General features: G+C 71.2%; 99 protein-coding genes and 1 tRNA gene (1 of these 100 running past the window's edge). 12 read left to right on the top strand and 88 right to left on the bottom strand.

The features are described 5' to 3' along the window. From tpiA to uvrB, 9 genes are all read right to left on the bottom strand, one after another. Positions 1-619, bottom strand: the 5' portion of a protein-coding gene (tpiA, locus tag DEJ05_RS04885) for a triose-phosphate isomerase (RefSeq protein ID WP_111031855.1). It extends 161 nt beyond the left edge of the window; the window shows 619 of its 780 coding nt (coding positions 1-619); it begins with the start codon at positions 617-619; its stop codon lies beyond the left edge, outside the window. Beyond that, entirely contained in the window at positions 616-1,833 is a 1,218-nt protein-coding gene (locus DEJ05_RS04880; RefSeq protein ID WP_111109888.1) for a phosphoglycerate kinase, read from the bottom strand. Before DEJ05_RS04880 ends, tpiA begins: the two co-directional genes overlap by 4 nt. 3 nt (positions 1,834-1,836) lie before the next feature. Further along, on the bottom strand, positions 1,837-2,841 hold the full coding sequence (gene gap, locus DEJ05_RS04875; RefSeq protein WP_111103024.1) for a type I glyceraldehyde-3-phosphate dehydrogenase: 1,005 nt from the start codon (positions 2,839-2,841) through the stop codon (positions 1,837-1,839). Positions 2,842-3,110: 269 nt separating this feature from the next. Next, entirely contained in the window at positions 3,111-4,091 is a 981-nt protein-coding gene (gene whiA, locus DEJ05_RS04870) for a DNA-binding protein WhiA (RefSeq protein WP_027465690.1), read from the bottom strand. A gap of 75 nt (positions 4,092-4,166) precedes the next feature. After that, positions 4,167-5,066, bottom strand: a complete 900-nt coding sequence (gene rapZ / locus DEJ05_RS04865; RefSeq protein ID WP_027465691.1) for an RNase adapter RapZ — start codon at positions 5,064-5,066, stop codon at positions 4,167-4,169. Between the two features lie 103 nt (positions 5,067-5,169). After that, positions 5,170-7,239, bottom strand: coding sequence for an excinuclease ABC subunit UvrC (gene uvrC / locus DEJ05_RS04860; RefSeq protein ID WP_111109887.1), 2,070 nt, complete (start codon positions 7,237-7,239; stop codon positions 5,170-5,172). After that, the gene (gene uvrA, locus DEJ05_RS04855; RefSeq protein WP_071403748.1) at positions 7,240-10,296 is read right to left on the bottom strand and encodes an excinuclease ABC subunit UvrA; all 3,057 of its coding nucleotides are present in this window, start codon (positions 10,294-10,296) and stop codon (positions 7,240-7,242) included. It abuts the gene before it with no gap. Positions 10,297-10,344: 48 nt separating this feature from the next. Next, a complete protein-coding gene (locus DEJ05_RS04850; RefSeq protein ID WP_111109886.1) occupies positions 10,345-11,262 on the bottom strand; it encodes an SDR family NAD(P)-dependent oxidoreductase in 918 nt (305 codons plus the stop codon). Continuing rightward, the gene (gene uvrB, locus DEJ05_RS04845) at positions 11,252-13,324 is read right to left on the bottom strand and encodes an excinuclease ABC subunit UvrB (protein WP_071403981.1); all 2,073 of its coding nucleotides are present in this window, start codon (positions 13,322-13,324) and stop codon (positions 11,252-11,254) included. The genes DEJ05_RS04850 and uvrB overlap by 11 nt, the downstream gene beginning before the upstream one ends. Before the next feature lie 170 nt (positions 13,325-13,494). Here uvrB and DEJ05_RS04840 point away from each other — a divergent pair, with 170 nt between their 5' ends. Then, on the top strand, positions 13,495-14,823 hold the full coding sequence (locus tag DEJ05_RS04840; protein WP_111088769.1) for an MFS transporter: 1,329 nt from the start codon (positions 13,495-13,497) through the stop codon (positions 14,821-14,823). 216 nt (positions 14,824-15,039) lie between these two features. On the opposite strand, the gene DEJ05_RS04835 is transcribed toward DEJ05_RS04840, so the two are convergent. The 7 genes from DEJ05_RS04835 to polA form a co-directional block, all read right to left on the bottom strand. Next, entirely contained in the window at positions 15,040-16,284 is a 1,245-nt protein-coding gene (locus DEJ05_RS04835; RefSeq protein ID WP_181440657.1) for an acyltransferase, read from the bottom strand. Between the two features lie 47 nt (positions 16,285-16,331). Next, positions 16,332-17,828 (bottom strand): AMP-binding protein, encoded by a 1,497-nt coding sequence (locus DEJ05_RS04830; RefSeq protein WP_111109884.1) that lies wholly within the window; start codon positions 17,826-17,828, stop codon positions 16,332-16,334. 22 nt (positions 17,829-17,850) lie between these two features. After that, a complete protein-coding gene (locus tag DEJ05_RS04825) occupies positions 17,851-18,894 on the bottom strand; it encodes a hypothetical protein (RefSeq protein WP_111109883.1) in 1,044 nt (347 codons plus the stop codon). Beyond that, positions 18,891-19,493 (bottom strand): dephospho-CoA kinase, encoded by a 603-nt coding sequence (gene coaE, locus DEJ05_RS04820; protein WP_111046397.1) that lies wholly within the window; start codon positions 19,491-19,493, stop codon positions 18,891-18,893. The genes DEJ05_RS04825 and coaE overlap by 4 nt, the downstream gene beginning before the upstream one ends. 92 nt (positions 19,494-19,585) lie before the next feature. After that, positions 19,586-21,061 (bottom strand): 30S ribosomal protein S1, encoded by a 1,476-nt coding sequence (rpsA, locus tag DEJ05_RS04815; RefSeq protein WP_071403741.1) that lies wholly within the window; start codon positions 21,059-21,061, stop codon positions 19,586-19,588. Between the two features lie 158 nt (positions 21,062-21,219). After that, on the bottom strand, positions 21,220-22,899 hold the full coding sequence (locus tag DEJ05_RS04810; RefSeq protein WP_111109882.1) for a DUF885 domain-containing protein: 1,680 nt from the start codon (positions 22,897-22,899) through the stop codon (positions 21,220-21,222). Between the two features lie 50 nt (positions 22,900-22,949). Next, entirely contained in the window at positions 22,950-25,592 is a 2,643-nt protein-coding gene (gene polA, locus DEJ05_RS04805; RefSeq protein WP_258376085.1) for a DNA polymerase I, read from the bottom strand. A 128-nt stretch (positions 25,593-25,720) separates the two neighbouring features. On the opposite strand from polA, the gene DEJ05_RS04800 reads away from it, so the two are divergent. Next, entirely contained in the window at positions 25,721-26,089 is a 369-nt protein-coding gene (locus DEJ05_RS04800; protein ID WP_051596794.1) for a PaaI family thioesterase, read from the top strand. Positions 26,090-26,113: 24 nt separating this feature from the next. Here DEJ05_RS04800 and DEJ05_RS04795 read toward each other — a convergent pair whose 3' ends face one another. The 5 genes from DEJ05_RS04795 to DEJ05_RS04775 form a co-directional block, all read right to left on the bottom strand. Beyond that, positions 26,114-26,584: a GNAT family N-acetyltransferase gene (locus DEJ05_RS04795; protein WP_111109880.1), complete on the bottom strand. Its 471-nt coding sequence runs from the start codon at positions 26,582-26,584 to the stop codon at positions 26,114-26,116. Positions 26,585-26,693: 109 nt separating this feature from the next. After that, positions 26,694-27,299 carry an ANTAR domain-containing response regulator gene (locus DEJ05_RS04790; protein ID WP_017887240.1) on the bottom strand — a complete coding sequence of 202 codons (606 nt, stop codon included), beginning with the start codon at positions 27,297-27,299 and terminating at the stop codon, positions 26,694-26,696. A 128-nt stretch (positions 27,300-27,427) separates the two neighbouring features. Then, positions 27,428-27,509 (bottom strand) — tRNA-Leu (locus DEJ05_RS04785). Positions 27,510-27,521: 12 nt separating this feature from the next. After that, positions 27,522-29,012 carry a cell wall metabolism sensor histidine kinase WalK gene (locus DEJ05_RS04780; RefSeq protein WP_111109879.1) on the bottom strand — a complete coding sequence of 497 codons (1,491 nt, stop codon included), beginning with the start codon at positions 29,010-29,012 and terminating at the stop codon, positions 27,522-27,524. After that, complete coding sequence (locus tag DEJ05_RS04775) at positions 29,009-29,692, bottom strand: response regulator (RefSeq protein ID WP_258371313.1); 684 nt, start codon at positions 29,690-29,692, stop codon at positions 29,009-29,011. The genes DEJ05_RS04780 and DEJ05_RS04775 overlap by 4 nt, the downstream gene beginning before the upstream one ends. Positions 29,693-29,841: 149 nt before the next feature. Between DEJ05_RS04775 and DEJ05_RS04770 the strand changes: the two genes are divergently transcribed. After that, positions 29,842-30,318 (top strand): hypothetical protein, encoded by a 477-nt coding sequence (locus tag DEJ05_RS04770; RefSeq protein ID WP_146245022.1) that lies wholly within the window; start codon positions 29,842-29,844, stop codon positions 30,316-30,318. Positions 30,319-30,342: 24 nt separating this feature from the next. On the opposite strand, the gene DEJ05_RS04765 is transcribed toward DEJ05_RS04770, so the two are convergent. The 3 genes from DEJ05_RS04765 to DEJ05_RS04755 are packed head-to-tail and all read right to left on the bottom strand — an operon-like array spanning position 30,343 to position 33,558. Continuing rightward, positions 30,343-31,566, bottom strand: coding sequence for a helix-turn-helix domain-containing protein (locus DEJ05_RS04765; RefSeq protein WP_146245021.1), 1,224 nt, complete (start codon positions 31,564-31,566; stop codon positions 30,343-30,345). A gap of 52 nt (positions 31,567-31,618) precedes the next feature. Continuing rightward, positions 31,619-32,017, bottom strand: a complete 399-nt coding sequence (locus tag DEJ05_RS04760) for a DUF779 domain-containing protein (protein ID WP_111109877.1) — start codon at positions 32,015-32,017, stop codon at positions 31,619-31,621. Continuing rightward, positions 32,017-33,558, bottom strand: coding sequence for an aldehyde dehydrogenase family protein (locus DEJ05_RS04755; protein ID WP_111109876.1), 1,542 nt, complete (start codon positions 33,556-33,558; stop codon positions 32,017-32,019). Before DEJ05_RS04755 ends, DEJ05_RS04760 begins: the two co-directional genes overlap by 1 nt. 151 nt (positions 33,559-33,709) lie before the next feature. On the opposite strand from DEJ05_RS04755, the gene DEJ05_RS04750 reads away from it, so the two are divergent. Continuing rightward, positions 33,710-34,249: an HdeD family acid-resistance protein gene (locus tag DEJ05_RS04750; RefSeq protein WP_173033968.1), complete on the top strand. Its 540-nt coding sequence runs from the start codon at positions 33,710-33,712 to the stop codon at positions 34,247-34,249. Positions 34,250-34,272: 23 nt separating this feature from the next. Here DEJ05_RS04750 and DEJ05_RS04745 read toward each other — a convergent pair whose 3' ends face one another. From DEJ05_RS04745 to fmt, 19 genes are all read right to left on the bottom strand, one after another. Then, on the bottom strand, positions 34,273-35,367 hold the full coding sequence (locus DEJ05_RS04745) for a VIT1/CCC1 transporter family protein (protein WP_111109875.1): 1,095 nt from the start codon (positions 35,365-35,367) through the stop codon (positions 34,273-34,275). Between the two features lie 130 nt (positions 35,368-35,497). Beyond that, positions 35,498-36,943, bottom strand: a complete 1,446-nt coding sequence (gene pyk / locus DEJ05_RS04740; RefSeq protein WP_017887208.1) for a pyruvate kinase — start codon at positions 36,941-36,943, stop codon at positions 35,498-35,500. Positions 36,944-37,140: 197 nt separating this feature from the next. Beyond that, positions 37,141-38,598 (bottom strand): glutamate synthase subunit beta, encoded by a 1,458-nt coding sequence (locus DEJ05_RS04735; protein WP_111023053.1) that lies wholly within the window; start codon positions 38,596-38,598, stop codon positions 37,141-37,143. Between the two features lie 53 nt (positions 38,599-38,651). Further along, entirely contained in the window at positions 38,652-43,256 is a 4,605-nt protein-coding gene (gene gltB / locus DEJ05_RS04730; RefSeq protein WP_375334829.1) for a glutamate synthase large subunit, read from the bottom strand. 226 nt (positions 43,257-43,482) lie between these two features. Continuing rightward, the gene (gene lgt, locus DEJ05_RS04725) at positions 43,483-44,469 is read right to left on the bottom strand and encodes a prolipoprotein diacylglyceryl transferase (protein WP_071244753.1); all 987 of its coding nucleotides are present in this window, start codon (positions 44,467-44,469) and stop codon (positions 43,483-43,485) included. A 96-nt stretch (positions 44,470-44,565) separates the two neighbouring features. Next, positions 44,566-45,360, bottom strand: a complete 795-nt coding sequence (trpA, locus tag DEJ05_RS04720) for a tryptophan synthase subunit alpha (protein ID WP_111109874.1) — start codon at positions 45,358-45,360, stop codon at positions 44,566-44,568. Next, positions 45,357-46,571: a tryptophan synthase subunit beta gene (gene trpB / locus DEJ05_RS04715; protein ID WP_071244754.1), complete on the bottom strand. Its 1,215-nt coding sequence runs from the start codon at positions 46,569-46,571 to the stop codon at positions 45,357-45,359. The genes trpA and trpB overlap by 4 nt, the downstream gene beginning before the upstream one ends. A gap of 100 nt (positions 46,572-46,671) precedes the next feature. Then, on the bottom strand, positions 46,672-47,457 hold the full coding sequence (gene trpC, locus DEJ05_RS04710) for an indole-3-glycerol phosphate synthase TrpC (protein WP_111109915.1): 786 nt from the start codon (positions 47,455-47,457) through the stop codon (positions 46,672-46,674). Positions 47,458-47,476: 19 nt separating this feature from the next. Next, complete coding sequence (locus DEJ05_RS04705; protein WP_017887200.1) at positions 47,477-47,716, bottom strand: HGxxPAAW family protein; 240 nt, start codon at positions 47,714-47,716, stop codon at positions 47,477-47,479. After that, the gene (locus tag DEJ05_RS04700; protein ID WP_111109873.1) at positions 47,713-48,411 is read right to left on the bottom strand and encodes a Trp biosynthesis-associated membrane protein; all 699 of its coding nucleotides are present in this window, start codon (positions 48,409-48,411) and stop codon (positions 47,713-47,715) included. Before DEJ05_RS04700 ends, DEJ05_RS04705 begins: the two co-directional genes overlap by 4 nt. Continuing rightward, entirely contained in the window at positions 48,408-49,952 is a 1,545-nt protein-coding gene (locus DEJ05_RS04695) for an anthranilate synthase component I (protein ID WP_111109872.1), read from the bottom strand. The genes DEJ05_RS04700 and DEJ05_RS04695 overlap by 4 nt, the downstream gene beginning before the upstream one ends. Continuing rightward, positions 49,949-50,347: a phosphoribosyl-AMP cyclohydrolase gene (gene hisI / locus DEJ05_RS04690; protein WP_110864563.1), complete on the bottom strand. Its 399-nt coding sequence runs from the start codon at positions 50,345-50,347 to the stop codon at positions 49,949-49,951. The genes DEJ05_RS04695 and hisI overlap by 4 nt, the downstream gene beginning before the upstream one ends. 25 nt (positions 50,348-50,372) lie before the next feature. Beyond that, positions 50,373-51,128: an imidazole glycerol phosphate synthase subunit HisF gene (hisF, locus tag DEJ05_RS04685; RefSeq protein WP_232536485.1), complete on the bottom strand. Its 756-nt coding sequence runs from the start codon at positions 51,126-51,128 to the stop codon at positions 50,373-50,375. 11 nt (positions 51,129-51,139) lie between these two features. Continuing rightward, complete coding sequence (gene hisG, locus DEJ05_RS04680) at positions 51,140-51,979, bottom strand: ATP phosphoribosyltransferase (protein ID WP_027465727.1); 840 nt, start codon at positions 51,977-51,979, stop codon at positions 51,140-51,142. Positions 51,980-52,037: 58 nt separating this feature from the next. Then, positions 52,038-52,301: a phosphoribosyl-ATP diphosphatase gene (locus DEJ05_RS04675; RefSeq protein WP_027465728.1), complete on the bottom strand. Its 264-nt coding sequence runs from the start codon at positions 52,299-52,301 to the stop codon at positions 52,038-52,040. Between the two features lie 101 nt (positions 52,302-52,402). After that, the gene (gene rpe / locus DEJ05_RS04670) at positions 52,403-53,062 is read right to left on the bottom strand and encodes a ribulose-phosphate 3-epimerase (RefSeq protein ID WP_111109871.1); all 660 of its coding nucleotides are present in this window, start codon (positions 53,060-53,062) and stop codon (positions 52,403-52,405) included. A 37-nt stretch (positions 53,063-53,099) separates the two neighbouring features. Further along, positions 53,100-54,002, bottom strand: a complete 903-nt coding sequence (locus tag DEJ05_RS04665; RefSeq protein ID WP_258370537.1) for an Abi family protein — start codon at positions 54,000-54,002, stop codon at positions 53,100-53,102. A 101-nt stretch (positions 54,003-54,103) separates the two neighbouring features. Beyond that, positions 54,104-55,672, bottom strand: coding sequence for an RsmB/NOP family class I SAM-dependent RNA methyltransferase (locus DEJ05_RS04660; RefSeq protein WP_232750155.1), 1,569 nt, complete (start codon positions 55,670-55,672; stop codon positions 54,104-54,106). After that, complete coding sequence (gene fmt, locus DEJ05_RS04655; RefSeq protein ID WP_071244762.1) at positions 55,669-56,604, bottom strand: methionyl-tRNA formyltransferase; 936 nt, start codon at positions 56,602-56,604, stop codon at positions 55,669-55,671. The genes DEJ05_RS04660 and fmt overlap by 4 nt, the downstream gene beginning before the upstream one ends. A gap of 134 nt (positions 56,605-56,738) precedes the next feature. On the opposite strand from fmt, the gene DEJ05_RS04650 reads away from it, so the two are divergent. Both DEJ05_RS04650 and DEJ05_RS04645 read left to right on the top strand, forming a co-directional pair. Continuing rightward, positions 56,739-57,068: a hypothetical protein gene (locus DEJ05_RS04650; RefSeq protein ID WP_111109870.1), complete on the top strand. Its 330-nt coding sequence runs from the start codon at positions 56,739-56,741 to the stop codon at positions 57,066-57,068. A gap of 14 nt (positions 57,069-57,082) precedes the next feature. Next, on the top strand, positions 57,083-57,538 hold the full coding sequence (locus tag DEJ05_RS04645) for a DUF4383 domain-containing protein (RefSeq protein ID WP_071403720.1): 456 nt from the start codon (positions 57,083-57,085) through the stop codon (positions 57,536-57,538). A gap of 123 nt (positions 57,539-57,661) precedes the next feature. Here DEJ05_RS04645 and DEJ05_RS04640 read toward each other — a convergent pair whose 3' ends face one another. The 14 genes from DEJ05_RS04640 to DEJ05_RS04575 all read right to left on the bottom strand — a co-directional run bounded on the left by DEJ05_RS04640 (position 57,662) and on the right by DEJ05_RS04575 (position 73,845). Further along, on the bottom strand, positions 57,662-59,644 hold the full coding sequence (locus tag DEJ05_RS04640) for a primosomal protein N' (protein WP_111046411.1): 1,983 nt from the start codon (positions 59,642-59,644) through the stop codon (positions 57,662-57,664). A gap of 8 nt (positions 59,645-59,652) precedes the next feature. Continuing rightward, positions 59,653-60,864, bottom strand: a complete 1,212-nt coding sequence (gene metK / locus DEJ05_RS04635; RefSeq protein ID WP_110858970.1) for a methionine adenosyltransferase — start codon at positions 60,862-60,864, stop codon at positions 59,653-59,655. 5 nt (positions 60,865-60,869) lie between these two features. Then, positions 60,870-61,133: a DNA-directed RNA polymerase subunit omega gene (rpoZ, locus tag DEJ05_RS04630; protein WP_017887186.1), complete on the bottom strand. Its 264-nt coding sequence runs from the start codon at positions 61,131-61,133 to the stop codon at positions 60,870-60,872. A gap of 27 nt (positions 61,134-61,160) precedes the next feature. Then, positions 61,161-62,084: a guanylate kinase gene (gmk, locus tag DEJ05_RS04625; protein WP_239001435.1), complete on the bottom strand. Its 924-nt coding sequence runs from the start codon at positions 62,082-62,084 to the stop codon at positions 61,161-61,163. Continuing rightward, positions 62,081-62,965 carry an orotidine-5'-phosphate decarboxylase gene (pyrF, locus tag DEJ05_RS04620; protein ID WP_111029301.1) on the bottom strand — a complete coding sequence of 295 codons (885 nt, stop codon included), beginning with the start codon at positions 62,963-62,965 and terminating at the stop codon, positions 62,081-62,083. The genes gmk and pyrF overlap by 4 nt, the downstream gene beginning before the upstream one ends. An 11-nt stretch (positions 62,966-62,976) precedes the next feature. After that, positions 62,977-66,270 carry a carbamoyl-phosphate synthase large subunit gene (gene carB / locus DEJ05_RS04615; protein ID WP_111023062.1) on the bottom strand — a complete coding sequence of 1,098 codons (3,294 nt, stop codon included), beginning with the start codon at positions 66,268-66,270 and terminating at the stop codon, positions 62,977-62,979. Further along, complete coding sequence (gene carA / locus DEJ05_RS04610; RefSeq protein ID WP_071403717.1) at positions 66,270-67,469, bottom strand: glutamine-hydrolyzing carbamoyl-phosphate synthase small subunit; 1,200 nt, start codon at positions 67,467-67,469, stop codon at positions 66,270-66,272. Before carA ends, carB begins: the two co-directional genes overlap by 1 nt. Continuing rightward, positions 67,466-68,029: a hypothetical protein gene (locus tag DEJ05_RS04605; RefSeq protein ID WP_111109869.1), complete on the bottom strand. Its 564-nt coding sequence runs from the start codon at positions 68,027-68,029 to the stop codon at positions 67,466-67,468. The genes carA and DEJ05_RS04605 overlap by 4 nt, the downstream gene beginning before the upstream one ends. After that, positions 68,026-69,384 (bottom strand): dihydroorotase, encoded by a 1,359-nt coding sequence (locus tag DEJ05_RS04600; RefSeq protein WP_110864573.1) that lies wholly within the window; start codon positions 69,382-69,384, stop codon positions 68,026-68,028. The genes DEJ05_RS04605 and DEJ05_RS04600 overlap by 4 nt, the downstream gene beginning before the upstream one ends. Further along, positions 69,381-70,355 (bottom strand): aspartate carbamoyltransferase catalytic subunit, encoded by a 975-nt coding sequence (locus DEJ05_RS04595; RefSeq protein ID WP_071403715.1) that lies wholly within the window; start codon positions 70,353-70,355, stop codon positions 69,381-69,383. Before DEJ05_RS04595 ends, DEJ05_RS04600 begins: the two co-directional genes overlap by 4 nt. Further along, the gene (gene pyrR, locus DEJ05_RS04590; protein WP_017887177.1) at positions 70,355-70,954 is read right to left on the bottom strand and encodes a bifunctional pyr operon transcriptional regulator/uracil phosphoribosyltransferase PyrR; all 600 of its coding nucleotides are present in this window, start codon (positions 70,952-70,954) and stop codon (positions 70,355-70,357) included. The genes DEJ05_RS04595 and pyrR overlap by 1 nt, the downstream gene beginning before the upstream one ends. 24 nt (positions 70,955-70,978) lie before the next feature. Further along, positions 70,979-71,431, bottom strand: coding sequence for a transcription antitermination factor NusB (nusB, locus tag DEJ05_RS04585; protein WP_027465744.1), 453 nt, complete (start codon positions 71,429-71,431; stop codon positions 70,979-70,981). Between the two features lie 11 nt (positions 71,432-71,442). Then, a complete protein-coding gene (gene efp / locus DEJ05_RS04580) occupies positions 71,443-72,006 on the bottom strand; it encodes an elongation factor P (protein WP_017887175.1) in 564 nt (187 codons plus the stop codon). A 147-nt stretch (positions 72,007-72,153) separates the two neighbouring features. Beyond that, the gene (locus DEJ05_RS04575) at positions 72,154-73,845 is read right to left on the bottom strand and encodes an AarF/ABC1/UbiB kinase family protein (protein WP_181440656.1); all 1,692 of its coding nucleotides are present in this window, start codon (positions 73,843-73,845) and stop codon (positions 72,154-72,156) included. A gap of 159 nt (positions 73,846-74,004) precedes the next feature. Between DEJ05_RS04575 and DEJ05_RS17995 the strand changes: the two genes are divergently transcribed. After that, positions 74,005-74,313, top strand: a complete 309-nt coding sequence (locus tag DEJ05_RS17995; RefSeq protein ID WP_181440655.1) for a hypothetical protein — start codon at positions 74,005-74,007, stop codon at positions 74,311-74,313. Then, positions 74,313-74,492 carry a hypothetical protein gene (locus tag DEJ05_RS04570; RefSeq protein WP_110864577.1) on the top strand — a complete coding sequence of 60 codons (180 nt, stop codon included), beginning with the start codon at positions 74,313-74,315 and terminating at the stop codon, positions 74,490-74,492. Before DEJ05_RS17995 ends, DEJ05_RS04570 begins: the two co-directional genes overlap by 1 nt. Before the next feature lie 9 nt (positions 74,493-74,501). On the opposite strand, the gene aroB is transcribed toward DEJ05_RS04570, so the two are convergent. From aroB to DEJ05_RS04525, 9 genes are all read right to left on the bottom strand, one after another. After that, a complete protein-coding gene (gene aroB, locus DEJ05_RS04565) occupies positions 74,502-75,599 on the bottom strand; it encodes a 3-dehydroquinate synthase (protein WP_027465746.1) in 1,098 nt (365 codons plus the stop codon). Then, positions 75,596-76,177 carry a shikimate kinase gene (locus DEJ05_RS04560; protein ID WP_111109867.1) on the bottom strand — a complete coding sequence of 194 codons (582 nt, stop codon included), beginning with the start codon at positions 76,175-76,177 and terminating at the stop codon, positions 75,596-75,598. The genes aroB and DEJ05_RS04560 overlap by 4 nt, the downstream gene beginning before the upstream one ends. Next, positions 76,174-77,394, bottom strand: a complete 1,221-nt coding sequence (aroC, locus tag DEJ05_RS04555) for a chorismate synthase (RefSeq protein ID WP_110858979.1) — start codon at positions 77,392-77,394, stop codon at positions 76,174-76,176. The genes DEJ05_RS04560 and aroC overlap by 4 nt, the downstream gene beginning before the upstream one ends. A 42-nt stretch (positions 77,395-77,436) precedes the next feature. Next, a complete protein-coding gene (mltG, locus tag DEJ05_RS04550; RefSeq protein WP_146245020.1) occupies positions 77,437-78,861 on the bottom strand; it encodes an endolytic transglycosylase MltG in 1,425 nt (474 codons plus the stop codon). A gap of 231 nt (positions 78,862-79,092) precedes the next feature. After that, positions 79,093-79,536 (bottom strand): Holliday junction resolvase RuvX, encoded by a 444-nt coding sequence (gene ruvX / locus DEJ05_RS04545; RefSeq protein WP_171907752.1) that lies wholly within the window; start codon positions 79,534-79,536, stop codon positions 79,093-79,095. Between the two features lie 8 nt (positions 79,537-79,544). After that, a complete protein-coding gene (gene alaS, locus DEJ05_RS04540; protein WP_111109865.1) occupies positions 79,545-82,202 on the bottom strand; it encodes an alanine--tRNA ligase in 2,658 nt (885 codons plus the stop codon). A gap of 59 nt (positions 82,203-82,261) precedes the next feature. Then, the gene (locus tag DEJ05_RS04535; RefSeq protein ID WP_027465751.1) at positions 82,262-82,444 is read right to left on the bottom strand and encodes a hypothetical protein; all 183 of its coding nucleotides are present in this window, start codon (positions 82,442-82,444) and stop codon (positions 82,262-82,264) included. 421 nt (positions 82,445-82,865) lie between these two features. Next, on the bottom strand, positions 82,866-83,495 hold the full coding sequence (rpsD, locus tag DEJ05_RS04530; protein ID WP_017887166.1) for a 30S ribosomal protein S4: 630 nt from the start codon (positions 83,493-83,495) through the stop codon (positions 82,866-82,868). A gap of 234 nt (positions 83,496-83,729) precedes the next feature. After that, positions 83,730-85,082: a replication-associated recombination protein A gene (locus DEJ05_RS04525; protein ID WP_110864582.1), complete on the bottom strand. Its 1,353-nt coding sequence runs from the start codon at positions 85,080-85,082 to the stop codon at positions 83,730-83,732. A gap of 132 nt (positions 85,083-85,214) precedes the next feature. Between DEJ05_RS04525 and DEJ05_RS04520 the strand changes: the two genes are divergently transcribed. Both DEJ05_RS04520 and DEJ05_RS04515 read left to right on the top strand, forming a co-directional pair. After that, on the top strand, positions 85,215-86,027 hold the full coding sequence (locus tag DEJ05_RS04520) for a peptidylprolyl isomerase (RefSeq protein ID WP_181433064.1): 813 nt from the start codon (positions 85,215-85,217) through the stop codon (positions 86,025-86,027). A 113-nt stretch (positions 86,028-86,140) separates the two neighbouring features. Continuing rightward, positions 86,141-87,373, top strand: coding sequence for a DUF349 domain-containing protein (locus DEJ05_RS04515; RefSeq protein WP_173034022.1), 1,233 nt, complete (start codon positions 86,141-86,143; stop codon positions 87,371-87,373). Positions 87,374-87,472: 99 nt separating this feature from the next. Here DEJ05_RS04515 and DEJ05_RS04510 read toward each other — a convergent pair whose 3' ends face one another. The 5 genes from DEJ05_RS04510 to DEJ05_RS04490 are packed head-to-tail and all read right to left on the bottom strand — an operon-like array spanning position 87,473 to position 90,738. Beyond that, positions 87,473-88,435: a bifunctional riboflavin kinase/FAD synthetase gene (locus DEJ05_RS04510; RefSeq protein WP_071414720.1), complete on the bottom strand. Its 963-nt coding sequence runs from the start codon at positions 88,433-88,435 to the stop codon at positions 87,473-87,475. An 8-nt stretch (positions 88,436-88,443) separates the two neighbouring features. Further along, a complete protein-coding gene (locus DEJ05_RS04505) occupies positions 88,444-88,899 on the bottom strand; it encodes a hypothetical protein (RefSeq protein WP_071403708.1) in 456 nt (151 codons plus the stop codon). Between the two features lie 45 nt (positions 88,900-88,944). After that, the gene (locus DEJ05_RS04500; protein ID WP_111109864.1) at positions 88,945-89,310 is read right to left on the bottom strand and encodes a hypothetical protein; all 366 of its coding nucleotides are present in this window, start codon (positions 89,308-89,310) and stop codon (positions 88,945-88,947) included. Continuing rightward, positions 89,307-90,269 carry a tRNA pseudouridine(55) synthase TruB gene (truB, locus tag DEJ05_RS04495; RefSeq protein WP_071244775.1) on the bottom strand — a complete coding sequence of 321 codons (963 nt, stop codon included), beginning with the start codon at positions 90,267-90,269 and terminating at the stop codon, positions 89,307-89,309. Before truB ends, DEJ05_RS04500 begins: the two co-directional genes overlap by 4 nt. 22 nt (positions 90,270-90,291) lie before the next feature. Next, positions 90,292-90,738: a hypothetical protein gene (locus DEJ05_RS04490; protein ID WP_111039069.1), complete on the bottom strand. Its 447-nt coding sequence runs from the start codon at positions 90,736-90,738 to the stop codon at positions 90,292-90,294. A gap of 52 nt (positions 90,739-90,790) precedes the next feature. Here DEJ05_RS04490 and DEJ05_RS04485 point away from each other — a divergent pair, with 52 nt between their 5' ends. After that, positions 90,791-91,717: an A/G-specific adenine glycosylase gene (locus tag DEJ05_RS04485; RefSeq protein ID WP_375334828.1), complete on the top strand. Its 927-nt coding sequence runs from the start codon at positions 90,791-90,793 to the stop codon at positions 91,715-91,717. On the opposite strand, the gene rbfA is transcribed toward DEJ05_RS04485, so the two are convergent. From rbfA to DEJ05_RS04425, 12 genes are all read right to left on the bottom strand, one after another. Continuing rightward, positions 91,714-92,190, bottom strand: coding sequence for a 30S ribosome-binding factor RbfA (rbfA, locus tag DEJ05_RS04480; RefSeq protein ID WP_111109863.1), 477 nt, complete (start codon positions 92,188-92,190; stop codon positions 91,714-91,716). The two genes, DEJ05_RS04485 and rbfA, sit on opposite strands and share 4 nt — an antisense overlap. A gap of 113 nt (positions 92,191-92,303) precedes the next feature. After that, the gene (gene infB, locus DEJ05_RS04475) at positions 92,304-95,141 is read right to left on the bottom strand and encodes a translation initiation factor IF-2 (RefSeq protein WP_111109862.1); all 2,838 of its coding nucleotides are present in this window, start codon (positions 95,139-95,141) and stop codon (positions 92,304-92,306) included. Between the two features lie 74 nt (positions 95,142-95,215). Then, the gene (locus tag DEJ05_RS04470) at positions 95,216-95,527 is read right to left on the bottom strand and encodes a YlxR family protein (protein ID WP_031259737.1); all 312 of its coding nucleotides are present in this window, start codon (positions 95,525-95,527) and stop codon (positions 95,216-95,218) included. A gap of 68 nt (positions 95,528-95,595) precedes the next feature. Next, complete coding sequence (gene nusA, locus DEJ05_RS04465; protein ID WP_071414715.1) at positions 95,596-96,591, bottom strand: transcription termination factor NusA; 996 nt, start codon at positions 96,589-96,591, stop codon at positions 95,596-95,598. A gap of 143 nt (positions 96,592-96,734) precedes the next feature. Next, a complete protein-coding gene (locus DEJ05_RS04460) occupies positions 96,735-98,486 on the bottom strand; it encodes a proline--tRNA ligase (protein ID WP_111029245.1) in 1,752 nt (583 codons plus the stop codon). 684 nt (positions 98,487-99,170) lie between these two features. Then, entirely contained in the window at positions 99,171-100,325 is a 1,155-nt protein-coding gene (gene ispG, locus DEJ05_RS04455) for a flavodoxin-dependent (E)-4-hydroxy-3-methylbut-2-enyl-diphosphate synthase (RefSeq protein WP_171907786.1), read from the bottom strand. Positions 100,326-100,381: 56 nt separating this feature from the next. Continuing rightward, positions 100,382-100,942: a cysteine hydrolase family protein gene (locus tag DEJ05_RS04450; RefSeq protein WP_111109861.1), complete on the bottom strand. Its 561-nt coding sequence runs from the start codon at positions 100,940-100,942 to the stop codon at positions 100,382-100,384. Next, positions 100,939-102,411, bottom strand: a complete 1,473-nt coding sequence (locus tag DEJ05_RS04445) for a cytosine permease (protein ID WP_111109860.1) — start codon at positions 102,409-102,411, stop codon at positions 100,939-100,941. Before DEJ05_RS04445 ends, DEJ05_RS04450 begins: the two co-directional genes overlap by 4 nt. A 24-nt stretch (positions 102,412-102,435) precedes the next feature. Continuing rightward, positions 102,436-103,770, bottom strand: coding sequence for an RIP metalloprotease (locus DEJ05_RS04440; RefSeq protein ID WP_173034034.1), 1,335 nt, complete (start codon positions 103,768-103,770; stop codon positions 102,436-102,438). 128 nt (positions 103,771-103,898) lie between these two features. Then, positions 103,899-105,011, bottom strand: coding sequence for a 1-deoxy-D-xylulose-5-phosphate reductoisomerase (gene dxr / locus DEJ05_RS04435; RefSeq protein ID WP_111109859.1), 1,113 nt, complete (start codon positions 105,009-105,011; stop codon positions 103,899-103,901). A 2-nt stretch (positions 105,012-105,013) separates the two neighbouring features. Continuing rightward, complete coding sequence (locus DEJ05_RS04430) at positions 105,014-105,985, bottom strand: FKBP-type peptidyl-prolyl cis-trans isomerase (RefSeq protein ID WP_071404621.1); 972 nt, start codon at positions 105,983-105,985, stop codon at positions 105,014-105,016. Between the two features lie 6 nt (positions 105,986-105,991). Next, on the bottom strand, positions 105,992-106,501 hold the full coding sequence (locus DEJ05_RS04425; RefSeq protein ID WP_071404620.1) for an OsmC family protein: 510 nt from the start codon (positions 106,499-106,501) through the stop codon (positions 105,992-105,994). A 34-nt stretch (positions 106,502-106,535) separates the two neighbouring features. On the opposite strand from DEJ05_RS04425, the gene DEJ05_RS04420 reads away from it, so the two are divergent. Beyond that, positions 106,536-107,528 carry an asparaginase gene (locus DEJ05_RS04420; RefSeq protein WP_111029240.1) on the top strand — a complete coding sequence of 331 codons (993 nt, stop codon included), beginning with the start codon at positions 106,536-106,538 and terminating at the stop codon, positions 107,526-107,528. A gap of 85 nt (positions 107,529-107,613) precedes the next feature. On the opposite strand, the gene DEJ05_RS04415 is transcribed toward DEJ05_RS04420, so the two are convergent. From DEJ05_RS04415 to DEJ05_RS04395, 5 genes are all read right to left on the bottom strand, one after another. Beyond that, positions 107,614-108,384, bottom strand: coding sequence for a hypothetical protein (locus tag DEJ05_RS04415; protein WP_111109858.1), 771 nt, complete (start codon positions 108,382-108,384; stop codon positions 107,614-107,616). Between the two features lie 65 nt (positions 108,385-108,449). Beyond that, entirely contained in the window at positions 108,450-110,438 is a 1,989-nt protein-coding gene (locus tag DEJ05_RS04410; RefSeq protein ID WP_111109857.1) for a zinc-ribbon domain-containing protein, read from the bottom strand. Next, positions 110,435-112,912 carry a DUF3488 domain-containing protein gene (locus DEJ05_RS04405; protein WP_111109856.1) on the bottom strand — a complete coding sequence of 826 codons (2,478 nt, stop codon included), beginning with the start codon at positions 112,910-112,912 and terminating at the stop codon, positions 110,435-110,437. Before DEJ05_RS04405 ends, DEJ05_RS04410 begins: the two co-directional genes overlap by 4 nt. After that, positions 112,909-114,222 carry a DUF58 domain-containing protein gene (locus DEJ05_RS04400; RefSeq protein ID WP_258376084.1) on the bottom strand — a complete coding sequence of 438 codons (1,314 nt, stop codon included), beginning with the start codon at positions 114,220-114,222 and terminating at the stop codon, positions 112,909-112,911. Before DEJ05_RS04400 ends, DEJ05_RS04405 begins: the two co-directional genes overlap by 4 nt. A 98-nt stretch (positions 114,223-114,320) precedes the next feature. Beyond that, entirely contained in the window at positions 114,321-115,292 is a 972-nt protein-coding gene (locus tag DEJ05_RS04395) for a MoxR family ATPase (RefSeq protein ID WP_027465773.1), read from the bottom strand. Between the last annotated feature and the right edge of the window lie 51 nt (positions 115,293-115,343).

Raw genomic sequence — 115,343 nt, 5'->3', positions numbered from 1 at the left:
CAGCCTGGTCGCCCCAGGCTGCGGCGATGCCACGACGGATGGCCGCGCACTCGTCCTGCGCCTGCTCTGCCGTGGCAGCCTGGCCGGAGCCGATGGCCCAGACGGGCTCGTACGCCACGACGATGTCGGCTGGCTTGACCGCGTCGAGCACGACGCGGAGCTGCTCGACCGGCACGACACCGGCGCCGCGCTCCTCGCGCTGCTCGCCGGTCTCGCCGACGCACACCACGGGGACGAGGCCGTGCTTGACGGCCGCTGCGGTCTTCGCCGCGACGACCTCGTCGGTCTCACCGTGCAGCGTGCGCCGCTCGGAGTGGCCGACGATGACGTACTGGGCGTCGAGTGCGGCGAGGAACGCGCCGGAGACGTCACCGGTGTAGGCACCGGAGTCGAACTGCGACAGGTCCTGCGCACCGAAGTGGATCGGCAGCTTGTCGGCCGAGATGAGCGTCTGCACGCTCCGCAGGTCGGTGAACGGCGGGAACACCGCGACCTCGACGTCGTCGAAGTCGTGCCGGGCGTCCTTGAGCGTCCACGCGAGCTTCTGCACGGTGGCGATGGCCTGGAGGTGGTCCAGGTTCATCTTCCAGTTGCCCGCGATCAACGGCGTGCGGCTCATGCGGTCCACCCCAGTGCTTCGAGACCGGGCAGCGACTTGCCCTCGAGGAACTCGAGGCTCGCACCGCCACCGGTCGAGATGTGGCCGAACTGGTCGTCCGAGAATCCGAGCGACCGCACGGCGGCAGCGGAGTCGCCACCACCGACGACGCCGAGGCCGTCGACCTCGGTGAGCGCCTGCGCGACGGTCTTCGTGCCGGCGGCGAAGGCCGGGAACTCGAACACGCCCATCGGGCCGTTCCAGAACACGGTCTTCGAACCCGAGACGGCCGAGGCGAACCGCGCAGCGGTCTCCGGGCCGATGTCGAGGCCGATGCCGTCCGTACCGAACGACGAGGACTCGATGGCGTCGGCCGCCACGGTCTCGTGGTCGGCGTCGGCCGCGAAGCCGGAGGCCACCACGACGTCGGTCGGCAGGTCGATGGTCACGCCGAGCTCCTTGGCCCGCGAGAGGTACTCGCGGACGACGTCGAGCTGGTCCGCCTCGAGCAGCGACTTCGCGACCCCGTGGCCCTGGGCCGCGAGGAACGTGAAGAGCATGCCGCCACCGATGCAGAGGGTGTCGACCTTCGGCAGGATGTGGTCGATGACACCGAGCTTGTCGCTGACCTTCGACCCGCCGAGCACGACCGTGTACGGCCGCTCCGGCGAGGTGGTCAGACGCTCGAGCACGCGCAGCTCGGTCTCGATCAGCGAACCGGCTGCACTGGGCAGTGCGGACGCGAGCTCGTAGACCGAGGCCTGCTTGCGGTGCACGACACCGAAGCCGTCGGAGACGAAGGCATCACCGAGGGCGGCGATGCGGTCCGCGAAGGCACCGCGCTCGGCGGCGTGCTTCGAGGTCTCCTCCGGGTTGAAGCGGAGGTTCTCGAGCAGCAGGACGTCGCCGTCCTCGAGGGCCTCGGCCGCGGCGGTCGCTTCGTCGCCGACGGTCTCGCCGACGAACGTGACCTCTTTGCCGAGCAGCTCGGAGAGCCGCTGGGCCACCGGTGCGAGCGAGAACTCGGGCTTGGGCTCCCCGTCGGGGCGGCCCAGGTGCGAGATCACGATGACGCGTGCGCCGGCGTTGACGAGGGTGTTCAGCGTGGTCAGCGAGGCACGGACGCGGCCGTCGTCCGTGATCGTGCCGTCCTTGAGCGGGACGTTCAGGTCACAGCGGACGACGACGCGTTTGCCGGCGAGGTCGCCGAGGTCCTCGAGGGTGCGGAGGGCCATGTGTTACAGACGCTCGCCGACGTACTCGGTGAGGTCGACGAGGCGGTTCGAGTAGCCCCACTCGTTGTCGTACCACGAGGTGATCTTCACGAGGCCGCCGATGACCTTGGTCAGGCCGGAGTCGTAGATCGAGGAGTGCGGGTCCGTGGTGATGTCGGTCGACACCAGCGGGTCCTCGCTGTAGAGCAGGATGCCCTTGAGGGGGCCTTCTGCGGCCTCCTTGTAGGCGGCGTTGATCTCGTCGACGGTGACCTCGGACTTGGTCTCGAGGGTGAGGTCGGTGATCGAGCCGGTGGGGACCGGGACGCGCAGCGCGAAGCCGTCGAGCTTGCCGGCGAGCTCCGGCATGACCTGGCCGATGGCCTTGGCGGCACCGGTCGAGGTCGGGACGATGTTCAGCGCGGCGGCGCGGGCACGACGGGGGTCCTTGTGCGGGCCGTCCTGCAGGTTCTGGTCGGCGGTGTAGGCGTGCACCGTCGTCATGAGGCCACGCTCGATGCCGAACTTGTCGTGGAACACCTTGGCGAGCGGCGCGAGGCTGTTCGTGGTGCAGGACGCGTTCGAGATGATGTGGTGGTTCGCCGCGTCGTACTGGTCCTCGTTCACGCCGAGCACGATGGTGACGTCGTCACCCGTGGCCGGGGCGGAGATGATGACCTTCTTGGCGCCGGCGTCGATGTGCTTCTGCGCATCGGCGGCCTTGGTGAAGAACCCGGTCGACTCGATGACGATGTCGACACCCAGCTCGCCCCAGGGGAGGTTGGCGGGGTCGCGCTCGGCGAGGACCTTGATGGCCTTGCCGTCGACGACGATGTTGTCACCGTCGAGCTCGACGGAGACGCCGAGACGGCCCGTGATGGAGTCGAACTTCAGCAGGTTGGCGAGCGACGCGTTGTCGGTGAGGTCGTTCACCGCCACGATCTCGAGGTCGGAGCCCTTCGCGAGGGCGGCCCGGAAGAAGTTACGGCCGATGCGGCCGAAGCCGTTGATACCGATCTTGACGGTCAATGGATCTCCTGGTGAGTGTGGAGCGCCCAGGGGGCGCTGCTTTCGGGAGTCGCGCACCCTGGCGGGCCCGCGTGTGGTGGACGATACGCCCCGTAACGTCGCCGTAACGACCCTAGCAGTCGGACACTGCGTGCCCGAGCGGGATGACGGTCCGTCCGGACGGTCGCCGACCGGGCCGGGAACGGGTCCGAGAACGGGCCGGAGAACGGACGGGAGGCGCGGTGCCAGCTGGCACCGCGCCTCCCGTCCGTGGGGTCGACAGACCGCTCTCAGGCCCCTTCGAGCTCCTCGGGAACGCTCGCTTCGGTGCCCGGGATGCCGAGGTCGGAGGCCCGCTTGTCGGCCATCGCCAGCAGGCGCCGGATGCGGCCGGCGATGGCGTCCTTGGTCATGGGCGGGTCCGCGTGCTGGCCGAGCTCGTCGAGCGACGCGTCGCGGTGCTGCAGGCGCAGCGTGCCTGCGTACTGCAGGTGGTCGGGGACCTCGTCGCCGAGGATCTCGAGCGCACGCTCGACCCGGGCGCAGGCGGCCACGGCGGCCTGCGCGGAACGGCGGAGGTTCGCGTCGTCGAAGTTGACCAGGCGGTTCGCGGTCGCGCGAACCTCGCGACGCTGGCGCATCTCCTCCCAGTCGGCGGTGGTGCGCGCTGCACCCATGACGGTCAGCATCTGGCCGATGGCCTCACCGTCGCGGATGACGACGCGGTGCACCCCGCGGACCTCGCGGCCCTTCGCGGCGACCCCGAGACGCGACGCGGCCCCGACGAGGGCCATCGCGGCCTCGTTGCCGGGGCACGTGACCTCGAGCGCTGCGGCCCGACCCGGGTCGGTCAGGGTGCCGGAGGCGAGGAAGGCGCCGCGCCAGATGGCGGCGAGGTCCTCGCGGTTGCCCGTGGTGAGGCGGTTCGGCAGGCCGCGGACCGGACGACGACGGGCGTCCATCAGGCCGGTCTGGCGGGCGAGGGTCTCCCCCGCCTCGAGCACGCGGACCAGGTAGCGGGTCCCGCGGCGGGCGGACGCGGACGAGCCCACCGACGCCTCGCTGCGCACGCCGTAGAGCTCGGCGAGGTCCTTGCGGACCCGGTGCACGATGATCCGGGTGTCGAGCTCGACCTCGACCGCGATGCGGCCCGAGATGACGTGCAGACCACCAGCGAACCGGAGGATCGTGGCCAGTTCGGCGGCGCGGACCGTGTTGCGGTTCACGGCGACCCTGGCCAGTTCGTCCTTGACCTCGGCAGTCAACGGCACAGCATCATTCCTAACGTTCGTTCAGTGGTTCCCGCAGATCCGGCGGCACGGGCGTGGGAGCGGCCGGAGGGACGGTCACTCCCGGCCGAGATCTCGGTTCTTCACACGCACGGCGACGCCAGGCATCCCGCGGAGGAGGTTCGCCAACTCGGCGACGATGGCGACCGAGCGGTGCTTCCCGCCGGTACAGCCGATGGCGATCGTAGCGTGTCTTTTGTTCTCGCGCTGGTACCCCTCGAACACCGGCTCGAGGACGGAGGCGTAGCGATCGACGAACGGACGGGCTCCGGCCTGCGCCAGCACGTAGTCCGAGACCGGCTGGTCCAGCCCGGTGTGGGGCCGCAGTTCCGGCACCCAGTAGGGGTTCGGGAGGAACCGCACGTCGGCCACCATGTCGGCGTCGGCGGGCAGACCGTACTTGAACCCGAAGCTCATCAGCGTGACCTGTACACCCACGAAGTGCTCGTCGGCGAAGTGCTCGATCACGGTGTTCGCGAGCTGGTGGATGTTGAGGTCGGAGGTGTCGATCACCACGTCGGACGCCTCGCGGAGGCCGGCGAGACGCGCCCGTTCGCGGGCGATGCCGTCGAGCAGGGTGTCCTCGCCCTGGAGCGGGTGGGGCCGACGGACCTGCTCGAAGCGCCGGACCAGCACGGCGTCGGTGGCTTCGAGGAACAACACCCGGACCCGCGCGGAGGTGCTCGAGCGGACCTGCTCGACCGCGTGCTCGGGGTCGGTGAAGAACCGCCCGCCGCGGACGTCGACCACCGTGGCGATCTTCGGGATCTTCTCCCCCGCGCGGTCGGCCAGTTCGGTCAGCGGGGCCAGCATCTGCGTGGGCAGGTTGTCGACGACGTACCAGCCCAGGTCTTCGAGGGCCTTGCCGACGGTGGACCGCCCGGCCCCGGACATGCCGGTGACGATGAGGATGTCGTGCTGCGACGCGTGGGTGGTCGCGGTGGCGCTGTCGGTCATCTGGGAGTGGGCTCCGTCGTGGCGGCCCGGGCGCGTCGCCCGGGGAGGTCTCGGCTGCCGGACCAGGCTACCGCCCGGTGGCGGCCGGGAGGCGCGGGGTTCGTCACGACGGTCGCTGCGGACCGTCGTCGGTCACCTCGGGGACCCGCACCGAGCCTCCGGGGTGGGTGGCGGTCTGCTGGGTGGCGGTCTGCTGGGTGGCTGCGTTCTCGGTCACGGTGTCCGCGATCGCGTCGGCGTCCGGTTCGGGGGCGCTGGACGCGCTCGTCGCCGGCGCGCTCGTCGGCGTCTGCGCCAGCTTCGACACGACCGCGGCAGCGGTCGCCGGGCCGATCCCGTTCACCTCGCCGATCTCTTCGGCCGTGGCTTCACGCAGCCGCGCGACCGAGCCGAAGTGCTTCAGCAGGGCGTTGACGCGGCTCGGGCCGAGACCGGGGATCTCGGACAGCCGCGACCGGACGTCGCGCTTCCGCTTGCTGCGCTGGTGGGTGATCGCGAACCGGTGCGCCTCGTCGCGGATGCGCTGGATGAGGAAGAGCGCCTCGGAGTTGCGGGGCAGGATGACCGGGAAGTCGTCGTCGGGGAGCCAGAGCTCCTCGAGCCGCTTGGCGATGCCGACCAGGGCGATGTCGTGCACGCCGGCTTCGTCCATCGCGCGCTTCGCGGCCTGCACCTGGGGCTGGCCGCCGTCGACGATGAGCAGCTGCGGGCGGTAGGCGAACCGCTTCGTCGGCTTCGACCCCTCGACGACCTCGTCGGTCGTGACGTCGGGGACGTCCGGCAGCTCGGCGTCCTCGTCCAGCCGCGCCAGGCGCCGCGAGAGCACCTGGTACATGCTGTCGGTGTCGTCGGTGGTCTCGGCGATCGAGTACCGGCGGTACTGGTCCTTGCGCGGCAGGCCGTCCTCGAACACCACCATCGACGCGACGACGTTCGTGCCCTGCAGGTGCGAGATGTCGTAGCACTCCATACGGAGCGGCGCCTCGGTCATGCCGAGGGCGTCCTGGATGTCGGCCAGTGCCGCGGCCCGGGTGGTGTAGTCGGCTGAACGCTTGGTCTTGTAGAGCATGAGCGCCTGCCCGGCGTTCTGCGCGGCCGTCCGTGCGAGACCGGCGCGATCGCCGCGCTGTGCAGTACTGAGCTTCGTGCCGCGCCCGTTCCGGCGCTTGCTGAGCCACTCCTGGAGCGCGTCGGCGTCCTCCGGCAGTTCGGGGACGACGACCTCGCGCGGGGGCTCGTCGGTGACGTAGACGCCCTGCACGATCTGCTCGACGAGATCACCCGTGGCGATGTCGAGCTCCTTGTCGACGACCCAGCCGCGGACACCGCGGATGCGGCCACCACGGACGGAGAACAGCTGCACGGCGGCGGCGAGCTCGTCCTCCGCGATGCCGAACAGGTCAAGGTCGACCGAGTCGCGGAGCACCACGGCGGACTTCTCGAGCACGGCTTCGAGCGCCTCGACCTGGTCGCGGTACTTCGCGGCCTGCTCGTACTGCATCGCGTCGGCCGAGGCCCCCATGCGCTGCCGGAGCTCGGTGATGACCCGGCGGTCGTAGGAGTTCATGAAGCGCACGAACTCCTCGACGAGCGCGCGGTGCTCCTCGATCGTGACCTTCTGCGAGCACGGGCCACCGCACTTGCCGATCTGCCCCGGGAAGCACGGACGGCCCGTCTGCATCGCCTTCTTGTACGACGAGTCCGAACAGGTGCGGATCGGGAACACCTTGATCATCAGGTCGATGGTGTCGTGCACCGCCCAGATCTTCGGGTACGGACCGAAGTACTTCGCGCCCTTGATCTTGCGGTTGCGCGTCACCATCACCCGCGGCGCTTCGTCACCCAGGGTGACCGCCATGTACGGGTACGACTTGTCGTCGCGGAACTTGACGTTGAACGGCGGGTCGAACTCCTTGATCCAGGTGTACTCCAGCTGGAGCGCCTCGATCTCGGAGCCGACCGTCGTCCACTCGACGCTGCGTGCCGTGAGGACCATGCGCCGCGTGCGCTCGTGCAGCGTCGGCAGCGGCGCGAAGTAGTTGCTCAGCCGGGCGCGGAGGTTCTTCGCCTTGCCGACGTAGAGCACCCGACCGGCTTCGTCACGCCATCGGTAGACGCCCGGGTCGGTCGGGATCTCCCCCGCCTTCGGACGCCACGGGACGGTGTCCGCCACCTACCGAGCACCCGCCTTCTGCTTGCTCGCCTGCTTGGTCGCGCCCTGCTGCTTGCCGCCCTGCTGCTTCTGGGTGGCCTGGCGTGCGCCGACCGCCTGCTGCTTGCCGACCCGGGCGTCCTGGGCGTCGAAGATCTCGCGCAGGAAGACACCGGTGTGGCTCTCCGGCACGGTCGCCACGTGCTCCGGGGTGCCCGTCGCCAGGACCGTGCCGCCACCGGAACCGCCCTCAGGACCCATGTCGATCAGCCAGTCGGCGGACTTGATGACGTCGAGGTTGTGCTCGATCGTGATGACGGTGTTGCCCTTGTCGACCAGGCTCTGCAGCACGAGGAGCAGTTTGCGGACGTCCTCGAAGTGCAGACCGGTCGTCGGCTCGTCGAGCACGTAGACCGTGCGGCCGTTCGAGCGACGCTGCAGCTCGGTGGCGAGCTTGACGCGCTGCGCCTCGCCGCCGGAGAGCGTGGTCGCGCTCTGGCCGAGACGCACGTAGCCGAGGCCCACGTCGACCAGGGTCGCCATGTAGCGGTGGATGGCCGAGATCGGCTCGAAGAACTCGGCCGCCTCGCTGATCGGCATGTCGAGGACCTCGGAGATGTTCTTGCCCTTGTAGTGCACCTGGAGCGTCTCGCGGTTGTAGCGCGCACCACCGCAGACCTCGCACGCGACGTAGACGTCGGGCAGGAAGTTCATCTCGATCTTGATCGTGCCGTCGCCCGCGCAGTTCTCGCAGCGGCCGCCCTTGACGTTGAAGCTGAAGCGGCCCGGCTGGTAGCCGCGGGTCTTCGCCTCTTGCGTCTCGGCGAACAGCTGGCGGATGCGGTCGAACACGCCCGTGTAGGTCGCCGGGTTCGAGCGCGGGGTGCGACCGATCGGCGCCTGGTCGACGTGCACGACCTTGTCGAGCTGGTCGAGGCCCTTCACCCGGGTGTGCTTGCCCGCGATGTGTCGGGCACCGTTGAGCTGGTTGGCGAGCACCTTGTACAGGATGTCGTTCACCAGCGTCGACTTGCCGGAGCCGCTGACGCCCGTCACCGCGGTGAACACACCGAGCGGGAAGTCCGCGTCGATCGACTTGAGGTTGTTCGCCCGGGCGCCCTGCACGGTGATGGCCCGCTTCAGGTTGACCTTGCGACGCTCGGCCGGCACCTCGATCGCGCGTCGGCCGGCGAGGTAGTCACCGGTGATCGACTCGCGGTTCTCGATGATGCCCTCGTACGAACCGGAGTGCACGACGTTGCCGCCGTTCACACCGGCACCGGGGCCGATGTCGACGACCCAGTCGGCCGTGCGGATCGTGTCCTCGTCGTGTTCGACGACGATGAGCGTGTTGCCGAGGTCCTTGAGCTTGACCAGGGTGTCGATGAGTCGACGGTTGTCGCGCTGGTGCAGGCCGATGCTCGGCTCGTCGAGCACGTACAGCACGCCCGTCAGCCCGGAGCCGATCTGCGTCGCCAGGCGGATGCGCTGCGCCTCACCGCCGGAGAGACCGCCGGCACCACGTGCCAGCGTGAGGTAGTTCAGGCCGACCTCGAGCAGGAACTCGAGGCGTGCGCGGATCTCGCGGAGGACCGCTGCGGCGATGTGCGCTTCGCGGTCGGTCAGCGTCAGCTCGTCCATGAACGAGTACGCGTTGTCGAGCGACATGTCGGTGACGTCCGCGATGCTGCGGTCGTTGACCGTCACCGCGAGCACCTCGGGCTTGAGGCGGGTTCCCTCGCACACCGGGCACGGGACCTCGCGCAGGTACCCCTGGAAGCGCTGCCGCTGCGAGTCCGACTCGGCCTCGGCGAACTTGCGCTCGATGTAGGGCATGACGCCTTCGAACCCGCTCGTGTACCGCATCTCGCGGCCGAAGCGGTTGCGCCAGGAGACCGACACCTGGAAGTCCTTGCCGGTCAGGATCGACGCCTGCACCGCGGGGTCGAGCTGGCTCCACGGGGTGTCGAGCGAGAAGCCGAGCTCCTTGCCGAGGCCGCCGAGCAGCTTCTCGAAGTAGGAGTACAGCCCGCTCGTCCCGGTCCAGGGCAGCAGGACGCCGTCCCGCAACGAGGCCTCGGGGTCGCCGAGCACCAGGTCGGGGTCGACCGACATGCGGGTGCCGAGGCCGGAGCACTCGGGGCAGGCACCGAACGGCGCGTTGAACGAGAACGTGCGCGGCTCGATCTCGGTGAGCGCGAGCGGGTGGTTGTTCGGGCACGAGAGGTTCTCGGAGTAGTTCCGGACCGCTCCGGGCCCCTCGTGGTCCACCAGGTCGATGCCGACGGTGCCGTCGGTCAGGCGCAGGGCGGTCTCGAGCGAGTCGGTGAGACGACCGAGGATGTCGTCGCTCGCCACCAGGCGGTCGACGATGACCGAGATGTCGTGCTTGACCTGCTTCTTGAGCTTGGGCGGGTCGCTGAGCTGGATGCGCTCCCCGTCCACGATCGCGCGGGCGTAGCCGGACGCCGCGAGCTCCTGGAAGAGGTCGACGAACTCGCCCTTCTTCTTCGAGATCACGGGTGCGAGGACCTGGAAGCGGGTGCCGGTCTCGAACTGCATGAGCTGGTCGGCGATCTGCTGCACGGTCTGCTTGCTGATCACCTCGCCACACGTCGGGCAGTGCGGGACCCCGATGCGCGCCCAGAGCAGACGCATGTAGTCGTAGACCTCGGTGATCGTGCCGACCGTCGACCGCGGGTTGCGGTTGGTCGACTTCTGGTCGATCGACACCGCCGGCGAGAGCCCCTCGATGAAGTCGACGTCGGGGCGGTCGACCTGGCCGAGGAACTGGCGCGCGTAGGCGGACAGCGACTCGACGTACCGGCGCTGCCCCTCGGCGAAGATCGTGTCGAACGCCAGCGAGGACTTGCCCGAGCCGGACAGGCCGGTGAACACGACGAGCGAGTCGCGCGGGATCTCGAGGTCGACGTCACGGAGGTTGTGCACGCGCGCGCCGCGCACGCTGAGCGTGGAGGTGCTGTGCGGAGCGGTCCCGCCGGGGAGGTGGAGGTCAGCGGGCTCGCCGAAGGCGTTCCGGCCCGACGTCGAGGTACCGGGGTCAGAGGTGATGGTCATCGTCGTCGATTCTACGAAGCGGCACCGACATTCGGCCGGGATGGAGGGTCAGACGAGTGCGTCGAGAGCGAACGCGACGCCGGATGCACGCTCGCTCGCCGCCCAGAGCTGCGCTGCGACGGTGCGGTCCTGCGCCCGAGGTTCGGCCGCGACCACCGTGGCCGGGCCCCGGAGCTGCATCCAGCCCGCCGGGCCCCAGTACTCCCCCGAGCGCACGTCCGCACCGACGGCCGCGTGCACGAGCGGCTGGGCGCCGACGTCCTTGCCCTGGGCGACGATGCGCTGCGCCGGGCGGATCCACTCGGGTTCGGCTCTGGTCGGGCTGACGTCGGGACGGCCCGGCGACAGGCGGTCGAGCGACAGGCCGGGGTGCGCGACGACGCTCGACACGGATGAGCCCGAGTCGGCCAGTCGTTGGGCGAGCTCGAAGCCGAACAGCATCACGGCGAGCTTGCTCCTGGCGTACTGGCGGTGGCTCGAGTACCGACCGACGCCGAGCGGATCGGTCGCGTCGAGCTGGGCGAATCGATGGGCGATCGACCCGAGGTGCACGACCCGGCCGGCTCGTCGTTCGAGCAGGGGCAGGACCAGAGCGGTCCACGCGAAGTGCCCGAGGTGGTTCGTACCGATCTGCAGTTCGGTGCCCTGTGCCGTGCACCCCCGCGTCGACGCCCCGACGACCCCGGCGTTGTTCACGACCGCGTCGACGCCGTCGGGTTCCAGCGCGGCGAGTTCGTCGGCAGCGGCACTGACCGAGTCGAGGTCGGCGAGGTCGAGGTGGACGTGGGCGAGCGAGGCCCCGTCGACGTGCCGACGGATGCTGCGCTCGGCGGCGTCCGCCCGGCCGCGGTCGCGCGTCGCCAGCACCACACGGTGCCCCGCCGCGGCGAGCTGCTCGGCGGCGTGGTACCCGAGCCCGGCGCTCGCACCGGTGACGACGACCGTGCGGGCGCCGTCAACTGACATGTCCGGCCGACTCCATCTGGCGCAGGGCCTTCTTCAGGTCCTGCACCTCGTCGCGCAGTCGCGCCGCGAGCTCGAACTTCAGCTCCGCCGCCGCCTGCAGCATCTGGTCGTTCAGGTCGGCGATGGTGGCACCGAGCTGCGTCGCACCCTCGCCCGCGATGCCGCCGCGCTTGAGGTTCGGCGTGGGCGACCGACGGCCGTCGGTGCCGGGGCGACCCTGCAGGAGCGCCTTCGTGTCGTCGTTCTCGCGCTGCAGGACCTCGGTGATGTCCGCGATCTTCTTGCGCAGCGGCTGGGGGTCGATGCCGCGCTCCAGGTTGTAGGCGACCTGCTTCTCACGACGGCGATCGGTCTCCTCGATCGCGGTCTTCATCGAGTCGGTCATCTTGTCGGCGTACATGAGCACCTGGCCCGACACGTTGCGGGCAGCACGACCGATCGTCTGGATGAGCGACGTCGACGAGCGGAGGAAGCCTTCCTTGTCGGCGTCGAGGATCGCGACGAGCGACACCTCGGGCAGGTCGAGGCCCTCGCGCAGCAGGTTGATGCCGACGAGCACGTCGTAGACGCCCTGCCGCAGCTCGGTCAGCAGCTCGACGCGCTTCAGGGTGTCGACGTCGGAGTGCAGGTAGCGGACGCGGACACCGGCGTTCCCGAGGAAGTCGGTCAGTTCTTCCGCCATGCGCTTGGTCAGCGTGGTGACGAGGACGCGTTCGTCCTTCTCGACCCGCTGCTTAATCTCCTCGAGCAGGTCGTCGATCTGGCCGTCGCTCGGCTTGACCACGATCTCGGGGTCGATCAGGCCGGTCGGGCGGATGATCTGCTCGACCACGCTGTCGGTGACCCCGAGCTCGTAGCGCCCCGGGGTGGCCGACAGGTAGACCTTCTGCCCGACGCGCTCGAGGAACTCCTCCCACTTCAGCGGGCGGTTGTCCATCGCGCTCGGCAGGCGGAACCCGTGCTCGACGAGGGTGCGCTTGCGCGAGGCGTCACCCTCGTACATCGCGCCGATCTGCGGCACGGTGACGTGCGACTCGTCGATGACGATCAGGAAGTCGTCGGGGAAGTAGTCGATGAGGCAGTGCGGGGCCTCGCCCGGACCACGGCCGTCCATGTGCCGCGAGTAGTTCTCGATGCCCGAGCAGAACCCGATCTGCTCCATCATCTCGATGTCGAACGTGGTGCGCATCCGGAGGCGCTGGGCCTCGAGCAGCTTGCCCTGGCCCTCGAGCTCGGCGAGCCGTTCCGCGAGTTCTTCCTTTATGGAGGCGATCGCGCGGTGCATCACGTCGGTGTCCGCGACGTAGTGCGAGGCCGGGAAGATCGACACGGCGGGCAGGTCGTCGATGACGTTGCCGGTGAGCGGGTGCAGCGAGGAGAGCGCTTCGATCTCGTCACCGAACATCTCGATGCGGATCGCGTGCTCTTCGTACATCGGGATGATCTCGATCGTGTCACCGCGCACCCGGAACGTGCCCCGGGCGAAGTCGACGTCGTTGCGCTGGTACTGCATGGCGACGAACTTGCGGACGAGCTGGTCGCGCGAGATCGTCTGGCCCACGTGGAGCGCGACCGATGCGTTCATGTACTGCTCGGGGGTGCCGAGACCGTAGATGCAGGAGACGGTGGACACCACCACGGTGTCGCGACGGCTGAGCAGCGAGTTCGTCGTGGAGTGCCGGAGTCGTTCGACCTCGGCGTTGACCGAGGAGTCCTTCTCGATGAAGGTGTCCGTCTGCGGGACGTACGCCTCGGGCTGGTAGTAGTCGTAGTACGAGACGAAGTACTCGACCGCGTTGTTCGGCATCAGGCTGCGGAACTCGTTGGCGAGCTGGGCCGCGAGCGTCTTGTTGTGCGCGAGCACGAGTGTCGGCCGCTGCACCTGCTCGATGAGCCACGCGGTCGTCGCCGACTTGCCGGTACCGGTCGCACCCAGCAGCACGACGTCGGTCTCACCGGCGTTGATCCGCCCGGCGAGTTCCGCGATGGCCGCGGGCTGGTCGCCACTCGGCGAGTACTCGCTGATGACCTCGAACGGACGCACCGCTCGGGTCGGTTCGATCGCAACACCCATGGGGACAACGGTAGTCGGCACCCCTGACACCGAGGGCCGCTGCTCGCCCTCGGCGTACTGTCCGCTGCAAGCAGGCTCCAAGTCGACTGATGGTCAACGGGCATACCGTCCGATCCGTCCAGTCACCCGACTCCTTCCCACTCCCCCGAAGAGGCCTCATGACCACGGCGACCCCGGCCGCACCGATCAAGGGCACCCCGTTCCGCGGACGCATCCGCGGGCGTGTGCTCGTCCTGCTCTGCTGCATGTACGCGATCTCGTACATCGACCGGACGAACATCTCGACGGCGCTGCCGCACATCACCGAGGAGTTCGGGTTCAACGAGGCGACCGCCGGTCTCATCGTCTCCGCGTTCTCGTTGCCGTACGCCCTGCTGCAGGTGTTCGGCGGCACGATCAGCGAGAAGTTCGGCCCGCGCCGGGCGCTCTTCGTCATCACGGTGATCTGGGGCGTCGCGACGCTCTGGACCGGGTTCGCGGTCGGCTTCTGGACCCTCTTCGCCGCGCGGGCCCTGCTCGGGCTGAGCGAGGCCGCCGCGTTCCCGACCGCCACGCAGGCGATGAGCCGGTGGATCCCCCGCGACCGGAACGGCTTCGCCCAGGGCGTGGTGCACTCCGCGGCACGGCTCGGCAACGCGCTGGCCCCGCTCATCGTCGCGTGGGTGATCGGGGCGACGGGCAGCTGGCGCTGGGCGTTCTTCGCCACCGCGGTGCTGTCCCTGGCGTGGGCCGTCGTCTGGTTCGTCTGGTTCCGGGACAAGCCCGAGTCCGCGAAGGGCATCACGCAGGTCGAGCTCGCCGAGCTCCCGCCGGTCGAGACCCGCGCGACCCGTCCCCCGGTGCCGTGGCGGCAGCTGGCGAAGCAGATCCTGCCGGTCACCTTCGTCGACTTCGGGTACGGCTGGACCCTCTGGGTGTTCCTCACGTGGCTCCCGACGTTCCTCAGCTCCACCTACGGGCTGGAGATCGGCGACTTCGCCCTGTTCACCACCCTCATCCTGCTGGCCGGTGTCGTCGGGGACACGGTCGGCGGGATGCTCAGCGACCGCATCATCCACCGCGGCGGGAACACCCGGAACGCCCGCCGGACCATCCTGGTGATCGGGCTCGGCGGCTCGCTCCTCTGCCTCATCCCGCTCGTGATCGGGCAGGGCCTGCTCGTCGCGACGATCTCGCTGGCCCTGTCGTTCTTCTTCCTCGAGCTCTGCAACGCCAACCTCTGGGCGATCCCGATGGACGTGGCGCCGCAGTGGTCCGGCACGGCCTCGGGCTTCATGAACACCGGGTTCGGCATCGCCGGTGTCGTCTCGCCCATCGTGTTCGGTCTGCTCATCGACGCCTCGGGGTGGCAGGTGCCCTTCGCGCTCTCCTGCGTCCTGCTCGGAGCCGCGGCCGTCGTCGCGTGGTTCATGAAGCCCCAGCGGCTGACGTCCACCGACGGCGTGCTCGAGATCGGCACCCCGAAGGCCGAGCAGCGCTCGGCCTGACGGCCGGCAGCCGGTGCGCGGACCGTGCACCGGCCCTGGTGGTCCGCACGCGACGGCCGGGAGGCGCGGGTCGGGCCCGCCACGTGCCTCCCGGCCGTCGCGCCACGTGTCCACCGCCCCGCACGGCTGGTGCGAGGTTCCGGACCCCGTGGGACGGCGTCACCGTCGCACCACGGACGGAACCTCGCACGAGAGCTGCGCCGTGCGGGCGAGCGCTCAGCGCGCGGCGCGCCGCCCGACGTCGTCGGTCTCGCCGACGAGGGCGTCGTCCGGCTCCACCGGTTCCGGCGACCGCTGCGGCACCGCCGCGCCTGCGGCACGACGCGCCCGCGCCGCTCGCGACGCCCGAGAGGACAACGACGGCCGCCCGGTCAACGGCACGCTGAGGGGCGTCCACCGGAACAGCTCGGTCACCGCGACGGACAGCACCAGCACGAGCACGTAGGTGACGAGCGTGAGCCACGGTCGTGGCACGACGGCCTCGAGCCAGCTGTCGCCGTAGAGCAGGATCCAGATGACGAACGGGTGGCTCAGGAAGATGCCGAACGAGCGATCGGACGCGTAGTCGACGAACCGGGCGGTCCGGCTCCCGGCGCGCCGTCGATCCGCCCAGGCCGCGCCGATCGCCAGGAACCCGACGAACACCGCGGTGCTCCAGACCACCTGGACCGGCTGCAGCGGCGTCCCCGCGGCGTAGAGGGACTGCCCGAGGCCGACCTGCAGCGCCCACACACCGAGGGTGAGCCCACCGACGCCGGCGAACGCCCACAGGACCGAACGGCGGTGGACCCGGATGAACCGCAGGAACGCATCCGCGTGGTCGGCGGCGATCGCCCCCGAGACGATGAAGAAGACGTACGAGAAGAAGAACTGCTTCTGGTACCCCTGCATCCACGCGTCGCTCGCCGGGAAGTACTTGTACCCGGCGAACACCACCAGCTGGACCAGGAACGCCACGACCAGCACGGTCACGTGGTGCCCACGGGTCCGGCGCACCAGCCAGACGATCACCGGCAGGAGCAGGTACACCTGCATCGTCACGAGCAGGAAGTACAGGTGGTACCACGAGGTGCCGGTGACGATGCCCTCGGCCGCGGTGCGCACCAGGTCGGGGACGTCGCCACGGCGGGTGGGACTCAGCAGCCACGCCGCCGCGACGTAGACGAACGACCACGCCAGGTAGGGCACGCCCACGAGCAGGAACCGCTTCGGCCAGAACTGCGCCATCGGCCTCGGGCGCAAGGTGTAGCTGTACACGAGCACGAACGCGGTCAGCGAGAAGAAGACCAGCCGGGTGAAGTGCAGCAGGGCGAGCAGCGCGTTCAGCCCGACGTCGTCGGTGGCGGCGGTGTGGCTCGTGGTGTGCACCCCGATCACGCACGCGAACGTGAGGATGCGGAGCACGTCGACCTCGTACAGGTGCCGGGGCTTGCCCTCGGCCGTCCGCGTCGGCGTCTGCACCCCCGGCTCGTCGCCGGTCGATGCCGGGGACACGCGTGATGGTCCGTTCACGATGGTCGGGCCATGGTCCGGACCTTCGCGCGCTGCACCTTGCCGGTGGGTGCGCGCGGCAGGTCGGGCACGACGATGACCTCGACCGGTCGGCGGAACCGGGTTAGGTGCGCCTCGGCCCGGGCCACGAGGTCAGCCACGAGGGCTGCGTGGTCGACGGGTTCGTCGGGCTGCGGGATCACGTAGGCGATCGGGACGGCACCGAGCACGTCGTCGGGGCGGCCGACGACGACCGCCTCGAGCACGCGTGGGTCGCCGAGCAGGACGTCCTCGACCTCGGACGGGTAGACCTTCTCGCCACCGCGGTTGATGACGTCGTCGGAGCGTCCGGCCAGTGACACCCAGCCGTCGGTGCTGACGGACCCGACGTCACCGGTGTGCAGCCACCCGTCGGCGTCGAACCGCTCGGACGCGCGGCCGCCCAGGTAGCCCCGGACGATCCCCTCGCCCCGCACCCACAGCGCACCGATCTCGCCGGGGGGCAGCACCGAGCCGTCCTCGCCGCGGACCTGCACCTCGGACCCGACCGGCACCCCGACGGTGCCGGGCCGGGCCGGTTCGTCGAGCGGGGTCGCCGTGATCTGCGAGGCGCCTTCGGTCATGCCCCAGCTCACGACGAGCGGCGCGTCACCGAGGGCGGCGCGCACCGGATCGGGCAGCGGCGCCGACGCGCTGCGCACGAACCGCAGGCCCGGCGGGAACTCGAGCGGCCCGGTCTTCGCCAGCACGGCCAGGACGGCCGGGACGGCGTTCAGCCAGGTGATCCGTCGTTCCGCGAGCAGGTCCCAGAACCCGGTACGACGGAAGCGCCGGTCGAGCACGAGGGTCGCGCCGGCGACGAGCGTCGCGAGCAGTCCGACCACCTCGGCGTTGACGTGGAACAGCGGCAAGGAGTTGAACCCGCGGTCGTCCGGCACGAGCCGGTTGTGCCGTGCGACGGCCCGGGCGACGAACAGCAGCTGCGTCTCGGGCAGCTCGACGCCCTTCGGCGTGCCGGTCGAACCGGAGGTGAACAGCACGACGGACCCCTGGCCCGGCGCGTGCGGGCTGTCGGCGGGCAGGTCGCCGTCACGGACGGCGGTCGGGAGGAACGTGGCCGGGTCGATCCCGCTCGCCGGTGCCCCGGGGACGGTCGCGTCCACCGCGCGGTCCGACACGACGATGGACGCTCCGCCGATCAGGTCGGCGAGACGGCCGGGCTCGGTGGCCGGCTGGTCGGTGTCGACGGGGATCGCCCGCCGACCGGAGGCGACGGCGCTCAGGTGCACGACCGCGAACGCGAGCGGGTCGCTGACATCGACCAGGACGGCACCCGACGGGGCGATGCCGATCGCGTCGAAGGTCCGCGACCAGGCGGTCACCGCGTCGTCGAGCGCACGGTACGTGAGGACGCGCTCGGAGCGGGCGTCCTCGAGGAAGTTGCGCACGCCCCCGTCGGCCGCACGGGCCCAGATGAGCGAGCGCAGGTCGGGTTCATCACGAACGGGCTGCACGCAGGAAGGCTATTGCGCGACGCTATGAGCGGTCAGAGGGAACAGCGGGATCTGTGGAGAACCGGTGCAGCATCCACTGCCACAGCGGGAGCATCCGGGGGACGCCGTCACGGGTGAGCGGCGTCGAGTCCTTGATGATCAGGGAGTGCGCCTTGCCGTCGCCGCCGAGGTCGGTGAGGATCGCGTGCGGGTCCGCTCCGGCGAGTGGCGGTGCGGTGTCCGTCTCGAACGGCCCGGACACACCGCTCAACCCCAGGACGTCCCACGAACCGGTGATGCGGGGGCCGAACGTGTCACGGACGTCGTCGATGGCGTACATCCGGTCCACCGGTGTCCGGCCCGGGCGGTCCATCCACGCTGCGTGCGCCGGCCCGCGGGACTCGACGGGTGACGAGAACATCAGCGCGCCGTGGACACTGCGGATGTGGGCGATGTACGCCGCCTCTCCGCCGCCCTGCGAGTGCCCGGCCACGACGATGTCGTTCCAGACGATGCGGTCGTCGCCCTGGACGAACCGCCCCCAGCCGCCGTCGGGGTCGTGGTCGTCGAGGTACGCGACGGCGTCCCGGAAGCGCGAGACGATCGACCCGGCCGGACTGACCGCGCTGAACGCCGAGGGCCGCGTGCCGTCGAAGCGGTTCCGCTGCACCATGCCGTAGCAGCGTGCGTTCGCCTCACACGTGCCGGACAGGGTGCGGCCGAGGTTCCAGTAGTCGAGGCCGAGCACGTGGTACCCGTCGGCCAGGGCGGCCCCGAGGAACCGCTGGTACTCCGCGGGACGGGATCGCGTCGCCGGCAGGAACAGCAGGAGCGGCCCGTCAGCCGAGGTGCGTGCGGCGAAGTCGTCACGGTTCGGGGTGAGCCGCTCACCGTTCACCGTTCCGAGCCGGAACCGGTGCAACTCCCCCTCGGGCCCGTGTTCGTCACCCGACGGCCGCTCGTGCACCGCGACCCGGCCGTTGTCCGCCACACGCTGGGCACCGAGGACGTTCGCGGCGACGAGCGAGGCGGCCCCGATCGCCACGAGGACGATCGCGGCGAGGACCAGCAGCAGGCGGTGGTTCATGGAGTGATCCGCGCCCACACCTCGTCAGCGGAGCGGATCGTCTGCTCGAGCGTCCCGGTGGCGTCGACGACGTGGTCGGCGAGGGCGAGACGGTCGGCATCGCTCGCCTGGGCGGCGACGCGACGCTCGGCCTCGTCACGGGGCATCCCGCGGTGCTCGACGAGCCGTTCGATGCGCTGCGCCGCGGGGGCGTCGACCACCACGACCGCGTCGAACCGGAGCGGACGCGAGCCGCGAGCCTCGGCGAGCAACGGCACGTCGTAGACCACCACGGCGTCGGGGTCGGCGGCCTCGGCGGCGTCGAACGCCTGCTGCGCGAGCCGCCAGACCTCGGGGTGCGTGATGGCTTCGAGGTCCTTCCGCGCCGCGGGGTCCGCGAACACGATCGACCCGAGCGCCGGCCGGTCGAGCGAACCGTCGGCGGCGATCACCGACGGACCGAACCGCTCGGCGACCTGCGCCAGGCCCGGGCTGCCCGGTGCCACGGCGTCCCGAGCCAGTCGGTCGGCGTCGACGACGACGGCCCCGTGCTCGGCCCAGCGCCGGGAGACCGTCGACTTGCCCGCGGCGATTCCGCCCGTGAGTCCGATGATGTGCACGGCAACAGGGTAACGACCCCGATGCCCGGAAACGCCGGAAGCCCGGCACCCTGTCAGGGGTGCCGGGCTTCCGGTCGGGACGAACCGCTCGATCAGTTGTTGGTCGAGCTGAGCTTCTCGCGGAGTGCAGCGAGCGACGCGTCGTCGGCCAGGGGGCTCGCACCACCCGTCTCGCCGGCGAACGACGAGGTCGACGACGACGAGGAAGCCGTGGCCGGGAGGTCGAAGCCACCCTGCGCCTCGTCGGCGATGGTCTTCGCGACCTGCGCCTTGTGGGCTTCCCAACGACCCTGGGCGGCCGCGTACTGGCCCTCCCACTCGGTGCGCTGCGTGTCGTAGCCCTCGAGCCACTCGTTGGTCTCCGGGTCGAAGCCCTCGGGGTACTTGTAGTCACCCTTGTCGTCGTACTCGGTCGGCATGCCGTAGAGCGCCGGGTCGAACTCGTCGCTCTCCGGGTCGACGCCCTCGTTCGCCTGCTTGAGGCTGAGCGAGATGCGGCGACGGTCGAGGTCGATGTCGATGATCTTGACGAAGACCTCGTCGTTGACCGAGACGACCTGCTCGGCGAGCTCGACGTGCTTGTTCGAGAGCTCCGAGATGTGCACGAGGCCCTCGATGCCGTCGGCAACGCGGACGAAGGCACCGAACGGGACGAGCTTCGTGACCTTGCCCGGTGCGATCTGACCGATCGCGTGGGTGCGGGCGAAGACCTGCCACGGGTCCTCCTGCGTCGCCTTGAGCGAGAGCGACACGCGCTCGCGGTCCAGGTCGACCTCGAGGATCTCGACGGTGACTTCCTGACCGACCTCGACGACCTCGCTGGCGTGCTCGATGTGCTTCCAGCTGAGCTCGGAGACGTGGACGAGACCGTCGACGCCGCCGAGGTCCACGAACGCACCGAAGTTGACGATCGAGGACACGATGCCCTTGCGGACCTGGCCCTTGTGGAGGTTGTTGAGGAACGTCGTCCGGGACTCGGACTGCGTCTGCTCGAGGAGTGCACGGCGCGACAGGACCACGTTGTTGCGGTTCTTGTCGAGCTCGAGGATCTTCGCCTCGATCTCCTGGCCGAGGTACGGCGTCAGGTCGCGGACACGACGGAGCTCGATGAGCGAGGCGGGGAGGAAGCCACGGAGGCCGATGTCGACGATGAGACCGCCCTTGACGACCTCGATGACCGTCCCGGTCACGACGCCGTCGGACTCCTTGATCTTCTCGACGTCGCCCCACGCACGCTCGTACTGCGCGCGCTTCTTCGACAGGATGAGGCGGCCTTCCTTGTCCTCCTTCTGGAGAACCAGGGCCTCGACCTCGTCGCCGACCTCGACGACCTCGTTGGGGTCGACGTCGTGCTTGATCGAGAGCTCGCGCGAGGGGATGACGCCCTCGGTCTTGTAACCGACGTCGAGGAGGACCTCGTCGCGGTCGATCTTCACGACGGTGCCGGAGATGAGATCACCGTCGTTGAAGAACTTCAGGGTCTTCTCGACCTCGGCCAGGAAGTCATCAGCCGAACCGATGTCGTTGATGGCGACCTGCTTAGGAGCCTTGGTCGTAGTGGTTGTCATGTAGAGATTGCTCCGAACGGACATGAGTCGGGCCATGGCGTGCGGGGACTCGGCCCCCGTGGTGCACCGCCGTGGCGATTGATTGAGTGGCGCGGATTGCGCCGCACAAGTCTAACCGCACCGGCGGAGGCCCCACAACCGGGCGTGTCGACGGCGCGTCACCCGACCAGGGCGGTCCGCAGGGTGTCGAGACCGATGCTGCCGAGCGAGAGCGCACGGTGGTGGAACGCCTTCAGGTCGAAGTCGGCTCCCTCGCGGGCGGCGACCTCGTCGCGGATGGACTCCCAGACGCGCTGACCCACCTTGTACGAGGGGGCCTGGCCCGGCCACCCGAAGTACCGGGCGACCTCGAACCGGACGAACGCGGGGTCCATGTTCACGTTCTGCCCCATGAAGTCGAGCGCGTACTCCCACGTCCAGCCGCCGCCGTCGGGGTTCGTCTTCTGCAGGTGCACGCCGATGTCGAGCACGACGCGGGCCGCACGCATCCGCTGCCCGTCGAGCATGCCGAGGCGGTCCCCGTCGTCGTCGAGGAACCCGAGCTGCTCCATCAGCCGTTCGGCGTACAGCGCCCAGCCCTCGACGTGTCCGGAGGACCCGGACAGCTGCCGGCGCCACGTGTTCAGTTCGCCGCGGTTGTAGACGCCCTGGCTGATCTGCAGGTGGTGTCCGGGGACGCCCTCGTGGTAGACCGTCGTCTTCTCGCGCCAGGTGCCGAACTCGGTGACGCCCTCGGGGACGGACCACCACATGCGGCCGGCACGGGAGAAGTCGTCGGAGGGGCCGCTGTAGTAGATGCCGCCCTCCTGCGTGGGGGCGATCCGGCACTCCAGGCGACGGATCGGGTCCGGGATGTCGAAGTACGTCCCGGCCATCGCGGCGATCGACGCGTCGCTCGTCTCCTGCATCCACCGCTGCAGCGCGTCGGTGCCGTGCAGGATCCGGGACGGGTCGGTGTCGAGCACCTCGATCGCCCGGGCGACGCTCGCACCGGACTCGATGCGGTCGGCGATGCGCTCCTGCTCGTCCCGCATGCGCGCGAGTTCCTCGAGGCCCCACTCGTACGTCTCGTCGAGGTCGACGACCGCACCGAGGAACCGGCGCGAGTGCAGCTCGTAGGCCTCGCGACCGACGGCGTCGACGGGGGTGGCAAGCGGCAGCAGCTCGTGCTCCAGGAACTGGCCGAACGAGCGGTAGGCCGCCGCGGCGACCTCGGCACCGCGGTGCAGGTCTGCTCGGAGCGTCTCCGGCACGGGGACGTCGCCCTCGAACGCGGCGGAGTCGGCCAGCTGACGGAACATCCCGCCGTCGGCGCCGGTGCGCGCCGCCTGCTCGGCGATGAGCGCGACCTGGCGCTTCGCCGGGGTGACGCCTTCACGCGTGCCCTCGAGCAGGGTCTCGCGGATGCCCTCGAGCGCATCCGGCAGCGCCTGCAGCCGACTCGCGATGTCCTGCCAGTCGCCCTCGGTCGCGGTCGGCATCAGGTCGATGATCTCCCGCACCGACTGCGCCGGGCTCGCGATGACGTTGAGGTCGCGGAGGTGCAGCTTGCGCTCGTACGACTCCTGCACCAGGTCCAGCTCGGCGCCGAGGTCGGCCTTCGTCACCTGGTCCACCGAGTCGACGGCGGGAGCGGCGTCGAGCGCACGCTTCGCACCGCGCGCGGCCTCGGCCATCGCGGCGGCGCCGGCGGGCGAGGTGTCGCCGTACTCCCCCGTGCGCCCCGGGACGCCGATGTACGTGGCGGTCGTCGGGTCGAGGTCGACGAGGGTGGTGACCCAGTCCTCGGCGACGCGGTCGACGGCGGACGGCTGGCGGACAGGACGCTCTTCGCTCATGCCCCGACCCTACCGACCCGCGGGTCGGCAGGAATCCCGAGCCGCCCGGGTCAGTGGGCGGCGCTCTCCCAGTTCGGCCCCACACCGACCGAGACGTCGAGCGGGACGCTCAGCTCGGCGGCGCTGCCCATCCGGGTGCGGAGGATCTCCTCGACACGCTCCTGCTCCCCGGGCGCGACCTCGAGGATGAGCTCGTCGTGCACCTGGAGCAGCAGGTGCGACTGCAGCTCGCCGTCGCGCAGGTCGTCGGCGACCCCGAGCATCGCGATCTTGATGATGTCGGCGGCCGAACCCTGGATCGGGGCGTTCAGCGCGGCGCGTTCGGCGTTCTCGCGCAGGACCCGGTTCGGGCTCTTCAGGTCGGGGAACGGGCGACGGCGACCGAAGATCGTCTCGGTGTAGCCGTCCTCGCGCGCCTGCTCGACGACGTTGCGCAGGTAGTCGCGCACAGCGCCGAAGCGAGCGAAGTACTCGGTCATCAGGGTGCGGGCCTCGGACTGCTCGATGCGCAGCTGCTTCGACAGACCGAAGGCGCTCAGCCCGTAGGCCAGGCCGTAGGACATCGCCTTGACCTTGGTGCGCATCTCATTGGAGACCTCGGACGGGTCGACGCCGAACACCCGCGCGCCGACGAAGCGGTGCAGGTCCTCGCCCTCGTTGAAGGCCTGGATGAGCCCCGGGTCGCCGGAGAGGTGCGCCATGATCCGCATCTCGATCTGCGAGTAGTCGGCGGTGACGAGCGTCGTGTACGGCTCGGCCACCGCGAACGCCGACCGGATCCGGCGACCGACGGCCGTCTTCACCGGGATGTTCTGCAGGTTCGGGTCGGTCGACGAGACCCGGCCGGTGCTCGTACCGGTCTGCTCGTAGCGGGTGTGGATGCGCCCGTCGACCACGGCGGCGTCGAGCGTGTCGACGATCTGCCGGAGCTTCGTGGCGTCGCGGTGCTGCAGCAGGAGCCCGAGGAACGGGTGCGGGTGCTGTTCCTGCAGGTCGGCCAGGCTCGCGGCGTCGGTCGAGAACCCGGTCTTGGTCTTGCGGGTCTTCGGCATCGCGAGCTCGGTGAACAGGACTTCCTGCAGCTGCTTCGGCGATCCGAGGTTGACCTCGTGCCCGATCTCGGCGAAGGCCTGCTGCGCGAGTTCGGCGGCGCGCTCACCGAGCTCCTTCGACAGGCCGGTGAGCACCGGGCGGTCGATGCCGACGCCGATGGTCTCCATGCCGGCCAGCACCGACACGAGCGGCAGCTCGATGTCGTCGAGGACCTGCAGCGAGGACCCGTCGATCCGGGCGCGCAGGGCCGTGGTGACGCGGAGCACGAACCACGCGTGCACCCCGACGTTGACCGGATCGGTCTCGGGGACCAGCTGGTTCGGGTCGGCCGTCGGCAGTTCTTCGCCGAGCTCCTGGTAGACGAGGTCGGACAGCGGCTGCCCCTGCTTGCCGGGCTGCGCGAGCCACCCCATGATGCGTGCGTCGCCGGCGATGCCGTTCACGACGAAGCCGGCGGTGCCGAGCGCCTTGATGGCGGCCTTGGCGTCGTGGAAGTGCTTCGGGGCGTCGGAGGCGAACCAGGCCGAGAGCTGCTCGTAGTCCTGCGCGCCGCTGCCGCCCGGTACGAGCACGGCGTCGTCGTGGGTCGCGATGCCGATGGCGCTGAGGCGTCCGTCGATGACCTCGACCGCGACGCCGTAGCCGTTCGCCGCCTCGGTGGCGTTGCGGCGCTCGAGCCAGTAGCCGAGCTCTTCGTCGATCAGCGTCTTGACGGGCGGCGGGGTCGGCGCACCGTCGGCGACGGCACCCTCGGCCGCGGGCTCGGCGGGGTCGCCCGACCCGGCCACCTTGAAGACGCGGTCGAGCAGCGTGCGGAACTGCAGCTTGGCGAAGAGCTCGCGCACCGCGGTCTCGTCGACCGGGCGGAGCGCGACGTCGGCGGGACCGACGGGCAGCTCGACGTCGGTGACCAGGCGGTTGAGCCGGCGGTTCCGGATCGCCCGGTCCTGCTGCTCGCGCAGGTTGTTGCCGACGACGCCCTTGATCTCGTCGGCGTGCTCGAGGACGCCGTCGAGCGACCCGTACTGGGTCACCCACTTGACCGCGGTCTTCTCGCCGACCTTGTCGATGCCGATCAGGTTGTCGCTGGTCTCGCCGACGAGTGCGGCGATGTCCGGGTACTGGTGGGGCTCGATGCCGTAGCGCTCGTAGACCTTGTCGCGGTCGTAGCGGGTGAGTTCGGAGACACCGCGGACCGACGGGTAGAGCAGCGTGACGTCGTCGTTGACGAGCTGGATCGAGTCGCGGTCACCGGAGACCACGTAGACCGTGAAGCCCTGGTCGGCACCCTGCTTGGAGAGGGTCGCGAGGATGTCGTCGGCCTCGTAGTCCTCCTTCGTGACGGTGGTGATGCCCATCGCCTCGAGCGCCTGCTGCAGGAGCGGGATCTGGCCCTTGAACTCGGCCGGGGTCTCGGAGCGGGTGCCCTTGTACTCGGCGTACTCACGCGTTCGGAACGAGAACCGGGAGATGTCGAACGCCACCGCCAGGTGGGTGGGCTTCTCGCGCTGCAGGAGCATCAGCAGCATCGAGATGAAGCCGTGGATCGCGTTGGTGTGCTGCCCCTCGCGGTTCACGAAGCTGTCGACCGGCAGCGCGTAGAAGGCCCGGAAGGCGAGCGAGTGGCCGTCGATGACCATGAGGGTAGGCTTTGCGGAGTCCGACACCCGGACAGCCTACCGACGCCCGCTGACACGGAAGGTCGACGCAGACCGTGACCGACGACACCACATCGACCACGATCGATCCCCGCATCGACGAACGCGGCATGGGCGAGCTGGCCGAGAAGATGGGCATGGTCATCACCGAGCTCTCGGCCGAGCGCGCGGTCGGTTCGATCCCCGTCGAGGGCAACCGCCAGCCGGTCGGCCTGCTGCACGGCGGCGCCTACGTCGTCCTCGCGGAGAGCCTCGGTTCGATGGCCGCGAACGTGCACGCCGGGCCCGGCCGCTACGCCGTCGGCATCGAGCTCAGCGCCTCGCACTCCCGCAGCGCCACGAGCGGCATCGTCACGGGCACGTGCACCGCCATCCACCTGGGCGGCACGCTCACCACCCACGAGATCGTCCTGACCGACGACCAGGGTCGTCGCTGCTCCACCGTGCGGATCACGAACATGATCCGCGAGCGTCGCTGACCGACGAAGCGACGGACCGACGACTCAGTCCTCCGGCGGCCGCTGCAGCAGCAGGCGGGCGTCGCCGAACCCGAGCCTCCGGTAGAGCCGCTCGCCGTCCACGCTGGAGTGCACCGACGTCCGCTCCACGCCGAGCTCGTCGGCGAGCTCGAGCAGGGCCGTGACGAGCCGTCCGGCGACGCCCGAACCGCGCAGCTCCGGGTGCACGTAGACCGTCTGCAGTTCAGCGGCGAACCGATCACCGTCGACGTGCGGCGCCGGCGGTCGCGGGTGGACCGCCAGCCACGCCATGCCGAGCACCACACCGTCCCGCTCGGCGACCACGCACCGGTGCGACTCACGGTGACGGGCGGCGAAGTCCGTCATCGCCCTGCGGTACTCCTCCGGCGTCTGCACCGGCGAGCGGCCGTCCTCGTCGACGCTCCACCGCCACCGCAGGTCCGCCACCGCCGGCATGTCGTCAGGCCGGGAGGCCCGGATCACCACGTCGTCCATGGCTCCAGCCTGCCAGGTGGTCGCGGCACACGCCCCGCCCCCGGACGCAGGAACGCCGCCGACCCCAGGGGGTCCGACGGCGTTCCGTGAGCGACGGTGGTGCGCTGGACTACTTCTTGGCGCTGAGCTGCTCGATGATCGCCTTGGCGACGTCGTGCATGGTCAGGCGGCGGTCCATCGAGGCCTTCTGGATCCAGCGGAACGCCTCGGGCTCGGTGAGGCCCATCTTCTCGTTCAGCAGGCCCTTGGCGCGGTCGACGAGCTTGCGGGTCTCGAAGCGCTCGACGAGGTCGGCGACCTCGGCTTCGAGCGTGATGATCTGCTGGTACCGCGAGAGGGCGATCTCGATCGCGGGGAGCAGGTCGTTCGGGGTGAAGGGCTTGACCACGTAGGCCAGCGCGCCGGCCTCGGTCGCACGCTCGACGAGGTCCTTCTGGCTGAACGCGGTCAGCAGGACGACGGGCGCGATGTGGTTCTTGGACAGCTTCTCCGCTGCGGAGATGCCGTCGAGCTGGGGCATCTTGACGTCCATCACGACGAGGTCGGGGCGGAGGTCGGTCGCGAGCTGGACGGCGGTCTCACCGTCACCGGCTTCACCGACCACGTCGAACCCGTTGTCGCGGAGGATCTCCACGATGTCGAGGCGGATGAGCGACTCGTCCTCGGCGACGACGACGCGACGGGGTGCTGGTGCTGTTGCTTCTGTGTCACTCACGGACGAAAGCCTACTAGACGACGGAACTGCCGCATCCCAGACCACGCAGATCGATCAGACGGATGGGCAGCTTGGTACGAGTGGCGGGACGCGGGTCCGAACTGCCCCGCACGCCGTGAGCAATTTCGTACGAGTGGCGGGACTTGAACCCGCACGCCGTGAGGCAGAGCATTTTGAGTGCCCCGTGTCTGCCGATTCCACCACACTCGCGAGGACTCCAGGCTAGCAGGACGCGCGCACCACCCCGGTCGCCGCCGGGAGCGACAACTCGAACACGGCGCCGCCCAGGGTGCCGTCCTCGCCGTACCGCAGCCCGCCGCCGTGCGCCTCGGCGATGCCCCGCGCGATGGGGAGCCCGAGCCCCGCTCCGCCCGAGCGGGCGTCCCGTGCGGCCTCGAGCCGGACCAACCGGTCGAACACCCGCTCACGGTGTTCCACGGGGATCCCCGGCCCGTCGTCCTCGACCCGCACCACGGGGCCGGGTCCGCGGTCGTCGAGGCTGACGACGACCCGTCCCGTCGCACCGCCCGCACGTGTGGCGTTGTCGACGAGGTTGCCGAGGACCTGGGCGATCCGCTCGGCGTCGACGTCGGCCTCCACCGGGTGCGCGGGCACGACGACGTCGAGCTCGAGGGTGGGCAGCCGGAGCCGGAGCCGGTCTCCCTCGGCCGCCAGGAACGCCCCGAGGTCGACCACCCGACGGTCGAGTTCGATCCCGCGGTCGAGCCGGGCCATCGTGAGCATGTCCTCGATGAGCCGAGCTGCCCGGTCGGCCTGCCGGACGACGTGCACGGCCAGCACCTCGCGGGTCCGGTCGTCACCGGCGCCACCCCGCACCAGGGTGTCGGCGGCCGCGCGGACCCCTGCGACGGGTGTCCGCAGTTCGTGCGCGGCGTCGGAGAGGAACGACCGGACGCGGGCCTCTGCGGCGACGGCGTCACGCTCGGCGCCCTCGACCGCGTCGAGCATCTCGTCCAGGGCGACGGCCACGCGACCGATCTCGGTGTCGCGGCGCGAGGGTCGGAGCCGCTGCCCACGGTCACCGCCGGCGATCGACCGCGCGGTCGTCGCCATCTGGTCGAGCGGTCGCAGGGACCGTCGGACGACCAGGACGACGCCGAGGACGGCGATGCCGAGGAACGCCGCCGAGGCACCGCCCATCACCCAGCCGAGCTGCACGAGCGTGTCCTGGACGTCACGGGTGCCGGCGGTGAGGGTGATCCGGGTGCCGTCGTCGAGCCGGCTCACCAGGGTGAGGACACCGTCGTCCTCGCGAACCGACGACGACGTGATCGTGGCGCCGTCGTCGGCGGGCGCCGGCGTGGCCGGATCGGTGGGTGTCCGTCCGACGCCCCCGCTGCCCCGCGGGACCGTCACGGGGAGGGAACCGGGGTCGAGCGGACCGGCGCGGAGCTGGTCCGGGGTCGGTCCGGCCTCGACGGCGTCCCCGTCCGGCTGGACGATCCGGACCGAGAGTCCCTGCGCGGAGAGCCGGTCGGCCAGATCCTCGGCGTCGACGGTGCCGACGAGCGCCGCAGCGGCCGACGCACGGTCACGCAGGCGGTCCTCGGCCTGGGCGCGGAGCCGGACGCCGAGCAGCCCCTCGACCGCGATCGTCAGCCCGGCGAGCAGGACGGCGAGCAGGACCACGATGGCGACGACGGTCCGCAGCCGCAGCGAGGTGGTCCGCAGGCGCCCGGCCTCAGCCCTCACGCTGCGGTCCGCTCGTCGCTGAGCCGGTACCCGATGCCCCGGACGGTGTGCACGAGGCGTGGTCCGTGCGCCTCCATCTTCCGCCGGAGGGCGCTGAGGTGGACCTCGACGACGTTCGCCGCGACGTCGTCGTACCCCCACACCTGGGTGGTGATCTGTCCCTTGGACACCGTCCGGCCCCGGCTCTCGGCCAGGAAGCGCAGCAGGCGGAACTCCGTCGCGGTGAGGTCGAGCAGCACCCCGGCGCGGCGGGCGGTGGCGGCGTCCGGGTCGAGCACGAGGTCGCCCACCTCGACGACCGAGGGGATCCGGCCACGCCGTCGGAGCACCGCGGTCACGCGGGCGACCAGTTCGGCCATCGCGAACGGCTTCACCACGTAGTCGTCGGCCCCCTCGGCGAAACCGCGCAACCGCTCGTCGAGTTCGTCCCGCGCGGTCATCATGACGACGGCGGCGTCCGTGGCGGAACGCACCCGTCCGGCGAGCACGATGCCGCTCGGTCCGGGCAGCATCCAGTCGAGCAGGACGAGGTCGGGGGCGCTGCGTCGCAGGTCGTCGACGAGGTCCCGTCCGTCCGCGGCCTCGGCGACGAGGAAGCCCTCGGCGCGGAGTGTGGTCGCGACCGCGGTGCGGATGGAGTCGTCGTCGTCGACGACCAGGATTCGGGCGGGAGCAGGCACGGCGGACACCGTACGGCGCTCCGACGGCCACCGAGCATGGAGGACGCTGGAGAACCCCTGTGCTTCAGGCATGCTTCAGATTCGGACTCGAGCGTCGTCTGCAGCGGCGGATCACCCGGATTCGCTCGGACAGACGAACGGTGACCACCATGCACGACGAACGAGACGACTCGACCACCACTCCCACCCGGCGACGCGGGGCGCTCCTGCGACGGGTCGGCATCGGCACGGCCGCGGCCGCGGTCCTGGTGCTCGGCGGGTTCGGCATCGCCACGGCGAACGCAGCCACGACCACCCCGGCGCAGGGCACCCCGACCGGCGCACCGACCGGTGCGACCACGCCGGCCCCGGCTCCGGCCGACGGCGACACCGCGACGGTGCCCGCACCGCCCGAGGGCGGGCCCGCGACGGCGCCCGGCTGCACGGCGCTCCCGGACGCCGGTGCGCACGCGACCGTCCCCGCCCCGCCGAAGGGCGCCGACGGGAAGGCGCCGACCCCGCCGAAGGAGGGTGCGAAGCCCACGGCGCCGACCCCGCCGGAGGACAGCGCGACGGGGAAGGCCACGGCACCAGCCCCGGCAGCTCCCGACGCGACCACGACCCCTGCGCCGGCCTCCGGTTCCTGATACCGAGCCGGGGAGCGCGCGCCGTCAGCGATCCCGATCGCGCGGGGCGCGCCTCCCGGCCTGGTCGTCCCGAGCGTCTCCGGAACCCTCGAGCGCCTCGATCGCCGCCACGAGACCGGCCCGTCGCGGCGACCGCCGCGGCAGCACCCCGAGCAGCGCGCGCAGCACGAGCGCGTCGGTCGCACCGTCCGGGGTGCGCGCCCACGCGAGCAGGGCGTCGACGCCGCCGTCGGCGACGACCGACTCGCGGAACCGCAGCCGCACCAGGTCCCGGACCGCGTCGACGCCGGGTGCGGCGGAGCCCGGCAGGACCGGTCCGGCGTACCGGTCGACGGCCTGGAGGCGCGCCCCGCGTTCGAGCGCGGACAGCACGCCGTCGACGTCGGTCCGGACCCCGGTCACCCGGTACGGCCGCGACGTCACGGTCACGTCCGGCGCGTGCTGCGCGAGGACGCGGCGCAGCCGGACGACCTCGGCACGCAGGGTGACGACCGCGCCCGGGTCACCGTAGACAGCGGCGGCGAGGTCGGTCGCTGCGAGGCCCGCGGGGTGCGCGGCGAGCACGACGAGCAGTTCGGAGTGCCGGGCGGACAGCTCGACCCGGCGGTCGGCGATCCGGAGCACGGCGGTGTCGGTCCCGAGCACGGTCAGCTCGGCCGACGCTACGCGGGGGGTCCGCGCCCGTGGTCGGACCGCGGCCAGGGCGAGCTGGGCCTCGGCTGCGGCGACCGTGGCGGCGAGCAGCGACAGCGTGTGCCGCTCGACGGCGCGGTCGTCGCCCGTCAGGTCGAGCACCCCGACGGTCGCACCGCTCGCGTCGTGCACCGGGACCGCCGTGCACGAGAACGGCTTGACGGCGTTCGCGTAGTGCTCGTCGGAGCGGATCTGCACCGGACGGTCGAGGCGCAGTGCCGTGCCGGGCGCGCTGGTGCCGACGCGGTCCTCCGACCAGTCGGCCCCGGGGACGAAGCCCATGTCCTCGGCGGCGCGACGCGTGGAGCGGGCACCGTCGACCCAGACGAGACGGCCCGCGGCATCCGCGACGGCGACGACGCACCCGGCCGAGCGGGAGTCGTCGAGCAGCAGCCGGCGGACCACCGGCAGCAGGGTTGCGAGGGGGCCGTCGTGCTGGACGGCGTCGAGTTCGTCGTCGCCGAGGGCGAGGACGGGGGTCGCGTCGGGATCGACCCGGGCGGACCGCTGCCACGACGCGGCGACGAGCGGGCGGAGCCGACCGGGTGCGCGCATGCGTCCTCCGATCGACCCCACCCGCCGCTCCGTCGCGACGCGTGCGGTCAGCCTACGTCCGGGCCACCCGCGGGACCAGGCCGAGATCGGCGAGCTCGGCGTCGTCGAACATCCGCGACCGGGTGAGGAACCGCTTGCCCTCCGGGACCTCGACCGAGAACCCGCCGCCCCGACCGGCGACCACGTCGATCGTCAGGTGCGTGTACTTCCAGTACTCGAACTGCGACACCGACATGTAGACCTCGACCGGCTCGAGGCCGTCCACCTGCACCGCACCGAGCAGGACGTCCCCCGGACCGGTCCGGAACATGCCGACGGGGTAGCACATCGGGCTCGAACCGTCGCAGCAGCCGCCGGACTGGTGGAACATCAGCGGGCCGTGCCGGGCGGTGAGGGTGTGCAGGAGCTCCCCCGCCGCCGGCGTCACCGCGACGCGTGCGGTTTCGGGCATCAGAAGAAGCCCATCGGTCCATCGGCGTACGAGACGAGCAGGTTCTTCGTCTGCTGGTAGTGGTCGAGCATCATCTTGTGGTTCTCACGCCCGATGCCGGACTGCTTGTAGCCGCCGAAGGCCGCACCCGCCGGGTACTGGTGGTACGTGTTCGACCACACGCGCCCGGCCTGGATGTCCCGTCCGGCGCGGTACAGGGTCGTGACGTCACGGCTCCACACCCCGGCGCCGAGCCCGTACAGGGTGTCGTTGGCCGTGGCGATCGCGTCGTCGTAGCCGCTGAAGGACGTCAGCGCGAGCACGGGCCCGAAGATCTCCTCCTGGAAGATCCGCATCGAGTTGTCGCCCTCGAACACCGTCGGCGTGACGTAGTAGCCGCCGGAGAGTTCGCCGCCCAGGTCGGCGCGCTCGCCACCGGTCAGGAGCTTCGCACCCTCCTGCTTGCCGATGTCGATGTAGCTCAGGATCTTCTCGAGCTGGTCGTTGGACGCCTGGGCGCCGATCATCGTTGACAGGTCGAGCGGGTGTCCCTGCTTGACGGCGCGGACGCGTTCCAGGCCGTCGGCGACGAACCCGTCGTAGATCTCCTTCGCCACGAGTGCCCGCGACGGACACGTGCAGACCTCGCCCTGGTTCAGGTTGAAGAACGTGAAGCCCTCGAGCGCCTTGTCGTAGAAGGAGTCCTTCTCGGCCGCCACGTCGGGGAAGAACACGTTCGGGCTCTTGCCGCCGAGCTCGAGCGTCACCGGGATGAGGCTCTGCGAGGCGTACTGCATGATCAGCCGCCCGGTCGTGGTCTCCCCCGTGAAGGCGATCTTCCGGATGTCCGGGTGCTGCGCGAGCGGTGCGCCGACCTCGATGCCGAAGCCGTTGACCACGTTGAGCACCCCGGCGGGCAGCAGGTCGCGGATGAGCTCGACGAGCACGTGGATGGACGCCGGGGTCTGCTCGGCGGGCTTCAGCACGACGCAGTTGCCGGCGGCGAGGGCCGGTGCAAGCTTCCACACCGCCATCAGGATCGGGAAGTTCCAGGGGATGATCTGCCCGACCACGCCGAGCGGCTCGTGGAAGTGGTAGGCCACGGTGTCGTGGTCGATCTCGCCGGCGGAGCCCTCCTGTGCGCGGATCGCCCCGGCGAAGTACCGGAAGTGGTCGATCGCGAGCGGGATGTCGGCGCCGAGGGTCTCACGGATGGGCTTGCCGTTCTCCCACGTCTCGGCGACGGCGAGCATCTCGAGGTGCTCCTCCATGCGGTCCGCGATCTTGTTGAGGATGACGGCACGTTCAGCCGCGCTCGTCCGTCCCCAGGCCGGGAACGCCTTCCATCCGGCGGCGACGGCCCGGTCGACGTCCGTGGAGTCACCGCGGGCCACCTCGGTGAACACCTTGCCCGTGACGGGGGTGGGGTTCTCGAAGTACTGCCCGCTGGCGGACGGCACGTACGCCCCGCCAATGAAGTGGTCGTACCGGGATCGGTACTCGACCAGGGAGCCGGGCTCGCCGGGTGCGGCGTAGCTGGTGGGCGAGGGTGCGATGGTCATGGTGGTGCCCTTTCGACGACGCTGTCGGGGCGCACGGGTCGCGCGCCTGCTCCGCACGGTACGACCGCGGGGGTTGCAGGTCGTTGCACGGTCCGGGGCTCCGACGGGTAGCGTGCTGGACACCAGCGCTGGCGATCAGGGAGGAGCGCTCGTGGATTCTCGTGCCGTCAGGACGTTCCGGGTGTTCGTCGTCGTCACCGCCGTCGTCGCCATCGCACTGGGCATCGTGGCCATCGTCTGGCCCCGCCCGTCGCTCGTGCTCGTGGCGCTGCTGTTCGGCGTGTACCTCGTCGTGGCCGGGGCGCTCCGCGTCTTCGCCGCGGTGCGGGGGCACGGCACCCGGCCGGTGTGGCGGTGGACGTCCGGCATCGTCGGCGGCCTGGTCGCGGTCGCGGGGCTCGTGACCCTGCTCGACCCGGCGATCCCGCTCGTCGTCTACGCCGTGCTCGCCGGGGTCGGGTTCCTGATCGAGGGGGTCGCCGCGATCGTCGGCGGCTTCGTCGGCCACCCGGGGTCGTCACGCGTCCCGACGGTCGTCAGCGGCGTGCTGTCGATCATCGGGGGAATCGTCGTGCTCGTCGCACCCGGACTCGCGCTGACCGTCTTCATGGTGTTCGCCGGCATCGCGCTCATCGTCGTCGGGGCCGCGGCCCTGTTGCTCCTGCCGCCGCGCGCCGCCGTCCGCCGCTAGCCGCCGCTCGCCGCCGTCCGCCGCTAGGCCGACCCGGTGCCGAAGAGCAGCCCGAGCGCGTAGGTGACGATCGCCGCGCCGAACCCGATGGCGAGCTGCCGGAAGGCCCGCTTGCCCGGCGAGGCCCCGCTGAGCACGCCGACGACGGCACCGGTGCCGAGCAGGGCGATGCCCACCAGCCCGCCGGCCACCGCGATCGCCGGCCACCCCTGCATGCCGAAGAGGAACGGCAGCACCGGGATGATCGCGCCCGAGGCGAAGAAGCAGAAGCTCGACACCGCTGCGCTCAGCCCGGTACCGACCGCCTCGTGGTCGTCCGCGACCGCGGTCGAACCGGTCGCCGGCCGCCGCTCGCCGATGCCGGACAGCACCTGCGCGGCGTGCTCGGTCGCCTCGGCCTCGGACATCCCGCGCGCGCGGTAGACCAGCGCGAGCTCGTTCGCATCGACGTCGAGGTCCGACACCGCCTTGCCGGCCTCGGGGTGCGGCGCGGACGCCTCGAGGAGTTCGCGTTGCGACCGGACGGAGACGTACTCCCCCGCCCCCATCGACAACGCGCCGGCGAGCAGGCCGGCGATGCCGCTCAGCAGCACGAAGTGCCGGTCGGCCCCGGAGGCACTGATGCCGATGATGAGCGCCAGGTTGGACACCAGACCGTCGTTCGCGCCGAACACCGCCGCCCGGAACGTGCCGGACAGCCGCATCCGGCCCCGGTTCGCGAGCCCGCGCACGACCTCGCCGTGGATCCGCTCGTCGGCGGCCATCCGCGCGGTCGCGTCCGAGTCGTCGGCGTACGGCGAGCGGTCCTCGGCGCGCTGCATGAGCGCGAGGACGAAGACCGACCCGAACCGCTTGGCGAGCACGGCGAGCACCCGGGTGCGCAGGCTCCCCCGCTGGGGACGTCCGACGTCGTCGCCGAGCAGGTCGAGCCAGTGGTCGGCGTGCCGTCCCTCGGCCTCGGCCAGCGCGGCGAGGATCTCGCGCTCCTCGCCGGAACGGCGGGCAGCGAGGTTGCGGTACACGGCCGCCTCGGCACGTTCGTCGGCCAGGTAGCGACGCCAGCGGCGGACGTCGGCGCGCGGCGCCGGGGTGTCGGATCGGAGGCTCACACCGACCATCCTGCCGCCTGCGGCCGACGTCCGGTCACCACCAGGGCCGTGGAGACGCGGCAGGGCGCGGACCGGAAGCGGTCGGCGCTGCTCGCGCCGGGCCTCCAGTCCGCGCCCTGGTGGCGACGGATCCCTCGGATCAGTCCCGGACGTAGGCCGGGGCGGCCTCGGCGTGGGCGTCGCCCACCCGGTGCACGCGCAGGTCGTTCGTCGAGCCCTCGATGCCGGGAGGGGACCCGGCCGTCACGATGACGCGGTCGCCGGGGGCGGCCAGGCCGTTCTCGAGGAGGACGTCGTCCACCTGCGAGAAGAGCTCGTCGGTGTGGGTCTTCCGCTCCACCAGGAACGAACGGACACCCCAGGTGAGGGCCATCCGGCGGCGCGTGGCCTCGTTCGGGGTGAAGGCGATGATCGGCAGACCGTGGCGCAGGCGCGACATGCGGCGGGCCGAGTCGCCGGACTCGGTGAAGACGCAGAGGTACGACGCCTCGGTGAACTCGGCGATCTCGACGGCGGCGAGGGTGATCGCACCGCCGAGCGTGCGCGGCTTGGTGCCGAGCGGGGCGATGCGCTCGAGACCGTGGTCCTCGGTGGACTCGACGATGCGGGCCATGGTGCGGACGGTCTGCACCGGGTACTCACCGACGCTCGTCTCACCGGACAGCATGACCGCGTCGGCACCGTCGAGGACGGCGTTCGCGACGTCGGAGGTCTCGGCGCGGGTGGGGATCGGCGACGAGATCATCGACTCGAGCATCTGCGTCGCGACGATGACCGGCTTCGCCATGCGGCGGGACAGCTCGACGGCGCGCTTCTGCACGATCGGGACGGCCTCGAGCGGGAGCTCGACGCCGAGGTCACCGCGGGCGACCATGATGCTGTCGAAGGCGTCGATGATCTCCTCGAGCGCGTCGACGGCCTGGGGCTTCTCGACCTTGGCGATGACCGGCAGGCGCTTGCCCTCTTCGTCCATGATCTCGTGGGCACGCACGACGTCGCTCGCGTTGCGCACGAACGACAGCGCGATGAGGTCGGCGCCCTGGCGGATCGCCCAGCGCAGGTCGGCCTCGTCCTTCTCGCTCAGCGCAGGGACGTTGACGGCGACACCGGGCAGGTTGATGCCCTTGTTGTTGGACACCGTGCCGGGGACGACCACCTCGGTGCGGACCCGCACGCCGTCGGTGTCGAGGACACGGAGGCGGACACGGCCGTCGTCGATGAGCAGCGGGTCGCCGGGCTTGACGTCCTGCGGCAGGCCCTTGAACGTCGTGCCGCAGATCTCCTTCGAGCCGGGGACGTCCTCGGTCGTGATGGTGAAGATGTCACCGACTGCCAGGTCGTGCGGGCCGTCGGCGAACCGTGCCAGACGGATCTTCGGACCCTGCAGGTCGACGAGGATCGCGACGGGCTTGCCGAGTTCTTCGGCGGCACGACGGACGTTGACGTAGTTGGCCTCGTGGACGCTGTAGTCACCGTGGCTGAGGTTGAGGCGGGCGACGTCGACGCCCGCTTCGATGATCTCCTTGACGGTCTCGTAGTCCGACGTTGCCGGTCCGAGCGTCGAAACGATCTTTGCGCGTCTCAATGGATTCCTTCGTGGTGGTGGATGGAGCTTGGGTTTCCGCGCTGTGGGGCCGCGCGGAACGAAGCGAGGCCACCAGCACCCTACCGAGTGCTGGTGGCCTCACGCTCACGGGAGCGTGAGCATCTGGTGGAGACGGTCCGCCGTCTGGCGGCGGTCCGACATCTGGTGCGCGTCCGACATTCCGTGATCGTCCGACATCAGACGGAGATCGCCCGGTCGGTCGCCTTGACCGGTGCCGGCAGGATCGTGGAGCCCTCGAGGTACTCGTCGACCTGTGCGGCCGCGGCACGGCCCTCGGCGATCGCCCACACGATGAGCGACTGCCCGCGACCCGCGTCGCCGGCGACGAACACGCCGGCTTCGTTGGTCGCGTAGTCGGCACGGCGGTCGAGCGCCCCGGAGACCGTGGTCGGCAGACCGAGCTGCGGCTCGATCGTGTCCGACTCGGGGCCGGTGAAGCCCATCGCGATGAGGACGAGGTCGGCCGGGATCTCCCGCTCGCTGCCCGCCTTCGGGACCCGTCGGCCGTCGAGGTACTCGGTCTCGGCGACCCGCAGTGCGCGGACCTCGCCGGCGTCGTTCGACAGGAACTCGACGGTGGAGGCGAGGAAGTGCCGCTCGCCGCCCTCTTCGTGCGCGCTCGTGATCTCGAACACGGTCGGGAACATCGGCCACGGCTGGTCGGACGGACGCTCGAGCGGCGGCTGCTTGCCGATCGCCAGGTTCGTCACGCTCAACGCACCCTGGCGGTGGGCGGTGCCGATGCAGTCCGCACCGGTGTCGCCGCCGCCGATGACGACGACGTGCTTGCCCTCGGCCGTGATCTGGTTGTCGACCGTCGTGCCCGCGTTCGCCTTGTTCTGCTGGACCAGGTAGTCCATGGCGAAGTGCACGCCCTCGAGGTCGCGCCCCGGGATCGGCAGGTCGCGCGGCACCGTTGCACCGGTGGCGACGACGACCGCGTCGTAGCGCGACTTCAGGTCGTCCCAGGTGATGTCCTTGCCGATCTCGACCCCGGCACGGAACCGGGTGCCCTCGGCCTGCATCTGGGCGAGGCGCGCGTCGATCTGGCGCTTCTCCATCTTGAAGTCCGGGATGCCGTAGCGGAGCAGCCCGCCGATGCGGTCGTCCCGCTCGTAGACGGCGACCGTGTGGCCGGCACGCGTGAGCTGCTGCGCGGCGGCGAGTCCGGCGGGACCGGAGCCCACGACGGCGACGGTCTTGCCCGTCAGGCGCTCCGGCGGGTGCGGGGTGACCCAGCCGTTCTGGAACGCCTGGTCGATGATCGAGACCTCGACCTGCTTGATCGTCACCGGGGGCTGGTTGATGCCGAGCACGCACGACGACTCGCACGGTGCCGGGCAGAGCCGACCCGTGAACTCCGGGAAGTTGTTCGTCTCGTGCAGACGCTCGATCGCCTGGCGGCCCTCACCGCGCCACGTCAGGTCGTTCCACTCCGGGATCAGGTTGCCGAGCGGGCAGCCCTGGTGGCAGAACGGCACGCCGCAGTCCATGCAGCGGCCGGCTTGGCGCTTCAGGACACCGGACTCCTGCTGCTCGTAGACCTCTTTCCAGTCCATGAGCCGCACGGGCACGGGTCGCCGGGGCGGGAGTTCGCGTTCCTGGACCTTCAGGAATCCCTTGGGGTCAGCCACCGGTCACCTCCGAGGTCGTGTCGGGCACTGCCTGTTCCGGACGTGCGTGACGCTCAGCCACCGGTCACCTCCATGATCCTGTTCCAAACGATGTCACCGTCGGGGTCGAGCCCCTCGTCGACGGCTTGTCTGCGCGTCTCGAGCACCGCCGCGTAGTCGCGCGGCAGCACCTTGACGAAGTCGCTCAGGTCTCCGGACGCCAGCAGGTCGGACGCGAGCGTCGACCCCGTCTCGTCGGCGTGCCGGGTGAGCAGGTCGGTGACGATCTCGACGTCGGCGCTGTCGAGCGCCTCGAGCCGGAGTTCGCCGGACGCCAGGGCGTCGGTGTTGACGTGCTCCTCGCGGAGCCCACGGACGTACGCCGTTCCACCGGACATGCCGGCACCGAGGTTCCGGCCGGTCTCGCCGAGGATGAGCGCGAGCCCGCCCGTCATGTACTCGAGCGCGTGGTCGCCCACGCCCTCGACGACGGCCGTGGCACCGGAGTTCCGCACCAGGAAGCGCTCGCCCACGATGCCGCGGATGAACATGCTGCCCTGGGTGGCGCCGTACCCGATGACGTTGCCGGCGATGACGTTCTCGGCGGGGTCGAAGCCCGAACCGGCGTCGGGACGGACGACGATCTGGCCGCCGGAGAGCCCCTTGCCGACGTAGTCGTTGCTGTCGCCGATGAGCCGCAGCGTGATGCCCGCCGGCAGGAACGCACCGAGCGACTGCCCGGCGGAACCGCGCAGCGTCACGTCGATCGAACCGTTCGGCAGGCCGTGCTCGCCGTGCCGCAGGGTCACCTGGTGGCCGAGCATGGTGCCGACGGCGCGCTCGGTGTTGCGGATGGGCAGGTCGAGCGCGATCGAACCGCCGTGGTCGAGCACGTCCGCGGTCTGCTGGATGAGCTGCACGTCGAAGTGCTGGTCCAGCTCGTGGTCCTGCTCGCGGTGGTGGCGGCGCGGTTCGGCGTCGTCGAAGTGCGGTCCCTTGAGCACCGGCGCGAGGTCGAGGCCCGACGCCTTCCAGTGCTCGACGGCACGGTCGACGTCGAGCGCGTCGGTCTGCCCGATGGCCTCGTCGAGGCTGCGGAAGCCGAGCTCGGCGAGGAGCTCGCGGACCTCTTGTGCGATGAACTCGAAGAAGTTCACGACGAACTCGGGCTTGCCGGAGAACCGCTTGCGGAGCTCGGGGTTCTGCGTGGCGACGCCGACCGGGCAGGTGTCCAGGTGGCAGACGCGCATCAGGATGCAGCCCTCGACCACGAGCGGGGCGGTCGCGAAGCCGTACTCCTCGGCCCCGAGCAACGCGGCCACGACCACGTCGCGTCCGGTCTTCATCTGCCCGTCCACCTGCACGACGACGCGGTCGCGCATGCCGTTCAGCATGAGCGTCTGCTGGGTCTCGGCCAGGCCGATCTCCCAAGGGGTGCCGGCGTGCTTGAGCGAGTTGAGCGGGCTCGCGCCGGTGCCGCCGTCGTGGCCGGACACGAGCACGACGTCGGCCAGGGCCTTCGTCACGCCGGCCGCGACCGCACCGATGCCGGACTGGCTCACGAGCTTCACGTGGACGCGGGCGGCCGGGTTGGCGCGCTTGACGTCGAAGATCAGCTGCTTGAGGTCCTCGATGGAGTAGATGTCGTGGTGCGGCGGCGGCGAGATGAGGCCGACGCCCGCGGTGGCGTGCCGGGTGCGGGCCACCCACGGGTAGACCTTGGCCGGGGGCAGCTGACCGCCCTCGCCGGGCTTCGCGCCCTGCGCCATCTTGAGCTGGATGTCGGTGGCGTGCGTGAGGTACATGCTCGTCACGCCGAACCGGCCGGAGGCGACCTGCTTGATCGCGCTGCGGCGCTCGGGGTCGAGCAGGCGGTCGACGTCCTCGCCGCCCTCACCCGTGTTCGACCGGCCACCGAGTCGGTTCATCGCGATGGCGAGCGTCTCGTGGGCCTCCTTCGAGATGGACCCGTAGGACATCGCACCGGTGTTGAACCGCTTGACGATCGACTCGATCGACTCGACCTCGTCGAGCGCGATGGGCTTCCGAGCGCCCTGCTTGAACCGGAACAGCCCGCGGAGCGTCATGAGCTGTTCGGACTGGTCGTCCACGGCGCTCGAGTACTCGCGGAAGATGTCGTAGCGGCGGGCACGGGTGGCGTGCTGCAGGCGGAACACCGTGTCCGGGTTGAACAGGTGCGGCGGGCCCTGACGGCGCCACTGGTACTCGCCACCGATCTGCAGTCGCTCGTGCGAGAGCACCGCGCCGTCCTGCGGGTACGCCTGGGCGTGCCGCTCGGCGTTCTCCTTGGCGATGACGTCGATGTCGACGCCGCCCAGGATCGACGAGGTGCCCGTGAAGTACTTGTCGACGAACTCCTGGCTGAGCCCGACGGCCTCGAACGCCTGCGCACCGGCGTAGCTGGACACCGTGGAGATGCCCATCTTCGACATGATCTTCAGCACGCCCTTGCCGAGCGCCTTGATGACGTTCTTGACGGCCTGCTCCGGGGTGATCCCGGGGATCATGCCGGCGCGGACCAGGTTCTCGCAGGTCTCCATCGCCAGGTACGGGTTGATCGCCGAGGCGCCGTACCCGATGAGGGTCGCCACGTGGTGGACCTCGCGCACGTCGCCGGCCTCGACGATCAGCCCGACCTTCATGCGCTGCTCGGTGCGGATCAGGTGGTGGTGGACCGCGGCGAGGAGCAGGAGGCTCGGCACCGGTGCCTGCTCGGAGTTGCCGTCGCGGTCGGACAGCACGATGAACTGTTTGCCGGACTCGATCGCGGCGTCGACCTCGTCGCACACGGCGGCGATGCGCTTCTGCATCGCCTTCTTGCCGGCGTCGACGCGGTACAGGCCCTTGATCGTGACGGTCAGGTGGCGACCTGACTCGGTCTCGAAGTGCTGGACCTTGGCGAGCTGGTCGTTGTCGATCACGGGGAAGTCGAGCGTGATCTGCTTCGCGTGCTCGGGACCGGCGGAGAGCAGGTTGCGCTCCGGACCGAGTCCCATCCCCATCGAGGTGATGACCTGCTCGCGGATCGAGTCGAGCGGCGGGTTGGTCACCTGCGCGAACTGCTGCGTGAAGTAGTCGAAGAGCAGGCGCGGACGCTCCGACAGCACGGCGATCGGGGTGTCCGATCCCATCGCCCCGAGGGGTTCGGCACCCGCTGCCGCCATCGGGCGCAGCAGGATGCGGACTTCTTCCTCGGTGTACCCGAACGCGCGCTGACGACGGGTGACCGACGCCGGGGTGTGCACGATGTGCTCGCGCTCCGGCAGGTCGTTGAGGTTGATGCGTCCGGCTTCGAGCCAGTCGCCCCACGGACCGGAGGCGGCGAGCTCGCGCTTGACCTCGTCGTCCTCGATGATGCGGCCGGCCTCGGTGTCCACCAGGAACATCCGGCCCGGACGCAGACGGCCCTTGCGCACGACCTTGGCGGCCGGCACGTCGATGACCCCGGTCTCGGAGCCCATCACGATGAGGCCGTCGTCGGTGACCAGGAAGCGTCCGGGGCGCAGGCCGTTGCGGTCGAGGGTGGCGCCGACGAGCGAGCCGTCGGTGAAGGTGATCGCGGCGGGGCCGTCCCACGGCTCCATGAGCATCGAGTGGTACTCGTAGAATGCGCGGAGGTCCGGGTCCATCCCGACCTGGTTCTCCCACGCCTCGGGCACCATCATCGACACGGCGTGCGGCAGGGTCCGGCCGGTCAGGGTCAGCAGCTCGAGGACCTCGTCGAACGAGGCCGAGTCACTCGCCCCCGGGCTCACGATGGGCAGCAGCGGGGCCATGTCGCCGAGCAGTTCGCTCTCGAGCTGCGACTGGCGGGCGCGCATCCAGTTGCGGTTGCCGCGCACCGTGTTGATCTCGCCGTTGTGGGCGATCGTCCGGAACGGCTGTGCGAGCGGCCACGACGGGAACGTGTTCGTGGAGTAGCGCGAGTGCACGATCGCGAGCTTCGAGGCGAAGCGCTCGTCGCTGAGGTCCGGGTAGAACGGCTCCAGCTGGAGCGTCGTGACCATGCCCTTGTAGACCATGGTGCGGCTCGACAGCGACATGAAGTACAGGTCGTTGTCGTGCTCGGCACGCTTGCGGAGCCGGAAGGCCTGGCGGTCCAGCGCGATGCCGCTCCACGAGGCACCGTGCACGTCGTGCCGGATGGAGGCGACGAAGAGCTGCTCGAACGCCGGCATCGCGGCACGGGCGAGCGTGCCGAGGACCTCCGGACGCACCGGGACCTCGCGCCACCCGAGGACCTTGAGGCCCTCTTCGCGGGCGAGTCGCTCGACGGCGCCCTTCACCGCGTGGCGGGCGTCGTCGTCCAGGGGCAGGTAGGCGGTGCCGACGGCGTACTCCCCCGCTGCCGGCAGCTCGAACGGCACGACGGCCCGCAGGAACTCGTCGGGCACCTGGCACAGGATGCCCGCGCCGTCACCGGTGCCCGCGTCGGACCCCACGGCACCGCGGTGCTCGAGGTTCCGGAGCGCACCGAGGGCCGCGTCGACGATGTCGTGCCCGGGCGTGCCGCGCAGGGTCGCGACCATCGCGAGACCGCAGGCGTCCTTCTCGTTCGCCGGGTCGTACATGCCCGTCGCGTCCGGGATCGCGGAGAAGCGGCGGTGCGGCGGCACGAGGCTCGTCGGTGCCGAGGGCTGGGTTGGCTGGAGCGCCATGGGGAACCGTCCTCACGAGGAAGTGGAACAGGGACAGCGGTGGCCCGGTGGTGCGTTCCGCCCGAGCGGGCGGGACTGGTGCCCGTGCCCGCCGTCAGTGAGTTGCCCTGCCGGCCGGCGAGGTTGCTGGGCCCCGCTTGTGGCGGGGACCGTCTGGTGCTGCTGCTGCTGCTGGTGTGCTGCACGTGACCGGTGGTCGTCGGGAGCGGGTGCTCCCACCACGGGATCAGCGAGTGGTCGTGACCGGTTCGTCGCTCGTGACGCCGTCTGCTGCGTCGTCATCGTGCTCCGAGAAGGTGTCCTCGGAGTCTACAACGGAGGTCGGACGGGGCCCGCGACCCGGCAGGTACGGGCTCGGCTCCTTGCCGGTGTGGCGACGGCTCTGCACCACGAAGATCAGGATGCCGATCACGACCGCGGCGAGGGCCACCCACACGTTGGTGCGGACGCCGAAGAAGGTCTCGCTCGTGTCGACGCGGATGGACTCGAGCACCGAGCGCCCGGCGCCGTACCAGATCAGGTACAGGCCGAGGACTTTGCCCCACTGCAGCGTGAACTTGCGCGCCAGGAAGAGGATGACGACCACACCGAGGACGTTCCAGATGATCTCGTACAGGAACGTCGGGTGGAACAGCGTGCCCTCGGGCAGGCCCTTCGGGAACGCGGCGTTGCTCGAGTCGATCTCGAGGCCCCAGGGCAGGCTCGTCGGCATGCCGAAGAGCTCCTGGTTGAAGTAGTTGCCCAGGCGACCGAAGGCCTGTGCGAGCAGGACGCCCGGCACGACCGCGTCGATGAACGACGTGAACCGCAGGCCCACCTGACGGCAGCCGATCCACGCACCGACCGACCCGAGGATGAGCGCCCCGAAGATGGCGAGCCCGCCCTCCCAGATGTACAGGAAGGACAGCGGGTCGATGCCGGGGCCGAAGTAGTCGGACACGTGGGTGAACACGTGGAAGAGACGACCGCCGATGATGCCGGCGGGCACGGCCCAGATCGCGATGTCGATGATGATCCAGCGCTCGACGCCACGGGCGTTGAGTCGTCGGTTCGCCAGGACGACCGCGGCGACGATCCCGATCAGGATGCAGATCGCGTACGCGTGGATGCGGAAGTCGAGGGGCAGCGACCAGCCGAACGCGTCGCGCAGCCAGGCGGTCAGGTCGAAGTACTGCCAGGCGGTGCTCGGGCTCGGGATGCTCAGGAGGGGCATGGAGGTGCTGTCGCCTTTCGGAACTGACGGGGCGCGGTCGACGTGACGTCGGCCTCGCTCACTGTAGCGCGGCTCGCGGGCCGGACAGGAACTGGACTAGCGGCGGCGGGCGCCGGTGGCGAGGTCGGCGGCACGGTCCGCCACGCCCTGCACACCGAGGTCGGCCAGCGCACGGACGAACGCGGACCCGACGATGGCGCCGTCGGCGTACTCGAGCACTTCGCCGACCTGCTCGGCCGTCGAGATCCCGAGACCGACGCAGGTGCGCTCGACCCCGGCGTCGCGCAGACGCGACACCACCGTGCGTGCGGCGACGTCGACGCCGACCCGGGCACCGGTCACACCCATCGTCGAGACGGCGTACACGAACCCACGGCTGGCCTCGACCGCCTGGCGCATGCGCTCGTCCGACGAGGACGGTGCGGCGAGGAAGACCCGGTCGAGCCCGGTCCGCTCGGAGGCCTCGGTCCACGCGGAGGCCTCGTCGGGGATGAGGTCGGGCGTGATGAGGCCGGCTGCACCGGCGGCGACGAGGTCGTCGGCGAAGCGGTCCACGCCGTAGCGCAGCACCGGGTTCCAGTAGGTCATGACGAGGACCGGCACGTCGGCCCGTTCGGTGATCTGCTGCACGGCGTCGAAGACCTGTGCGACCCGGAAGCCGTTCGCCAGGCTCTCCTCGGCTGCCCGCTGGATCACGGGCCCGTCCATCACGGGGTCGGAGTACGGCAGACCGAACTCGATGACGTCCACCCCGTTCTCGGCGAGGGCGATGGCAGCGTCGACGCTGGTCTGCAGGTTCGGGTACCCGGCGGGCAGGTAGCCGACGACGGCTCCGGCGCGCTCGGCGTTGGCGGCGTCGATCGTCTGGGCGACGGTCTTGTTCGTGGTCACAGCTGCACCGCGTTCTCGTCGAGGATGCCGAAGTAGCGACTGGCGGACGCGACGTCCTTGTCACCGCGGCCGGACAGGTTCACGAGCACGACGCCCTCGGGGCCGAGCTCCTTGCCGAGCTTCATCGCACCGGCGAGGGCGTGGGACGACTCGATCGCCGGGATGATGCCCTCGGTCTGGCTCAGCAGGCGGAACGCCTCCATGGCCTCGGTGTCGGTGATCGGCTGGTACTTCGCGCGGCCGATCGACGCCAGGTACGCGTGCTCCGGTCCGACGCTCGGGTAGTCGAGTCCGGCGGAGATGCTGTGGCTCTCGATCGTCTGGCCGTCCTCGTCCTGCATCAGGTACGACTTCGCGCCCTGCAGGACGCCCTCGCGACCGAGCGTGATGCTCGCCGCGTGCCGACCGGTCTCGACGCCGTCGCCCCCGGCCTCGAAGCCGTGCAGTGCGACGGACTCGTCGTCGAGGAACGCCTCGAAGATGCCCATCGCGTTCGAGCCGCCGCCGACGCACGCCGCGACGGCGTCCGGCAGACGACCGACGCGGTCGAGGACCTGCTGGCGCGCTTCCTCGCCGATGACCTTGTGGAACTCGCGCACCATCTCGGGGAACGGGTGCGGACCGGCGACTGTGCCGAGCAGGTAGTGCGTCGACTCGACGTTGGCGACCCAGTCGCGCAGGGCGTCGTTGATGGCGTCCTTCAGGGTGCGCGAACCGGTCTCGACCGGGATCACCTCGGCACCGAGCAGGCGCATCCGGGCCACGTTGAGGGCCTGTCGCTCGGTGTCCACGGCGCCCATGTAGACGACGCACTCCATGCCGAACAGGGCTGCGGCGGTCGCCGTGGCGACGCCGTGCTGGCCGGCACCGGTCTCCGCGATCAGGCGGGTCTTGCCGAGCCGACGGGCGACGAGTGCCTGGCCGAGGACGTTGTTGATCTTGTGGGACCCGGTGTGGTTCAGGTCCTCGCGCTTCAGGATGACCCGGGCGCCACCGGCGTGCTTCGCGAAGCGCGGCACCTCGGTGATGATCGAGGGGCGCCCGGTGTAGTCGCGCTGCAGCTCGTCGAGCTCCGCACGGAACGCCGGGTCCGCCCAGGCCTGGCGGAAGGCGGCCTCGAGCTCGTCGAGCGCGAGGACGAGGGACTCGGGGACGAAGCGTCCGCCGAAGTCACCGAAGTAGGGGCCGTGCAGGTCGCGGAGTGAGGTCACGATGTGTCTCCCGGGACGAGTCCGACGCGGCCGGTCGGCCGCGTCGGACGGGTGGAACGTGCGGCCGCGGTCGGCGGCCTCGATACGTGGGCGGAGCCGGTCAGGCCCGGTCGGCGGCGTCGACGAAGGACGCCAGGGTCGCGGCGGGGTCGTCGCCCGTCACGAGCGCTTCGCCGACCAGCACGACGTCGGCGCCCGCCGCACGGTAGTGCGCGACGTCGGCCGGACCGGAGACCGCGGACTCGGCGACACGCACGACCCCGTCGGGGATGCGGTCGGCGAGCGACCCGAACAGGTCGCGGTCGAGCGAGAAGTCGGTGAGGTCCCGCGCGTTGACGCCGAGGATGCGGGCACCGGCGTCGAGGCCACGCGTGACCTCGTCAGCGGAGTGCGCCTCGACCAGCACGCGCATGCCGAGTTCTTCGGCCAGGGTGTGCAGCTCGACAAGACGGGCCTGCTCGAGCGCCGCCACGATGAGCAGCACGACGTCGGCACCGGACGCTCGGGCCTCGATCACCTGGTACGGGTCGGCGATGAAGTCCTTGCGCAGCACGGGCACCCCGACGCGGGCCTTCACGGCCTCGAGGTCGGCGAGGCTGCCGAGGAACTTGCGGCCCTCGGTCAGGACGCTGATCGTCGAGGCTCCGCCACGCTCGTAGTCGGCGGCGAGGGCGGCTGGGTCGGCGATCGCGGCCATCGACCCGCGGGACGGGCTGGCGCGCTTGACCTCGGCGATGATCTTCACCCGGTCGCCCGGGCTGAGGAACGCGAGGGCGTCGAGCGGCGACGCCACCCGGTCGAGGTCGCGTTCGACGTCCGAGTACGGACGGTCGACACGACGGGCGGCGGCGTCCTCGAGCGCGCCCGCGACGAGGGACTCGAGCACGTTCGGCATCGGGAGACCCCTACTCGCCGTGGTGCTTGGGGACGAACTTCGGACCGTCGACGCCGTAGCCGGCCTTCTTCATCACGCCACCGACGATGAGGCCGATGAGGACGACGCCAGCGGAGGCCCAGACGCCCCACGGCTGGTCGAACCAGAAGAACAGCGTGCCTGCCGCGAATCCGATCAGCATGATCACGACGGCGGTCCAGGCGGCCGGCGAGTGGCCTTCGCCGAGTTCTGCGGGCTCAGTGTTGCTCACGGTGCTCCTCGTTCTGCTCCGGCGTCGTCGGTCGAGCGACGCCCTGTCGATCCTACCGTGTCGTCACTCGGCGCCCCCGCGCCCGCGCCGTCGGCGGTGGTCGGGTCCACGCCCGCGCTCAGGTCGTCCCAGTCGACGACCGCGTCGCGCTGGACGGGTGCTTCTGCACGTGCTGCTGCGGCGGCTCCGGCGGTGGCGGCACCGTACTTCCGGCTCGGGCCGGGCCAGGCGCGCTGGACGACGATGACGACCACGCCGAGCAGCACGGCGAGCACGCCACCCGCGATCCCGACGGCGGGCCACGGGCTCACGGAGACGCTCGACACGACACCGCGGACGGCACCGAGGTCACTGACCCCGGCGACCTCGCCGACGGCACCGCGTGCAGCGGCGATCGGGTCGCCGAGGGCGGTGATGCCGCTGACGACCACGCCGAGGCCGAGCAGGATCTCGACGGCGGCGAGCACGATGCGCAGCGCCCGTCCCGCGATGGTCATCGCCAGGAAGAGCGCGAGGCTCGCGATCGCCAGCGCGGTGTACTGCGGCACGACCGCCGCCCCGTCGGCCGAGACCGTCGAGGTGACGGCGGCACCCGCGTGCAGGCGGACGGTGAACCAGGTCTGGGTCCAGGCGAGCATGATGACGCCGGCGACCAGGAGCCCGGCGACGACGACGATCGGACGAGAACGCTTCACGAGCGGACCTCGCGCATCCGGTTGGCGGTGGCGACGGCACGCAGTGGGGCGGCGGCCTTGTTGACCGCCTCGACGTGCTCGGTCTCCGGGTCGGAGTCCGCCACGAGTCCTGCCCCGGCCTGCACGCGAGCCACGCCGTCCTTGATCAGGGCGGTGCGGATCGCGATCGCCAGGTCGGCGTCACCGGCGAAGTCGAAGTAGCCGACGACACCGGCGTACGCACCGCGCTTCGCCGGTTCGAGCTCGTCGATGATCTCGAGCGCACGCGGCTTCGGCGCGCCCGAGAGCGTGCCTGCCGGGAACGTCGCGCGGAACACGTCGATCGCCGAGGCGTCGGGGCGCACCCGCCCCTCGACGCTCGACACCAGGTGCATGATGTGGCTGAACCGCTCGACGGTCATGAACTCGGTGACGCTGACGGTGCCCGGCTCGCACACCTTCTGCAGGTCGTTGCGGGCGAGGTCGACGAGCATCAGGTGCTCGGCGCGCTCCTTCGGGTCGCCGAGCAGGTCCTCGCCGAGGTTGACGTCCGCTTCCGGGGTCGCACCGCGCGGGCGGGACCCGGCGATCGGGTGCGTGATGGCGCGGTCGCCCTGCACCTTCACCAGCGCCTCCGGCGATGCGCCGACGATCCAGAACCGCTCGTCGGCGGTGTCCGCGAGGGCGAGGAAGTACATGTACGGACTCGGGTTCAGCGTCCGGAGCACCCGGTAGACGTCGAGCGGGTCCGCCGTGACCTCGTGGTCGAACCGCTGCGAGATGACGACCTGGAACACGTCACCGTCGCGGATGAAGCCCTTCGAGCGCTCGACGGCCGCCATGTAGTCGGCCGGGCTCGTGCGGTGGGTGGGGGTCGGCTCGGCGATCTCGAAGGCCTCGGCCACGGTCGCGATGCTCGGCTGCACCAGGTCGCCCTGCATGCGGTCGAGTCGCTGCTGCGCGTCCGCCCAGAGGGTGTCCGCGTCGTCGGTGCCGTCGTTCAGCACGCTCGCGACCAGCAGCACGAGACCGGTGCGGTGGTCGAGCGCGGCGAGCTCGGAGACGAACGACAGCGCCTGACCGGGCACGTCGAAGTCGGCCGGCGGCACGTTCGGCAGGTGCTCGAGCTGGCGCACGGCCTCCCACCCGATGAAGCCGACGGTCCCGCCGACGAGCGGCGGCGAGCCGGGCACGCGGGGCGTCGCCCAGCGCTCGTGCAACCGTGCGAGGACCTCGAGCGGGGCACCGTCGAGCGACCCGACGGCGCGCTCGGCGTCGATGCCGGTGTCGATCCAGGCCGCGCGGTCGCCGTCCTGGGTCAGGACGCCGAAGCTCCGCACGCCGACGAACGACCAGCGCGACCACAGGCCGCCCTGGCCGGCGGACTCGAGCAGGAAGGACCCGGGGCGGCCGTCGGCGAGCTTGCGGTAGACGCCGACCGGCGTCTCGCTGTCGCCGTACAGCGCGCGGACGACCGGCAGGACACGGTGGTCGCCGAGCAGGCCGTCGAACTCCGGTCGGGAGGTCGTGTGCGGGGTCTCGGAGATCGTCGCGGTGGTCATCGGGTCGGCTCCACGGCCGTGTCCGCCGGGGCGGACATGGTCACGGGCGCGAGCGGGTCGACGTCGAAGCACCGGTGCGCACCGGTGTGGCACGCCGCCCCGACCTGCTGCACCGTGACGAGGAGCGTGTCGTCGTCGCAGTCCAGCGCGGCACCGCGGACGTACTGGGCGTGTCCCGACGTGTCGCCCTTCCGCCAGTACTCGTTCCGCGACCGCGACCAGAAGGTCACACGGCCTTCGGTGAGGGTGCGGCGGAGGGCTTCCCGGTCCATGTAGCCGAGCATGAGGACGTCCTTCGACGATTCCTCCTGCACGATGGCGGGGAGCAGGCCGTCCGCACCGAAGTGTGCGCGGTCGAGGACCGCCTCGGTGTCGGTGCTGGTGCTGTCGGTCATGAGGCTCCTAGCCTACGGCGGCGGATCAGCGGACGGCGTGGCCGGTCGCGCGGAGCGCGGCCTTGACGTCCCCCACGGTCATCTCGCCACGGTGGAAGACGCTGGCGGCGAGGACTGCATCCGCACCCGCGTCGACGGCCGGGGCGAAGTGCTCGACGCGACCCGCGCCTCCCGAGGCGATCACCGGGACCGACGAGACGGCGCGCACCGCGGCCACGAGTTCGAGGTCGAACCCGTTCTTCGTGCCGTCGGCGTCGATGGAGTTGACGAGCAGCTCCCCCGCGCCCCGCTCGACGGCCTCGCGTGCCCACGCGATGGCGTCGAGGTCGGACTCGGTCCGCCCGCCGTGGGTGGTGACCACGAAGCCCGAGGGCATCCGGTCGGAGCGCTTGACGTCGAGCGACAGCACGACGGCCTGGGCACCGAACCGGTCGGCGATCTCGCCGATGAGCTCGTGCCGGGCGATCGCTGCGCTGTTCACGCCGATCTTGTCCGCGCCGCACTGCTGCAGCCGCGAGACGTCGTCCACACTGCGCACCCCGCCGCCGACGGTGAGCGGGATGAAGACCTGCTCGGCCGTCCGGGTCACGGTGTCGTACATCGTCGCCCGGTTCTCGACCGTGGCGCCGACGTCCAGGAAGGTCAGCTCGTCGGCACCCTGCTCGTAGTACCGAGCCGCGAGCTCGACGGGGTCACCGGCGTCCTGCAGGTCGAGGAAGTTGACGCCCTTGACGACGCGGCCGCCCTTGACGTCGAGGCACGGGATGACCCGGACCGACACGCCACCGGGGGTCACAGGCGTGCGGCGTGGATCGGGCTGACGAGGATCGCCCGGGCGCCGAGGTCGTAGAGCGCGTCCATGATGAGGTTCGCGTCGTCGCGCGGGATCATCACGCGGACCGCGGCCCAGTCGCGGTCGTGCAGCGGTGAGACCGTGGGCGACTCGATGCCGGACGCCACCGCGGTCGCCTGCTCGAGCAGGGCCGTGGGGACGTCGTAGTCGAGCATCACGTAGCCACGGGCGACGAGGACGCCCTGCAGGCGTCGGCGGAGCACGTCGATGCCCGGGATGGTCTCGTCGGTGGAGACGAGCACCGCGGTCGACTCGAGGATCACCGGGCCGAAGATCTCGAGGCCCGCCTGCCGGAGCGTGCTGCCCGTCGACACGACGTCGGCCACGGCGTCGGCGACCCCGAGGCGCACGGCGCTCTCGACCGCACCGTCGAGCTTCACGAGCGTGGAGCTGACCCCGTGCTCGGCGAGGAACGCCCCGACCAGTCCGGGGTAGCTCGTGGCCACGCGGACGCCGTCGAGGTCCTGCAGCGAGGCGAACCGACCCGGGGTGCCGGCGAACCGGAAGGTGGAGTCGGCGAAGCCGAGCGCGTCGACCTCGTGCGCCTCGGACCCGGAGTCGAGCAGCAGGTCGCGGCCGGTGATGCCGACGTCGAGCGCGCCGGACCCCACGTACGTGGCGATGTCCCGCGGGCGGAGGAAGAAGAACTCGACGCCGTTGCGCTCGTCGAGCAGGTGCAGCGCCTTCGGGTCGCGGCGGCCGGCGTACCCGGCCTCCCGCAGCATGTCGGACGCGGTCTCGGACAGGGAGCCCTTGTTGGGCACGGCGATGCGGAGCATCAGTGGGTCTGCTTTCTGTGGGGTCGTCGGCGGTCGTCGGTGCGCCGGGCGGCGCTTCCTACAGATGTCGCCAGACGTCCGCCGGGGTGAGCCCCTTGGCGACCATGAGGACCTGGAGGTGGTAGATCAGCTGCGAGATCTCCTCCGAGGTGCGCTCGTCGCCCTCGTACTCGGCCGCCATCCAGACCTCGGCGGCTTCCTCCACGATCTTCTTGCCGATCTGGTGCACGCCGGCGTCCAGTTCGGCGACGGTGCCGGAGCCCTCGGGGCGCGTGCGCGCCTTCTCGGTGAGCTCCTGGAACAGGTCGTCGAACGTCTTCACGGGGTCCAGGCTACCGGTCTCCGCTGACGCTGCCGACGCACCGTCCGGACGGGAGGCAGTGGTCGCCCCGGTGACGCCGGTACCGTCCGGCGCTCCCCCGGTCACGAGCGAGCCCGAGCGGCGGCCTCGCGCAGGTCGGCGATGCGCGCAGCGGGTTCGCCGCCGTACACCGCGGAACCCGCGACCAGCGTGTCGGCACCGCTCCGCACGGCCTCGGGCACGGTGTCCACGGCGATCCCGCCGTCCACCTCGAGCCACACGTCGAGCCCGGAGGCGTCGACGGCGGCGCGGGCGTCGGCGAGCTTCGGCATCACGGACGGCATGAAGGACTGGCCGCCGAACCCGGGCTCGACGGTCATGAGCAGGATCATGTCGTAGGCGTCGAGGTGGTGCAGCACCTGCGTGATCGGGGTGCCGGGCTTCACGGCGACGGCGGCGCGGGCACCGTTCGACCGGATCGCCGCGGCGGTCGTCACCGGGTCGTCGGCTGCCTCGAAGTGGAACGTGACGCTCGACGCACCCGTCTCGGCGTACTTCGGCGCGTTGCGGTCGGCGTCGGTCACCATCAGGTGGACGTCGAGCGGCACCGGCGACACCTGCTGCAGGCGCTGCACGATCGGCAGCCCGAGCGTCAGGTTCGGGACGAAGTGGTTGTCCATCACGTCGACGTGCACCAGGTCGGCGGTCTCGATGCGCTGGAGTTCGCGCTCGAGGTTCGCGAAGTCGGCGGACAGGATGCTCGGCGAGATGCGGATCGTCACCGGGCAAGCCTACCGGCGTGCCGCTGGAGGCCCGCGGTCATCGCCACAGCGACGTCGCGTTCCAGTCCACTGGCGCCCCCGTCTGCTCGAAGGGGACCAGTGCGATCGGCGGGTAGGCAGCCATCGCTCCGGCGAGCAGCCGGGACGGCCCGATGCCGCTGGCTTGGCGGAGGTACTGCACCAGCGTCAGCTGGCCGTAGGTCCGGTTCATCGCGTGGGCGGCGAGGTCGAGTCCGTCGTGCGTCCCTCCGCGCGGCAGGCGGGGGCGTTTCGGGTACACCCTGTTGAACAACCGGCCGTGGTGGGCACAGGCGTTGCGGACGACGTTCAGCGCACGGAGCCACGAGGAGAACTGCGGCGGTCTCAGCCCGAACGCTCCGGCGACCTCGGTCTGCACCAGCGGCGGTGCGAACCCGAAGAGCCGGCTCAGGCTCCCCCAGTCCATGAGCTCGACGGCGGCCCACACGGGCAGGGTCCCGCCGTAGGCGAGCCGGTGGTGCTCCACGAAGTCCTCTCGGGACCGCCCGACCTCACGGTCGTGGCGACGGCGCCAGTCGGCGTACTGGTCACCCGACCGGGCGAGCACGCCGAGCAGCGCCGGCTCCAGGTGGGCGCACGGATCGAGCCGCCCCAGTTCATGGCCGAGTGCGGCGCGGACGGCGAGTTCGATCGGCGCGATCGCGTCGAAGACCGTGGTCCGGAGGCGGGCGTCGAAGTCGGAGAGGGAGACCACGTCAGCGAGACGAGTGCCCGCCGCGAAGTCGTCGCTCCGGTGCCCGGACCGCAGTCGACGGAACGAGTACCAGTACCCACTGAGTCGGTAGTAGCTGACCCGCCGCAGCAGCTCGACCGCGGCGTCGTGGTCCCCGACGTCCATCCCGCGGGCCTCGAGCAACGCGACCTGTTGGCTTGTCGACCGGAACGCCTTGACCTCGCTCAACGCACCCCCACACGAAGAGGACCGGCCCTGGACCTGCTTTCGCAGGCGGAACCGGTCTTGTGGAACCAACATATCAGAAGCGTTCCAGCGGAGCAACCGCCTCAGTCGACGCGACGGAACAGCGCGATGAACATCGCGTCCGTCCCGATGCGGTGCGGCCACAGCTGCGCCGTGGCACCGTCGGCGATCTCGGGGTCACGTGCGGCGACACCCCGGACGATCGTGGCAGTGTCGAGCTGCTCGAGCCGGTCGCCGTGCCGCCCCATCAGCGCGTCGACCTGCCCGCGGGTCTCGGCCAGGTGCGGCGAGCACGTCACGTACGCCAGGGTCCCGCCCGGTGCGAGCACCCGGACGGCGGCGTCGAGCAGTTCGGTCTGCAGGGCAGCGAGCTCCTCGACGTCCTCGGGGAGCTTCCGCCAGCGCGCCTCCGGTCGGCGACGCAGCGCGCCGAGCCCGGTGCACGGGGCGTCGAGCAGGATGCGGTCGAAGGTCATCCCGGTGCCGTCGCGTCCGTACCGACGGGCGTCGCCCTCGACGACCCGCACGTGGTCACCGAACACGCCGAGGGCGTTCCGCACGAGTCCGGCGCGGGCCGGCACGAGCTCGTTGGCGACCAGGGTCGCCCCGCCCTGCTGCGCCTCGGCGGCGAGCAGCGCGGCCTTGCCGCCGGGCCCGGCGCACATGTCGAGCCACCGCTCGCCCGCACGCACGTCCGACGAGCGGCTCAGCGCCAGCGCGGCGAGCTGCGACCCCTCGTCCTGCACGCGCAGGCGTCCGGCGGCGACGCCCGGCACGCGCGCCGGGTCGCCGCTGATGCCGCGGATGCCGACGGGCGACACCGGCGCGGCGTCCGCCTGCACGACGGGCTCGTCGGCCCGGACGGGAGGCACGGTGCCCGTCGCGCCGTCGGCCTCCGGTTCGTCGTCGGCGGGCACCAGGGCCGCGGGCACGTCGTCCGCACCGGTCGCGTCGGCGAACGCCGCGTCGGTGTCGTCGTCCGGGGCGGTGCGGGCGGTCGCGGTGGCGATGTCCTCGTCGGTGGCGAGGCCGGGAAGAGCGGCGAGCTGCACCCGGGGTGCGGCGTTGTCGGCGGCGAGCAGGGCGGCGAGCTCGTCACGGGAGCGTTCGGCGGCCAGGGCGTCGCGGAGCGCCGAGACGACCCAGACCGGGTGCGACCAGCGGGTGGCGAGCAGGGCGTCCCCGGCACGGCCCTCGGTGATCAGGGCGTCCCACTCCTGGTCGGTGCGGGCGGCGATCTTGCGCATCACGGCGTTCACGAACCCGGTCGCGCGGCGGGCACCGACCTCGCGGGCGAGCTCGACCGTGGCGTCGACGGCGGCGTGCGTCGGCGTGCGCATGGCGAGCAGCTGGTGCGCACCGAGGCGCATCACGTCGAGGACGTCCGCCTCGATGTTCTCGGCCCGGCGACCGGATGCCAGCGCGATGATCACGTCGTAGCGGCCGAGCATCCGGATCGACCCGTAGGTGAGCTCGGTCGCGAACCCGGCGTCGCGGGCGGTGAGCCCGGCGCGGCGGATGCGCGTCGGCAGCAGCAGGTTCGCGTAGGCGTCGTCGACCTGCACGGCGCGGAGCACGTCGAACGCCACGCGGCGGGCACTCGCCGGACGCGGGCCGCGGCGGGCACCCTGGGGCTTCGTCTGGGGGCTCATGCGAGGACCTTCCCGTCCAGTTCGCCGAGGCCACGGGCCCAGGCGGCGGCGTCCATCGCCTTCTTGCCCGCCGGCTGCACCTCGAGCAGCACCAGCGGGGTGTCGGCGGTCCCGACCAGCAGCCGACCGCCGTGGAGTGCGAGCGCACCGGGCGCGAGCGACGGGGCGGGGTCCTGCGTGCCTCCAGGCTCGATCGTGCTGCGGAGCAGCTTCACGCGGGTCTCGCCCAGGTGGGCGTACGCGCCGGGCTCGGGCGTGACCCCGCGGAGCCGCGCGTGCACGGAGGCGGCGGGCGCGGCGAAGTCGGTGCGGCCGTCGTCGATCGTGAGCTTCGGGGCGAGCGTGGGCTCGCCGGACTGCTCGGTCGCGACGGCGGTGCCGGCGGCGATGGCGTCCACGACGTCCGCCACCACGTCGGCGCCGACCTCGGCCATCGCCGCGAGGACCTCACCCGAGGTCGCTTCGGGGTCGATCTCGAAGGGCAGGGCGGCGTAGACCGGGCCGGCGTCGAGCGACTCGACCAGCTGGAAGACCGTGGCGGCGGTCCGGGTGTCGCCAGCCATCACCGCACGCTGCACGGGAGCCGCACCGCGGTACGCCGGCAGGTCGGAGAAGTGCAGGTTGATCCACCCGTGCCGCGGGGCGTCGAGGGCCGGGCGGCGGAGCAGTGCGCCGTAGGCGACGATCACGCCGAGGTCGACGTCGAGGTCCGCGATCCGGGCGGTGACGGCGTCGTCGACACGCGAGGCCTCGATGACCGGCAGTCCGAGCTCCGCGGCGACGACGGCCACCGGGGTCGGGGTGAGGACACGCTTCCGGCCCTGCGGGGTGGCCGGCCGCGTGAGCACCGCGACGATCTCGTGGTCGGACGCCGCCAGACGGCGGAGGGTGGGGACGGCCGCAGCGGGGCTGCCGGCGACGACGAGACGCATGGGTTCGATCCTCCCACGCCGACGGCCCCACCCGACCCCGACCGCCTGTCCGGAGCACGCGGTGCTCGGCTCTGCCTGTGCACCAGCAGAGCGTGGGCTGCGTAGGTTCTGGCTGCATCGACGGAAGGAGCACCATGACCGACCGAGACCTGCCCATCCCGGGCTTCGACCACGTCCCGCTCGGCAACCTGACGGAGCACCTGACGGCCCTCGACCGCGAGCAGCTCGAGGTGCTGCTCGACCACGAGCACGCCCACGGCGCACGGTTGCCGGTGCTGGAGCGGATCCGTCACCGGATTGAGGCCCTGGACGGCGGTGCGGAGCCGACCGGTTCCGTGCCGGAGCAGCTCCCCCAGACGTCTGCGGGGGCCTCGGCACCCGCGGACGTCACGCCGGCCACCGCCGGTCCGACGATCAACCCGCCGTCCCACGGCGTGCCCACCAACCCCGCGCAACCGCGCTGAGATCAGGAGACACCATGAGTGACGTCACCACCGCCACCAACCGCTACGCCGGTTCGTCCGTCCAGAAGGCCGCCCTCGTGGTCGGCATCGTGTTCCTGCTCGTCGGGATCGCCGGGTTCGTCCCCGGCATCACGACCGGCGACCTGGCCGGGGCCGGACACGAGTCGATGGGCATGCTGCTCGGCATCTTCCAGGTGTCCGTGCTGCACAACATCGTGCACCTGCTGTTCGGCGTCGTCGGACTGCTCGCCGCCAACCGCGCCTCCGGCTCGCGGATGTACCTGGTGATCGGCGGGATCGTCTACTTCGTGCTGTGGATCTACGGCCTGTTCACCGCCGGCCACAGTTCCGGTGCGAACTTCGTCCCGCTGAACAACGCCGACAACTGGCTGCACCTCGTCCTCGCCATCGGCATGGTCGCCCTCGGCGTCGTGCTGCCGCGCGAGCGTCGCCGGCCCGCCAACGCCTGACCGACCCGCACCAGCCGGTCGCCGCACGGCGGCAGACCCCGAACGACACCGCCGACGTCCCACGACGTCGGCGGTGTCGTTCTGCGTCGTGCAGCGCCCGGGCCCACACGGACCCGGGCGCGGTCAGACCTCGGAGAACGGCTCCGCGTCGTCCAATCGCACCCGCAGCGTCGGAGCGGCCCGTCTTCGGTTGCCACCCTTGAGCACCCGCCGGGTCGACGAGCGCCGGATCACCTCGGCCTTGAGCGTCGCGGCGACCTCGGCCCCGTGCGCGTACGGGAACCGCACGATCGCCCGGACCGTGCCCGGCAACGTGTCGTCCTCGACCGGGACCGGGCCGAGCACCGGACCGACGACAGCGTCGCCGAGGGCCTCGACCGCAGCGGTGACGGCCTCGTCGGTGCCGGTCATCGTCGCCACCCGCACCGCCGGGGGGAAGTGCAGTTCGCGGCGGTCGGTGAGCTCGTCGTGTGCGGGACCGTCGAGCCGCCACAGGGCCATCGCGGAGGCCAGCCGACCGCCGATCCCAACCAGGTACACCTCGGCACCGGGGGCCGACTTCGCGGCGGCGTTCGTCCAGAAGCGCAAGACGTCCTCCTGCACCCGCAGCCCTTCGCGGGCGAGCATCTTCTCGCCGTCGAGCAGCAGCACGCAGGCGTACCCGCCCGGCACCGACGGCTCGGCCCCACGGGTGGCGACGACGACCGATGGCTTGGCGGGAACCTCGTCGAGCGGGCGGGAGCCGTCCGCGACGATGATCCGGGTGCCGGGGAACGCCCGCCCGAGCTCCTCCGCGGTGCGCTGTGCCCCCTGGCCGACCGGCTTCACGGTTCCGTTGCCGCACGTCGGGCAGCGGAACCCGACGGCCAGCGCGCCGCAGAAGCGGCACTGGGGCGTGGCTCCGCGGTGCGGGCTGCCGAGCGGCCCGCCGCAGACCCGGCAGTGCGCGCGTTCGCCGCACTCGGCGCAGACCAGCCCCGTGCCGAAGCCCGGGCTCGCGACCTGCACCAGGACGGCACCGTGCTGGCTGGCCTCGCGCGCGGCACGCCAGGCGGAGCTCGGGATGCGGGCCTGTGCGGCGAACCCCTCGGCCCCGGTCTGCTGCACGGTGGGGATGACCTTCGGCGTCTTCACGCGGTAGGGCACGACGTCCTGCAGCCAGTGCAGCTCCACCAGCCGTTGCACGTCGGTGCTGCGCGCGTGTGAGACGAACAGCAGCGCGGCCCCGGACTGGGCGGCCCGCACCAGGGCCACGTCACGCGTGTGCACGTAGGGCGCCCGCTGCTCGATGAACGAGGCGTCGCCGTCGTCCCACATCGCGATCAGCCCGAGGTCGGTCGCCGGCGCGTACATCGCCGTACGGTTGCCGATCGCGACCACCGGGTGCGTGCGGGCCTGCAGCAGGGCCTTCGCGCGCTGCCCGTTCGTCTGCTTGGCGTCGAACCGAACCACCCGTTCCGGCGGCAGCACGGCGAGCAGGGCGCGCTCGAGGTCGATGACGTCGCGGAAGTCCGGCACGGCGATCACCGCGGACTGCTCGGCCGCCACCGTGTGTGCGGCGGCCTGGGCGAGCGTCGCGGCCCATCCCGGCACCCAGACCGGTGCGTCCGCGTCACCCACCGCCACGGGCTGGGGCACGGCGGCGACCGCGGCGCGTCCGTGCTCCGTCACCACGGCCTCCAGGACGCCGTCGGCGTAGCCGGTGACGGGCGGGGCGGTCACCGGCGGCGGCGACCACGCGGTGTCCCGGGCGAGCCAGGCCTTCTCGGCGCGCACCTGCCGCGGTGGCACGGCGAGGCGCAGGACGTCGGACGCGACACCCGCGGCCCGGTCGGCGACGGCACGCGCGAGGGTCCAGATCTCCGGCGCGAGCACGGGCACTGGGGACAGCACGGCCTCGATCTGACTGAGTTCCCCCGGGTACTCGCCCTCGGTGACGATCTCGACCACGTAGCCGTCGGACATCCGGGCCCCGGTGCGCAGCGGCACCTTGACGCGGACCCCCGCGACGCAGTCGTCCTCGAGCTCGGCCGGCACCCGGTAGTCGAACAGACGGTCCAACTGCGGGAGCGGCGAGTCGAGGACGACGCGCGCGACAGTGGTCACGCGGTGCTTCAGACGGTCGCGGCGACGAGTCCTGCGGCGGCGCGGAGTTCCTCGACACGGTCGAGCTGCTCCCACGTGAACCCGGGGAGCTCGCGGCCGAAGTGGCCGTAGGTCGCGGTCTGCGCGTAGATCGGTCGGAGCAGGTCGAGGTCGCGGATGATCGCGGCCGGACGCAGGTCGAACACCTGGCGGATGGCGGCCTCGATCGTGGCGTCGTCGACGTGTCCGGTGCCGAAGGTCTCGACGTAGAGCCCGACGGGCTTCGCACGGCCGATCGCGTACGCGACCTGCACCTCGAGCCGGTCGGCGAGCCCCGCGGCGACCGCGTTCTTGGCGACCCAGCGCAGCGCGTACGCCGCCGAACGGTCGACCTTCGACGGGTCCTTGCCGCTGAACGCGCCGCCACCGTGCCGGGAGGCCCCGCCGTAGGTGTCGACGATCACCTTGCGGCCGGTCAGCCCGGCGTCGCCCTGGGGGCCGCCGATCTCGAAGCGGCCGGTCGGGTTCACGATGACGTCGACGTGCGACGAGTCGAGGTCGACCAGGTCGAGGACCGGACGGATCACGTGCTCGGTGATCGCGGCGGTGAGCTCGTCGAGCGTGACGCTCGGCGAGTGCTGCGTGGAGAGCACGACGGTCTCGACGGTCTTCGGCACGACGCCGTCGTACCCGATGGTGACCTGGGTCTTGCCGTCAGGGCGCAGGAACGACAGCTCGCCCGACTTCCGGACCGCGGCCAGGCGCTCGGCCAGGCGGTGCGCCAGCCAGATCGCGACCGGCATGTACTCGGGGGTCTCGTTCGTCGCGAAGCCGAACATGATGCCCTGGTCGCCGGCGCCCTGACGGTCGAGCGGGTCGACCGCACCGGTGCGGGAGTCGAGCGACTCGTCCACACCCTGCGCGATGTCCGGCGACTGCGCACCGATCGAGACCTCGACACCACAGGTGGCACCGTCGAACGAGACGTCCGACGAGTTGTAGCCGATCCCGGTGATGACGTCACGGACGAGCTTGGGGATCTCGACGTAGCCGGAGGTCGTGACCTCGCCGGCGACGTGCACGAGCCCGGTGGTCACCATCGTCTCGACGGCGACGCGCGCGTTCGGGTCGACCGTGAGCAGTGCGTCGAGGATGCTGTCCGAGATCTGGTCGCAGATCTTGTCGGGGTGCCCCTCGGTCACCGACTCGGACGTGAAGAGGCGGAGAGCAGCTGCAGTCACCGGGATCAGTCGGTGGGCTGCTGCTGCTTGGTGACGGTGAGCTTGTCCTCGTTGATCTCGTGGAGCGCGACGGACAGCGGCTTGTCGTCGATCGTCGAGTCGACGAGCGGTCCGACGTTGTCGAAGAGCGAGCCCTCGTGCAGGTCGGCGTAGTAGTCGTTGATCTGGCGGGCGCGCTTGGACGCGAAGATGACGAGCGCGTACTTCGACTCGACCTTGCTGAGCAGGTCGTCGATGGGCGGGTCGATGATGCCCTGGGGGTTGGCCATGGTGTCTCCTCGAAGTCAGTGCACCCGTCAGGGCGCAGAGAACAAGTCTACGACCTCACGTGCCGCGGTGCCGACATCGGAGTTCACGATCCGCACGTCGAACTCGTCCTGCGCGGCCAGCTCGACCTTCGCGGTCTCGAGACGACGCGCCTGTTCCTCCGCGGATTCGGTGCCGCGGCCGATCAGCCGGCGCACCAGTTCCTCCCACGTCGGGGGCAGCAGGAACACGAGCACCGCCTCGGGCATGGCGTCGCGGACCTGCCGGGCGCCCTGCAGGTCGATCTCCAGCATGACCTTCTCGCCGGCGTCGAGCGCGCGGTCGATCGGCGGGCGCGGGGTGCCGTAGCGGTACGAGTTGTGGACGGTCGCCCACTCGAGCAGCTCGCGGTCGCGGATCATGCGGTCGAACTCGTCGTCGTCCACGAAGTAGTAGTGCACGCCGTCGACCTCGCCGGGGCGCGGCTTCCGGGTGGTGGCGGAGACGCTGAGGTTGACGTCCGGGTAGTGCTGTCGGATGTGCGCGCTGACCGTGCCCTTGCCGACCGCGGTGGGTCCGGCGAGCACGACGAGCTTCGAGGCACCACGCTTGCGACCGCGGGCGGCGAGCCAGTCCGCCAGGGCGGTTCGCTGCCGGGTCCCCAGGCCACCGAGGCGCTTCGAGGGGGCGATCCGCAGGGTCCCCATGATCGCCTCGGCTCGTGCGGGGCCGATGCCCGGCAGGCTGACGAGCAGGTCACGGACGCGGAGCGAGCGTTCCGCCGACGTCGTCTCGACCAGCGAGTCGTCCCACGCGGCACGGGCGACGTCGAGCGCGGAGCGCTCCCCCGACGCGATCGCGGCCTTCACCGCGGCCCGGGCGCGTCGCGCGGCGACGGCGGCCTTCGCCGCGGCGACGCGGTCCACCTCTGGCGGGGTCCGGTGGGCGGGCAGGCCCTCGTGCTCGTCGGTCACGCTGCTGCCACCAGTGCGGTGCGGATGCGGTCCGCGCGGTCGGTGACGAGCGCCGCGACGCCGTCCGGACCGTCGGTCAGCAGGCCGCGCGACTCGCTCACGAGCACCTGCTCGGCACGCGCGCCGTACAGCGCACGGAGGTCCTCGATGCGGGCGCCCTGGGCACCGAAGCCCGGCGCGAGGACCGGCGCGGTGCCGATCGCGTCCGCGTCGATGCCGAAGTCGTCGAGGTGAAGGGTCGCGCCGAGCACGAGCCCGACGTCGCCGAGGGCCTGATCGCCCACGGACCGGTTGTCGTCTGCCACGTCCAAGACGATACCGGCCGCGACCGTCCGGCCGGTACGCGGTCCTTCCGCGAGCACCGCGGTCTGCAGCACACGGGCCTCGGGGTTGCTCGTCGCCGCGAGCACGAAAACGCCGGCACCGTTCCGGCGCGCGACGTCGATCGTGCCCCGGAGCGAGCCGTACCCGAGGTACGGCGACACCGTCATCGCGTCGGCCGCGAACGGCCCGTCGCGGTCCAGCCACGCCAGCGCGTAGTCGTCACCGGTGGTCCCGATGTCGCCCCGCTTCACGTCGGCGACGACCAGGAGGCCCGCATCGCGTGCCCGGCGGATCGTCGCGTCGAGCGCACGGTAGCCCGCGACCCCCGCCGCCTCGAAGAAGGCGACCTGCGGCTTCACGATCGCCGCGCGGCCGGCGGCCGCGTCGACCAGGGTCGCGCCGAACGCCGTCAGGCCCTGCTCGTCGCGGGCGAGCCCCCACGCCGCCAGGGTGGCGGCGTGGGGGTCGATCCCGACGCAGAGCGGTGAACGCTCCCCCATGGCGGACGCGAGGCGGTCGCCGAAGGAGGCCGGGCCTCCCGACCGGGTCGTTGCCATGCTGGCAGCCGTCACCAGGTCGCGCGCTCGAGCGCGTAGTCCTGCAGGCTGCGGACGTTCAGCGGCGAACCGATCGTCTCGATCGCCGCGACGGCCGCCCCGATCTGCGCGATCGTCGTGAACAGCGGCTTGTCCGCCGCGACCGTGGCCGCACGGATCTCGTACCCGTCCGCACGACCGGCGGCACCCGACGGCGTGTTGATGACGATGTCGACCTCGCCCCTGGCGAGCAGGTCGACGACGCTCTCGCCGCCCTGGCTGTACTTGCCGACGATCCCGACCTCGATGCCGTTGCGGCGGAGGATCTCCGCCGTGCCCTCGGTCGCGATGATCGTGAAGCCGAGCTGCTGCAGGCGGTGCACCGGCAGCACGATCGCGCGCTTGTCGGTGTCGGCGACGCTCACGAAGACCGTGCCGCTGGTCGGCAGGCCGCCGTACGCGGCGTCCTGCGACTTGAGGAACGCCCGCGGGAAGTCGCGGTCGATGCCCATGACCTCGCCGGTGGAGCGCATCTCGGGGCTGAGCACCGAGTCGACGACCTGGCCCTCGCGGGTGCGGAAGCGACGGAAGGGCAGCACGGCTTCCTTCACGGCGACCGGCGACTGTGCGGGGACGAACGCCCCGTCACGCTCGGGCAGCATGCCCTCGGCGACGAGCTCGGCGACCGTGGTGCCGGTCATGATGCGGGACGCGGCCTTGGCCAGCGGGATGCCGAGCGCCTTCGAGACGAAGGGCACGGTGCGGCTGGCGCGCGGGTTCGCCTCGAGGACGTAGAGCACGCCGGCGCCGATGGCGAACTGGACGTTGAGCAGGCCCTGCACGCCGATGCCGCGGGCGATCTTCTCGGTCGCGTCGACGACGCCCTGGATCTCCGCGCGGCCGAGGCCGACCGGGGGCAGGGTGCAGGCCGAGTCGCCGGAGTGGATGCCGGCCTCTTCGAGGTGCTCCATGATGCCGCCGATGTAGAGCCGCTCTCCGTCGAAGAGCGCGTCGACGTCGATCTCCACGGCGTCGTCCAGGAACCGGTCGACCAGCAGCGGGAGCTCCGGGCCGATGATCGCCTGGTCGGCCATCCGGTCGAAGTAGTCCGCCAGCGACGGGGAGTCGTACAGGATCTCCATGCCGCGGCCGCCGAGCACGAACGACGGGCGGACGAGGACGGGGTACCCGATCTCCTCGGCCACCGTGGTCGCGCTCGCCAGGTCGTGGGCGGTGCCGTTCCGCGGTGCGAGCAGGCCGGCGGCGTCGAGGATGGCGGAGAACTGCCCGCGCTCCTCGGCCGAGTCGATCGCGGTGGGGCTGGTGCCGAGGATCGGGATGCCCGCGGCCTCGAGCGGCTTCGCCAGGCCGAGGGCGGTCTGGCCACCGAGCTGCACGACGACGCCGACGAGTTCGCCGGACGCGGCCTCGGCCTCGATGACCTCGAGGACGTCCTCGGCGGTCAGCGGTTCGAAGTACAGGCGGTCCGAGGTGTCGTAGTCGGTCGAGACGGTCTCGGGGTTGCAGTTGATCATGATCGTCTCGAACCCGGCGGCGCTCAGCGCGAAGGACGCGTGCACGCACGAGTAGTCGAACTCGACGCCCTGCCCGATGCGGTTCGGGCCGGAGCCGAGGATGACGACCTTCTTGCGGTCGCTCGGCGTGATCTCGGTCTCGGTGTCGTACGACGAGTAGTGGTACGGCGTCAGGGCGGGGAACTCGCCGGCGCAGGTGTCGACGGTCTTGAAGACCGGTCGGATGCCCTGGGCGTGCCGCTCGTCACGGACCTGCTGCTCGGAGACCGGTGCCGCGTCCGTGCTGCGCAGGCTCGCGATCTGGGTGTCGCTGAAGCCGTGCTCCTTCGCCCAGCGCATCGTGTCCGCGTCGAGCGTGTCGGCGGCCCGGACCTCGTCCGCGACCTCGTTGATGAGCACGATCTGGTCGATGAACCAGGGGTCGATCTTGGTGGCCTCGAAGACCTCGTCCGCGGTGGCGCCCGCGACCAGGGCCTGCTGGACCGTGACGATGCGGCCGTCGGTCGGGATCGACGACTTCGCCAGCAGGGCGTCCTTGTCGAGCTCGGACGCCGGGGTGTCCCAGTGGAAGCTCGACCCGCGCTTCTCGAGCGAGCGCAGCGACTTCTGCAGGGCGGTGGCGTAGTTCCGGCCGATGGCCATCGCCTCGCCGACGCTCTTCATCGTCGTGGTGAGGGTGGCGTCGGCGGCCGGGAACTTCTCGAACGCGAACCGCGGGGTCTTCACGACCACGTAGTCGAGCGTCGGCTCGAAGCTCGCCGGGGTGACCTTCGTGATGTCGTTCTCGATCTCGTCGAGCCGGTAGCCGATGGCGAGCTTCGCGGCGATCTTGGCGATCGGGAAGCCCGTGGCCTTCGACGCGAGGGCCGACGAGCGGGACACGCGGGGGTTCATCTCGATGACGATGACGCGGCCGTTGGACGGGTCGACGGCGAACTGGATGTTGCACCCACCGGTGTCGACGCCGACGCGACGGATGATGTCGATGCCGATGTTCCGCATGTTCTGGTACTCGCGGTCGGTCAGGGTCAGCGCGGGGGCGACCGTGATCGAGTCACCGGTGTGGACGCCGACCGGGTCGACGTTCTCGATGGAGCAGATGACGACGGTGTTGTCGTAGTTGTCGCGCATCAGCTCGAGCTCGTACTCCTTCCAGCCGAGGATGGACTCCTCGAGCAGGACCTCGGTCGTCGGGCTGGACTGCAGCCCGTCGCCGACGAAGCGGACGAGTTCGGCCTCGTTGTAGGCGAAGCCCGAGCCGAGGCCGCCCATGGTGAAGGACGGGCGGACGACCAGCGGGTACCCGAGGTCCTTCGCGAACTCCTTCGCTTCCTCCAACGTGTGCGCGATGTGGCTGCGGGCGACGTCGGCACCGGACTCGAGCACGAGCTCCTTGAAGAGCTGGCGGTCCTCGCCGCGCTGGATCGCCTCGACCTTGGCGCCGATGAGCTCGACGCCGTGCTTCGCGAGGATGCCGGCCTCGTCGAGCGCGATGGCCGCGTTCAGGGCCGTCTGGCCGCCGAGGGTCGGCAGGACGGCGTCCGGCTTCTCGATGCGGATGATCTCCTCGAGCGACGCGTTCGTGATCGGCTCGATGTAGGTCGCGTCGGCGAAGTCGGGGTCGGTCATGATCGTCGCCGGGTTCGGGTTGACCAGGATGACCCGGACGCCCTCGGCCCGGAGGACGCGGCACGCCTGGGTGCCGGAGTAGTCGAACTCGGCGGCCTGACCGATGACGATCGGGCCGGAGCCGATGACGAGGACGGAGTTGATGTCAGCGCGCTTGGGCATCAGTTCGCTTCCTTGGTGATGTCTGCTGCGGGGGTCGTGGCGTCGGCGGTGGCCGCGTCGAGCGGCTCCCCGTCGCGACGCTCGCGCACCATGTCCGCGAACCGGTCGAAGAGGTACATGCTGTCGTGCGGTCCGGCGGCGGCCTCGGGGTGGTACTGCACGCTGAACGCCGGCACGTCGAGCGCGCGGAGGCCCTCGACCACGTTGTCGTTCAGCGAGTAGTGCGAGACCTCGACCCGACCGAACCCGGCCGGGGACTCGAGGACCTCGCCGAGGGGCGCGTCGACCGCGAAGCCGTGGTTCTGGCTCGTGATCTCGACCTTGCCCGTGGTCGTGTCGAGCACCGGCTGGTTGATCCCGCGGTGACCGAAGGGCAGCTTGTAGGTGCCGAAGCCGAGCGCGCGGCCGAGCAGCTGGTTGCCGAAGCAGATGCCGAAGAACGGCCGGCCGGTGCGCAGGCTGTCCTGCAGCAGCTCCACCTGTGCGTCCGACGCGGCGGGGTCGCCGGGGCCGTTCGAGTAGAACAGGGCGTCCGGTGCGAGGGCTTCCAGCTCCGCGGCGGAGATGTCCTGCGGCACCACGTGCACCTCGAAGCCACGGGCCGCGAGGTACCGGGTGGTCGAGGCCTTCACGCCGAGGTCGAGCACGGCCAGGGTGCCGATCTGCTCGCCGACGGCGGGGACGACGTAGGTCTCCGGGGTGGACACGACCGCCGAGAAGCTCGCGCCGGCCATCGTCGCCTGCGACACGACCGCGTCCAGCTGCGACTCGGCCGACAGCGCCGCGTCCGCACCGCTGAAGACGCCGCCCTTCATGGCGCCGGCGTCACGGATGCGGCGGGTGAGTGCGCGGGTGTCGATGCCGGAGATGCCGACGATGCCGTCGCGCACCAGGTGGTCGTCGAGCGTGGCGTTCGCGCGGTGGTTCGACACCACGCGGCTGGGGTCGCGCACCACGTACCCGGCGACCCAGATGCGACGGGACTCGGGGTCCTCGTCGTTCACCCCGGTGTTGCCGATGTGCGGCGCGGTCTGCACCACGATCTGTCCGGCGTAGGAGGGGTCGGTCAGCGTCTCCTGGTAGCCGGTCATGCCGGTCGCGAAGACCACCTCGCCGAGCGTGCGCCCACGGGCGCCGTAGGCCCAGCCGTCGTACCGGGTGCCGTCTTCGAGGACCAGGACGGCCCGTTCGCGTGTCATGCTTTCTTCCCTTCGCCCGCGGTTCGCGGAGCATCGGCCGCAGTCGCCTGCGGCCCGGTCTCGGTCAGTCCCTGCAGGGCGTGCAGCGCGGCTGCGTCGCCCTCCGGGAACCGGAAGTAGGTGTCCAGGTCCGTCGCACCTGCGGCGCCGGTCGCCGTCCATCGCAGACGGACCAGTCCCCCGGGTTCGACCACTCGGTCGATGGCCCACGTGGAGCGGTCGGCGCCGCGGACCGCGTCGCGCGTGATCCAGCGGTCGTCGGTACCGGCGAGGCGCATCACCACGCCGGTCGCGTGGACCGTCACCCCGCCGCGGCCGCGGAACCCGAGGCCGCCTGCGGTGATGCGTTCCAACGGCTGGTCGGCGCGGGTCGTCGCGACGGTGAACCCGTCCCACGACCCGACCGCCGGTGCCAGGTCGGCCGGCACCCGGACTGGAGGCACGGCTTCCGCCTGCTTCCTGGTCCGCGTCCGCCAGGTGCGCGCCATCGCGACGAACAGGGCGGCGACCGCGAGCAGGATCACCGCGCCGAGGAGCCAGCGCTGCGCGTCGCCGCTCATGCGCGCGCCCCTGTCCGGAGCGCCGCGGCGTGCGCCGCGATCGTGTCCGCGTCGACGACCCGGCCGTCGAGCACCGTCGCGTACCCCTGGTGGAAGGTCGCGACGACCCGGCCGGGCAGCGTCATGCCGAGGTACGGCGAGTTCTGCGACTGCCCGGCGAGGTCGGTGACCGCGAACTCACGGCTGGCCGACGGGTCGTAGAGCGTGATCTCGGCGGGTGCTCCCTCGGCGATGCGCTGCCCGTGCCCCTCGACCTGGCCGATCCGCGCCGGCGCCTCGGACAGCACCCGGGCGACGTCGGCCCAGTCCAGCCGGCCGTCGTCGACCACGGCGGACTGCACCACGCTCAGCGCTGATTCGAGGCCGACCATGCCGTTCGCGGCAGCGGGCCACTCGCAGCACTTCGCCTCGGCGGTGTGCGGCGCGTGGTCGGTCGCGACGATGTCGATGGTCCCGTCGGCCAGGGCCGCGCGGAGCGCCTCGACGTCCTCGCGGGCACGGAGCGGCGGGTTCACCTTGTAGCGGGCGTCGTAGCCGGGCGCACCGTCGTGGCCGGCGATGAGGTCCTCGGTGAGCACGAGGTGGTGCGGGGTGACCTCGGCCGTGACGTCGATGCCGCGGGACTTCGCCCACCGGATCACCTCGACGCTGCCGGCCGTCGAGACGTGGCAGACGTGCAGACGTGCTCCGACGTGGTCGGCGAGCAGGACGTCGCGGGCGATGATCGCCTCTTCCGCGACGGCGGGCCACCCGGCGAGGCCGAGCTCCGAGGACAGCCGGCCCTCGTTCATCTGCGCGCCGATGGTCAGCCGGGGCTCCTGGGCGTGCTGCGCGAGCACCCCGCCGAAGCCCTTGATGTACTCGAGTGCGCGGCGCATGAGCAGCGGGTCGGCCACGCAGGAGCCGTCGTCCGAGAACACCCGGACCTTCGCCCGCGAGGTCGCCATCGCACCGATCTCGGACAGGTGCGTGCCCTGCAGCCCCTGCGACACGGCGCCGATCGGGCGGACCGTCACGTAGCCCGCGTCGTCACCGAGTGCCTGGACCTGCTCGACGACCCCGGCGGTGTCGGCGACGGGGCTCGAGTTGGCCATGGCGTTCACGGCGGTGAAGCCACCGGCGGCCGCGGCACGCGAGCCGGTGAGGACGGTCTCGGACTCCTCGTGACCGGGCTCGCGCAGGTGCGTGTGGAGGTCCACGAGACCGGGCAGGGCGATGAGGCCGTCCGCGTCCACGGTGGTGGCGCCGGCCGTGTCGAGACCGGACCCGACCGCGGTGATGCGCCCGGCCTCCAGACGGATGTCGGCACGCGAGCCGTCGACCAGCTGCGCGCCACGGATCAGGTGAGCGGTCATGCGGCGGACTCCTTCGCGTCGGTGCCGGTTCCGGCACTGCCCGTCAGGGCGAGGTAGAGGACGGCCATCCGGACCGAGACGCCGTTCTCGACCTGCTCGACGACGGTCGAACGGGGGTCGTCGGCGGCGACGCCGGCGATCTCGAGCCCACGGTTCATGGGGCCGGGGTGCATGATCAGCGTGCGCTCGGACAGCCGCCCGAAGCGCGCCGCCGTCAGGCCCCAGTGCCGCGTGTACTCGCGCGGGTTCGGGAAGAAGGCGTCGTTCATGCGCTCCTGCTGGATGCGGAGCGTCATGACGACGTCCGGGTCCTCGGCCAGGGCGGTGTCCAGGTCGTGGTGCACCGCGGCGCCGAACGGCGACGGGGTGGCGGGCAGCAGCGTCGGCGGCGCGGCGAAGGTCACGCTCGCGCCGAGGGTGCGGAGCAGCCAGGCGTTCGACCGGGCGACCCGGCTGTGCAGCACGTCGCCGATGATCAGGACGCGCACGCCGTCGAGGCCCTGGCCGCGCGAGCCGGCACCGTGCAGGCGGCGGCGCATGGTGAAGGCGTCGAGCAGCGCCTGCGTCGGGTGTTCGTGGGTGCCGTCACCGGCGTTGACCACCGGTACGTCGATCCAGTCGGCGTCGGCGAGCACCCGCGGGGCGCCCGATGCACCGTGGCGCATGACGATGCCGTCGATGCCCATCGCGCCGAGGGTCTGCACGGTGTCCTTCAGGGATTCGCCCTTGGAGACGCTCGAGCCCTTCGCGGCGAAGTTCAGGACGTCGGCGGACAGGCGCTTCGCGGCGGCCTCGAACGAGATGCGCGTGCGCGTGGAGTCCTCGAAGAACAGGTTCACCACGGTCTTGCCGCGCAGGGCCGGGAGTTTCCGGACCTCGCGCGTGTTGACTTCGGCCATCTCCTCGGCCACGTCGAGGATGTGGACGGCCTGGTCGCGGGACAGGTCGGCAGTCGAGAGCAGGTGCCGCATCACGCCACCCCCTGCTCGATGAACACGGTGTCGTCGCCATCGGTCTCGGCCAGGTGCAGCGTGACCCGCTCGTCGGACGCGGTCGGCAGGTTCTTGCCCACGTGGTCCGCGCGGATCGGCAGCTCGCGGTGGCCGCGGTCGACGAGCACGGCGAGCCGGACGGCACGCGGCCGCCCGATGCCCTGCAGCGCGTCGAGCGCGGCGCGGACGGTGCGACCGGAGTACAGCACGTCGTCGACGAGCACGACGACCTTGCCGTCGATGCCGCCGGCGGGGATCACCGTCCGATGCGGCGCGCGACCGATGCCGTGGCCGAGGTCGTCGCGGTGCATGGTGACGTCGAGCGTGCCGACACGCTCCGTCCCGATGCCGCCGGCGGCCGAGGACCACTCCGGCTCGATGCCGGCCAGGATCCGGCCGAGGCGTTCCGCCAGGACGGCGCCGCGGGTCGGGATGCCGAGGAGCACGAGGTCCGAGCCCCCGTGGTTGGCTTCGAGGATCTCGTGCGCGATGCGTGTCAGGGCACGCGTGATGTCGGGCTGTTGCAGGACCGTTCTGGTTCCCACGTCGACCCCCTTCCCCGCCTCACTGGACGGCATTAAAGGATGCTGACGTGGTCAACCCTACCGGGACTCCTGGTCTCCTGCGACCGTCCGACCGGACGGTGCACGACCGCCGGCGACGGCCCCGAGCACGCCGTTGACGAAGCCGGCGGAGTCCTCGGTGGACAGCGACTGCGCGAGCTCCACCGCCTCGGCGATGGCGACGGCGTCGGGCACCTCCGGGTTGAACCGGAGCTCCCAGACGGCCATCCGCAGGATGCAGCGGTCGAGGACCGGCATCCGGGCGATCGACCAGCCCTGGGCGTGGTCGACGATGACGGAGTCGATCTCGTGACGGGCATCGTCGACACCGGTGACGATCTGGCGGGCGTAGTCCCAGCTGGAGGCACGCTCCGGCTGGTCCAGGTGCCGGACCGTCTCGGTGGCGAGCACGTCCGCGATCGGCAGCTCGCGCACCTCGGCGACGTACAGCATGTCGAGGGCGCGCTTGCGGGCCTTCGAACGAGCACTCATACGGTCAGCGCCTAGGAGTTGACGCGGCCGAGGAAGCTGCCGTCGCGCGTGTCGATCTTCACCAGGGTGCCGCTCTCCAGGTACAGCGGGACCTGGATGCGGTGGCCGGTCGCGATGATGGTCGCGTCCTTGGTGCCGCCGGAGGAACGGTCGCCCTGCAGGCCGGGCTCGGTCTCGACCTCGGTGACGATCGACGTCGGGAGCTCGACGTACAGCGGGTTGCCCTCGTTCATCGCGATGGTGACCATCGCGGACTCGAGCAGGTAGTTCTTGGCGTCGCCGACCACGGTCGCGGAGACCGGGATCTGGTCGTACGTGTCGGTGTCCATGAACACGTAGGAGTCGCCGTCCTCGTAGAGGAACTGGTAGTCACGACGGTCGACGACGGCGGTGTCGATCTTCGCGCCGGCGTTGAACGTGCGGTCGACGACCTTGCCGGAGACGACGTTCTTGAGCTTCGTGCGGACGAAGGCGCCGCCCTTGCCCGGCTTGACGTGCTGGAACTCGACGACCGACCACAGCTGGCCGTCGATGATGAGAACGGCGCCGTTCTTGATGTCTGTGGTACTGGCCATGAGTCGTCGGTGTCCCGTTCGGTCGTGTTGTGAAGTGTCCTCGGGCCGCGGACGGCCCCGGACGAGTGTAGCGGACGCCCGCCCGGCAGCCGGAGCGGTGCGCGTGCGTGCCGGACGCGCCGGTCACGGGCGGGCGCCGGGCCGCGGTCAGCGTCGCCGTCGAGCGAGCCAGGCGTCGATCGCCGCCCAGCCGAGCAGCACCACCGCCGCTCCCCCGAGCAACCCGCCCGCGACCCCGGTGGACAGGGCCGCCGTCGGTCGCGCCGGCAACGACAGGTAGACGATCGCCAGGATCCCCGCCCCCGCACCGAGCAGCACCAGCAGGATGCGCCGGATCATGCCGGACACGAGCTGCCGGTCGCGGCTGTCCGCGAAGAGCCGGATGTTCACCGTGAACCGGCCGGTCTCGATCGCCTCGCCGATGCGGTCCACCCGGCGGGGCAGGCGACGAGCGGCCGACACGACGCCGAGCAGCTCCTTCGCCGCCAGGTCGCGGAGCTTGCCCGGCCGGAGCTGGTCGGTGATCTGCTCCCGGGCGAGTCCGCGAGACTCCTCGAGCAGGTCGAACGACGGCGCGAGCGTGCGGAGCGTGCCCTCGAAGATGGCCAGGGCGCGTGCCGCGGCGACGAAGTCCGGCGGCGGCTTCAGCCGGTAGCGCCCGAAGACCTCGACCGCGTCGTCCACGGTGTCGACGCCGATGCGCGCACCCGGGCCGAGCTCGTCCGCGACGAAGCGGGCGATGTCCCGACGGAAGTCGGGCTCGTCGTGCGCATCGCGCACGGGTGCCATCCGCAGGACCGCATCGGCGATCCGCGACGTGTCGTCCTGCAGGTAGGCGGCCAACAGGTCCTGGACCGTGTCCCGGAGACCCGGGTCGAGCCTCCCGACCGATCCGAAGTCGATCAACGCGGGCCGACCATCGGGCAGCACCAGGACGTTCCCCGGGTGCAGGTCCGCGTGGTACAGGCCGTCGAAGACCACCTGGCGCAGGAAGGCGCGGAGGATGGCGCGCATCGGCGCGTCGAGGTCGCGCTCGGAACGCTCGGCGCGGATCGCGCTGAGCGTGTCGCCCTCCAGGAACTCCATGACGAGCACACGCCGGCCGGACAGGTCCGGGTAGGGGTCCGGGAACCGGACCTCGTCCGGACGCGCGCTGCGGGCCTGGGCCGCACGCAGCGCGGTGAGGTTCCGGAGCTCGGAGACGAAGTCGACCTGCCGGATCAGGTCGTCCGCGTACTGGCCGGCGATGTCCTGCACGCCGACCTGCCGCGCCTCGGTCGACCACCGGGCCATGAACCGGACGACCCGCAGTGCGATGTCCACGTCGCGGCGCACCGCTGCGTCGATCCCCGGCCGCTGCACCTTCACGGCGACCGCGGTGCCGTCGGGCAGCCGGGCGCGGTGCACCTGCGCGATGGACGCCGCAGCGACGGGCACCGGGTCGAAGGTCGCGAAGACCTGCTCGACCGGGACACCGAGCTCCTGCTCGAGGAGCGCACGGACCTCGTCCGCCGGCGCCGCCGTGACGTTCCGCTGCAGGTGGGCGAGTCCCTCGGTCCACTCCTCGGGCAGCAGATCGTCGCGGGTGGAGAGCAGCTGGCCCATCTTCACGAACCCGCCACCGGCTTCCTCGAGCGCCCGGCGCAGGTGCTCGGCCTGGTCGCGCCGCAGCTCCGACGTTGCCGGGTCGTGCGAGAAGTCGAGACGACGGAAGGGCACCAGGTGGTGGCGGCGGGCGATCGAGAGGAGTTCGGTGAAGCGGCGACCACGGGAGCGCAGGGTGCCGGTGTCAGCATCGCGCGGGCCGGAGAGGTCGCTCAGTCGGGGTGGGGTGGGCACGCCCGCCAGTCTGCTCCCCGGTGCTGGGTCCGCAGCGTGCGCGTGGCCCGGTCCGTCGCGTCGTCCCATCCTCCTCCACAGCCTGGAGGCCCGGTGCGACTTCCACAGGCCGGCGCGGGCCCGGCGCGGGGCGCGGTCCTGGAGCGAGACACTCGTGCCGTGGAGACAGCACTGATCGCGGCGTGCATCGCCGCCGGAGCGGCGATCGTCGCGGCCGTCGTCAGCTGGTTCGGGGCGTTCCAGAGTCGACGGACGTCCGATCGTGACCACGCCTGGCATCGGTTCACCTGGGCCGTCACGCAGCGGCCGGACATGAACACATACGACATTTCGACAACGGTGCTCCGAGACCTGGAGACCATACCGTGGTGGTCGAAGGCCGATCGCCGACTCGCGAGCCGAGCGCTCCGCAGGCGAGCCAGCGCCGACCAGGCACATGACGACGACGAACGAAGGGCCTCCGACTGATGTCGATCCTGCGACCGCTCCCCGACGCGCCCGACCTCGACGAGGACGACGACGTCCTCTTCGCCTGGGACCACGGCGCCACCGTCGACGAATGGCGGGAATCCCAGCGCACCGGCGTGGTCACCGTCTCGACGCGTGTCACCTGGTGGTGGCGCAGGATGCGACGGGTCCTGCGCTGACCGGCGTGGCTAGACGCCGACCTCCTGGTAGGCGGTGAAGAGCAGGTGGTCCTCGGGGCCCTCGAGCACGACGGGCTTGCCGACGCCGTCCAGGATGATGAACCGCAGCATGCCGGCACGGGCCTTCTTGTCACGACGCATGGTGGCGAGCAGCCCCTGCCAGCGCCCGACGCCGTACGAGGTCGGCAGGTCGAGCGACTCGAGGATCGCCCGGTGCCGGTCGACCGTGGCGTCGTCCAGGTGCCCGGTCAGTCGGGCGAGCTCGGCGGCGAACACCATGCCGACCGACACCGCTGCACCGTGGCGCCACTGGTACCGCTCGGCGTGCTCGATCGCGTGCCCGAGGGTGTGCCCGTAGTTCAGGATCTCGCGTCGGCCCTGCTCGGTGAAGTCGTCCGAGACGACCTCGGCCTTGAGCGCGATGGCGAGCTCGACGACCCGGCGGAACTCCGGGGTCGTCGGATCGGTGACCCGGTCGACGTCGGCCTCGACGATGTCCAGGATCTCGGGCACGGCGATGAACCCGGCCTTCACGATCTCGGCGAACCCGGTCAGGATCTCGTTGCGCGGGAGCGTGCGAGCGAGGTCGAGGTCCACGACGACGGCACGCGGGGCGTAGAAGGCGCCCACCAGGTTCTTGCCCTCGTTCGTGTTGATGCCCGTCTTGCCGCCGACGCTGGCGTCCACCATGCCGAGCACGCTGGTCGGGACGGCCACGTACGGCACACCGCGCAGCCAGGTCGCGGCGACGAAGCCGGCCAGGTCGGTGACCGCGCCGCCCCCGAGGCCGATCACCGCGTCGGTGCGGGTGAAGTCGGCCTGCCCCATGATCTGCCAGCAGAACGCCGCGACCTCGACGCGCTTGGCGCCCTCGGCGTCGGGGACCTCGGCGATCAGGGCCTCGAGCCCGGCCTCGACCAGGAGCGCGCGGAGCTCGTTCGCCCGGGCACCGAGCGTCGGCGAGTGCACGATGAGGACCTTGGCGACACGCGGGCCCAGGATCGCGGGCAGGGCGCCGAGCAGGTCCGTGCCGACGGCCACCGTGTAGCCGTCGTCACCGCCGACCCGGATCTCGGTGGTCCCGGCGGGCAGGGTCGACTCGGTCACGGTGCTCCTTCGGTGCTGGTGGTGCTGCTGGTCGTGCTGCCGGGCGCGGCGGTGGTGCCGGCGTCGCTGCGCAGCCACGTGACGACCTCGTCGACCACGCGGGACATCGGGCGGCGGGACGTGTCGACCACGACGTGCGCGAGTTCGGCGTAGGTGGCCGCCCGCTCGTCCATGATCGTCTGCCAGGCGTCGATCCCGCCGTTCGCCAGCAGGGGCCGGTCGGACCCGGCGATCCGGTCGGCGACGGCCTCGGGCGACACGGTGAGCAGGACGATGCGCGAGCCGCTCAGGGCCTGCCGCGTGTCCGCGTGGGTGACGGCTCCCCCGCCCACGGCGATGACGCCGCCGATGGCCAGCGCCGCCCGGACCGCCTGGGCCTCGAGCGCGCGGAACGCCGGCTCGCCACGGTCGGCGAATATCCCGGGGATCGGCCCGTGCTCGCGCACGATGACCCGGTCGGTGTCCGTGAACGGGACGCCGAGGGCCTTCGCCACCCGCTTGCCGACGCTCGACTTGCCGGCGCCCATCGGGCCGATCACGACCACGGGCGCGTCGGCGCGTCGGACGTCGGTGCTCACAGGTCGGTCGACGTCGCCGACGGCTCGGTCCGGCGCGTGCGCAGGGTCTCCGGGATCGCCGCGAGGTAGGCGTCGAGGTTGCGCTTCGTCTCGACGACGTTGTCGCCGCCGAACTTCTCGAGCACCGCGTCGGCGAGCACCAGGGCCACCATCGCTTCGGCGACGACACCGGCAGCGGGCACGGCGCAGACGTCCGAGCGCTGGTGGTGCGCCGAGGCGTCCTCACCGGAGACGACGTCCACCGTGTGCAGGGCGTGCGGGATGGTCGCGATCGGCTTCATCCCGGCGCGGACGCGCAGCACGGTGCCCGTGGACATCCCGCCCTCGGTCCCACCGGCGCGGTCGCTCGTGCGGTAGATCTCGCCGTCCTCGCGGTACAGCTCGTCGTGCGCGGCGGAGCCCCGGCGACCGGCGGTCGCGAAGCCGTCACCGACCTCGACCCCCTTGATGGCCTGGATCCCCATGATCGCCGCTGCGAGGCGGGCATCGAGCCGGCGGTCCCAGTGCACGTGCGAGCCGAGGCCCGGCGGGACGCCGTAGAACAGCACCTCGACGACGCCGCCCAGGGTGTCGCCGTCCTTCTTCGCGGCCTCGACCTCGGTGACCATGCGTGCCGAGGTCTCGGCGTCGAAGCAGCGCAGCTGGTCCTCGTCCAGGCGGTCCACGTCGTCGGGCAGCGGCAGGTCCGTGCCGTCGGGGACCCGGACGGTCCCGACCTGCAGCGTGTGCGCCACCGAGCGGATGCCGAGTTCGGCCAGGAACGACTTCGCGACGGCGCCGAGCGCCACGCGTGCGGCAGTCTCGCGGGCACTCGCACGCTCCAGGATCGGGCGCGCCTCGTCGAAGCCGTACTTCTGCATGCCGACCAGGTCAGCGTGGCCCGGACGCGGTCGGGTGAGCGGCGCGCTCCGCCCGCGGGACATCTCGGTGGACTCGATCGGCTCGGGGTTCATGACCTCGACCCACTTCGGCCACTCGGTGTTGCCGATGCGGATCGCGATCGGGCTGCCGAGCGAGTAGCCGTGCCGGACACCGCCCGACACGTGCAGCTCGTCCTGCTCGAACTTCATCCGCGAGCCACGGCCGTAGCCGAGCTTGCGGCGCGCGAGATCGGCACGGATGGACTCGAACGACACCGGGACACCCGCGGGCAGGCCCTCGAGCATGGCGATCAGTTCGGGTCCGTGGGACTCACCAGCAGTCAACCAACGAAGCATGCCGCAATCCTCCCACAGCGATCGTCCGTGCGACGTCGTCGCCTACTGGTAGTCGGGGTGCGCCCGCAGCCACGCCTGGAACTGCTCGACCGCCACCAGGTGCTGGTCGTAGGTGTCCGAGAAGACGGTCTTGCCCGACTCCAGGTCGACCGTCACGAAGTACAGCCACTTGCCCGGGGCCTCGTTCGTCACGGCCTTGATCGCGATGTCACCCGGGTTGGAGATCGGTGCGGGCGGGAGCCCCTCGTGCACGTAGGTGTTGTACTCGTTCGAGGCGTCCGCACGCTCGGCGTCCGTGGTCGTCACAGTGTGCGTGTTGCCCGTGCCGTACGCGACCGTGGCGTCGGACTGCAGCTTCATCCCCTGGTCGAGGCGGTTCTGGAACACCCGGGCGACCTTGGGGTAGTCGGCCGCGAGGCCGGCTTCCTTTTGCACCAGCGACGCGAAGACGATGGTGCGCTCCTGGTCGGCTTCCTTGACGCCAGCGGCGGACAGGTGCTCCTTCATGGTGTCGACCATCGACTTGAAGTACTGCTCGGCGGTCCAGCCCGGGTTGATCGGGTAGGTCGCGGGGAAGAGCCAGCCCTCGAGCGTCGTGACGCCGGACGGCAGGTCGTAGGCCGACAGGTCCTTCGCGGCCGCGTCGACCTGTTTCTCGGTCAGGCCGGCCTTCGAGACCATCCCGGCCTTGATGTCGGCGAGTGCCGTGCCCTCCGGGATGATGATCGACGCCTGGACGCGGTTGTCCTTGTCCTGCAGGGCCGCCAGGGCGGACTTCGAGCTCATCTGCTTCTTCAGCGCGTACGAACCGGGCTGGAACTGCACGTCCGGCGAGGCCAGCAGGAGCTTGTAGAAGACCTTCGAGTCCTTGACGACGCCGCTGCGCTGCAGCGTCGCGGCGACGTTCTCGCCGATGTCGCCCTGCTTGATCGTGATGGTCACCTTCGAGGTGCCGTTGCCCGTGTAGTCGTCGGGCTCCTGCGCGCCGCTGATCGCCGCGATGAGCTGCTGGATCTTGGGTGCGGCGAACGTGTACGCCCCGACGCCGGCAGCGAGCACGACCGCGACGATGACGAGCCCCGCGACGAGCGGTCCACGCCGGCGCTTCGGCCGTGGCTCGCGGGGCGGCCTGGAGGCGCGTCCTCCGCCGCCTCGTCCACCGCGTCCGCCGCCTCCCGCGGCACCACCGCCGCCGGTCGCGTCACCGTCGTCCGTCCCGTCGGCTCCGGATCCGCCGGCCGCGGCGGTCGCCGCGGACTCGGTCGGCAGCTCGCCGGTCAGCAGTGCGGCGACCTCGGGGTGCAGGTCTTCGGGGCGGGTGGCGATCGGTGCGTCGGCGGGGGACGCCGGGCGTTCGTCGCGTGCGGCTGGCGGGGCCTCGGTGGTCCGTTCGGCGGCCGGCGGCTCCTCGGTCGCTGCGACGCGGGCTCGTTCGGCCTCGAGGGCGCGGGCTTCGCGTCGGGACATCGGAGGCGCCGGCGGTGGGGTCACCTGACCAGCGTCGTCGCGGTCATCGGTGCCTGTCGTGCGGTCGGAAGTCGCCTTCCGCCGCTCGGCGTCGTTGCCGGGCGCGATGATCGCGTTCCAGTCCAGATCGTCTGCCAACGTCCTCGGTCTCTCGGTCGGGAACTCCACCTGGGCACCGTCGTCCTCGCAGCTGACGACGAGAGCACCCATGTGCGGTACCGGGCAGCCCTGTCAGGGAAGCGTGGTGCCCGGAGGGGCACCGGCACTGCGCTCGTGGTCGAGCGCGTGTTGCAGAATGATAACAGCGGCTGCTTGGTCGATCACGGCCCGGGACTTCTTCGTGTTCTTGCCGGCCTGGTGCAGCCCTCGCTGGGCGGTCACGGTCGACAGTCGTTCGTCGACCAGGCGCACCGGCCGACGCGCCGCGATCCGGGCCGCGAACACGCGGGCGTCCTCGGTCGAGGCCGTGTCCCCACCCGACATCGACAACGGCAGTCCGACGACGACCTCGAGCACGTCGTACTCGTCCGCGAGCTCGAGGATCCGCCGGAGGTCCTTCGAGTCGTCACGACGGACGGTCTCGACCGGCGTCGCCAGCAGGCCGTCGCGGTCGCACACGGCGACCCCGATCCGGGCGCGTCCGACGTCCACGCCGAGCCGCCGCCCGGACCGGATGCCCACGGTCAGCCCGCGAGCCGTGCGGTCACGGCACGCAGCGCCGCGGGGAGCGCTGCTGCGTCGGTCCCGCCGCCCTGCGCCAGGTCCGGCTTGCCGCCGCCACCGCCACCGAGCACGCCGGCGGCCTCCTTCGCGAGGGGGCCCGCCTGCACGCCCGCAGCACGGGCGGCGTCGTTCGTCGCGACGATCACGATCGGCTTGCCGCCCACGACGGCGCCGAGCACGACGACCGCCGCGCCGTCACCGAGCTGGCCCCGCACGCCGGTGGCGAGCGAACGCAGGTCGTCGCCCGACTGCAGGCCGTCGACCGTCTCGGCGACCACGGTGGCGGCACCGACGGTGGTCGCGTTCCGGGCGATGGCAGGCACGCGCTGCTGCAGGTTCGCCGACTCGTACTCGGCGAGCTTCTTCTGGGCGGACCGGAGGTCCTCCATCAGGTTCTGCACGCGGGCCGGCAGGTCGGCACGGGGAGCCTTGAGCGCGCCGGAGAGCTGCGACACGATCGTGCGCTCGACGGCGAGGTCGCGGAACCCCTCGAGCCCGACCAGCGCCTCGACGCGGCGGTTCGTCGAACCGACGCTCGACTCCCCCACCAGGTTGACGAGTCCGATCTGCGCGCTCGAGGCGACGTGCGTGCCACCGCAGAGCTCGCGGGACCACGGGCCGCCGATGTCGACCATGCGGACCTCGGCGCCGTACTTCTCACCGAACAGGGCCTGCGCCCCGAGGGCCTTCGCCTCGTCGATGGGCAGGATGCGCGTGGAGACCTCGAGGTCGGTGCGGATCGCGGTGTTCACGACCTCCTCGATCTCGGAGCGCGTCTCGAGCGAGACCGGCTGTGACCACGAGAAGTCGAGGCGCATGTAGCCGGACTTGTTGTACGAACCGGCCTGCAGCGCCTCCGGCCCGAGGATGTCGCGGAGGGCCGCGTTCACCAGGTGCGTCGCGGAGTGCGCCTGGGTCGCACCGCGGCGGTACTCCGCGTCGACGACGGTGCTCGCGGCGTCGCCGACGCCGACCTCGCCGGAGCGGACCTGCACGGTGTGGCTCCACAGCCCGGAGACCGGTCGCTGGACGTCGAGGACCTCGAGGTCGAACCCGTTGCCGACGATCGAGCCCTGGTCGGCGTCCTGGCCGCCCGACTCGGCGTACAGCGAGGTCTCGCCGAGGATGACCTCGGCGATGTCACCCGCGACCGCACGGTCGACGCTCACACCGCCGACGATGATGCCGAGCACGCGCGTCTCGGCCTCGAGCGCGTCGTAGCCGAGGAACGTCGTCTCGCCCTTGGCCCGGAACGCGCTGTACACGCTCAGGTCGGCGATCGCGGTCTTCTTGCTCTTCGCGTCGGCCTTCGCCCGGGCACGCTGCTCGGACATCAGGGTCTCGAACGCCGTGCGGTCGACGTGGACCCCAGCTTCCTCGGCCATCTCCATCGTCAGGTCGATGGGGAACCCGAAGGTGTCGTGCAGCAGGAACGCCGTGTCGCCGCCGATCGACGGGGCGCCGTCCTGCTTCGCACGCTCGACGGCCACGTCGAGGATGGTCGTGCCCTGCGCCAGGGTGCGGAGGAAGGTCTCTTCTTCCGCGTAGGCGATACGGGAGATCCGGTCGTAGTCGGACGCCACCTCCGGGTACGCGTCGCGCATGGCGTCCCGGGACGCCGGGAAGAGCTCGGGGAACGTGGGCGCCTCGACACCGAGCAGGCGCATCGCGCGGACGGTGCGACGGAGCAGACGACGGAGGATGTACCCGCGGCCCTCGTTCGACGGGCTCACGCCGTCGGCGATGAGCATCAGCGAGGAACGGACGTGGTCGGCGATGACGCGCATCCGCACGTCGTCCTCGTGCACGGCGCCGTAGCGTCGGCCGGAGATCTCGGCTGCACGGTCGAGCACCGGGCGCACCTGGTCGATCTCGTACATGTTGTCGACGCCCTGCTTGATGAAGGCGACGCGCTCGAGCCCCATACCGGTGTCGATGTTCTTGTTCGGAAGCTCGCCGGTGATCTCGAAGTCGTACTTCGACCGCACGTCGGCGATCTGGTACTGCATGAAGACGAGGTTCCAGATCTCCACGTAGCGGTCGTCGTCCGTCGCCGGGCCGCCGTCGATGCCGTACTCGGGGCCACGGTCGAAGAAGATCTCCGAGCAGGGACCCGCGGGTCCGGGCTGTCCGGTCGACCAGTAGTTGGTGTCCTTGCCGAGGCGCTGGATCCGCTCGTCGGGCAGCGACGAGTGCTGCTTCCAGAAGCCGATCGCCTCGTCGTCCTCTTCGTAGACGGTGACCCAGAGGTCGTCCGGCGAGAAGCCGAGTCCGCCTTCGGTCTCCGGGTTGGTCAGGAACTCCCAGGCGAACTGGATCGCCTGCTCCTTGAAGTAGTCGCCGAACGAGAAGTTCCCGTTCATCTGGAAGAACGTGCCGTGGCGAGGGGTCTTGCCGACCTCTTCGATGTCGTTCGTGCGGATGCACTTCTGCACGCTCGTCGCCCGCGGGAACGGCGCCGGGATGAGACCGGTCAGGTACGGGATGAACGGCACCATGCCGGCGACCGTGAAGAGGAGCGACGGGTCGTCGGAGACGAGGGACGCGGACGGGACGACGGTGTGGCCGCGGTCACCGAAGTACTGGAGCCAACGGCGGCGGATCTCTGCGGTCTGCATGGTGCTTCCTGGGTTCAGGTCGTGGGTGGAGGAGGGTCGAGGCTGCTCGGTCGGAGCGCTCAGACGTCGGTACGGAGCTCAGCCTCGCGCGACCGGTAGCCGTCCGCGACGGCACCCGTGAAGGCCTTCGTCTTGGCGTTCACCTCGGCGAAGAGCCGGGCGCCACCGGAGGTCTGGGCGACCCGGTGTGCGACGGCGAACCCGATGACGATGCCGACGGCGACGAAGAACAGCTGCTTCACGGTGCCTCTCCCTCTGTGCACCCGGGCGGTGCATGCCCGGACAAGCTTAGTCGCCGGGCACTTCCGCGCGTCCCCGTCCGCAAGACGCCGTCGTGTCGGCAGGACGCCGCCGAAATCAGAAGCGTCTCGCGCACCCGGCGGCGCGTCGATGAGACGACGGCGTGTTGCGGACCGACCAGGGGCCGGGCTGGAGGCCGTGCGCACGGCGCACCCCGCGCCTCCCGTCCGCCCCTGCTCACGTCCACTGCCCCACACAAGACGCCGTCGTGTCGGCAGGACGCCGCCGAAACCAGAGGCGTCTCGCGCATCCGGAGGCGCGTCGATGAGACGACGGCGTGTTGCGAAGCGGAGGCGGTGCCGGAACGCCGAACGGCGGGTCGCCCTCGAGAGGACGACCCGCCGTTCGGGTGTGATCAGTGGATCAGCGAGCTGCGTAGTACTCGACGACGAGCTGCACTTCACAGGTCACGGGGACCTCGGCGCGCTTCGGGCGACGCACGAGGCGGGCCTGGAGCTTCTCGATCTCGACCTCGAGGTAGCCCGGGACCTTCGGGAGGACTTCCTGGTGGCCACCGGCAGCGGCGACCTGGAAGGGCTCCATCGACTCGGACTTTGCCTTGACGTGGATCAGCTGGCCCTCCTTGACGCGGAAGGAGGGGCGGTCGACGAGCTTGCCGTCGACCAGGATGTGGCGGTGCACGATCAGCTGACGGGCCTGCGCGGTGGTGCGGGCGAAGCCGGCACGGACCACGAGGGCGTCGAGGCGCTGCTCGAGGAGCTCGACCAGGTTCTCACCGGTCAGGCCCTTCGTCTTGCGGGCCTCTTCGAAGACGATGCGGAGCTGCTTCTCGCGGATGCCGTACTGGGCGCGCAGACGCTGCTTCTCACGGAGGCGGACGGCGTAGTCGCTGTCCGCACGACGGCGCGTACGGCCGTGCTCACCGGGCCCGTAGGGGCGCTTCTCGAGGTAACGGGCGGCCTTCGGCGTCAGCGGGATGCCGAGTGCGCGCGACAGGCGGGTCTTGCTGCGGGTACGTGACTTGGTAGACACAGGGTCCTTTTCTCTGTTCGAACTGAATACTCACCGGAGGCCGGGCACGCGAGCGCCGGTGGCCCCGACGACGGGATCCAGAGGGATGAGCCTGTGGGATCGGACGGCTACAGTCCGAACCTCTGCCCCCGTACCACCGGAGTGGCACTCTGTCCTCGACGCAGCCGTGCTCGAGGACCAGGACGTAGGCCCGGCAATGCTAGCAGCATCGGGGCGAGCGCAGAAGCACCGACGCTAGTGGCCGCGTGTGATCTTCCGGAGTCGCTCGAGCCGCGGCCCGACCTCGCGCTCGTAGCCGTTGGCCGTCGGCGTGTAGTACTCGGTGCCCTCGAGGGCGTCCGGCAGGTACTGCTGCGCGGCGACCCCGTGCTCGGCGTCGTGGGAGTAGACGTACCCCTTGCCGTGCCCGAGGCGCTTCGCCCCGGCGTAGTGCGCGTCGCGCAGGTGCATCGGGACCGTGCCCATGCGCCCCGCCTTGACGTCGGCCATCGCCTGGTTGATGCCGTTGTAGGCGGCGTTCGACTTCGGCGCCGTCGCCAGGTACACGACGGCCTCGGCCAGCGGGATCCGCCCCTCGGGCATCCCGATGAGCTGCACGGCCTGAGCCGCGGCGACCGCGATGGGCAGCGCCTGCGGGTCGGCCATGCCGATGTCCTCGGACGCGGAGATGATGATCCGCCGCGCGATGAACCGGGAGTCCTCGCCGGCCTCGATCATCCGGGCGAGGTAGTGCAGGGCGGCGTCGACGTCGCTCCCCCGCACCGACTTGATGAACGCGCTGATGACGTCGTAGTGCTCGTCGCCCTGTCGGTCGTAGCGCAGCAGCGCACGGTCGACCGCGGCCGCGACGGTGTCAGCGTCGACGACGGGCACGGTGTCGTCGTCCTCGTCCTGTGCGGCGGTGGCCGACGCCGCCGCGGCCTCGAGCGCGGTGAGGGCACGTCGGGCGTCACCGGACGCGAGGCGGATGATCGCGCTGCGGGCTTCGTCACCGAGGACGACGGCACCGCCGAGCCCGCGGGGGTCCTCCACCGCGCGGTCGACCAGCATGCCGAGGTCGGGATCGGTGAGCGGTTTGAGCGTCAGGAGCAGCGAGCGGGACAGCAGGGGCGAGATGACCGAGAACGACGGGTTCTCGGTGGTGGCGGCGATCAGGATGACCCACCCGTTCTCGACGCCGGGCAGCAGGGCGTCCTGCTGGGCCTTGCTGAACCGGTGGATCTCGTCGAGGAACAGCACCGTGGTCGACCCGTACAGGTCGCGGTGGGTCAGGGCCTTCTCCATGACCTCGCGCACGTCCTTCACGCCGGCGGTCACGGCGGAGAGCTCGACGAACTCGCGACCGGACTGCCGTGCGATGGCCTGCGCCAGCGTGGTCTTGCCGGTGCCGGGTGGGCCCCACAGGATCACGGAGACCCCGCCGGGGTTCTCACGCGTGCCGGTGGCGAGCTGCACCAGGGGCGAACCCCGGCCGAGCAGGTGCTGCTGACCGGCGACCTCGTCGAGGCTGGTGGGGCGCATCCGGACGGCGAGCGGGACGGAACCCTGCGCGAGACCGGCGCGACCACCCGTGGTGGGCGCGTGCATTCCCGAACGATCCGCTGCCATCCTGCAATCGTAGGCCGGTCCACCGACGCAGGCCGCGCCTCCCGCCAGGTGGTGGTGGTGACCGTTCGGCTACGCTCGTTGCACACTGCGACGAGAGGGCAGACCAGCACCGTGGCACCGAAGAACCCAGCGCGTGACAACCGAGAGGCGCGCGAGCGCCTCCGCCTCTACCAGGCCCGCCAGGGCCTCCACGAGCGGCAGCGACGCCGCCGCGTGCGGGACAACCTGATCGGTGCCGGTGCCCTCGTCCTCGTCGCGGCCCTCGCCACCGGGTCGCAGCTCGCCTTCGCCGGATCGCGGGGATCGGACGCCCCGGCCCCGAGCGCCTCCGCGTCGTCGACGGCCACGCCGTCGGCCAGCGCCACGGCCGCCAACACCGGCGACGTGCCGAGCAAGTCGATCGCGAAGGGTGCGACCTGGACCGGCAGCCTCACGCTCAACAAGAGCATCGACCTCGGCATCGAGCTGGACGGTGCGAAGGCACCGCAGGCCGCGAGCGTCGAGATCTCGTTGATCCGTCAGCAGTTCTACAACGGCACGACCTGCCACCGGCTCGCCGACAGCGACGGCCTGAAGTTCCTGCAGTGCGGCTCCGCGAACGGCGACGGCACCGGCGACGCCGGCTTCGAGTACGGCCCGCTCGAGAACGTGCCGGAGGACGGCGTCTACGAGAAGGGCACGATCGCGATCGCGCGGTCGGACTCCCCGTACTCGCAGTCGACGCAGTTCTTCATCGTCTACGGGGACACCACGCTCGACGGCTCCACGGGCGGCTACACGGTCGTCGGCAAGGTCACGAGCGGGCTGTCCGAGCTCGAGTCGGAGATCGCCTCGAAGGGCATCGCGTCCCCCGGCCGCGACGGCACCGGCGAGCCGAAGGTGGCGACGAAGATCACCGACGCGAGCATCGCGGAGCAGAAGTAGTCCACAACCCGTCGCACCGGTCGGGCGGCGGAGCCCGTCCGTGCAATAGGCTGACGACCTGACCGTGCCGACGGTGACGTCGGCGATGCACGACCACGATCGAGGCGAGACCTGTGGGATCTGACGAAGCAACGACCTGGGGGCGGGTCGACGAGAACGGGACCGTGTACGTCCGGTACGAAGAGACCGAACGTGCTGTCGGTGAGTACCCGGACGCCACCCCCGAAGAAGCCCTCGCCTACTTCGCGCGGAAGTACGCCGACCTCGAGGGGCAGGTGAAGATCGCCGAGCAGCGCGTCCAGCGCGGTGCGTCGGCGAACGACGTCGCCCGGACGGTCGAGCACCTGACCGCCTTGGTCGCCGACGCGCGCGTGGTGGGTGACATCAAGTCGCTCGAGACCCGCGTGGGCGCGCTCACCGAGCAGCTCGGCTCGCTCACCAAGGAGCAGGCGGAGCAGGCGCAGCAGGCCCTGCAGGACGCCCTGGCGCACCGCACCGCCCTGGTGGAGGAAGCCGAGGCACTCGCCGCGGTGGACCCCGCACGCGCGCAGTGGAAGCAGATCACGGCGCAGCTCGACGACGTGTTCGCGCGCTGGCAGCAGCACCAGCACGACGGGCCGCGGATCCCCAAGAACGAGGCGAACGACCTGTGGAAGCGGTTCCGCGCAGCACGGTCCACCGTCGACCAGCACCGTCGTGCCTTCTACTCCGAGCTGGACGCACAGCACCGTGACGCCCGGACGCGCAAGCAGGAGCTCGTGGCGCAGGCCGAGGCCCTCGCGCCCCGCGGTTCCGATGCGATCCCGGACTACCGCCAGCTGCTCGACGACTGGAAGAACGCCGGACGTGCCGGCAAGCGCCACGACGACGCGCTCTGGGCACGCTTCAAGGCCGCCGGAGACGTGCTGTTCGAGCAGCGCCACGCCGAGAGCGCAGCCGAGAACGAAGAGTTCTCCGCCAACCTCGAGGCGAAGCAGGCCCTGCTGACCGAGGCCGAGCCGCTCCTGCAGGCGACCGACCGGGTCGCCGCGCGCAAGACCCTCACCGGCATCCAGCGCCGCTGGGACGAGATCGGCAAGGTCCCCCGCGGTGACGTCCGTCGGGTCGAGGACCGCCTGCGTGCCATCGAGGACCACGTCCGTGGGCTCGAGGACGCGCACTGGAAGGAATCGAACCCGGAGCGCAAGGCCCGTCAGAACGGCCTCGCGAGCCAGCTGGAAGACGCGATCGGCAAGCTCCAGTCCGAGCTCGCCGCGGCGCAGGCCACCGGTGACGCGCGGAAGATCAAGGACGCGCAGGAAGCCCTCGACGCCCGCAAGATCTGGCTCGACGCCCTGGGCGGCTGAGCTTCCGCCCCGACGAACGACGCCCCCGTGACCGATCGGTCACGGGGGCGTCGTCGTACGGGGGCGTCGTCGTACGGGGGAACCAGTGTGCTCGGCAGGTCAGACCGGCGCGGGCAGTCCGAGCAGCAGCCGGATGTCCAGGTCGTCCTGCCGCATCTGCGCGGCGAGCTCGTCCATCGACGAGAACTTCACCATGCCGCGCACGTACGACACGAAGAGCACGGAGATCCGATCGCCGTACAGGTCGATGTCGACGTCGAGCAGGTGCGCCTCGATCTGCTTCGCGGGCACACCCTCGAACGTCGGGTTGTTGCCGACCGACACCGCCGCCGGGTAGACGGTGCCGTCGTGCAGCACCCGGGCGGCGTAGACACCGTCGGCGGGGACGAAGCCCTCGCACGCCGGGTCGAGGTTCGCTGTGGGGTACCCCATCGCACGGCCTCGCTGGTTGCCGTGCACCACGACGCTCCGCACGGCGTGTTCCCGCCCGAGGAGTCGTGCGGCTTCGGCCACGCGGCCCTGGCCCAGGAGCTCCCGGATCCAGGTGGAGGACACCCGGCGCTCACCGTCGGGTCGGACGTCGTCGATGAGGTCCACGTCGTCGATGAGCTCGACGGTGAAGCCGTGCTGCTCCCCCAGGGTCCGCAGCAACGCGACGTCACCGGCGCCCTTCGCACCGAAGCGGAAGTCGCTGCCGACGAAGACGAGCCGGGCGTGCAGGGTGTCGACGAGGATCTCGGACACGAACGCCTCGGGCGACTTCGACTGCAGTTCCTGGTCGAAGCGGAGCAGCAGGGTGGCGTCGACCCCGGCCTCCTCGAGCAGTTCGCGGCGCTGCGCGGTGCTGGTCAGTGCCGGCGGGACGTGCGGCGGGTCGATGACGTTGAGCGGGTGGCGGTCGAACGTGACCACGGTGGCCACGAGGTCGTGCTCGCGGGCGGCGCGCTCGAGGTGTGCGATGACGGCTCGGTGCCCGACGTGCACGCCGTCGAACTTCCCGATGGTGACGGCGCTCGGGCCGAACCCGTCCGCCACGTCGGCGGTGTCCTCGTAGAACTGCACGGCGGCTCCTACTCGCTCGCCGGGGCGGTGGACGAGGACGCAGCCGGTGCCGACGGCTCGGTGACCGCGGTGCGGTGGTGCTTGCGGAGCCACCAGAGCCCGGCGATCGGCAGCACGAGCGGCGCGAAGGCGTAGCCCAAGCCGTAGTACGACCAGATGGTGTCGTCGGGGAACAGCTGGCGGTCGAACAGCGACAGGGTGCCGATGACGAGCACGCCGGTCATCTCGAACACGATCGTGACGCAGGCGACCCGGTACCAGAACCGGCCGGGCACGATGAGGGCGATCATCGCGACGATGTAGACGACGGCAGCGATGGCACTGAGCGTGTAGGCGAACGGTGCGAACGAGAACTTCTCGATGATCTGCACGACGCTGCGTCCGGTCGCCGCCAGCGCGAGGATGCCGTACACGGCGATGAGGACGCGGCCGATGCCGGTCGCGAGTGAGGATCTGGTCGCCATTGCACCGATTCTACCGACGCGCGGCTGCGCGCATGACCTCCGGCGTCAGTTCAGCGCGAACCAGATCTGGTACATCCGGTAGACCATCACCGCGACGGTGAAGGCCCCGGCGCCGAGCACCACGGTGCTCCACTTCGTGCGGTCGATCAGTGCCCACACGACCGCGGCCGGCGGGACGAGCAGCACCGAAACGGCGTACACCCCGAACTCGAGCGCGTTGCCGTCGGGCGGACTGCCCGTCGCCGGCAGCACGATCGAGATGACGCCCTGCACCAGGAGCAGCAGCTCGATGAGCACGAGGGCGCCGACGGTGTAGTCGTTCGGCTTCCAGCCGATGAACCCCACGACGACCGCGAAGAGCCCCACCACGACGGCGAGCACCAGCTGCACCCACATGTACCAATCGATCACGCGCGGGCTCCGGTCTGCGAGGAGGACGACGCACCGGGCGTCGGGAAGTTCGTGATGACCCGGAGCAGTCCGCGGCGGACGGAGACGAGGCCGACCAGTCGGTCGTCGGACGCGGTGACCGCTGCCACCGGACCGTCCGAGTCGGGGTGCTCGGCCGCGACGCGCTTGCCGTCGGTGAGGTCCTTCGCCGAGGCTGCGTCGAGCGTCACCGACGAGAAGAGTCGCCGGGCGATGTCCGCCGGACGTGCGAGCGCGGCGCGGACGTCGACGGCGTCGTCCTCGAGGTCGATGGCGTCCTGCACGTCGAACGGTCCGACGCGGGTCCGGCGGAGGGCGACGAGGTGCGCCCCCGTGCCGAGGGCCGCGCCGACGTCACGGGCGAGCGCGCGGACGTAGGTGCCCGACGAGCACGTCACGACGACGTCGAGGTCCACCACGGCGACGTCGGTGCCGTCGACGGCGACGGTCCGCTCGTTCCGCGTCGTGACGTCGAACTGCGAGACCGTCACCGTGCGGGACTTGAGCTCCACCGCCTCGCCCTTGCGCGCCAGGTCGTAGGCACGGCGCCCGTCGACCTTGATCGCGCTGACCGTGGACGGGACCTGGTCGATCACGCCCCGCTGTGCTGCGACGGCGGTCTCGACGGCGTCGTCCGAGACGTCAGCAGCGGCCACACCGACCGCAGCGGTCGGCGTGCCGTCGGCGTCGTCGGAGTCCGTGGAGACACCGAGCCGGATGGTCGCCGTGTAGGTCTTGTCGAGGCCGACAAGGTGCGTGAGCAACCGGGTGGACGGCCCGATGCCGAGCAGCAGCAGCCCCGTCGCCATGGGGTCGAGGGTGCCGGCGTGGCCGACCTTCTTCAGGCCGAGTCGCCGACGGGCGATGGAGACCACCCGGTGGCTGGAGATCCCCTGCGGTTTGTCGACGAGGAGGATGCCGTCCGGCGCGGTTTCGAGCACCAGGCGAGATTACCAGCGCCGGTCAGCAGGCGTCGTTCCACTCGCGGCGGGGGTGCTCGGGATCGGTGACGTCGAGCACCGCGGAGGCCGCGATCTTCACGTCGGCACGGCGCTCGAGTCGGCCGGACTCCTGCTCCACCCACAGCGACCAGCGCCACAGGGTTCGGACTCCGTGAGCCAGGATGCCCCGTCCGTGCACGATCAGGACACCGTCACCGGCTCCGGTCGTGCGGAAGGGCGTCACCAGGTCGGACCGGAGCGTGTCCTGGTCGGCGGACGGCGCGGCGGCGGCCATCGCGGAGATCCCGTGCTGCTCGAAACCGGTGACGAGCGCGGCCGCGACCCGCTCGAGGTCGGTGCCGTCCTGCCCGTCGACGCCGATGACGGTGCGGTTCGTGCCGACCTGCGCGATCGCCTCTGCGGCGATCGCAGCCATCGTGTCGGTCTCTTCGGGTGCCCAGCGTGCCATGCGTCCACCGTAGGCTGTCGAGGTGAACGCGAGTCGGGCCTCCAGACCGGATGTGGACAAACCGACCGCGCGACGCGGTGTGCAGGAGCCGGCCACGCCGGAACGGCCCGACATCGCGACCCCGCTGATCGCGTGGTTCCGGCAGCAGGCGCGGGACCTGCCGTGGCGCCGCCCCGGCTTCCCCGCGTGGGGGACGCTCGTCAGCGAGATCATGCTGCAGCAGACGCAGGTCGCGCGCGTGGTCCCCCGACTGGAGGCGTGGCTCACCCGGTGGCCGACGCCTCGCGACCTCGCGGACTCGCCCCCGTCCGAGGCGGTGCGAGCCTGGGACCGGCTCGGCTACCCGAGACGCGCGCTCGCGCTGCACGCGGCGGCGACCGCCATCGCGAACGACCACGGCAACGTCGTGCCCCGCGACGTGGACGCGCTGCTCGCCCTGCCGGGCATCGGCGACTACACCGCCCGCGCCGTCGCGGTCTTCGCGTACGGCGACCGGCACCCGGTCGTGGACGTCAACGTGCGCCGCGTGCTCGCACGTGCGGTCCTCGGCCAGGGCGAACCCGGGCCGGCGAAGGCGAAGCAGGACCTCCCGCTCATGGAGTCCGCGCTGCCGGCGGACCGCGACGATGCAGCTGCCACGAACGCCGCCGTGATGGAGCTCGGCGCGCTCGTGTGCGTGTCCCGCTCCCCCGCGTGCGATGCGTGCCCCATCGCGGACCGCTGCGCGTGGCGTGCGGCCGGGTACCCGGAGCACGACGGGCCGCGGGCTCCGCGGCAGGCGAAGTTCGCCGGCAGTGACCGCCAGGTGCGCGGCCTGATCATGGCCGAGCTGCGCGCCAGCGACGTGCCGGTCACCCGGTCCGAGATCGAACCGGTGTGGCCGGACGCCGACCAGCGGGACCGGGCGCTCGCGTCGCTCCTGCGTGACGGACTGGCCGTCGGGGACGACGCGAGCGGCTACCAGCTGCCCGGGGTCTAGGAACGCGGCTCGGCGGAGCCGTCGGTCTCGGTTGCGTCGTCGTCGGCGTCGTCGTCCTCGTCGCGCTTGTACGGGTCGGCGTCCCCGGCGTACGTCGCACCGACCGAGGCTGCGCGGACCTGCTCGTCGCGCACCTGGGCCTGCACGAGCAGGTCCTCCATGTGCGCCGAGGTCTCGGGCAGGGCGTCGGCGATGAACTCGAGCGACGGCGTGAGCCGGGCGGTGATGTTCTTGCCGACCTCGGACCGGAGCATGCCGGTCGCGGCCTTGAGCGCCGCGGCGGAGTCCGCACGCTCCTCGTCGGTGCCGTAGACGGTGTAGAAGATCGACGCGTGCTGCAGGTCACCGGTCACACGGACGTCGGTGATCGTGACGAACCCGAGTCGCGGGTCCCGCAGACCCTTGTCGAGTCGACGTGCGACGACTTCCTTGATGCGGTCCGCCATCTTGCGTGCGCGCTGCGGATCGGCCATTGGGTGCCTCCTGAGGCAGTGGCGGGACGCTTCCCGCCGGTGGTCCTGCGTGGGAAAGGGGTCGGGCCCCGGCCTCCCACGTGGGGAGGCCGGGGCCCAGAGGAGTCACGCGATCAGTCGCGCGGCTTCTCGACGAGTTCGGTCGTCTCGACCTCGTCGCCGATCTGGATGTCGTTGAACTTGCCCAGACCGATACCGGCTTCGAAGTCCGTGCGGACCTCGGTCACGTCGTCCTTGAAGCGACGCAGTGACTCGATGGCCAGGCCATCGGCGACCACCACACCCTCGCGGATGACGCGCGCCTTGGCGTTGCGCGTGATCGTGCCGGAGCGGACGATGACACCCGCGATGTTGCCGAACTTCGAGGAACGGAACACCTCGCGGATCTCGGCGACGCCCGACTGGACCTCTTCGTACTCGGGCTTGAGCATGCCCTTGAGGGACTGCTCGATGTCGTCGAGTGCGTTGTAGATGACCGAGTAGAAGCGCACGTCGATGCCTTCGCGCGCCGCACGCTCACGGGCCTTGACGTCCGGACGGACGTTGAAGCCGATGACGATGGCGTTGTCGATCGTGGCGAGGTCGATGTCCGACTCCGTGATCGCACCGACACCGCGGTGCAGGATGCGGAGCTGGACGCTGTCGTCGACCTCGATGTCCAGGAGCGACTGCTCGAGTGCCTCGACGGCACCGGAGACGTCACCCTTGATGATGAGGTTGAGCGACTCGACCTTGCCCTCTTCGAGCGCACGGGTGAAGTCCTCGAGCGAGATGCGCTTGCGCGACTTCGCCAGCAGGGCGTTGCGCTCGGCGGCTTCACGCTTCTCAGCGATCTGACGCGCCGTGCGGTCCTCTTCCGTGACGAGGAAGGTGTCGCCGGCGCGGGGCACCGAGGACAGACCCTGCACCTGGACCGGGCGGCTCGGCGTCGCGGCCTTGACCGCGACCCCGTTCTCGTCCGTCATCGCACGGACTCGGCCGTAGGCCGTGCCCGCCACGATGGCGTCACCGACGTGGAGCGTGCCGGACTGGATGAGGACCGTGGCGACTGCACCGCGACCCTTGTCGAGCCGGGCCTCGATCGCGACACCACGGGCGTCCTTGTCGGGGTTCGCACGCAGGTCGAGACCGGCGTCCGCGGTGAGCAGCACGGCGTCCAGGAGCTCCTGGATGCCGATGTTCTGCCGCGCCGACACGTCGACGAACATGACGTCGCCGCCGTACTCCTCAGCCACCAGGTTGTACTCGGTGAGCTGCTGGCGGACCTTGGCGGGGTTCGCGCCTTCCTTGTCGATCTTGTTGACCGCGACGACGATCGGCACACCGGCCGACTGCGCGTGGTTCAACGCCTCGATGGTCTGGGGCATGATGCCGTCGTCCGCCGCGACCACGAGGATCGCGATGTCCGTCACCTGGGCACCACGGGCACGCATGGCCGTGAAGGCCTCGTGACCCGGGGTGTCGATGAAGGTGATCGGGCGGTCGATGCCCTCGTGCTGCGCGACGATCTGGTACGCACCGATGTGCTGGGTGATGCCACCGGCCTCGCCCTCGACGACCTTCGAGTTGCGGATCGCGTCGAGGAGGCGGGTCTTGCCGTGGTCGACGTGACCCATGACGGTGACCACCGGCGGCCGCTGCTGCAGCACGTCGTCGTCTTCGTCCTCGAGTTCTGCGTCGAGGTCGATGTCGAAGCCCTCGAGGAGCTCCTTGTCCTCGTCCTCGGGCGAGACGATCTGGATCTTGTAGCCCAGCTCGTCACCGAGGACCTCGAACGTGGCCTCGTCCAGCGACTCGGTCGCGGTCGCCATCTCACCGAGGTGGAACAGCACCGTCACGAGGTTGCCGGGCATGGCGTCGATCTTGTCCGCGAAGTCCGAGATGCTCGCACCACGACGGAGTCGGACGACCGTGTTGCCGTCGCCACGAGGGACCTGCACACCGCCGAGCGACGGGGCCTGACGCATCTCGTACTCGGCGCGCTTCGTCCGCTTCGACTTGCGGGCACGGCTCTTGCCGCCACCGCGACCGAACGCACCGGCGGTACCACCACCGGGGCCACGACCACGGCCACCGCCACCGGCGGGACGCGGGCCACTGAAGGCCGGACGCGGGAAGCCGCCACCGGCACCGCCACCGGCACCCGGACGGGCACCGGGGCCGCCACGGCCACCACCCTGGCCCGGGCGCTGCCCGAAGCCGTTGGGACGGTTGCCCTGACCGGGACCACCCGGGCGCGGAGCACCCGGACGGGGCGTGCCCGGACGCGGGGGCTGCGGACGCGGGATGCCACCGCCACCGGCTGCGCCGGCGGCCGGGCGCTGGCCCATGCCCTGGTTGGACGAGTACGGGTTGTTGCCGGGGCGCGGCGGGCGCGAGCCCATGCCCTGGTTCGACGAGTACGGGTTGTTGCCCGGACGTGCACCGGGCTTGGGGCCACCCGGCTTCGGACCGGCTGCCGCGGGAGCCTTCGGGCTGGTGCCCGGCTTCACGGCGTCGGACTTCGGCGCAGCGTCGGTCGACCCGCCTGCCTGCTCGGCGGCCTGCTTCTCGGCGCGGGCCTTCTGCGCGGCCTCGGCCTCGGCCTGTCGCTGGGCGACGGACTTCGGTGCGGCCGGTGCGGGGACGTCGGCAGCGGGTGCTGCCGGGGCCTCGGGCTCGGGAGCCGGTGCCGGACGAGCCGGACCCGGACGGGGACCGCCGGGCTTGGGTGCACTCGACTTCGGCGCGCTGGCCTTGGCGGGTGCGCTCGGCGCGGAGGCCGAGGCGGCGGGCTTCGCCGCGGGGGCGCCGTCTGCCTGGAGGGCGGCACGGAGCTTCCGTGCCACGGGGGGCTCGATGCTCGAGCTGGCACCCCGGACGAACTCGCCGAGCTCCTTGAGCTTCTCGAGTGCGGTCTTGCTGTCGACGCCGAGTTCGCTTGCGATCTCGTGTACGCGTGGTTTAGCCACTGTTCTCCTTCACGGGTCCCACCCCGTGAAGGGGCAGGACTCAATGGATGACGGGTCTCATTTCGAGCCGCTCATCAGTTGTCCATAAGCCGTTCAGCCTGTTCTGTCATGTCCGGGCGCTCGGCCGGTTCCTGTGGGAGACCGACGATGTGGTCGAGCACCGCGGACGTGTCGGGATCGCGATCCAACCGGAGCGCACGGCGGAAAGCCCTGCGCTTGACGGCCAGATCGTAGGCATCGACGGTCGGTGTGAGCCACGCTCCCCGGCCCGGCATGACTGCCTTCGGATCCGCCACGACACGGCCATCGCTCAGGGCGACGACTCGGAGGAGGGAGGATCGGGAAGCGCGACGACGACTGCCGATGCACGTTCTGACGGGAACCACTCTACTCCTTGCCTCGGACGTGCGCGATCCGGCGCGCCCTCGCAGGGCGCGCCGGGAGCGAAATCGTCCTAGTCCTCGCCGTCCAGGATGGAGTCCGGCTGGATGTCGATGCGGGCGCCGGTGAGCTTCGCGGCGAGGCGGGCGTTCTGCCCCTCCTTGCCGATCGCGAGCGACAGCTGGTAGTCCGGCACGAGCGCGCGGACGGCCTTCGTCGAGGCGTCGAGCACGAACGCGCTCGTCACCTTGGCCGGCGACAGGGCGCTCGCGACGAACGATGCGAGGTCGGACGAGTAGTCGACGATGTCGATCTTCTCGGCGCCGAGCTCGTTCGTGACCGCACGGACACGTGCGCCGAGCTCGCCGATGCAGGCACCCTTCGCGTTCACGCCGGGCTCGTTCGCCTTGACGGCGATCTTCGTGCGGTGGCCGGCCTCGCGGGCGAGCGAGGTGATCTCGACGACACCGGACGCGATCTCCGGGACCTCGAGTGCGAAGAGCTTCCGGACGAGGCCCGGGTGCGTGCGCGACACGATGATCTGCGGGCCCTTGTTGCCGCGGGCGACGCTCGTCACGTAGACGCGGATGCGGGAGCCGTGCTTGTACGACTCCCCCGGCACCTGCTCTTCGGGCGGCAGGATCGCCTCGATCGTGCCGAGGTCGACGTGCACCATCTTCGGGTTCGGGCCCTGCTGGACCACGCCCGCGACGATGTCGCCTTCCTTGCCGCGGAACTCGCCGAGGATCTTGTCGTCGCCGATGTCGCGCAGGCGCTGGTTGATGACCTGCTTCGCCGCGAAGGCCGCGATGCGTCCGAAGTCGCTCGGCTGGTCGACGGCTTCACCGATGACGGTGCCCTCGTCGTCGAGCTCGGGGACGTAGACGCTGACCTCGCCGGACTTGCGGTCGAGCTCCACACGCGACTGCGCGTGGGCCGGCTCGCCGTTCTCGTCGGCGTGCTTCTGGTAGGCGGTCAGGATGGCAGATTCGATGATCTGGACGAGCTCGTCGAACGGGATCTCCCGCTCGCGCTCCATGAGTCGCAGGACTGCGAGATCGATCTTCACCGAGGTGCCTCCGTATTCAGATGAGTCGCTCCTGCGGGGTGGAACTGCGCAGAAGTCGGCCACAAGCGTACCCCAGAACCAGGAAACGGACAGGAGGCCCGTGGCGGGGTCGCCACGGGCCTGCTGTCCGTCAGGGGTCGCGTCTAGATCGCGCGGACCGCGTCGAGCAGCTCGGCCACCGGCACGTCGCGGCGGTCGCCGGTCGCGCGGTCCCACAGCTCGACGACGCCCTCGGCGGCGCCGCGGCCGGCGACGACGACGATCGGCATGCCGAGCAGCTCGGCGTCACGGAGCTTCACGCCGGGCGAGACCTTGGGGCGGTCGTCGTACAGCACGTCGAACCGCTCGCCCTCGAGCTCGGCGACGACGGACGCCGCCAGCTCGTAGGCGACCTGGTCACGGCCGGTGGCGACGATGTGCACGTCGAACGGCGCGACGTTCTTCGGCCAGACCAGGCCCTTCTCGTCGTTGTGGGACTCGGCCAGGATCGCGAGGATGCGGGTCACGCCGATGCCGTACGAGCCCATCGTGACCGTCGCGAGCTTGCCGTTCTCGTCCTGCACCTTGAGACCGAGCGCCTCGGCGTACTTGCGGCCGAGCTGGAAGACGTGCCCGATCTCCATGCCGCGCGCGGTCTCGAGGGGGCCGGAGCCGTCCGGGGACGGGTCACCCGCGCGGACGTCGGAGACCTCGACGACACCGTCGGCCACGAAGTCACGGCCGGCGACGAGGCCGGACACGTGCACGCCGCGCTCGTTGGCGCCGGTGATCCAGCTCGTGCCGTCGACCACACGCGGGTCGACGAAGTAGCGGAGGCCGGTGGCGCTGTCGGCGCCGAGGACCTGCGGGCCGATGTAGCCCTTCACCAGGCCGCGGTGCTTCTTGAAGTCGTCGTCGCCGGCGGCCTCGACCTCGGCGGGGGCGAACGACACCTCGGCGCGCTTCAGGTCGACGTCGCGGTCACCGGGCAGGCCGACGACCACGACCTCGCGCGTGCCGTCGAGGTGGGTGAGCGCCAGGACGACGTTCTTCAGCGTGTCCGCCGCGGTCCACGGTGCACCCTCGCGCGGCGCGACCTGGTTCGCGTGGGCGACGAGCGTGTCGATCGTCGGGGTGTCCGACGCCGGCAGCAGCACGGGCTCCGGCTGGCCCTCGATCGGCAGCGACTCGGGGACGGGGGTGACGTACGCCTCGACGTTGGCCGCGTAGCCGCCGGCGCTGCGGACGAAGGTGTCCTCGCCGACGCCGATCGGGTGCAGGAACTCCTCGGACTTCGAGCCGCCCATCGCGCCGGCGTCGGCCTTGACGATGACGTAGTCGAGGCCGAGGCGGGCGAAGATCTTCTCGTACGCGTCGCGCATGACCTGGTAGCTGCGCTCGAGGCCCTCGTCGGTGAGGTCGAACGAGTACGCGTCCTTCATGGTGAACTCGCGGCCGCGCAGGAGTCCGGCGCGGGGCCGGGCCTCGTCGCGGTACTTGTCCTGGATCTGGAACAGCGTGACCGGCAGGTCCTTGTAGGACGAGTAGAGGTCCTTCACCAGGAGCGCGAACATCTCCTCGTGCGTGGGTGCGAGCAGGTAGTCGGAACCCTTGCGGTCCTGCAGGCGGAACATGCCGTCGCCGTACTCGGTCCAGCGGTTCGTCGCCTCGTACGGCTCACGGGGCAGGAGCGCGGGCAGCAGGACCTCCTGCGCACCGGCTGCGACCATCTCGTCGCGGATGATCGCCTCGATCTTGGCGCGCACCCGGAGGCCGAGCGGCAGCCAGGCGAAGATCCCCGGGGACTGGCGACGGACGTACCCGGCGCGGACGAGCAGCTTGTGGCTCGTCACCTCGGCGTCGGAGGGGTCGTCGCGGAGCGTACGGAGGAACAGATGCGAAAGCCGTGTGACCACGGGGCAAGCCTAGTGGCGGCGGGCAGGCGGCGTGGGTTCGCTGCAGTGTCCCCGCCGCTGGGCGCTGGCGGCGCGGTTCGGCACGGTGCGCGGTTCGCTGGCTCGTGCGGCGGCAGCCGCTGGGTGCGCGTCTGCAGGCTCGCACCGGGCGATCAACGAGGCGGCCGCTCGCGAAGTCCGCACCGTGCGGAGGGGATGCGCGTCGAGCAGCTGCAGCGGGCCTCCGGGCCGGTCCGCGGTGCGTCGCGCGCGTCGCGGGTGCCGCCGGCGACGCGGAGCGGAGCCGCACGGTGCGCGGTTCGCTGGCCCGTGCGGCGGCAGCCGCTGGGTGCGCGCCTGCAGGCTCGCACCGGGCGATCAACGAGGCAGCCGCTCGCGAAGTCCGCACCGTGCGGAGGGGATGCGCGTCGAGCAGCCGAAACGGGCCTCCGGGCCGGTCCGCGATGCGTCGCGGGCGCCGCAGGCGACGCGGAGCAGAGCCGCACCGTGCGAGGTTCATCGGCCGGTGCGGCGGCAGCCGCTCCGTGCGCGCCTGCAGGCTCGCACCAGGCGATCAACCCGGCGGCCGCTCGCGAAGCGCGCACCGTGCCGACCGGCGCTGGCGCCAGCGTCGGCGCCGCACGACGACGGACCGGAGGCCCGGTGCCAGCTGGCACCGGGCCTCCGGTCGGAGGGTGGTCGCGCCTACGGCGCCATGATCACCTGGGGCGTGCCGGTGGCGGCGGCCGGACCCATCTCGTCCGCGATGCGGTTCGCCTCGTTGATGAGGGTCTGGACGATCTCGGCCTCGGGCACGGTCTTGACGACCTGGCCCTTGACGAAGATCTGCCCCTTGCCGTTGCCCGAGGCGACGCCGAGGTCGGCCTCGCGCGCCTCGCCCGGGCCGTTCACGACGCAGCCCATGACGGCGACGCGGAGCGGGACGGTCATGCCCTCGAGCCCCTTCGTGACGTCGTTCGCGAGCTGGTACACGTCGACCTGCGCGCGACCGCAGCTCGGGCAGGAGACGATCTCGAGCTTGCGCTCGCGCAGGTTGAGCGACTGCAGGATCTGCAGGCCGACCTTGACCTCTTGCGCGGGCGGGGCGGACAGGGACACGCGGATGGTGTCACCGATGCCCTCGGCCAGCAGGATGCCGAACGCGGTAGCGCTCTTGATCGTGCCCTGGAACTCCGGGCCGGCCTCGGTCACGCCGAGGTGCAGCGGCCAGTCACCGGCGGCGGCGAGCTGCCGGTAGGCCTTGACCATCACGATCGGGTCGTTGTGCTTGACCGAGATCTTGAAGTCGTGGAAGTCGTGCTCCTCGAACAGGGAGGCTTCCCACACCGCGGACTCGACGAGCGCCTCGGGGGTGGCCTTGCCGTACTTCTGCAGCAGGCTCGGCTCGAGCGACCCCGCGTTCACGCCGATGCGGAGCGAGACGCCGGCGTCCTTGGCGGCCTTGGCGATCGCGCCGACCTGGTCGTCGAACTTGCGGATGTTGCCCGGGTTGACGCGGACGGCGGCGCAGCCGGCGTCGATCGCCTGGAAGACGTACTTCGGCTGGAAGTGGATGTCGGCGATCACGGGGATCTGCGACTTCTTCGCGATGATCGCCAGCGCGTCGGCGTCGTCCTGCGTGGGCACGGCGACCCGGACGATGTCGCAGCCCGACGCCGTGAGTTCGGCGATCTGCTGCAGCGTCGCGTTGATGTTGGTGGTCTGCGTCGTGGTCATCGACTGCACGGACACCGGGGCGTCGCCGCCCACGAGCACCTTGCCGACCCGGATCTGCCGCGACTTGCGACGCGGAGCGAGGGTTTCGGGGGACTTGGGCATACCGAGGTTGACTGCGGGCACGTGAGCACTCTACGCGCTCGGTCTGACCGTGCCGGGTCCGGTCCCCGTGCGTCCGTTCAGAGCTCCCGGACCGAGTCGACGACCGTGATGAGCGGAGCGTAGAGCCGCATCACCGCGAGCGCGCGGTCGTGGTCCTCGTCGGTCCCGCCGGCACAGGCGTCCGCCACGACGGTCACCGTCGCACCCGCGTCGGCCGCCGCCAGCGCGGTCGACAGCACGCAGCAGTCGGTCGACACCCCCGTGAGCACCAGGTGCGGGTGGTCGCCGACGACGGCCTGGAGGCTCGTCCCCCACTTGCCGAAGGTCGGTTCCGTCACGACGGGGTCGTTCCGGTCCGCGGCGGCCGACGCGAACGGCTCGGTGAGCGCGTACAGCGGGTCGGTGTCCGGGACCAGTGCGAAGGGCCAGTCGCGGTAGTACGGCACCCACGCACCCTCGGGCTCCGCCGGAGCCACGAAGCGGGTGAACACCGTGCGGCCCGTGAACCGCGGCAGGAGCCGCTCGATGCCGGCACCGGCGTGGTCGTACCGCGGGGCGGCCCACGGGTTCTCGCCGGTGAAGACCTGCTGCATGTCGATCACGACGAGCCAGGCGTCGTCGGGGATCGCCGCGCTCATCGCAGGTCGTCCGGCGTGGCGAGTGCTTCCTGACGGCGGATCGACCCGCGCGCGAACAGCAGCGTGCCGAGGAACCCGACGACCAGGGCGACGAGGACGCCGAGGTTCGCGTAGGCCCACGGCCCCTCGCGTCCGCCGAGGCCGAACGGGCCGAGCAGGTAGCCCTGCCACGACAACCACGCGGGCGACGAGAGCGTCACGAGTCCCCAGCCCAGGGCCGTGCCGACCAGGACCAGCGCGATCGCGCCCCACCGGACGTCACCGTAGCGGCCGCGACGGTCGTCGAGCTCGGACTCCGCGTAGGCGCGTCGGCGCAGCAGGACGTCGGCGACGAAGATGCCGGCCCACACCGCGATCGGCACGCCGAGGGTGATCAGGAACGCCTGGAACGGCTTCGCGAAGCTGGTCGCGAAGAAGGCGATGTACACGGCGCCGGCGACCATGAACGCTCCGTCGACCCCGGCTGCGACCGGCCGCGGGATCTTCACGCCGACGCTCAGCAGCGCGAGGCCCGACGAGTAGATGTCGAGGACCGCTCCCCCGACGAGCCCGAGGATCGCCACGATCGCGAACGGGATGAGGAACCAGATCGGCAGGATGGTGGTGAGCGCGCCGATCGGGTCGTCCTGGATGGCAGCGTTCAGGTCCGGCGACGAGCCGGCGAGCAGGACGCCGAAGACCACGAGGATCGCCGGGGCCAGCGCGCCGCCGAAGGTCGTCCACCCGACGACCCCACCGGTGGACGCGGCCCGCGGCAGGTACCGGGAGTAGTCAGCGGCGGCGTTCACCCAGCCGAGGCCGAAGCCGGTCATCACCAGGACCAGGGCCCCGATGACCTGCTGACCGCTGCCGGAGGGCATCGCGGCGATCGCGGCGAAGTCGATGGAGGGCACCGCGAGCACGATGTAGACGACGGTGAGCACCCCCGTGATGACCGTGATCCAGGTCTGCAGGCGCATGATCACGTCGAAGCCCGCGACGCCGGCCCCGACCACGAGCGCGGCGACGACGACCAGCGCGACGACCTTCGTCAGCACCCCGCCGTCCCAGCCGAGCTCGGTGAAGACCGTGGAGGTCGCCAGGACCGCCAGTGCGGCGAGCGAGGTCTCCCACCCGACGGTGAGGATCCAGCTGAGGAACGAGGGCACCCGGTTGCCCCGCACGCCGAAGGCCGCACGACTCAGCACCATCGTCGGCGCCGACCCCCGCTTGCCGGCGATCGCGACGACGCCGCACAGCAGGAACGAGAACACCACCCCGACGACCGAGACGGCGGTGGCCTGCCAGAAGGAGATGCCGAACCCGATGACGAACGCCCCGTAGGCGATGCCGAGGACGGAGATGTTCGCGGCGAACCACGGCCAGAACAGTCCCCGTGGGGTGCCCTTCCGATCGGACTCGGCGATGACGTCGAGGCCCTGGCGCTCGACGGTGCGAACCTCGGGAGGGTTCGGGGCGGCTGTGGTCATCCGCTGAGCGTAGCGCCGGAGCGACTACCCGAACAGGTTCACCGGCCGCACGATGTCGGCGTAGATCAGCAGCGCGCTCATCCCCGCCAGCAGCACCACGACGACCATCGTCAGCGGCATCGTCTTCGCCAGGTCGATGGGCCCCGGATCCGCCTTGCCGACGAGCTTGAACGACCGTCGCTTGATCGCTTCCCAGAGCGCACCCGCGATGTGTCCGCCGTCGAGCGGCAGCAGCGGCACCATGTTCAGCACGAACAGGCCGATGTTGAGCGAGGCCAGCAGCCCGAGGATCGTGTACGCCTTGTCGACCACGGGGACACCGCTCATCGACGAGACCTCGCCGATCGCACGGCCCACACCCACCACCGACACGGGGCTGTCCTGCGACCGCTCCTGGGCACCGAACGCGGCGTTCCACACGGCGACCAGGCGCTGCGGCAGGTCGATGATCAGGTGCGCGGACGCCGCGATCTGGGCGCCGGTCGCGGGCAGCACCTCGGCCGGGGACTGCCGCACCAGGGACTGCCCGATGCTGACGCCGACCACGCCGACGCGCTGGGTCTTCGTGGTGCCGTCGTCGTTCTTGACGACCTTGCCCTCGGCGTCGTAGACGTCGCGGGTGGCGGTCGTCGGGGTGATCTCGAGGGTCTTGCGGGCACCGTCGCGCTCGACGACCACGGTGACCTGCTCACCGGCGGACTCCTGGAAGACCTCGGAGACGCGGGTGATGGTGGGGTCCTGCTCGCCGTTCACCGAGAGCACGACGTCGCCGGACTCGATGCCGGCCTGCTTCGCCGGGGACACCGCGTCGCCGGGCGAGCACTCGGTCGTCTGGCTGTTCGGCAGCACGCACCCGACGCTCGACGTGAAGGTCGTCGTCGGCGCCCCGAACCCGCACAGCAGCACACCGAACAGCACGATGCCGATCACCAGGTTCATGGCCGGGCCCGCGACCATCACGATGATCCGCTTCCAGGGCGTCAGGCGGTAGAAGGCGCGGGAGTCGTCACCGCCGGAGTCCGCGATCTGCTCGGCGCTGGCCTGGCGGGCGTCCTGCACGAACGCGCCGTACATGCCGGTGTTCGTGATGGCGTTCGCCCGGCCCGAGGCGCGCGGCTTGAGCATGCCGACCATCGAGATGTACCCACCGAGCAGGATCGGGCGGATCCCGTACTCGGTCTCACCCCGCTTGAACGACCACATCGCCTTGCCGAAGCCCAGCGAGTACTGCGTCACCTTGACGTTGAAGAGCTTCGCGAAGGACAGGTGCCCCAGCTCGTGGAGTCCGATCGAGACCAGCAGGCCGATGATGAAGACGACCACGCCGAGGACGAAGAGCAGGACGGATTCGACGGTCACCGGGAAAGAGTACGGGACTGATTCCATGACGGAGCCGAGCGCCGTCTGAGAGGTGATCTGGGCCTCCAGGCCTGTGCGTCACGTCCGCGGTCTGCCGCCTCCGCGTCGGACGGGAGGCGCCACTCGCGTCAGCGGGTCAGCGCGCGGTCCGCAGCGGTGCGGGCCCACTGCTCCGCGGCGAGCACGCCGTCGAGTGACGGCTCCCCCGCGGTGTGCTCCTCGACGACGCGCTCCACCGTGTCGACGATGTCGAGGAAACCGATCGCACCCGCGTGGAACGCGGCGACGGCCTGCTCGTTCGCGGCGTTGAACACGGCCGGGAACGTCCCGCCCAGCTCGCCCACCCGCTTGGCGAGGGCGACGGCGCCGAAGGCGTCCTGGTCGAGCGGCTCGAACGTCCACGTGCTCGCGGTCGTCCAGTCGAGCGGCACGCCGACGCCGGGCACCCGGTCCGGCCAGGCCAGGCCGAGCGCGATCGGCAGCCGCATGTCCGGCGGCGACGCCTGGGCGATGGTGGAGCCGTCGACGAACTCGACCATCGAGTGCACGATCGACTGCGCGTGCACGGTGACGTCGATGCGGTCGTACGGCACGTCGAAGAGCAGGTGGGCCTCGATGACCTCGAGCCCCTTGTTGACCAGGGTCGCGGAGTTCGTCGTGACGACGAGCCCCATGTCCCAGGTCGGGTGCGCCAGTGCCTGGGCGGGGGTGACGTCACGGAGCTGCTCGCGGGTGCGTCCACGGAACGGACCGCCGCTCGCCGTCAGGACGAGCCGCTGCACCTCGGCGTCGGCGCCGGAGCGCAGCGCCTGCGCGATGGCGGAGTGCTCGCTGTCCACGGGCACGATCTGCCCGGGCGCCGCGGCCTGCTGCACGAGGGAGCCGCCGACGATCAGGCTCTCCTTGTTCGCGAGGGCGAGCACGGCACCGGTCTCGAGGGCCGCGAGCGTCGGGCCGAGGCCGACCGAGCCGGTGATGCCGTTCAGGACGACGTCGGCCTCGACGCTCCGGACGAGCTGCTCCGAGTCGGCCGCGCCGAACGCCGTGTCGCGGACGCCGAACCGGGCGGCCTGCTCGGCGACGAGGTCGCGGTTGCTGCCGGCGGTGAGCCCGACGACCTCGAACCGGTCGGGGTTGCGGGCGACCACGTCGAGCGCCTGGGTGCCGATCGAGCCGGTGCTGCCGAGGACGACGATCCGCCGACGATCAGGACCGGTGCTGCCGAGGCGGCCGTCCGTCACGGTCAGCCCTTGGCGAGGATGTCGACCACGAAGACGAGCGTGGCGTTCTTCGGGATGCCCGAGCCCTCCTGCGGGTTCGCGCCGTAGGCGTCCTCCGGCGTGGCGACGATCAGGACCTGCGAGCCGACCTTCTGCCCGACGAGCCCGGTGACGAAGCCCTTGATGAGCGCGCTCTCCGACACGGTGAAGGTGGTGGGGACACCCTTCGACCACGAGGAGTCGAACTCCTTGCCGGTGTCGTAGACGACGCCCTTGTACTGCACGAGTGCGGTGTCGCCGTCGGCGATCTCGGTGCCGTCGCCCTGCTTGAGCACCTCGACGGTGGTCTTCGTGGGCGCCTTGACGCCGTCGGGGACCGTGATCTCCGGCTCGCCCGAGGCCTTGTCCTTGACCGTGGGCAGGCCCGGGTCCTGGTCTTGCGGGGTACCGGTCGCCTTGGTCGGGGTCTGTGCGACGACGTCGGCGACCACGACGATCTCGCCGCCGGTGTTGAAGCCGAGTGCCGAGGACTGTCCGACCGCGGCGACGCGGTCGCCCACCTTCGAGCAGGCGAGGAGCGCGCCGAAGCCCGATCCGCCGACGGAGAGCACCTGCGGGTTGCCCTCGTCGAAGCCGACGGTGCCGAGCTTCTTGGCGTCCGATGCCTCGTACACGCTGTAGGAGACCTGCGCGTAGTCGCCCTCGTCGAGCGCCGCGCCCTTGCCCTTCACGAGGCGGGTGGCCTGCGGCGTCTTCGCGGACAGGCCGGACGAGAACTTCACGGTCGGTGCCTTCGGTCCGCCGAACGACCCGGTCGCCTTGATGGCATCGGACGACTTGCCCGGGTCGGGGCAGGAGGTGATCGCCGAGGCCGTGGCACTGGCCGACGGGGTCGGCGAAGCCGAGGACCCGTTCGAACCGGAGCCGGAGCAGGCGGCGAGTCCCAGCACGACGGCGGGGACGATGGCGATCGGGAGCAGGCGGAGACGCTTCACGAGGACCTAGTCTGCCCCACCTGTCGAAGAGTCCCCTGCCAATGACGCAGGTCGGACGACCAGCTGCGGCTCGTGGTGCACCGGGAACGCCACGGACCGCGCGATGAAGCAGAGCTCGTTGGCGGTGACGTGTGCGGCTTCGGCGTCCGCGACCCGGTCGGCTTCGAGGATCGTGACGACCGGGTGCAGGGTCGCCTCGGTCAGTTCGCCCGAACCGTCGCGGTTCAGGCGGAGCGACGCGGTCGCGGTGTCCTGGTAGTCGACGACGGTGAAGCCCTTCGTCACCGCGACGTGCAGGTAGCTGAGCATGTGGCACTGGGCCAGCGCCGCGACCACCATCTCCTCGGGGTTCCAGCGGTCACGGTCCCCGCGGAACGTCGGGTCGGCGGAGCCGGGGACGTCGGGCTTGCCGGTCGCGGAGACCACGTGTTCGCGGCCGTAGTCGCGGTACCCGGAGGTGCCGGTCCCGCGGTCGCCGGTCCAGCTGACGGAGACCTCGTAGGAGTGGTCGTGCACGGGTGCGCCCCTTCGCCTTGGCTAGCATGGCGGCATGACGGTGAGCCCCGAAGTCCGCAGTGATCGCCATCCTCTCACCGCCGACGGTTCTGTCGAGCTGGCGGTGCTCGAACGCTCAGGGTTCGACGAGAGCCGGCACGTCGGCGCCGGCGTCGTCGTCGACGCGAGCGGCACCGTGATCGACTCCGTGGGCGACGTGACCGCGAGCATCTACCCGCGTTCCACCATGAAGCCGTTCCAGGCCCTGGCCGTCCGAGGTGCCGGTGCGCTGTTCTCCGACGAGGAACTCGTCCTCACCACCGCGAGCCACGCCGGCACCGCGGCCCACCAGGCGCTCGCCCTGCACATGCTCGAGTCCTTCGACCACGTCGAATCCGACCTCGGCTGCCCGCCCGACATGCCCTTCGACCGCGGGACCGCCCGGACGATGGACGGCCCCCGCCGACTGGCGATGAACTGCTCCGGCAAGCACGCCGGCATGCTCGCTGCCTGCCGGGTGAACGGGTGGGACGAAGCCACGTACCTCGACATCGAGCACCCGTTGCAGCAGCGGGTGCGTTCCGTCGTCGAGGAGTACACGCACGAGACCGTCGACCTGGTCGGTACGGACGGCTGCGGCGCCCCCGTGTTCCCGCTCACCCTGACGGGGTTGGCACGCGGGTTCGCCGGTGTCGTGGCACGGGCCGACGACGACTCCGCTGCCCTGACCGATGCGGTCCTGGCGCACCCGTGGGCGATCGACGGCGTCGGACGCGCGAACACGGTCACCATCGAGCGACTGCAGGTGCTGGCGAAGCTCGGTGCCGAGGGCGTCATGGTCATGGGGTTGCCCGGAGGCGCCGCCGTGGCCGTGAAGGTGCTCGACGGCTCGCAGCGGGCCGGCACCCTGGCGGCCCTGGCGCTGCTCGAGCGGAACGGGCTCGTGGCGTCGGACGGGGTGGCCGAGGTGCTCGAGGCGACCGGTGAGCGGGTGCTCGGCGGTGGCGTGCCCGTCGGCGCGGTGCGGGTCGGCGCCGGGTTGCGCTGATCGTTGCTCGGGGCTGGTCAAGGGTCAGCGCCGGTCAAGGGTCGGCGCTGGTCAAGGGTCAGCGCTGGTCAAGAGTCGGCGGTGGTCATCGATCGGCGCTCACGGGGTCGGGGACGAGGACCGGCAGCGCCGGGGACACCCGGACGACCGCGTGGTCGTCGGGTCGACGGACGGAGCAGCCGTACCGTGAGACCTCGACGGTGACGTCCTGCTGACGAGGCGCCGATCCGAGTCCGGCCACGAGCACCACGGACCCGTGCGGTCGGCCGTCGGCCCCCATCCGCACCGCGACCGAGGTCCCCGATGGCAGGGGGTGCACTGACAGGCTGCTCGCTGCCCGGGTGCTCGCTGACCGGGCGCTCGGGGCTGGTTCGGGGCTGCTGGTCCGCACGGCGTCGAGGCCCTCGGGGGAAGCAGCCCAGCGCAGGTCCTCTTCGGTGTGGACGGCAGCGGCTCTGAGCTGCTCGGCCAGCCCGCGGAACACCGCGACGGCGAGTGCTCCGGCACCGACGACCACGACGTGGGACGCGGCGTCGACCCGGAGCACGCGGCCGCCCGGACCGTGCCCGAGGACGAGTGCCGGCGTGCCGTCACCGTCCTCGGGAACGGTGCCCGTCAGCGTTTCCGGCGCACCGAGCGGTCCGGGCTCAGCGGGCTGGTCAGGTCCGCGCGGAGCGACGACCGCGACCGGGTCCGGCGAGGCCGAACGGTGCAGCACCACGTCGACCAGCGCGCAGCACGCACCCGCGCCGAGCAGGACGCCCTGCCCCGCGCCGCTGATCGGCGCGAGGACCCCGGCCACGACGAGCGCGACCGCGGCCCCCACGATCACGCAACGAGCGGTGAACCGGGACATGACCCCATCGCACCAGGAACGAGCAGCTCAGTGCTGGCCCGGGACCCGATCTGTGGAGAAGTCGCCTACTGCACCAGGAAGAACTGCTCACCGATGTCGACGCGGGCACCACGCTCGACGCGGTACCGGCGACCGGGCTCGCAGCGGCGGATCGATCCGTCGATGTGCCGGACGACCGTGCCGTTGCCGGAGAACCGGTCGGAGACCCACAGGTCGTCGCCGTCACGGCCGAGCTCGAGGTGCGTCTTCGACACGGACTTGCCCGGGTCGTGCACGGTCAGCAGGTCGTCGTAGCGCTCCCCCGGCTGCGGACGCGGCAGTCGGCCGAGCAGGCCCGTGCCGTGCACCCCGAGTCGCTCGCCCGTGCTGAAGTGCAGCACGAACGGTGCCCGGGTCGGGGTCTTCGCGACGATGCGGGTCTCGTCGACGTCCTCGTCGAGGTCGTCGAGCGCGCCGGCCGCTGCGGGAGACTCCGACCGGTCGACGGGCGGAAGCGGCAGCACCGGTCCGGTCGCTCCCGGGATCGGGGGCAGCGGTGCAGCGGAGGGCACGCCCGCGGTGTCGGCGGACGGTGCCGAGGAGGGGACGGTGGCGGAACCGGGCACCGGCGGGATCGGCGTGCGCGGCACGGCGGACGCCTCGGTCGGCGGCTCGGGCTCGGTCACCGGTGCAGCGTGCGCTCCGCGGGGACGTCGGCCGGCATCGGACTGCTCGACCTCGGCGCGGAGGAAATCGTCGTCCACTGGGATCTCGTCGTCCGGCTCGTCGCCTGCAGCGCGCTCGTCGGACTCGTTCGGACCCGCGGGCTCGGCGGAACCCGCGTCGGGCTCGTCCGGCTCGTCCGCAGCGTTGCCCGCGTCGGGGGCCTGCGTGCTGTCGGACTCCTCTGCTGCCCAATCGGGTCGGGTTATCGGCAGCGGCATGACCGGGCCGGTGAAGGCCGCGGTGACCGCCGGACGGACGGCTCCGCACTCGCCGCAGAAGATGTCGTCGGGTTCGAGCCGGTTGCCGCAGACGTGGCAGATGGTCGTCTCGTGCATGCCCGGGGTGACGAGCGGGGCCGGACGGGGCGGTCGACGGTCGATCAGCGGCTCGACCACGGCGGTGTCCCCGGGCTGCGGGGGCGACACCACGGCCGGCTGATCGTCGGTGGCGCTCGTCTCCGACGCGGCCACGATCGCCTCGTCGGGCTTCGGCTCGGAGGCGTCCCGGGCACCCTGTGCGTCCTGGGGTTCCTGTGCATCCTGTGCGTTCTGGGCGTCCTGTGCCGCGTGTTCGTCGGGCGCAGGAGCCGCATCGTCCTGTTTGGAAGCAGGTCCGGCGGGTGCTCCCGGCATCGGCGGGACGACCGGATCGGCCGGCGCCTCGGCAGCCGGGGTACCGCGACCGACCCACCAGGACGGACCGGCGGGTGCCGCCGGGGGTGCGGTGGCAGCGGGCGGCGCCCACACCGGAACGGAGGGCTCGGCAGCGGGCGGCGGCTCGACGGGCTGGGGCTCGACGGGCTGGGACTCGACGGGCTGTCGCACCGCCCGGTCCGACACCGACGACGGAGCATCGCGGATCGGGTCCTCGGGCGTCTCGGGGCGACCGGGAGCCGGGGCGATCCGCGTGCGTTCGGGGTCGTCCGCATCGAGGGGTTCGGACGGGTACGCGTCGGGGTCGAGGGGAGGCTCGGACTCGCCCGGCGCACCCGACCAGTCCTCGAGCCCGGAGCCGGCACCGTGCACATGGGAGGGGGCCTGGCGCGGGGCGAAGGCATCGGGACGCTGCACCGGCACGGGTGCCGGCGGTTCGGTGCCGCGACGGTCGGCACCGGTGAGCCACGCACGCGTGGCGGGATCGAGCGTGGCTTCGGGCAACCAGGCGTCGGAAGCCGGGTCGGACCGTCGGCCGTGGGCGTCGGGCTGCTGCAACGGTGGCGGCGGTGCCTGTTCGACGGGGGTCGGCGCGACCGGGCGACGGCTCGCGGCGGCGGTGACCGCGCGTCCGCACTCACCGCAGAAGATCGCTCCGTCCGGGAGCATCGATCCGCAGTGTTCGCATCTGATCACGTGGTGCCTCTGTCCTCACTCGGCCGTCCACGACGCTCGTCCGGCCTCTGGACATCGTAGTCGCCGCGCCCCGACGCAGCCTGGCCGTCGGTCCTCCGACGGGACCGTGCCGTCGGACGGCGTCCCGTTCCCCGCAGGGACCGGAGCGAGACGGCGGTGCGGAACCGCTCCCTCCGGGTCCGCCCCGTCCGGAGCGAACCGATCGCATCGTCGGTCGCCGCCCACATGCGGTCGGCGGTGGTCTGGTCGGCGTCACTCGGACCGAACACCGCACGGTCGGCCAGCGCGGCGAGTCCGGTGCCACCGTCGCCCGGTGCACCGACCACGGCTTCGCGTCGGGTTGCTGCCTGCCGCACGTCGTGCCCGCGGTCGAGCAGTGCGTCGCGGTACTCGTCCCAGGCGCCGACGATGCGGCCGCGGGGCGTGGTGGCGTTCCGCCGTCGGCGGCGCCGCAGTCGCTTCAGCAGCACGATCACGGCGAACGGCAGCAGGACGAGCGCGACCACGCCGAGGGTCCCGAGGGCCCAGGGCAGCACCGCGAGCAGGATCTGGAGCCAGAGCGGCTGCACCGGCGGCGTGTTCCGGTCGCTCTCGGGGGGCGTCTGCTGGTCCTGGTCCTGCCGGTCGACCGGGGGCGGCGGCACCACCGTCTCGGGTCGGGTGACCGGCTGCGGGGTCTGCTGCTGCTCGTTCGGGATCTCGCGCACCTCGGGGTTGGGGTTGAGCATCACCCATCCCCACTGCGCGGTGTCCACCTCGATGCGGGCCGTGACGTCGGACCCACGGAAGGTCGTCGTCCCGCCAGGCGCTCCGGTGCCGTCGCGGCCCGAGTCTCCCCCGGCCGTGAAGCCCATCACGACCCGTGCCGGGAACCCGATCTCGTCCGCCATCAGTGCGGCCGCCGCGGCGTACTGCTCCTGGTCCCCGATCATCAGGGGTGCGGTGAGGAGCTCCTGGACACGGTCGGCACCGTGACCGGACCGACTCATCCGGTCGTCGCCGACACCGTGGCTGACGTACCCGTTCCGCTGCAGCGACTGCACCGCGGCGAGGAGCTTCGCACCGGGTGCCGACACGTCCTTCGTCGTGGACTCCACGGTGTCGCGCACGGCGTCGGGGACGTCCCGTGCGGTGGGCACGGCGGCGCTCCCCGGCCGTGCGGTGGCCAGCTGCCGTTCCGTCGGCTGGTCGGGCAGCACCGCCGTCAGGTCGTAGGACGTGCCGTCCCCGACTCCGCCGACCACGGCGCCGGTGCCGGTCGACCCGTTGTAGAAGAAGGCGCCGCGCTCGTCGTCGGCGTCCTGCCCGGTGAACTCCACGCGCTCCAGGTCACCGACCGTCGGCAGCCACACACCGCGGTACCCGTCGACCGTCACGCCGACGTCGACCGTGGTGCCCCGGACGCCACGGACGTCGACCGCGGTCGGTACCCGTTCGAAGGTGCCCGAGCCGGCCGAGCCGTCGGCCCCGCCGACGCGGTAGACGACGCCGTCGTAGGTGTCGAGCGTCGCGATGCGGACGAACCCGCCCTCGGGTAGACCGGTCACCCGGAGCTGGGTCGCGTCCGAGGCGGTGGACTCCTCGTAGGCGCGGAACCCACTGAGCGGACTGACGTAGTCGCGTGGGTCGAACGGCTTCACGACGTCGGTGCGTGCGACGGTGCGCTCACCCGACGGAGGTGCCACCAGGCCGAGTCCGGTCGCGACGACCGCCGCGGCCACTATGGTGCCGGTTCCCACGAGGGCGGGGCGGACGATCGACCGTGCGACCGGCACACGTGCACCGATCGTGGTCGCCACCGCGACGGCGCGCCGTGCGTGCCGCACGGTCAGCGCCCAGACGAGGGCGAGGCCGACCAGGACGACCGCCGTCACGATCGACGTGTCGAGCCGGCTCGGCCCGACGACCACCCCCACCGCGAAGAGCACCAGTGCCGGGATGCTCGCGAGTTCCTGCCTGGAGGCGCGGGTCGCCACGCTAACGGCGGTCACCGTGGCCACGAGCAGCGTCACGAAGTACGGCACGAGGAGCGCCTCGTAGGAGCCGACCGGCAGGCTGATGGTCACCAGCTGCTTCCAGCCGAGGGCGACGCCGGCGAAGAGGTCGAGGAGGCCGCGTCCGGTGGGCAGCAGGCCGTTGGCCTGACTCGGCACGGCGGCGGGGACGCCCGTGAGCGTGAAGGCGGCGACGGTCGCGATCGCCACGACGGCCGTCGGGAGCCGGAACAGGGTGCCGAGGAGCGCGACGACCGTCCCGATGACGATCGCCGTGACGGCGGCGGCGATCATCGCGCCGTCCCGGTACGCCGGCCACCAGGACGTGCTCGCGACGGCCAGCAACAGCCAGACCGCCAGCGTGCCGCCGGCGAGCCGGAACGGCACGAGCCGCCGTGCGTCGCGACGGTCGGACCGCCGGGTCGAGCGCCTCGCCCGGTCCGCGGCGGGGGCCGGGGTGGTCACGGGTGCGGCGCTCATGCTGCCGACGCCGATCGGTGCAGGGCGTGCCGGAGGTCGTCCAGGTAGCCGATGGTCATCACCGTCAGACCCGCGACGCGCAGGAACCGCGGCTGGGCCTCGGGCTCGCAGATCACCGCGACGACCTCCACCCCGACGGGGAACCGCGTGGCGGCGAGTCGGAGCGCGGGCAGGCCGACGGTCGACCCCACCACGAGGAACGCGACGGAGATGCCCTCGGTGTCGCTCCCGACGATCCGGGAGACCTCGGCGATCGGCAGGCACGCGTCAGCGAGGCCGACCGAGGCGAAGTCGTCGAGCAGGCGCGTCGGCGTGACGGTGGGGAGCGTCCGCACGGCGTACACGGCACGCTTCGCGAACTCGGGCGTGCGCTGCGACACCACGACCGAGACCTCACGGCCGTCGCGGATCGCCCGCGCGCCGAGGGACGCGGCCGCGCTGACGGCGAGCTCGAACTCCTCGTCGTCGGCGAACTCACCGCGGGCGATGCCGAGCGCGACGACGAGGTGCGAGCGACGGGTGTCCTCGAACTGCCGGACCATGAGCGCGCCGGATTTGGCGGTCGACTTCCAGTGGATGGTGCGCGGGTCGTCGCCGGGCATGTACTCGCGGATGGCGTGGAAGGCGATGTCCGCGGGTGACAGGTCCGTCGTCGCCTGCCCCTCGAGGTCGCGCACCAAGCCGGTGCTCGTCGACGGGATCGCAATGGTGCGCGGGTGCACGATGACCTGCTCACGGGCGGTCCAGACGAGCTCGCGGCGGACGAGTCCCACCGGGTCGGCGCGGACGCCCGTCACGGGACCGACGTCGAGCACTCCGCGGCGGAGCGTCGGGACGGGGACCTCCCGCTCGAGGGTGCCGTGCGGCCCGATGGCCGGGAACGCGACGTCGACCAGGCCGGATCCGACCGGCACCTCGACCGTGGTCGGCACCGACGGCAGACGCGTGGGGTTCTCAGCCGTGATGATCACGCCGGCGTCGTCGCCGACCGCCACACGGTGCTGCGGCAGCCGCATCCGGATCGCCAGCCGCGACCGGCCGATCAACGCCACCGCGGCGACCACCGCGAGCACGGCGCCGGCGAACCCGACGACGACGATCTCCCGCAGGCCGAACCGGTAGCCGGTCACGAACGCGACGAGCGTCAGGGCGGCGACCGTCCACCCGAGCCCCGTGACGACGGACGAGACCTCGCCCCAGAGACGCAGGACGAGCCTCCAGGCCGTTGCCCAGAGCCGGACGATCCCGATGACCGCATCCGCTGCGACGCCCTCGCGGTCACCGACGATGCGCGTCCGCACGTTGGTCATGCCGGTGACCGTCCCCGTGCGCTCGTACGCCGTCGTGCCACGACGCGACCGCGTCGAGGACGGACGGCGCGAGCGCGTGGAGACGGGCCGGCGGTCCGTCACGTCGTGACTCGGTCGGCGGGCGGCGGGGTCTCCACCAGGAGCTGCGCGATGACGCTCGGCGCGCTGACGCCGTCGAACTCGGCCTCGGCGTCGAGCACCAGGCGGTGCGCGAGGACCGGGACGGCCAGTGCCTTCACGTCGTCCGGCGTGACGTAGTGGCGACCGCTCAGCGCCGCGAGGACACGGGAGGCACGGATCAGGCCCATCGCCCCACGGACACTGACGCCGAGCCGGACCTCGCTCGCCGAGCGGGTCGCGTCCACCAGACGGGCGACGTAGTCGGCGATCACGGCGTCGACGTGCACGGTGCGCGCCAGGGCGGCCATCTCGGTGATGGTCGCGGCGGGCACGACGCTCGCCAGCGGGACCGACGCCGACGGAGCCGACGAGGTCTCGAGGATCTTCACCGTCGCGGCGTGGTCGGGGTAGCCGATGGACGTCTTCATGAGGAAGCGGTCGAGCTGCGCCTCGGGCAGACGGTACGTGCCAGCCTGCTCGATCGGGTTCTGGGTCGCGATGACCATGAAGGGCGCGGCGAGACGGTGGTTGACGCCGTCGACCGTGATCGCGGACTCCTCCATCGCTTCGAGCAGCGCGGACTGCGTCTTCGGGCTCGCACGGTTGATCTCGTCGGCGAGCACGATGTTCGCGAAGACCGGCCCGCGGTGGAAGTCGAACTCCTGCGTCCGCTGGTCGTAGACGCTGATGCCGGTGATGTCGCCCGGCAGCAGGTCGGGGGTGAACTGGATGCGGTTCGTGGTGCCCTGCACGCTCTGCGCCATCGCCCGGGCGAGACTCGTCTTGCCCGTTCCGGGGACGTCCTCGAGGAGCAGGTGCCCCTCGCTGAGCATCGCCGTGACCGCGAGGCGGATCACGAACGTCTTCCCGAGGAGCACCTGCTCGACGTTGGTCACGATGCGGCCTGCGACGTCGGCGAACCAGGTGGCCTGCTCCGGGGTCATGCTCATGCGGGGTGGTCCTTCGGTCGTGGCGGGAGGTGTGCGGCGGCGGGAGGGTCG

The organism is Curtobacterium sp. MCLR17_045 (genome assembly GCF_003234405.1).
GTDB classification, from domain to species: Bacteria; Actinomycetota; Actinomycetes; order Actinomycetales; family Microbacteriaceae; genus Curtobacterium; species Curtobacterium flaccumfaciens.
Note: the sequence above shows the minus strand (reverse complement) of the source record. Positions and strands in the feature narration are given on the sequence as shown.

What these genes read in the sequence shown, in the direction of transcription:
- DEJ05_RS04880 (WP_111109888.1), bottom strand. Translation starts at nt 1,833, where the DNA reads ATGGCCCTCCGCACCCTCGAGGACCTCGGCGACCTCGCCGGCAAACGC.
- rapZ (WP_027465691.1), bottom strand. Translation starts at nt 5,066, where the DNA reads ATGACCGACAGCGCCACCGCGACCACCCACGCGTCGCAGCACGACATC.
- uvrA (WP_071403748.1), bottom strand. Translation starts at nt 10,296, where the DNA reads ATGACCATCACCTCTGACCCCGGTACCTCGACGTCGGGCCGGAACGCC.
- DEJ05_RS04850 (WP_111109886.1), bottom strand. Translation starts at nt 11,262, where the DNA reads ATGTCAGTTGACGGCGCCCGCACGGTCGTCGTCACCGGTGCGAGCGCC.
- DEJ05_RS04840 (WP_111088769.1), top strand. Translation starts at nt 13,495, where the DNA reads ATGACCACGGCGACCCCGGCCGCACCGATCAAGGGCACCCCGTTCCGC.
- DEJ05_RS04825 (WP_111109883.1), bottom strand. Translation starts at nt 18,894, where the DNA reads ATGAACCACCGCCTGCTGCTGGTCCTCGCCGCGATCGTCCTCGTGGCG.
- rpsA (WP_071403741.1), bottom strand. Translation starts at nt 21,061, where the DNA reads ATGACAACCACTACGACCAAGGCTCCTAAGCAGGTCGCCATCAACGAC.
- DEJ05_RS04810 (WP_111109882.1), bottom strand. Translation starts at nt 22,899, where the DNA reads ATGAGCGAAGAGCGTCCTGTCCGCCAGCCGTCCGCCGTCGACCGCGTC.
- polA (WP_258376085.1), bottom strand. Translation starts at nt 25,592, where the DNA reads ATGGTCATCGACGGCCACTCGCTCGCCTTCCGGGCCTTCTACGCGCTG.
- DEJ05_RS04800 (WP_051596794.1), top strand. Translation starts at nt 25,721, where the DNA reads ATGGGCGAGCTGGCCGAGAAGATGGGCATGGTCATCACCGAGCTCTCG.
- DEJ05_RS04795 (WP_111109880.1), bottom strand. Translation starts at nt 26,584, where the DNA reads ATGGACGACGTGGTGATCCGGGCCTCCCGGCCTGACGACATGCCGGCG.
- DEJ05_RS04770 (WP_146245022.1), top strand. Translation starts at nt 29,842, where the DNA reads ATGCACGACGAACGAGACGACTCGACCACCACTCCCACCCGGCGACGC.
- DEJ05_RS04765 (WP_146245021.1), bottom strand. Translation starts at nt 31,566, where the DNA reads ATGCGCGCACCCGGTCGGCTCCGCCCGCTCGTCGCCGCGTCGTGGCAG.
- DEJ05_RS04760 (WP_111109877.1), bottom strand. Translation starts at nt 32,017, where the DNA reads ATGCCCGAAACCGCACGCGTCGCGGTGACGCCGGCGGCGGGGGAGCTC.
- DEJ05_RS04755 (WP_111109876.1), bottom strand. Translation starts at nt 33,558, where the DNA reads ATGACCATCGCACCCTCGCCCACCAGCTACGCCGCACCCGGCGAGCCC.
- DEJ05_RS04745 (WP_111109875.1), bottom strand. Translation starts at nt 35,367, where the DNA reads ATGGTCGGTGTGAGCCTCCGATCCGACACCCCGGCGCCGCGCGCCGAC.
- gltB (WP_375334829.1), bottom strand. Translation starts at nt 43,256, where the DNA reads ATGGCGCTCCAGCCAACCCAGCCCTCGGCACCGACGAGCCTCGTGCCG.
- lgt (WP_071244753.1), bottom strand. Translation starts at nt 44,469, where the DNA reads ATGCCCCTCCTGAGCATCCCGAGCCCGAGCACCGCCTGGCAGTACTTC.
- DEJ05_RS04695 (WP_111109872.1), bottom strand. Translation starts at nt 49,952, where the DNA reads ATGACCACCGCGACGATCTCCGAGACCCCGCACACGACCTCCCGACCG.
- hisI (WP_110864563.1), bottom strand. Translation starts at nt 50,347, where the DNA reads ATGACCGACAGCACCAGCACCGACACCGAGGCGGTCCTCGACCGCGCA.
- hisG (WP_027465727.1), bottom strand. Translation starts at nt 51,979, where the DNA reads ATGCTCCGCATCGCCGTGCCCAACAAGGGCTCCCTGTCCGAGACCGCG.
- DEJ05_RS04660 (WP_232750155.1), bottom strand. Translation starts at nt 55,672, where the DNA reads ATGAGCCCCCAGACGAAGCCCCAGGGTGCCCGCCGCGGCCCGCGTCCG.
- fmt (WP_071244762.1), bottom strand. Translation starts at nt 56,604, where the DNA reads ATGCGTCTCGTCGTCGCCGGCAGCCCCGCTGCGGCCGTCCCCACCCTC.
- DEJ05_RS04650 (WP_111109870.1), top strand. Translation starts at nt 56,739, where the DNA reads ATGACCGACCGAGACCTGCCCATCCCGGGCTTCGACCACGTCCCGCTC.
- DEJ05_RS04645 (WP_071403720.1), top strand. Translation starts at nt 57,083, where the DNA reads ATGAGTGACGTCACCACCGCCACCAACCGCTACGCCGGTTCGTCCGTC.
- rpoZ (WP_017887186.1), bottom strand. Translation starts at nt 61,133, where the DNA reads ATGGCCAACCCCCAGGGCATCATCGACCCGCCCATCGACGACCTGCTC.
- pyrF (WP_111029301.1), bottom strand. Translation starts at nt 62,965, where the DNA reads ATGGCAACGACCCGGTCGGGAGGCCCGGCCTCCTTCGGCGACCGCCTC.
- carB (WP_111023062.1), bottom strand. Translation starts at nt 66,270, where the DNA reads ATGCCCAAGCGCGCTGACATCAACTCCGTCCTCGTCATCGGCTCCGGC.
- carA (WP_071403717.1), bottom strand. Translation starts at nt 67,469, where the DNA reads ATGACACGCGAACGGGCCGTCCTGGTCCTCGAAGACGGCACCCGGTAC.
- DEJ05_RS04605 (WP_111109869.1), bottom strand. Translation starts at nt 68,029, where the DNA reads ATGAGCGGCGACGCGCAGCGCTGGCTCCTCGGCGCGGTGATCCTGCTC.
- DEJ05_RS04600 (WP_110864573.1), bottom strand. Translation starts at nt 69,384, where the DNA reads ATGACCGCTCACCTGATCCGTGGCGCGCAGCTGGTCGACGGCTCGCGT.
- DEJ05_RS04595 (WP_071403715.1), bottom strand. Translation starts at nt 70,355, where the DNA reads ATGCGGCACCTGCTCTCGACTGCCGACCTGTCCCGCGACCAGGCCGTC.
- pyrR (WP_017887177.1), bottom strand. Translation starts at nt 70,954, where the DNA reads ATGCCGTCCAGTGAGGCGGGGAAGGGGGTCGACGTGGGAACCAGAACG.
- nusB (WP_027465744.1), bottom strand. Translation starts at nt 71,431, where the DNA reads ATGAGTGCTCGTTCGAAGGCCCGCAAGCGCGCCCTCGACATGCTGTAC.
- efp (WP_017887175.1), bottom strand. Translation starts at nt 72,006, where the DNA reads ATGGCCAGTACCACAGACATCAAGAACGGCGCCGTTCTCATCATCGAC.
- DEJ05_RS04570 (WP_110864577.1), top strand. Translation starts at nt 74,313, where the DNA reads ATGTCGATCCTGCGACCGCTCCCCGACGCGCCCGACCTCGACGAGGAC.
- aroC (WP_110858979.1), bottom strand. Translation starts at nt 77,394, where the DNA reads ATGCTTCGTTGGTTGACTGCTGGTGAGTCCCACGGACCCGAACTGATC.
- mltG (WP_146245020.1), bottom strand. Translation starts at nt 78,861, where the DNA reads ATGTCCCGACGCGAAGCCCGCGCCCTCGAGGCCGAACGAGCCCGCGTC.
- alaS (WP_111109865.1), bottom strand. Translation starts at nt 82,202, where the DNA reads ATGCAGACCGCAGAGATCCGCCGCCGTTGGCTCCAGTACTTCGGTGAC.
- DEJ05_RS04525 (WP_110864582.1), bottom strand. Translation starts at nt 85,082, where the DNA reads ATGCACGCGCCCACCACGGGTGGTCGCGCCGGTCTCGCGCAGGGTTCC.
- DEJ05_RS04505 (WP_071403708.1), bottom strand. Translation starts at nt 88,899, where the DNA reads ATGGCGACCAGATCCTCACTCGCGACCGGCATCGGCCGCGTCCTCATC.
- DEJ05_RS04490 (WP_111039069.1), bottom strand. Translation starts at nt 90,738, where the DNA reads ATGGCACGCTGGGCACCCGAAGAGACCGACACGATGGCTGCGATCGCC.
- rbfA (WP_111109863.1), bottom strand. Translation starts at nt 92,190, where the DNA reads ATGGCCGATCCGCAGCGCGCACGCAAGATGGCGGACCGCATCAAGGAA.
- DEJ05_RS04450 (WP_111109861.1), bottom strand. Translation starts at nt 100,942, where the DNA reads ATGAGCGCGGCGATCCCCGACGACGCCTGGCTCGTCGTGATCGACATG.
- DEJ05_RS04445 (WP_111109860.1), bottom strand. Translation starts at nt 102,411, where the DNA reads ATGACCACAGCCGCCCCGAACCCTCCCGAGGTTCGCACCGTCGAGCGC.
- DEJ05_RS04420 (WP_111029240.1), top strand. Translation starts at nt 106,536, where the DNA reads ATGACGGTGAGCCCCGAAGTCCGCAGTGATCGCCATCCTCTCACCGCC.
- DEJ05_RS04415 (WP_111109858.1), bottom strand. Translation starts at nt 108,384, where the DNA reads ATGTCCCGGTTCACCGCTCGTTGCGTGATCGTGGGGGCCGCGGTCGCG.
- DEJ05_RS04405 (WP_111109856.1), bottom strand. Translation starts at nt 112,912, where the DNA reads ATGAGCGCCGCACCCGTGACCACCCCGGCCCCCGCCGCGGACCGGGCG.
- DEJ05_RS04400 (WP_258376084.1), bottom strand. Translation starts at nt 114,222, where the DNA reads ATGACCAACGTGCGGACGCGCATCGTCGGTGACCGCGAGGGCGTCGCA.
- DEJ05_RS04395 (WP_027465773.1), bottom strand. Translation starts at nt 115,292, where the DNA reads ATGAGCATGACCCCGGAGCAGGCCACCTGGTTCGCCGACGTCGCAGGC.